Genomic DNA, 115,343 nt, shown 5'->3' with positions numbered 1-115,343 from the left:
TGAAAAGTCAGAGATAATAAAGGCATAGACTAGGGTAAAAAAGGCAAGTATAGTACATGAGGCAGCTATGTAGAAGGGGCAAGTAATGAGGTAGTTGTCATTCCCGCGAAAGCGGCAATTCAGTCTATAAAGTAGAGATTTTTTATGGATTCCCGCTTTCGCAGGAATGACATAAAAGACAAAAGACAAACCGATAACCGACAAGTACATCGTTGTTAGTAGTAAAAAATTACCGATTTCACTCACTGCTTATTGTTGCCTCGGTAGTAGGTAATACGGTAATTTTTACGCTATCAATCTTATTGGCAATTTTCTTTAAAATAATTACCTTTAAATTAAATATTTCAATTACTTCCCCTTGATTTGGAATTCTAGCAATTTTATGTATTATTAATCCTGCTATAGTGTTTGCATCTTCATCCGATAAATTCCAATCAAGTTCTCGGTTAATATCTCTAATAGTCGTAGTTCCTTTTATAATGAATTCGGTATTAGACTTCTTGATAATTTCATTATTAAGTCTATCATGTTCATCAGTAATGGGTCCTACGATTTCTTCTATAACATCTTCAAGAGTAATAATACCTAGTAGAGTACCATACTCATCTACAACACAAGCAAAATGATTATTACGTTCTCTAAATGCATGTAGCTGGTCTACTACAAGTGCATTCTCAGGGATAAACCAAGGTGGGGTTAGAAGTTTATTAATATCAACTTTTTTTGCATCATTATTATTTTCGTATAATGCTTTAAGCAAATCTTTTAGATTGAGAATCCCTATTATATTATCTCTATTATCTTGCCACAAAGGTATACGTGTATGAGCACCCGATAATAAAGTTTTAATTATCACTTCATGAGGTAGGTCGATATTAAGGGCTATAATACTACTTCTGTGAGTCATAATTTCCGATACCGTCATATTACGTATATCTAATATCCCGCCGAGCATATTACGATCAGATTTATAAACTCCGCCTTCTTGATGGTAATGCTCAATCACGCCTCTTACTTCTTCCGTTCCTGATATTTGAGGATTTAAATTAATACGCAATATGAAGCAAAATATTTTTGTAATGTAATCAAGAGCAATATTAATAGGTTTGAAAAGCTTTAAAAATATTACGATAGTTGAAGCCATTTTTAATGCTAATTGTTCAGGTTTAGCAACGGCTATTGCTTTCGGTACTACTTCGGCAAAAACAATAATTATAAAAGCCATAACGCCGGAAGCAACAATGGGTCCATTATCTCCAAGAAAGCTAATAAAGAGAGTAGTAGCAATAGTGGTACAAACAGTATTGATTAAACTATTACCTATTAATAAAGTTCCTATGACCTTTTCTTTTTTCTTAAGAACCTCTAAAATTGTTTTAGCACGCTTATTACCGGCGATTTTAAGCTTATGAATCTTCCCTGGGGAAGAAGCGGTAATAGCAGTTTCGGTAGCGGCAAATAAAGCAGATAAGGCGATCATTATTATAATAACGATCACAAGTATGGTAGTCATTCTTTGTTAAAATATAAATTAACTATAAATAATTATATTAGTAATTATAGATTTTACCTAATGTTTTTTTGTTATCAACGACTCCTTTCAGTATCTTTTGTTTTTCGGCTGTTAATAAGATTGTGAAATTTGTTATTTGTAGATGATGTCTTGCGTGATTCGTGTCCAATCGCTATTGCTTGTTGCTGTATTAATAATGTATTAGCTTGAGCTTTCCTTAAATTTATACCTTGGTCTTTAGATTCTTCAGTAGTTAGAATTTTTTGCCCTTTAGAGAGTTTGATCGCACTATCGCATACGAACACTCCGCAATCATATACATTTTCTTGTTGCTTAGTATTTAGGTCTGTTATTTTTGCATCGGGATAAATTTCGGTAATATATTCTGTTACTTTTGGTCGAGATTCCAATGGCTCACCATAGGGATCATTATACATAAAGTTTATATTACCTTTATCATCTTTACTAGCCATTAAGAGTAACCAATGTTTATGTCCTGTATTTAGTGGTATAATTGCAGGCTTATTATCTAGTATTAAATCCTCTACTGTAACACGAAGAGTATCTTTTAGTATTTCCGGCTCTTCTAAAGAGGCATGATGAAATATAGAGAACATATTCTTATCTATATTTGCTTCCAATATATTTTTTATATCATCTTCAGTGTATAAATAAGTAGGTTGTTTTATATTTCCTGTATTATAAACACCAACTTGATCTTCAGTATTTATAACCAGTGATGATTTTTTTTCAGGTACCTGCGGTTTTGGCTCTATTACTGGTTTGGCTAATTGTTGTTCTGCTTTTAGAGATTCCTTATACATTTCCTGTGGAATTCCTAATTTTTCCCATGGTTTTTGATTATTAGCGGGAGCTTGCTGTTGCGGTGGATTTATAGAAGATGCAACAGTGGTTAGTGGTTCTTCTGTTATTGTCGGCTTTGCTTCCGTAGTTGGAGTTGTTGATTCGTGAGTTTTAGGTTCTTCTTTTTTGCCGAATATTGCTTCTTTAAAACTAGTTATTATATCTTTAAAATAGTTAAAAATTCTTTTAAAAAAACCTTGCGGTTGTGGTTGGTTTGCTTTTAGAGGTTCATATGATATTGTTTGTTCTACTTGTATATCCTTAGGTTTATCATTAATAACTTTCTTTGTATTAATAAAATTAAAGTCAATAGGATTTACCTCAGTTTTACCTAAATCTTTTTGAAATTGCCTAGATATTTGTGATACATATTTTTTTAAGTTTTCAGCAGCATTATTTGCATCTTTTAAGATTTCATTAATTTCGAGTTTCAATCCGTAAATTTGATCTTCAGAGGTAATACCGAATTTAGCAGTGATAAGATTTGTTGCTTCGTCTGCAGAAAGAGGCCAAGTTTCTATAATCACTCTACCGCCTTGATTTTTAGCGTTTTTTATTATTTTATCTAGCTTTTCTTTATCAGGTATTGTACCGGAAAGTAATTGATCAATTTTACGATCAGATACAAGATTGTTAAAAACAGATGTTACTAAACTTATATCCGTAATTGTAGTGGCTTTATCTTTTGGTACTATACCATCGGCTATAGATAAATTTTGATCTGCTTCATTTGTAAAAAAAACATGATCAACTTTTTTCATAATTTGCTTCCAATAAGCTTCTAGTTCAGAATTTTGGGGTAATGAATTATATTGATCAAAAGTAATAGTAGTTTTTATATTTAAATTTTGTAAATTAATTAAATCTTGTACCGTAAAAATGGGTTGTATATTATTGTTATTAAGTTGAATATTAAAAATCGGTGTTTTGCCCTTTTTGTGGGATTCTTGTAAGATCTCCGAAAAAATACGTTCTTTATCGGGTATATGTGATGCTTTATTAACTTCTAGCCGGATAATAGGCAGTTTATTTTGAGTTTCCTGCTTGTTTATTTTCTCTAATATCCGATCTTCACCTCCAAGTAAAAGAGTAAATATAATAGACTCAGCCATTACTAACCTTTATTAAAAGAATATTGGGTTCTGTGAAAATTTCTAATTGATTTGCTATTTTAAGATATTTTTTAGCAAAAATTATAAGGTTTTTGAAGGAATAGTTATTCATATTTCAAAAAAATCTTATAATTTGCAGCAAAAAAGAGCCAAAATTAAATCTTTTTAGAAATCTTCACAGAACCTACATATAATTATTAGAATTTTTGAGCTTTAAATCAAGCTATATTTAATAATCTGTGCTTTAGCTTATATAATTTATCCATTTTATGTGCTAATTCATAGTTATGTGTTACCATAATAATTGCGGTATTTTGTTCTCTTGCTACTTTTAAAAATAAATTAAATACTTCATTTGTAGTTTTGGGATCTAAATTACCTGTCGGTTCATCTGCTAAAATAATTTTCGGCTTATTAATTAAGCTCCGAGCTATAGCGACCCGTTGTTTTTCTCCTCCCGATAATTCTCCAGGCATATTATAGAGTTTTTTCCCAAGCCCTAAATCATCTAATATCTTTGTTGCATCTTCTATTGCTTCTTTTTGATCAAGACCACTAATAAGCCTTGGCATAATAACATTTTCAAGAGCGGTAAAATCTTTAAGTAAGTGATGTTGTTGATAGATAAAACCTAAATAATGAAGACGAATGAGATGATATTTTTGATACTTGCTATTTGGTATGATGACTTGACCTTTTGTAGGTTTATCAAGCAAGCCGGCAATATGTAGTAAAGTTGATTTGCCGCTACCTGAAGAACCTATTATAGCGATTAATTCACCTTCATTAACCGTTAGATTAAGATCATCTAGTACTCTAACAATAGTTTTGCCTTGGCTGTAATGTTTTGAGATATTTTTTAAAATGAGGATTGTATTATTCATATCTTAGGGCATCCACGGGATTTAATTTTGAGGCTCTATAAGAAGGATAAATTGTCGCAAGAAAACACAATATTATAGATAAAGAGGTAATTAAAATAATATCCTCAGCTCTTACTTTTGAAGGTAAACTATAAAGAAAATAAATAGCTGCCTCGAAAATTTTAGTACCGGTTATACGCTCCAAATAATTCTTGATAGTTTGAATATTATAAGAAAAGGTAACACCAAGGATTACACCTAGTGTTGTGCCAAGTAATCCTATAAACATTCCGTTATAGATAAAAATAAGCATTATTTGCTTAGTGCTTGCTCCCATAGTTCTAAGAATTGCAATATCTGAAGTTTTATCTTTAACAAGCATAAATAAGCTTGAAATAATATTAAATGCGGCAACCGTAATAATTAAAGATAGAATAGTAAACATAGCTGTACGCTCAACAGCAAGAGCACTTAAAAATTGTGAATTTAAGGTTTGCCAATTAAATACATATAGGGTTGGACCTAAGAGCAATTGTATTTTATGTGAATATGTGAGAGCTTTATCGGGATCTAGACTATTAATTTCGATTAAATTAATATCGTTGCCGAGAGATAAGAAATTTTGTGCTGCGGTAAGCGGCATTAATATCGTTGTCAAATCATAATCATACATACCGCTATTGAAAATTGCTATAACTTTAAATTCTTTTGATCTTGGCATACTGCCAAAGGTGGTAGAAACTGAATTATTCGGTGAAATTAATCTAATCTTATCCCCAACGGTTACGCCTAAATTGCTTGCTAATTGTTCTCCGAGTGCTATTACGTTTTTGCCGTGAAAATTATCAAAACTACCAAAATTTACATTTTTAAAAATTTCATTTCTTACACTTAGATCCTTTAATTTCATACCTTTAACAAGCACACCGCTATTATTACTTTTACCAAGAGCCAAAGCTTGACCGTAAGCAATGAATGTTACATGTTTTACATAATCTTGTTTTAGGAGTTTGGCTTTAATCTCTTCATAGTTATCAATACTACCACCTTGCCGATTTATCACTATATCCCCATTTAAGCCGATAATATTTTTAGTAAGCTCTATATGAAAACCGTTCATAACGGACATGACTACTATCAATGCTGCAACGCCGATCATGACGCCCACTAAAGAAAAGGCAGAAATAATAGAAACAAACTTTTCGTTTTTCTTAGCTCTAAAATATCTGAAAGCTATCTTGAAGATAAAATTGTTATTGATCATTTGTTTATTTTTTCTTACATCCGTTTCTAGGTTATTCCTGTGTGAATCAGCTTTTTTGTCATTGTGAACAGCCGTAGGCTGCGTGGCAATCTTATGAAATAATAACAAATTCCTAAGATTGTTTCGTCAACACTTACAGTTTTTCCTCGCAATGACGACACAATTGATGACATAAAGACATCTACACGTTACTAGAAATCTCAAAGACTTTATCATACTTAAATAATTTAGGTAATGTTACTAACCCAAATAGTGTAACACTGGATATAGTAATGCCAAGAGGAGTAAAAGTACCGTTATATAAAAATCCTACTAATTGCAGCCCAAATGCCGTTAAAATCAATCTAGCCACAGTGAAAATAGCCGTCATACGAGCTTTACCGTCCGGAATAGCTTCTAAAAGCAATGGCCATAATATGTTAATCGGATATATCACACCAAGAGATAATAATAAAGTAACTATTGTTATGGTTAAAGGATTATTAATATTATATACAACTAATATGCTATTGCCTAGTAGGAATAGTATTATAAATATAACTCCAAAATAGAAGCAATTTTTAATACCGAATTTTTTAAAGCAATAACCGCTTGAAAAGCTCATAATTGAGAATAGAGCTGCCATTGCTCCTTGATAAAGTCCGAAATATTCTAAAGTTACACCTAAATCTTGCATATATAAAATAGGAGCAATCCCAATAAATATCCAATACCCTTGTGCAAGAAATATCATTGTAAGTATATAATATATAGCTTTTGGCGATTTGAAGATAGGTATATATTCTTTTAAAGAAATACGTATTTTTTTATTAACTTCTCTTTTTGGAATAAATAATATACCAAGAATTAGGCTGATCAAACCTATTATAAGCAACAAAACAAAATTGCCACGCCAGCCCCAAAATAAATTGACGTAGCTACCTATAACCGGTGCTATTGCCATAGAAAGGGCAATAGTGCCGTTTAAAATGCCCATGAATCTTTGCTGTTCTTGTACCGAATAAATATCGGCAAGAACAATATATACTAGCACTGCAACCGATGATATTCCGCATCCTTGCAAAAATCTTCCAAATAATATAGCTGCATAATTATTTGCAAATACACACAATAAACTACCAAGATTAAAAATCAGTAAACCGAGTATAATAATCGGTCTGCGTCCGTACCTATCTCCTAAATTACCGACTATAAGCGAAGTAATACAATAAGCAGTTAGATTAACACCAAGTAGTAACTCTGTCATAAAAGTTGAAAGGTTGAATGTATCTTGTATTTCAGGAAAACTTGGAATGAATAAATCTATTTCCGCTCCAGCGAGTATTTCCATGATGATTACGGTAATAATTAATTTCATAATTAATTGTTAGTTTGAGGTTATTTTAGCAAAGTATTATTGAAGCCGAAAGCCTTGCGCGATGTCATCCCTGCAAGGCATTGTTGCATAGATACCAAGTCGTCATTGCGAGCGAACGTTAGTGAGCATTGCAATCTCAGGAATTCTTCCCAAGATTGCTTCATCAATTTACTATTGTAAATTTTCTCGCAATGATGGAAAAACCTATCCACGCAACAACATTTTTGCGGGAATGACATAAATAAGGATGCAGGAATGGCAGCAAAGCCACACAACAAATTAGCTTTCTATATTCTTATAGCTTACAATAATTAGTGTATTGTTTTACTAAAGAAAGAATAAATGAATATTTATGCTCGTCTAGCAATTTTTATTTATCAGGAGTATATACATGACACGATAACAGGAAGACTGAAAGGAAGTGCAAGCAGAAACTTTTAGTAATATATGTTAATAATAATGATTCCTAACATGTGGGACTATTAACAGAATAAATTTTAAAGCTAATTAAATTTATTTTTACTGCAAATTATAAGGCTTTTTTAAAATAGGATTCACACTATTCCTTCAAAACTCTTATTAATTTTCGCTAAAAATTCTTTTTAATTATCAATTAAAATTATTTTGTTAACAGTCCCCTATCAATTTTAAAAATTAATTAAAATATTACTGATTAATTCCTAAAGCTTGTTTTTGAGTATCGGTAGTATTCTCCATTACCCACTTTTGGACATCAGGACTTAACATATTATACTGATCTGCTGTTAAACTAGCAACCCAAGCTTGTTGATCGTCAGTACTCATAGCTTGTATTTGGGTTGTTGTAACTGAAGCTGGGGCAGGCATTTGCATTGATGAAGCAAATACTGAGCTCGCGAAAGTTAGAATTAATAAAATCTTTAATAAACTTTTCATTTTGTAAACCTTTTTTGTTTTGTAATTACGATTATAACAAAGCTACGGCAGCTTTCAAGCTAAATTATATTAAACATTTAAATTTTTTATACTAAGGAACTTTTATTGTAACAAATATATCAATTATATACTTTATTGTCATTCCCGCGAAAGCGGGAATCCAGTAAAAAGCGTTCAGTATCATACCGTGGCTTGACCACGGGATCTTGTGTCACAGATTATGCCCTAAGATACCACGCTCAAGTCGTGGTATGACATTAAGGTTGACTGGATTCCTGCTTTCGCAGGAATGACATACCCCTTTATATTGTTAACTGCTCTCTGCAAATATTTCGATAAATTTCTGAGTTTTTAGATAAATCATTATGTGATCCTTCAGCGACTACTCCTCCTTTATCTATGACTAAAATATAATCAGCTGATTCTATACTACTAATTCGATGGGCAATTGATATAATAATGTTCCCTCTCATTATTTTTTTTATAGACTCTAGTAATTTCTGTTCGCTCATCGTATCTAAAGCACTCATTGCCTCATCAAGAAGCAAAATTTGCGGCATGCGTAGTAATGCTCTAGCAATAGCTATTCTTTGTTTCTGTCCTCCTGATAATCTAACCCCTCTTTCACCGATTTTAGCATTTATACCGTCATGAAGTTTAGCAGCAAATTCTTCTATTCCTGTAATTTTTATTATCTCATTTATTTCGTCGTCGCTTGCTTCATTATTACCGAATATAATATTTGATTTTATAGTGCCGGAAAAAATGCTAGCCTCTTGAGGAACATAGGCAATTAATTTACGAATTTCAGCAGGATTTAAAAGAGTTATATCTTGATTGTTAATAAGGATAGTGCCGTTTTCTTGCCGGTAAAAACGCAGCAGTAACTGTATCACAGTACTTTTTCCTGCACCTGATCTACCTACAATACCAAGAAACTTATTGGCATTTATCTTCAAAGACATATTATTAATAATCCTTAAATTAGGTCTTGAATGATAGGTAAAATCAACATTTTTGAATTCTATCGAGATTGGATCGGAATTATTTAATTCTAAATAATTATTATGTGCTATAGGTGTCTTATCTATAATTGTAATTATTCTCTCAAGGGCTGTAACAGGTAAATGCATTTCGCTTAGTAGCTCAAAAATACCGCCACAGCTAACTCCGGCGATAATCGCATAATAAATAAACGAGATAATTTGTCCCGCAGATAAATGACCTTTCACTATATCTGAAGCTCCGATCCAAACGACTAAAGTAATCGCAAGAAATATAACGGCTATTGAAATCGCAAAGAATAAAGCACGAATTTTTAAACGGGTTTTGCAGTATATTAAATAGTTTTGTAATTTAGTGTCAAAATCGGCAATTTTGTTTATTTGATGGTTAAAAGCATAAATAGCTCTAATATTATTAAAAGTTTCATTAATATCCGATGCTAAAAGTGACTTAGATTCTAGAGCTTTTTTAGATAAAACCTTAACATGCTTGCCGAATTTAATTAAAGGAATTAATAAGATAGGAATGGTAATAATTACTATAGAAGCGAGTTTAAAGCTTTCAAAAAACATTAATGTAATGCTGCCAATTAGCATCACCGAATTGCGAATAAAAAAAGATAAGAAATTAACGATGAGAGTAGATATTTGATCTATATCATTTGTTAGGCGTGAAATTATATCGCCGATTTTTAGTTCTTCAAACTCTTCAATTTCATAATTAATTAAATTACTATAAGCTTCTTTTCTTATTTGATTAACTGCCTTTTCAGCAACATTATTGATAAAATATGAACGAAAAAAACTAGCAATACTTAAGATGATAATTAATAAACAAATATATAATATAGAGTTATCAACCGATGAAATATGGTCTTTGCTCAAGCCTTTATCAACTAAATTTCTAAAAACACTACCGATTAGTAATAATGAAGCTGATACGCTAAGTAAAGAGATCATAACGATGATCAAATCTTTTTTATAGCACCTTAGATATTTAGCTAGTCTATATAAAAGTTTGATATCCATAAGAAAAAAATGTCATTGCGAGCGACTGTAGGCGTTGTTGCATGGATGTCAAATCGTCATTGCAAGGAGCGAAGCGACGTGGCAATCCAGAAAAATAACAAAAAAGTACTAATTTTAGCATTTTTTACTGGATTGCTTCGTCAATTACTTTGTAATTTTCTTCGCAATGATGATTTGGTAACCACACAACAATTCCAAAATATGGGGCGAGTGACGGGATTCGAACCCGCGACCCTCAGAACCACAACCTGATGCTCTAACCAACTGAGCTACACCCGCCATAAATTAACAACATAAATTTAGATTATCAGAAGGAGGTAGTCAAGAATATTTATTGTATTAACATATATTATTTGCCTTATATATTATAACTATATATAGTGACAACATGAATCAGTATATAAAACTTATAAATAAAGAAAGCTAAACAAAATCCTAAAGGATTCAGTTTCTCTGATTCATACTTTAATGACTAAGTGCGGTTGGGTTAAAGATAGGCAAAAAGGTAGCCATCAGATTTGGTACTTGTCCAAAGGAAATAGGTTATCTATTCACACTTTTGGCAATATGGAAAAAGAATATCAAGTTCGACCATTTTTAAACTTTGCAAAAGGAAATGAAGATGAAAACAAATGATACATTTGATGGGTTTACTATAGAACTTTTTAAAGATACGGATGGAGATTGGCTAGCAAGGTTTGAAGAGCTACCGAATGTATCAGCTTTTGGCAATTCGCCTGAAAAAGCACTGCAAGAATTACAACAAGCTTGGACTTTAATGAAAGAAAGTTATATAAGTCATAATCAATCTATCCCCTTAGCTCCGTCTAGGAAAGAGTATAGCGGACAGTTTAATGTTAGAGTAGATAAACGTGTGCATCGAGCTTTAGTACTTGAAGCACTTAGAGCAAAAATTAGTTTAAATGCTTTAGTATCTCAAAAATTAACTTTATCGGTAAAACAATGAAAAAAAAAGCAGTTATTTTATTAAGCGGTGGACCTGATTCTACTACGGTTCTTGAGATAGTGAGCAAAACGGATTATGAAATTTATGCTCTAAGTTTTAATTATCATAGACGCAATAGTCTGGAAGTCCAAAAAATCCAAGGATTAATTAAAGATTATAATGTAAAACAACATAGGGTTATTAATATTGATTTGCAGTCATTTATCGGTTCTGCATTGACTGATGATAATATAGATGTACCAAAATTTCAAAACACAGATCAATTACCAAGTGACATACCGGTTACTTATGTACCGGCACGTAATACAATATTTTTAAGCTACGCACTAGGAGTTGCTGAGGTTATAGGAGCTAGAGATATTTTTATTGGGGTACACACTAATGATTATACTAACTATCCTGATTGTCGTCCTGAATATATAAAATCTTTTGAAGCAATGGCAAATTTAGCAACTAGGGTAGGAGTAAATGGAGAAAAAATTACTATCCATGCTCCTTTAATAAATATGACCAAAGAGCAAATAATTAAAAAAGGGCTTGAGCTTGGAGTAGATTATAGTAAAACAATATCATGTTATGATCCAACAGAAGACGGTTTATCTTGTGGTCAATGTCTATCATGCATTGCACGACTTGATGCTTTTAAAAAGAATAATGTACAAGACCCGATTAAGTATGTATAATTATAGATATATAAAAATTAATAATAAAATAATATGAAGTAAATTTGTATACAAGGTGGAAACCATTGTTCACCTGGTATACTCATTATTTAAAAATCTTCTGTATAATATGAATATGTAATATTTATATTATACAGCAAAATAGTTAGTATATATGATAAATAGAGGACATTTATATGCCTCTTTTCCTGTGCTTGATTTAAACGATATAGTTTTACGAGAGTTAGCCGCGGAGGATGCACAAGATTATTTTAATTATATGAGTAAGCCGGAAATGGCTATTTATATAACTGATAGCAATAGGCCTAAAGACGTAGAAGAGGCTGGAGAGGAAATACGTTATTGGTCTAGTTTATATAAAAATCATAGAAGTTTTTATTGGGGAATTGCCATTAAAGACGATAATAAATTAATAGGTACTGCCGGTTTTAATATAATAAATCTAGAGCATCATAGAGCAGAAATAAGTTATGATCTAGATCCTAATTTTTGGGGTCAAGGTATGATGTTAAAAGCTATAAAGAATATTTTAAAATTTGCTGATTATATTGGTATTATAAGAGTACAAGCAACAGTAATTACTGATAATTTTCGTTCAATTAATCTTCTTGAGAGATGCGGTTTTGCTAGGGAAGGAATTCTTAAAAAATACGAAATAGTTGCAAATGAGCATAAAGATTATTATATATACGCAAGAGTACTATAGTAAGAATTGTTAAAATAAACATAAAAAAGAAAGTTAATGGTAGTAGAAGCTGATAAAAAAGCATTGATTTGTTCGTTTTGTAGTAAAAAACAACATGAAGTAAAAAAACTGATAGCAGGTCCTGCAGTATTTATTTGTGATGAATGTATAGATTTATGTACAGATATTATGAAAGAAGAAAATAAAGTTGCTTTAAAGCAAATTACTTCTTCAATTCCAACGCCGCAAAAAATATGTGGCATTCTAAATGATTATGTAGTTGGGCAAGATCAAGCGAAAAAGATTTTAGCAGTAGCGGTTTATAACCATTATAAGAGGCTTGAATATGTACAATCCGGCAATAATGACGTTGAGCTTAATAAGTCGAATATCTTACTGATCGGTCCTACCGGTTCAGGAAAAACTTTACTTGCTCAAACGCTTGCTAAAATTTTAGACGTACCTTTTACTATGGCGGATGCTACTTCTTTAACGGAAGCCGGGTATGTCGGTGAAGATGTTGAGAATATATTACTGCGTTTATTGATAGCATCTGAGTTTAATATAGCAAAAGCACAAAAAGGTATAATTTATATTGACGAGGTTGATAAAATTGCCCGTAAATCGGAGAATCCTTCTATTACACGGGATGTATCGGGTGAAGGAGTACAGCAGGCATTACTTAAAATTATGGAAGGAACAGTTGCTTCCGTGCCTCCTCAAGGCGGTAGGAAACACCCACAACAAGATTTCGTACAGTTAGATACTTCAAATATCTTATTTATTTGTGGTGGTGCTTTTATGGGGATTGATAGCATTATAACCTCAAGAACTAATCATAGTTCTATAGGCTTTGCAGCTAACGTAAATATAGATAAAGAGAAAAATAATAGTGAAATTCTTAAATCCCTAGAGATTGAGGATTTAACTAAATTCGGTTTAATTCCTGAATTTATCGGTAGATTACCTATCGTTACTACTTTAGATGAGTTAGACAAAGAAGCTTTAATTACAATTTTAACTAAGCCTAAGAACGCCATAGTAAAGCAATATCAGAAACAATTTGAGCTTGATGATGCTGAGCTTGTAATTGATTATTCAGCCTTAGAAACTATTGCCGAAAAAGCTCTAGCTAAAAAGACGGGAGCAAGAGGACTTCGTTCAATACTTGAGCATCTTTTGCTTGATAGTATGTATAAAGTTGCCGAGCTAAAAAAACAGCGTGTTACTATTACAAAAGAGGTAGTTAACGGCTTAGTCGAACCGATAATGACCTCTCTCATTTCTACAAAATCAAACAAAAAACAACCGATTATTACAGATATACCGGCGTAAATATTATTGCTTCTCTATGTCATTCCCGCGTAGGCGGGAATCCAGAAAAATAACTTCAATATTGATGTAAGAAGTTACACATGTGATAAAGTAAACATATACAACACAAGTTTTTTATATGTTTTACTGGATTCCCGCCTACGCGGGAATGACATAGAGAAGCATGCAACAAGACCTACGACTGCTTGCAATGATGGGTGGGTATCCACACAACAACGCCGGCTTGACCACGGGACAATACTAATTTGGTATAAAATTTATCCTAAACTAGTATTATAGCGGTTTAAATACCATTAAGAAAAAAATAATACTCAAACTGATAAATACCGGCCAGCCTAGGTAGAATCATAATTTAAATAATTTATAATATTTTTCCGGTAGGGGAATTTGCGGTTTTAATGCTTCAAGTGCCATATTTCATAGTGGAATTTGAATCCATACCACCAGAAGCCAACAACTACCGGCGATTATGTATCCGATATAAGTGAAGGTAAGTCATAAATCAAAATAATTATAGACAAGCATATTTACTAATATTATGCCGCTAACCGGTTGAATTATCACAGTTGGAGTAGTAAAAAGAAGATCAGCTATTGTAGTGCGAGTTGCATATGCCGTTGCAGTCAAATCACCGGTTTTATTTGCCCACCACATAAAAAAAAGCAGTACCAATTCCAGTACCAAATAAAGTGGTAGAGCTAATAATATGCATAGTTTTTATAAAAAGATAATCCATTATTTATCTCGTTCTATTGCCATGAATACTAAAGTAAGTAATATTACTGGAATATTTTTAAATATCGGACCAAGCGGATCTAGCCACAATATTGGCTTAAGATATGTTAATAGTAGAGTATAAGCTAGTATTAATAAAATTTGTAAACTACATATCCTATTTAGTTTATTTTTGATAATTAGTAGAATTCTAAGAATAATATCTGTAAAGCAGCTTCCATATAATATGTAAGGTGCTATTTGTTTATCAAATCCTAGTGATATTATAATTTGCATACTAGCATCATAAACAAAAATGCTTGAAATAATTCTTGTCATTATCCAAAATAGTCCTAAGACAAAAATAAAGCCTAGCGTGCCATATGGATTGTACGGTTAAAGGTTTGGTTGCAAAACCTTGTTGCAAGTTTCTAGGGATTATAGAAGTAAAATCGATAAAATCTTTTTTATCAGCAATATTAGGTTGAAGTAACATATTATACGCAGTAGAATTAAGGGGTCCTATTTTGAGACAATCTTCTAATTTAGCTGCTATTTTAATGAATATTAAAGGAATGTTTATTAGTCTTCCATGACTCCAAGCCATCTTCTGAATCCAAGCAAGATATCCTTCATGTTCACTATGTCTGGTCCAACTATTTTTAATAATGTGTGGATTTTTCCTTCCCTTTCTATACAGTGAATAATTACTTTCGTTAAATCATCAATATGAATAGGTTGAAATTGTTGTAAACCATCACCTATTAAAGGAATAAAATACTGTAATGTTGCGCAAGAGCCCTAATAAATAGCGAGGTACCACCATAACAACTCCTTGCGTAAACAAGAGACGGTTGTAAAATTATCCAGTCTATATTCCTAATTTTTGTACATATTCTTCAGCTGCTTTTTTAGTTAAAGCATAAGCAGTGTTTTTTTCATTATCTATTCCAAGAGCTGAAATATGAATAATTCTTTGTACGTTAGTAAGGGTGCAAGTCTTAAATAGAGCCTTTGGATCATTGACATGAACATTGCCAATATTATTGCATTACTAGACGTTAACACACCTGATACATTAATAACTATATCTATGTTATTTAATCTATTTATCCAGCTTTGTGGTGTTAGGTCTATATTAAAATCACAGTATATCACTTCTGCAGTAGGGAATTTTTCCTGGTCGATTCAACATCTCTAACACAGCATATTACTTTATTAATTATTCTTTAATAATTCAGCTGTAATATATGATCCAATAAAGCCGTTAGCTCCTGTTACTAGTATTCTCATTATAATATAAACGATTTAGGTACTGATATTTTTTATATCATTACTCAGATCCTGTTGCCAATAGAAGATAAAAAAGGATATGTTATGTCCACAACTATTGTTTTTTTGGTTAAAAACTTTTATAACCCAATCCTCTTCTCTCTTATCATAAACTGGGGTTGCTCGTGTGTGACTTTAATGTTAAAATAATTAAAGATTATAAATGATTATATATAAAAGATTTGAATAAATATTAAAAGATGTTTATATTTTTAATATTTATTTAATTAAAATTATGAGTAATAAACTATAATAATACAATATTATAATGATATATCAAATTTAGGCGTAAGATTATGGAAAACTACTACAGCACTTGCTAGTTTTAATTTAGGTGAGGTATGGAAAATATGGTTCTGTGATAAAAATTTTAAAGATCTACTGACACTAGATCAAAGTTTAATTTATACTCAATCTTTAGAAACAATGTTAAGTAAAGTAGCTGCTACCGGAAAGTATCAAGATAATAATATTGATCATTCTCAATGGAGCCATTGTTTTGAAGAGCTAAATAATCGAGATCATTTTTCTACAGAAGTTAATAGGAGTAGAAAACAAGAATATCATTGATGCTATGCTAGATGATATAGGGGATATAAATTCATTAGATTTTAGTACCCTAATTACTAAAGTCCAAGTGTTTTTAAAAAATAATTTAGATCAATCTGAACACTTGATTAAAGCAGCCAAAGAAATCGATGCTATGGCATATCCTCTGACGAGAGAATATTTTTTATATCGCTATATAGCTAAAGCAATATTACTTACAAATACTTTAAATGTGCCTTCCTCGTATGAAAACGAGTTTAATATAGTAAAAAAAGCTCATTTAAATTTTGCAAATTATCTTAATTCATTAGAGCAAAGTCTTACTAGAATAGAAAAAGCTAGTGATAAGTATAATGAAGATCACAAAATTGCTTTTTGGTTAACCGAAAAATCAGCTTTAGTTAGTAATCATTCAGGTAAAATAGCAATTACTTATGTTTCTCTTATAGTGGGTGTAATTGCTTTACGTTCATATGTAATTGACGAAAAGGATCCTTGGTATGAATTATGTGCTTTACCGACCATTAACCTTGTGATGTTACAAATTTTAGTATCTTTCCCGGTACGGTCTTATCAAATAGACAAACTAAAGAGATGAATAATAATATGTTTCAAGCATTAGAAAATAACAATGACAATGCTGAAGATGTTAAATTTTTATTTGATCATACTCCAAGCTTTGCTAATGATGAAATACAACTGCGATTTGTTTTAGATATGCTGCTAAATTAGGGTTGCAGCCTATTGATTTATTAAATAATGATACTATTAATCGTATAATTGTATATACGGGCTTTACGATGGTATACAGTTGCAGGAGTAGTAGAAGAACAAAGTAAAGTTACAAATTTTATGCAAAATAAATTAATTAAATTTTTGCATGATAAAATTGTACCGGCTTTAATTGAGCATAAGCAATTTACAGCTGAAGAAATTAAACCATATTTTCAGTTACTATATAAACATTCCAAAACAGATAAGAATACGCAAATAAAACTTCAGGCAATATATAATAAACTTACCAATCAAGATATAGATTTTAACAATATTGAATCAGACATTAGTATCTATCATGGATGGAAGAGTACTGCTATATGTTCGGCAATAGCCACACTGATTTTGGATTATATCTGTTTTTATTTTCCAGCATTAGCATTTTATGAAGATCCAATGTTTTATGCATCAACTTCTGTTAAATTCATGCGTCTTGCTTCTTTATATTAGTATCAACATATTATGGCAATAAAGTTATAGAAAATATCACCAACAAAACATTAACTAATGATGTGTTTTTTCAAAAGTTTTACTATAATGATACGGCAAGATTGATCCTAGCGATAGTACCTTTAATAATGTTTGAGTCTATTAAAGATTTAAAATTCTTAAGTCTTGCAACTTTAATAGATGTTTTAACAACTGTTATATCGGATTTCAATGTCGGCAAGGCAATTAGTAGTGCAGGCAAGAATATTGCCAAGAAAACCGCTACTACCCTTACTTGGCTTAATAAGGTTACCTCAGGCACAAACGATGATACAGTTATTGATATTGATCCTACAGAAGAAGTACCATGCTTAGAGGTTTTGTGGACACTGCTAATTGATTTGCTATTTTGCAGCAAAAAATAGCCAAAATTAAATCTTTTTAGAAATGTCCACAAAACCTCTATTAAGGTTGTAAAATTTACGTTATTTAATGTGCTCTTCCCATTTCAAATATAATTGAATCTTCAGAATTAAGTGTTGCATATATTAAAAAAGGCGAGGTGACATAGGACTGCACTTCGCTATGCATAAAAGCTTGGTACATTATCAATCTCTAAAGTAAAGTTTTTGCTATATTCAAGAAGTTTTTGAGCAGCTTTTAAGTGTATCAAATAACCTGTAGTTGTATTAAAGTAACCACTATGACCTATCTTCTTTAAATACGGATTGTTGTAAATATTATAAAATATTTTGTTTTTAGAATGTGACAAGGACAAATAAATTAAATCCCAGTCGGTAGGTAAATGCTTAAGCATTGTTAAAAATTTATTACGGAAATCGTCATTTAGTATAGCATCATCTTCTATTATTAGAGCATAAGGTATATTGTCTTTAACCATTTTAAGCCAAATTTCTCTATGGTTACAATAACAACCGAGTTCACCTGCCGTTAAAGTATGATTTAATATTTTGCTATCGGAATAATAATTTATATTTTCCGAAGGACAAAGTACAGTATAACCGTTATTAAGGGATAAAAGAGCAGGGTTATTTTTTACATCTAATCCGGTAAATCTTTTTCCCCCTGAATCTGTTATAGATAAATTATAACCGTTTCTTCAAGTGGAGCAAGAACCTATTTGATAAGTTTTTAAAAATATAAAAAGCAATGATAAACAAATAATTATAATTGATATTATAAAAATAGTTTTTAATTTGTATTTAATAGAGGTAATTTTTTTCTTAATTTTTCTTTTACTGCGATGTAATTATTTTCTAAAGCCGGTACAATCTTATTATTATATATCTTATAATATTTTTCATCATCTTTACCAACAGAAATAATATAATTATATAAATCTTCTTCTGAATAATCTTTAGCAAATATTACTGAATTAGGGTTTACATCTTTTATATAACTTTTATCTGCATAATATATAATATGTACTGCTCCTGCTAAATAAGCTTGAAAAGGTTTTGCAGTAACATACCCCTCAGATGTTTTATTTTCAAAAGCAATAACAAATTTACATTTAGATAACCATTCACGAGTTTTTTCTTTTGGTATAATTGTAGATTCAGTATTTAAATATTTACTGCCGCTTACTACTTTTTTATACAGCGACAATTTATGAAAAAATCGATTTCTTGCTATGCAGCCGTCGTTCTCAGGCTCTTCTATACCGTTAGAGACTAAGAAACAAGCAAAATACGTTTTGTTCGGATTGTATTTTGAGCGTTTATATGCAAGTACTGATGTCATTAGTACAATACATATAATATAAAGGTATTCTTATATAATTTGGATGATCTATATAATCAAAACCTATAGATATATCATAATTTTCTAGCTTTGGTCTAACCGATTCACCGGTAAAAAATATCTTTATACTATCGTTATTACTAATAGTGCTTTGACCAAAAACACTATCAATAATAAGGTCATAATTGTTATGATCTATAACAATTGTTTGTCCGTTTTCTTCAATGATTTCTTTTATCATCGGTAGCTCGTCTATTGTAAAGCCGGCCAAATATTAATAAAACTCACTCTTATAGCATGTTTGTTTTCTTTTTTAGGAGCTTTAATCTTATATGCTTACACATAGTAACAATATGGCTATACAGATTATGGAAAGTTTTTTTTAACATTTAAATTACCTATTACGAGAAAAATTTATTTATAATTTTTCTGCTATTTGTGGTGGATTTTCTGCTTCCACTTCAATAATCTCAGATTTAGAGGAAACGATTTGATAACGCTCTAAGGTAGCCGGCATTGCTTTATTCCCTGAATCAATACCGAGTTTTTGAATATTCTTTACTCTTGACATAAAATTACGATTAAACGAGGCAGCAAATTTATCGTAATTAGTAACCATATTATGCAGGTTATTACCGATCTTTTGAGAATAATCTGCCATAGTACCGATGGAGCTTAATAGCTTTCTCACTTCTTCAATGATTACCTTATAATTTTCTGAGCGGCGATGATCGGTAATTTGAAATTTTGCAAATGATAGCATATTCATAAGGCCGCTAGGTCCTACCGGAAAGATATTACAGCCCCAAGCTTTTTGTAAAAATTCAGGGTCGGCTGCAATAACTTTCTCAACCGCTTGTTCAGTCGGCAAAAACATTAAAGTCATAACATTGTTAAAGCTCTGATCCTTTTTGTTGAGATTAGTTAAAATATTTGCGGCATATTCTTTATTCGCCAAAGATTTTAAATGGTAATTCATAGTTTTATTAAGACTCATGTTATTATCTTGCTTGTCTACAAGAAACTTTGAAGCTTTAGAATCAATAACCATTAAATTACCGGAAGGAAGAAAAATGAGTGCATCAGGTCTTAGCTTTCCGCTATCTAATGTAGTTAGACCGTATTGCATAATGAAATCTAAATTAGGACGTAAGCCTGAAGATTTTAAGATATTCTCAAGGGTAATCTCAGCAAGTAGCCCCGCCCCGATCGGAGAAAGCAGAGACTGTTTTATCAAATCAACCGTACCTTTTGATTGCTCTATATCTTTATTTAATGCTCCCACCATCGTAATTAACCGTTCAAACTCACTATTAAATTTTCCTGAAGCAGTAGCGATATTTTTCTCGGCTAGCTCTCTTGCCGCCGTGTTTTCCATTTTATGTATCTCTATTAATTGTTTAGACAAATCTTGACCTAAATCAAATAACGCAGCTTTAGCCGATGAAAATGACTCTTCTCTTATTTTTTCTGAATCCTTAATAGTCTGTGCTTGATATTCTATTTTACACTGCAATTGCTCAATTTTCTGTAAATATCCTATCTGTTCTTGATTTAATAATTGGTTGTTATTGCTAATTTCTAGATTCTGTTCTGATAAAAATTGTAGCTGTGTCCTTAAGGTTTGAGTTTTTACATAAAACCAAATTATTAGCGCTAATAAAATAAGTAGCGTAGTTATAATAGTGGGTAATAAATAAGACATAGAATGAAGCAAAGTTTAATGTTAAATAATACTAAAGTACCGCATAATTTGCACTAATTATTTTGGCATTGCCTAGAAAAGGTTGATATAGTCATTGTGAGTTACTGCAGGTGTTGTTGCATGGCTCGTTTTATGTCATGCCTGCGCAGGTCTTGTTGTGTGGACCGCAAAACCCGTTCGGTGTTATGCAGTGGCTTGACCACGATATCCAAAAACACAACTTAAAATACTAAAATTTTAATGTTTTAAACTGGATCCCGCGATCAAGTCGCGGGATGACAATTAGGAAACTGGTCCACGCAACAAAGCATTCTCGCTTTCGTGGGAATGACAGCGGAAGGCTAAACTATAAAACAACTTTTTCTAGGCAATGCTCAATTTCAATACTACAAGTCAGACTATTTCGATATTAGCCTATAATATTTTTATAAACTTATAGAAATATTATAATGGATAGGTTATATAAGAAGCAAGTTGAAGAATATCTAACAAATTACGGTAAGCTTGTATTTATATAAGCGGAGCAAGGCAAGTAGGAAAAACTACAATATCAAAACAAGTAATTAAGCCTAATCCTAATTCAATTTACCTAAATTGGGATTATCTAGAAGATAGAAATAAAATCTTCAACAAACACACCGAACTTTTTAAAAATCTACTTTCTACTATATCCGATAAGAAACCGTGCTTAATATTAGATGAAATTCATAAATATAAAGATTGGAAAAATCTTGTAAAAGGATTTTATGATAAATTCGGAGAAAATATTGAATTTATTATAACAGGTAGTGCCAAATTAAATATATATAAAAAAGGCGGTGATAGCCTAATAGGATGTTATATAAGTTTAACCGTGCATCCGTTATCGGTATCTGAAATAGCTAAAAATTTTGATAATGATATTGATTAAAAAGCCCCAAAAATATCACTATAGATGAATATGAAGCTTTAATAAATTTTGGAGGATTTGCAGAAAGTTATTTAAAAGCAACTGCTAAATTTCATAGAATATGGAGTAATCAAAGATTCGAGCAATTATTTAGAGAAGATGTAAGAAATACTGAAGATATCAACAATATTTGTGCGTTAGAATTACTTGCTAGCATTATAAATGAGCAAGTAGGCTCATTTATAAGCTATACAAACCTTGCTAACAAAGTTAGAGTTTCAGACCAAACAATAAGAAGATGGCTCTCTTTGCTAGAAAAGCATTATTATTGTTTTGCTATCAAACCTTGGTCTAAAAATGTTGTAAAAAGTTTGATAAAAGAGCCCCAAATTTACCTTTGGGATTGATCGCAAATAAAAGATATAGGAACGAGATTTGAAAATCTTGTAGCTTCTCACCTTTTAAAAGCCGTATATTTTTAGAACGAAACAGGGTTTGGTGATTTTGGTTTATACTATCTGCGTGATAAACAAAAACGTGAAGTCGATTTAGTAATAACAAAAGATAACCAACCGTGGATTTTAGTGGAAGCAAAAGTAAGTGACTCAACCATTTCTTCAAGCTTAAAATATTTTCATGAATTACTTAACCCTGAGTTTAGTTTTCAAGTAATTCAAAATAAACAAGCCATTTCGGACTCTCGCTTTGATAAACCGGGTTTATGGATAGTACCGGCTATTACTTTCTTATCTCAACTTGTTTGATATGAATTTTTGCAAAAAAGGTAATCTAGGCAAATGTAAATCATATGACTATTTCGTTGCTTATATCGAAATAGTCATTACCAATTCGACATTTAATGATAAGCTGTATCCTCGCACATACCACTAAATGTAGCTGAATTGACTATATTCACTTTATCTTCTAGCGGTCCGAGTGGTTGAGCCGGTTTGAACAATTCCGACGTTAATATAAATTTAGTTTTTTTCTCGATATTCGATAAAAAAGGTAAATGTAAGCTATGAGGGCTGTATATTATTGCATATTTATCCCATTCTGGATATTGTCTATTCAAATTCTCTTTATATTCAGATGGCCCATATACTTCTATACTACCAAATTTATATTTTTTTAAAGGATATAGCTCATAATCATAAAAAAAATCATTTGGATATTTATTACGCATACTTTGATTAAAATGAACAAATTTATCATTTTCTTTATGAAATACGAAAATATCTAAGCATCTTTCTCCGCAAATTACATAAATTTTATTATGTTTAACACGATATCCTAATTGTTCAAATTGCGGTAATATTTGTTGCAAACGTATTTCGTCTTCATGCATAATGCTGATATCTAAATCATCGTCAAAAGGAATTATGCCTTGATGTCTAACGGCTCCAAGCAGAGTGCCGCTGTTTATCCAATAATTAATATTATTCTTACCAAGTAGCTCATGAGTATCTTTCATTAACTGATAAAGGGCAATAGCTTTTTTCTCGCTAATCCTGTATTTTTTTACTTGTTCATCACTTAAGGTTACATATCGCCAATTATGTTCTAGTAGATAAGCATAACACAATATACCGACGAAAATAGTAAGGATTAAGCGTAAAATATTTTTAAAGAATAATATTGACTTTAATTTTATCATCTTGAATCTTAAATTACATTTCCCCTGCTGATATAATATTTTTTAATCTATATAAAACAACCGGTTATGACTTTTTTATCTCAATTTGTTTAAAAGTTTATTCTATCCTCTAAAGGACTAAAAGGCTGAGCCGGTTTTAACAATTCCGGCGTTAATATAAATTGAGTTTTTTTCTCGATATTTGATAAAAAAGGTAAATGTAAGCTATGGGACTGCTCTATCACTGCATACTTATCCCATTCTGGATATTGCCTATTTAGATTTCCTATAGGATCAGCGGGACCGTAAACCTCTATACTACCGAATTTATATTTTTTTAAAGGATATAATTCATTATCATAAAATGAAATCTTCGGATACTTATTTCGAACCGCTAAATTAGTATATATAAATTTGTTTTGTTCTTTATGAAAAATGAAAATATCTAAACAAGCTTTTTTGCATATATTATAAGTTCTCTTATAGGAAACAGTATAACCGAGTTGCTCAAATTGCGGTAATATTTGTTGCAAACGTATTTCGTCTTCATGCATAATGCCGATATCTAAATCATCGTCAAAAGGAATTATGCCTTGATGTCTAACGGCTCCAAGCAGAGTGCCGCTGTCTATCCAATAATTAATATTATTCTTACCAAGTAGCTCATGAGTGTCTTTCATTAACTGATAAAGGGCAATAGCTTTTTTCTCGCTAATCCTGTATTTTTTTACTTGTTCATCACTTAAGGTTACATATCGCCAGTCATGTTCTAATATATAAGCATAAAAAAATATCCCGGCAAATATAATTAATATTAAACCTATAATATTTTTAAAGGATAATATTGACTTTAATTTTATCATCTTTCATCTCAAATTGTATTTCTTCTGCCGATGTGACGTTTTTTAAATCTTCTGTTAATTCTGCAGATAATACTATGCCGCTAACTTCAAGCAATTTTATTGGAGTTTTTATAGATAGATTCTTCTCAGCTTTGAATTTTCTGACGATATCTAGTATTTCAAGCAGCCCTTCTGCTCCTTTTGCATTGATTTCATAATTTAAGTCACTGTAATTAACCCAGCTACCTTTAACATGAATAGAATTTTCACTATATAATATTTGGTATAATTCTTCGGTAATATGCGGCATGAAAGGTGCAAATAGTTTCAGTAACGTTTGCATAACATGATATAAAGTTAATATGCTACTATATTGTCCTTGTGGATTTTTGTGTTCCTCATCATAGCTTCTTGTTTTGCTTATTTCTAAATAATTATCACACAATACCACCCAAAAGAATTTTTCCGTCAGATGCATAGCATTTGCATATTCGTAGTTTTGTAACTCATTTGTAGCTAGCTTAACTAATTCCACTAGCTTATTAACCATCCATTTATCAAACTCGTTAGTGATTTTTTCTTTAATATCGAGTAAACTCGCTTTTTTATCTTCACCTTTCAGTTTATCAAAATGTATAAAAACAAATTTAGCGGCATTCCATAGCTTGTTAACAAGCCTTTTGCCGTTTTTCATAACGTCTTCAGAATAGGCGGTATCAGCACCTAGCTTTGAATTTGCCGACCAATAACGTATCACGTCGGAACCATATTGTTCTAACAGTTTTTCAGGAACTAAAACATTGCCCTTAGATTTTGACATTTTACTTCGATCTTCAGCTAAACACCAACCGCTTACCATGATGTTTTTCCACGGCAAAGTATTTTGGTGTAAATGAGCTTTTAAAATAGTATAGAACGCCCAAGTTCTGATAATTTCATGTGCTTGAGGTCTTAAATCCATCGGAAATAATTTATCGTGCCTATCTTTATTAACAGCGAAATCGTCAGAAATCCCATGAGTAGAAAGTTGAGGCGAAACGGAACTTGTTGCCCAAGTATCCATTACGTCATAATCAGGTTCTACTTCTTCTTTACTATAACCCATAGGTAAATCTTTTAACGGATCGATAGGTAGCTGCGTAACATCGGCATATAAGATTTTTCCTTCCTCACCTACTCTTTTAGAGTACCAAACAGGGAAAGGCACACCAAAATAACGCTGCCTACTTATACACCAATCCCAACTAATGGCATTAATCCAATTCTCTAAACGAATCTTCATATGTTTAGGATGCCAATTTAACTCATTCGCTCTTTTAAGCAATTCTTCTTTATGTGATATAGTTTTAACGAACCATTGCGGTACAGTTAGTATCTCAAGAGGAGCACCTGACCTCTCGGCACATTTAACGGTATGAGTGATGTCTTCTTGTTTAATAAGCAACTCTTGTTCTTTTAAAATATCTATTATTTTTGTTCGAGCTTCTTTAATTTTCAACCCATCTATAGAAGTTTCATGTTGGAAGTCTATTGTACCTTTTTTAGTGATAATAGTTTTTAAAGGTAGATTATGCGTCTTCCACCAAGTAATATCCGTTTGATCACCAAACGTACAGCACATTACCAGTCCCGTGCCTTTATCTTGTCGTACTAAAGGGTCAGTAAGCAGTGGAACTTGCTCATTAAAAAGTGGGGTTATAGCTGATTTACCTGCTAGATGCTTATAACGTCCATCGTCAGGGTGATAAAATACGGCTACGCAAGCCGGTAATAACTCAGGTCTGGTAGTGGCTATAGTAAGCGGGTCTCCTTGCTCGGTTTTAAACGTAATATAATTCATGAAAGAGGTTTTTTCCTTATCCTCAATATCGGCTTGGGCAAGAGCTGTACCATCTACTGGATCCCATAAAATCGGTTGATTAGTACGATAAATTTCTTCTTTTTGTACTAAATCAAGAAAAGACATTTGTGATATTTTTCGTGATAACGGACTAATAGTTTGGTACTCTAAACTCCAATCAACCGATAAAGCTATTTGGTTAAATAGACTTCTAAACTTTTCTTCTTCACTTTCTACTACCTCTTCGCAAATTTTTATAAATTCAGATCGATCCATATTATAAGCTTTGATCTGTTTCTGCTTTTCAACAAGTCTCTCGGTCGGTAGCCCGTTATCGTCAAAACCCATAGGATAAAAGATATTTTTACCCATCATACGCTGAAAACGTACAATAAAGTCGGTTTGCGTATAGCTATAAACATGACCGATATGTAACTGCCCTGAAACTGTCGGAGGCGGAGTATCGATTACATAGGTTTCTTCTTTTGCAGCGTTTGGATTATAAGCATAAATTTGTTTTTCTTGCCAAATTTGCTGCCACTTTTTTTCATTTTCGGTAAAATTATAATTTTTTGGAAATTCTTTCATAGATTTTGTAGTTGATTCAAGAATATTATTATAAAGGTTATATGTGATTATGACAATAGATGCTTTTCTTTGGGAGGATATGGATATTTAGGATTTGTGCAAGTGGTGCTTGCATGATTAAGTACTTATTTACAATTGAGCGAACGAAAGTTTCTTGAAGACCTGTAATTTTGGCAATAACAGGAATTTTAAAGTCCAGACTGAACATTTCCTTCGCTATAATTACTGCCTTATTATGTTCGCCCTCAGCTTTCCCTATCTCAATACCCTGCACCTTTCCTTCATCTCTATATGTATCAGCGATAGTTTTCTAGTATCCTTATCTTGCGGTAATAGATGTGTATCCAATACTTCTACTAATTCCGGTTGTTTTTGTTTTGATAATTTTGCGTTAGTATACCATAAGAACGATCTTAGGTAAATATAACCTTTTTCTTTATCCAATATTATAATATGCTTAAACTCTGTTAAAAACTTCTCCCATAGTTTTATCATATCCTGCATATTGGATATGCTGCATCATATATTCTAGCATACCTAAATGTTTTTTCTTGACGATTTCATCATCTGTCATAGCTTGCAAATCTACTAATTGATAATCTTCCGCCATTAATTTCTTTGCCATCACACTATCAGTAAATAAACTCCACAGATTTTTTGGAGCATTATAAATTTCTTGACCGTTGTAAATAACTAAATTATAGACTAGCGGTAATTTATCCTTTTGGTGCTAATTTTATATTTTATATTACTATATTTCTTATTTAAAGATTCCTCAATGTAGCTTTCTTGTTCTACCGTTATTTTTGATAAATCTACTATTAAAATCATCGGGTAAATAATATTACAAAAATTCTTGTGCTGCTACCGGGTCATTCATTATTATTTTTACTAATGAATCATGTTTTAATTTTTTAGCCATAAAAATCTAGTAGCTTTATTTCGTGGCGTATTTTATCTTAAATTATCTATAATATCCATATTTATTTAAATTTAAAGTTTAATATGCTAATTCTGGACAAACTTTTGCTTACCTTAAAATTAATGCGTGCAGATAAGCTGGTAGCTTATTTGCTGGTTTTTTTTCCTGCTTTATTTGGGTTACTGCTTGCAAACCCCTCAAGAACGGAGTTAATACATTTATTACCGTTATTTATTTTAGGTAGTATAACAGCTAGAAGTAGCGGGTGTATTATTAACGATATATTTGATAGAAAATTTGATAAGCATGTCGCAAGGACTAAAGAGCGACCTTTAGCTAGCAAGGCTTTATCTGTTTCTTATGCTATTTTGATACTCTTTATTCTTAGCGTTATCTCACTTTGTATTTTGCTACTTTTAAACAAAACAGCTATATATATAGGTTTTTTTGCGGTAATAATGATTAGCCTATACCCGTTAATGAAACGTATTACTTATTTCCCGCAAATCTTTTTGGGATTTACATTTAAGCTAGGGGCCTTAATAGCTTATGCGGCAGTTCAGGATACACTTGATATAGCAGCGATTATTATGTATTTAGCATGCTGTTTTTGGGCTATCGGTTATGATACGATTTACGGATATATGGATATAAGAGATGATAAGAAAATAGGAGTGAAATCGTTAAGTATATATTTAGAGAACAAGCATTCTAAGCTTTGGCTTTATATATGTTATATAGGTTTTATATTGTTATTTATTCTAGCAACAAAAATGGCTAACCATAATATCGACTATTTACCTATTTTAGCTGCTTTAATTTTACTGATATTACAAGTAGCAACTCTTGATATTGAAAATCCTGCCAATTGTATGACAAGATTCAGAGCTAATAATTATATCGGATTAGTTTTGAGTATGGTGTTTTATTAAATTCTTTTCCTAATAACAGTCTTGTTAGGGATTAGATAATGTTCTTGATGTCATTCCTGCGAAAGCAGGAATCCATAAAAATAACATTAATATTGCTGTAAGTATTACATTTCTAGTAAAAAAACATATAAGAATTTAATTTTTATATGTTTTACTGGATTCCTGCTTTCGCAGGAATGACATTGACCTGTGCAACAACTCCTCTAACAGCCCATAAAGTGACCATCGATATTGCGGTTATATAAACCGCAATTGATAAAGAGTTGCTGGTTACATGCCATAGCATTAGGCAGATTGACGGAGTAAGACGTCCGATTAATGAAGCACCTATACTACTGCCGATACCGACTAACATATATTTATCGGCAGTTTTAAATAAATCATTTAGCCAGCAGTTCAAAGGTGCCAAGAACCCGACACCGAGTATTATAATCCAAATACGTACAAAATTAACATACCATATAGATGCATTATTCAAGCAGAGCCATAAAGGAATTATGCTTAAACTCATTAAAATAAGAGTACCGTTTAGTATTTTAAGGTAATGTAGCTTTTTTGTTAGATGCCCTATTATCGGAATCATAATCATATCAAAAATCAGAAACTCAGTATTAAATTTCATCATTATTTCGAGTGATATATCAGTGATAAGCGGAATAAAACTATTCAAAAAGACGAAAGGTACTATATAAGTCATATATGAGAAACCTATGGCAAAACTAATGCGTAAGATACTTAGTTTACAGTTCCAAATTGTAGTTAAGTCTTGTAATAGTGATGATACTACGTCATTGCGAGGAGAGGACCCAGGTGTCATCCCGTGGCTTGACCACAGTATCCAAAAATTACGTAAAGTAATTTTATCTTTTTTATTGGATCCCGTGGTCAAGCCGCGGGATGAAAATGAGGGCTTGACTACAATATCCTCGTGCTTTCTTAAAAAATAACCTATCAGTGCTGTAAGTCCGCCAAATATGAAACATAAACGCCAATATGTATTATACTCTACATTTAAAACTATAGTACTGATAAATGAAGCAAGAATAATACCGACCATAGTAGATGTTTGATAAAGGTAAGAAGCTTTAAACGCTTTTTTTTCTTCTTTATTCTCTAAAATAAATAATTTAGCAATGGCACATTCACCCTCGGAATATACTCCTTGCAACGTTCTAAGCAACACTAATAATAGCGGTGCAAGCCAGCCTATTTGAGCATGTGAAGGTATTAAACCGATTAGGCTAGTTGTTAAAGCAACGCCGATTAAAGAGTAAGATAAAGCAAAAACACCGCCGTATTTTTTAGCAATTACGCCAAAAAAATAAGAGCCTATGAGACGTGTAAATAAAGACGCAGCAAGAACACTATAGGTAAGTATTAAAGCAACGACTTTATCATGATTCGGAAAAAAAATACCAGCAAGTAGCGGAGCAAGAAACCCATAAAGTGCAGTATCGAAATGATCCATCGCATTACCGATTAGGATCGAAAAATCCCTTTTACTTAATGCATTATTCATATATTAATAATTTAAAATTTATAATGTATTATACTCGATGAATTTGGAACATTGGTGACAATGTCTTTGTAAGTCCTCGGATGCTGAACGTTTAATATTCCTCGGCTTACAGACCGATTACTCTTTCCCAAGTTGATCTTCGTATAACAGCGCTTCGTTTTGTAGGAGTATATGAGTATGTAATCTTCCTTGTAAATATTTTTTTAAGAGATATGATTATAAAGTTATAGCTTAAAGTAATTGTAATGAATGAATAATTTGAAACAAGGAAAGTTTATTACATTTGAGGGAGGGGAAGGGATAGGCAAATCTACTCAATCTCAAATGCTCTATGAATATTTACAATCTCAAAATACTCCCGTTATTTTAACTCGTGAAGTCGGTGGTACTATTGTAGCCGAAAAAATGCGTGAAATTCTAGTACATGAAGAATTACTACCCATGTCCGAGCTATTACAAGCTATGGCAGCACGTTATGATCATATGGCACGGAAAATTATACCAGCTCTACAAGAGGGACATATTGTAATATGTGATAGGTTTATTGAATCAACTGTATGTTATCAAGGATTAGAGCTAGAAAACGGCATAGATTTAGTTTATAATCTGCACAAAACTTTAATGCCTTCTCTTATGCCGGATATTACGTTTTTTATTGACGTAGAGCCGGATACTGCTATTAAGAGAGTCAATTCACGAAATATGAACAATAAATTTGACATAAGAGGTATAGATTTTTATAAAAAAATCTATTATTGCTTTAAAGAATTAAGTAATAGATTTCCTGAGAGAATAAAAACAATTAAAGCTTCAGATTTAAGTCCACTTGAAGTACATGAGTTAATAAAAAAGCATTTATGAACAATACTTACTACATTACTACCCCTATATATTACGTTAACGATATTCCCCATATCGGTCATGCTTATACTAGCGTTGCAAGTGACGTAATCGCTCGTTTCATGCGACTTCGAGGTTTCGATGTAATGTTTTTAACAGGTACTGACGAACATGGGCAGAAAGTAGAAAAAGCAGCTATTAATAAAAATATTGACCCACAAAAATTTACCGATCAAACATCCGAGAGTTTTCGTCATCTGATGACTGCTATGCATATTTCCAATGATGATTTTATCAGAACAACGGAACACAGACATAAAAAAGCTGTAGCTGTTTTTTGGCAGAAATTACTAGATAACGGCACTATTTATGAAGGTTTTTATGAAGGGTGGTATGCAGTGCGAGATGAGGCTTTTTTTGATGAGTCGGAACTTACGAGGGACGGTTTAGCACCGACGGGTGCTCCAGTTGAATGGGTTAAAGAGCCTAGCTATTTCTTTAATCTTTCAAAATGGCAGGATAAATTGCTTGAGTTTTATGAAGCAAACCCTGATTTTATCAGACCTATATCAAGGCGTAACGAAGTAATTAGCTTTGTTAAATCGGGTTTAAAAGATTTATCGGTATCGCGTACTACTTTTAACTGGGGAATAAAAGTGCCAAATAATGAAAAACATGTAATTTATGTTTGGCTTGATGCACTGGCTAATTATATTTCAGCACTCGGTTATCTTGACGAACAAAGTAATTATAATAAGTTTTGGCCGGCTGATTTACATGTAGTCGGTAAAGATATCTTGCGTTTTCATGCCGTCTATTGGCCTGCTTTCTTAATGGCTGCAGAAGTTCCGCTGCCGAAAACAATTATGGCTCATGGCTGGTGGACGAATGAGGGGCAGAAAATCTCTAAATCTCTTGGTAATACCATTGATCCGATTAAGTTAATTGATGAATTCGGTGTTGATCAAGTTAGGTATTTTCTGATGCGTGAAGTAACTTTTGGTGCGGACGGCAATTTTGCTCGTAGTAATTTAATTACCCGTATTAATAGCGAGTTGTCAAACAAAATAGGTAATTTATTACAGCGTACTACATCTTTTGTTTATAAGAATAATGACGCCAAAGTGCCTTTGCTTACGCAAGGTGTTATAGATAAAATATATGAGCTACCGATTTTAAAAACCGCAAGTAAATTTGTCGAGCAGAATATTTTATTGATGGACAAAACAGAGATTAATAAAATTCTTGAAAATATTATTAATTTGGCCGAAGAGGCAAATATCTATATTGATAGCGAAGCACCCTGGAATTTGAAAAAAACCGATCCAGATAAAATGTTAGAAGTGTTATACGCTTTACTAGAAGTTTTACGCTATATTGCGATAATGCTTCTGCCTTTTATACCGAGTTCAGCAAATAAAATGCTTGATCAGTTAGGGGTAAATAAAGAAGAACGTCTATTTAAGCATTTAATACGTGATTATACTTTAACAGCGGGTAGCAATATTTTAGAACCTACCATAATATTTCCAAAATTTGAATAGTGTGTCATACCGTGGCGAGACCGCAGTATGACACACCTACTAAGAGTATAATATGTTAATAGATTCACATTGTCATCTTAATTTACGTAGTAACTTGTCATTCCGCGACGTAGATACCGTAGTCAAACCATGGTATGACGCAGTGTTTTTAGATTCTATCATTCAAAGAGCATTAGAAAATAATGTGCAGTATATGCAAACTATCTGCACTAAAATTGAAGATTTACCTATTATTTTAGAGATAGCTGAAAAATATGCAAATGTTTTTGCGAGTGTTGGGGTGCATCCGTGTGAAGTGAATTCTTTTATTAGTCATTGCGAAGCACTGCAAGTGCTGTGGCAATCTCAGGAAGCTTGGACAAGATTGCTACGTCAAGACTACGTCTTTCCGAACTCATATGCTGAGGCAATTATTATGCTAACCCAGCATCCGAAAATTATCGGAATCGGTGAAACGGGGCTTGATTATTATCATCAGCCTTACGATCAAAAATTACAAAAAGATTTGTTTGTAGCACATATACATGCGGCGTCTAGTACACGCCTGCCTGTTATTGTTCATACAAGAGAAGCAGACGAAGATACTATTGACATTTTAACCTCAGAAATGCGTAACAGCACATTTCCAGGTTTAATACATTGCTTTACCTCTTCAAAAAATCTAGCGGCAAAAATGCTAGATATCGGTTTATATATTTCAATGTCAGGGATTATAACTTTCAAGAATGCTACTGATTTACAAGAAATAGTCAAATATATACCGCTTGATAGGTTATTAATAGAAACCGACACTCCTTACTTAGCTCCTACGCCTATGCGAGGTAAACAAAACGAACCGGCATTTGTTAGGTATGTCGCTGAAAAAGTTGCCGAACTCAAAAATATAACATCAAAAGAAGTAGCAAATGTTACTACTCATAACTTCAAAACATTATTTTCTAAATTTGAAAAATATATAAATAATACTTTATAAAAACAGCAAGTTTGATAATTTAAAGTTGAAATTTTTAAAATAATATGTATATTTTGTAGTATTTCGATTATTAGTATATTTGATATGGAATTTAATCGCAAAAATACCATCATTGGTTTTTTAAAAGCACATGAAGATCAGAAATTTACCTCTTATGGTATAGCTGAATGGTTTATAGAAAATCACATTGACTAAGCAAGACTCAAGAAGAAAAAGATAAGGAGATTATAGGAATTGATGCAGGTGAAATTAGCAGTAGTAAGCTTTCTGCTGAACGAAGACAAGAACCTAATATTAGAATAAAACCTAAGCTAAAGTTTTATTATTCGCAAAACCCTGATTACTATGTCAATAATGAACAAGCCACAGAACCTAAAATAAATGCAAATAAAGAAGATAAAATAACCGCAGTGCAAGTATGTGATGCACTGGCATTATATCTTCAAAACAAATTGAAGATTCATAATATGCCTATTAAGCATAATTTTTCTTCAAATAAACAAGGCACTAAAGGTAATAATAAATGGTTACCCCAGATTGGGTAGGTATGGAAGTTCTTAATGAAAAGTGGAGTTTACTAATTAAAGATTGTGCTAAATATTATGCATGAAAACAAGCAAGGTTTTGGTCTTGTGAAGCAAAAAAAATTATCAATCGTAGTAATTTACGAGAATCTTTTTTTTAGGCTTTATCAAATTCCTCATGTGCACATTATGGTTATTTAGTTGCTGCTGATTTAATTGAAAGTAGATAAAATGATACTAGGCATGATATAGGATTTATTTTAGTAGATATAGAAAATCCTGAAGATAGTAAAATATCAATTCCTGCTAGAGAAAGACTGGAAATAGATTGGAATATGGCTAATAGGTTAGCAGAAGAGAATAAAGATTTTGAAAATTATATAAATAATATTGATACAGTCTATAAAAAACAGAAAGTAAATGATAGTATTTGGTTTAATATTAATGACCACGTAAATAAAATTCCTAAGCAAAATAAGAAGAAAAAATAAACATATTTATATATAGACCATTATTATCACGCATTTATAAAAATTTAAGCAGTGAGTCCTAAAATTAATGTACTGAGAATTTTTAGTGTTAAACTAAATTTATATTAATTATTTTTAAATTTGTGGATTAATTATGATTAACTGTGATTTAAGTACTAATTGTACATATTATATGTAGAGGGGCTTAGAGCACAAATGGCTCCAATGCATTTAGGTATAAAAATTCTAAAAGAAGCATATTAACATGAGATAACGGTTTTGCAGGAATTATGCATGCTTATTTAACGCTTTGTGAACGCATGACTAGAAAATATGAAAAACCCGAATTTAATAATCCTTGAAACAATTATTGATGATAAAACCTATAACATTAATGAAAAAGTTATACTAAAAAAGTCTTTTTGTGAACTAAGGCATTTTTAGAAAATAGGTTTTAAAAAAGAATTACCTCAATTATTAATAGTAGCACCCATGGCCATGGCGGGACATCACGCTACTTTACTTAGAACAACAGTACAAGAATTATTACTGTATACCGGTATTTATATTACAGATTGGACGGAAGCCAGTTATGTGCCGCTTGAAGCAGGGCATTTTGATATGGATGATTATATTGATTACGTAATGGAGTGTATCAATTTTATAGGACCGAATGTTCATACTATGGCAGTTTGCCAACCTACTGTTCCATTGCTTGCCGCCATTAGCTTAATGTCGGAGAGTAATAGTCCAAATGTGCCGAGTTCGATGATTTTGATGGGCGGCCCTATAGATGCTAGAAAAAATCCCACGGCAGTTAATGAATTCGCTCAAAGTAAAAGTTTAGAATGGTTCTGCCAAATGGTAATGCAGGTGCCGCCAAACTATCCCGGTTTCCTCCAACTTGCCGTCTTTATGGGTTTAAACTTATGTCGTCATATAGATTCACATTTAGAATTATGGCAAAGTTTATTAAATTCTGACTATAAAAAAGCCGATCATACTATTAAATTTTATTATGAGTATTTAGCAGGTATGAATATGCCGGCAGAGTTTTACTTACAAACTATAGATGAAGTATTCTAACAATTTTCGTTAGCAACAGGTAAATTAGTTTCTGAGAAGCGTCCGATCGATTTAAAACATATTACTAAATGTGTTTTACTCGGTATTGAAGGGGAATTAGATGATATTGCAGTGGTAGGGCAAACAAAAGCTGCTTTAAAACTTTGTTCAAATATACTTGAATCAATGCAAAGATACCATTTACAAAAAGGGGCAGGGCATTACGGGGTATTTAGCGGAAGTAAATTTAAACAGTTTATAGTGCCTATTATCAAAGATTTTATCTATGATTTTGATAAAACTAATTTCAAGCAATCTAAACTTAAGGCAGCATAAAAATAGTCATTATGAGCGGGCATTGCCTGCGTGGATTATTTTTTCCGTCATTGCGAGGAAATTACGTAAGTAATTGACGTAGCAATGCAGTAAAAAATGCTGATTTACAGCATTTTTGTGTTATTTTTTCTGGATTGTCACGCTCCTTTCAGTCGCTCGCAATGACGGGATGGTATCCACGCAACAATACCTTGTTGGAATTATATCGCAGCCATACAACAAGATCATAATTAAAGGAGAAGTGTGGTAATCTAATATTCAACTCTTATTAATCTTTTGAATTTCTTGTTGTTGCTGTTGTCTGTAGTCTTCCGCTTTTTCTTCGATGTAATTAAAAAAGAAATAAGTAAAAGTTAAAAAACCGGTCAAAATAATACCAAATGTTATTAGTATTGCTTTAAGTTGCTTTCGTGAATCTTCTGCTTTTAACCTTTTCTCTTCTTCATCTATGTCTTCATCATTTTTGACTTCAGATATTATTGTTTGTTCGTCTGTAGTATTTTCCATGTTGTAACTCAACTAAAATGAACCGCTTTATTACTAAGTTGTTCCTATAACTTACAGATTTTTGAAGTTTATAAGATTAGCTATATTTGAATGATGAGGTTTAAACTCATAAAAATAGGATATATAAGCAATAACGCTATGTCAATAGTCTTGAATATTAGCGGTGTTCAACCAAGGTTATACATATTATTATAATTTGAGTCTCCTAACATTGAAGTATTTAAAGTATCGGAGTAAGCAGCTGATAATATAGCATCATCAAAAGTGATATTAAGCTGTCCTATATAGTCTTGAATAAAATTGTTAACAGTAGATTCAAAGTGTGTATATTTTTAGGATATGAATAAACAAGCTCTGTACATTCTGTATTTCCTAATTTACTTCCAATCAATGTTAATAACATAGAGTTATATTCATCTTGGGGGTGTTACGATTAATTATTTCGTAAGTTTTAGCAAGAATATAACAAGCTTCGTTATTTCCCTTCATAGTTTCTAATTTTATTTCTTCAGAAGATAAAATATTAGAAAAGCTTTTTCATATATTTCATAATTCGGTGATGAATCAGATTTTCCGTTAAAAAGAGCAGTAAATAGGATTTTAGCTTTCTCTAGATCATTCATTTTTGATTTATTGGCAACCAAAAGACCATTTTCATAGTATCGATAATTATGAAATTGTCAAGACCTTAATTTATTATTAGAACTAATGAAAGAGTTTGTAGTATTGCTTGTTACTACGTTTCCCTCGCAATAATTATAGTTTATATTCCGGTGTTTTACCTGTAATAAGGAATGCCAAGTACCAAGATCGTTCCAAGCAAAATCGGCTTTTATCATGACCATTCCCGAAATATATTCCATTATGGTATTGTCTATAGAAATTGCTGCGATTTCATTATAAGCCTCATTGTCTATGGCCAAACTATTCTCATTTTTTACGGCAGTATTAAATGCTTTTTCTGCAATACAGAATAAATCAGGTTGAAGGTTCATTGCTAAGTTTAAGAAGAAGTTAACATCGTATACACAAATTCCTGAATTCCAAAAATATTCATTACTTTGAAAATGTTTGTTTGCTTGCTCTAATATAGGTTGTTCAATTAAATGATCAACTAGATAAACATTTTCTGCAATTGATAATCCTGTGTTTATATAGCCATACTTGGCACTTATAACATTTATAGGAATATAGTGCAAATGCCGCATTCATTAACATAATGTAAAGCTTTATTTATAGTATTAAGATAATTTATATCATCCGCTATATGATGGTTTGAAGGTAGTAACACTACAATATCAAATCCTAGTGCTGTAGCCGATAATGCCGTAATAATGGCACAAACGGCAGTATTTTTTTGTAAAGGCTCGGTAATTAATGCTATTTCTACATCTATTTCTGTTGCTTGTTCTTTAGTGATTGATTCATATTTTTTGGAAGTAATAATAGTAGGTTGTCCTAAAAATTTATTTCGGTTTAATGTTTGCTGAAGTAAAGTTAGATCACTCAATATTTTTTTAAACTGTTTCGGTTTATCCTTAGATGCCAAAGGCCATAGTCTTTTACCGTTACCTCCTGCCATAATCACCGGTTTTATTAGACTCCTTTTCAGGATTTGCCTGTGCTCAGGTATTTTTATACGCTGTACAGGCTCACCACTTATTTGACTCCCAACTTCTGAAATATCCGCGATATACGTCGATCCAATACTCGCATCCTCACTTACCTTTTTGTATGCTGCGGTGCTGCGTTTCATGTCTCCTTCAAATTCCTCTTTATAAGATAGGTTATGTAAGGAGTCTACTTTCATATATTTTACAACTATTAATTGAATTAAATAATAAAGAGCTTTATAAATAGTTTTAAAAAATATGTCAAGTGAATTAACTATATTGGCAAGTTTTACAATAAAAAGTACTTCTGCCTGAATGCTTTATCTTGATAATAGTGCTAGAGCAGCTTAAACAACTTTGTCCCTCTCTACCGTAAACCTTAAGTTGCTTAGTAAAATAACCAGGTTTGTTATCGCCGTTTACAAAATCTTTAAGAGTAGTACCGCCGGCAGTTATAGCTTTAGTTAACACATCTCTAATCGCTTTAATTAAATTTTCTATTTCATCATCCCTTAAATTGTTACCTGATTTATCCGGATGAATTCTAGCTAAATGCAGACTTTCGGAAGCATAGATATTACCGACTCCGACTATAACTCTATTATCCATAATCAAGTTTTTTATTGGTATTTTTTTAGTTTGTAGCTTATCTTTTAGATATTCTAACGTCAATAAATCAGAAAAAGGCTCTATGCCTAAATCATTCAAAAATTCTTTTTCTAAGAGATCAGTCTTAAAACTATAAATCATACCGAATCGTCTAGTATCGTTGAAAATTAACTTTTCGCCGTTACTTAAATCAAAAATCACATGATCGTGTTTTTGAGTTTTATAATTAGCAGATTGCAGAGTAAATCTGCCGCTCATGCCTAGATGAACTATTAAAGAATAATCATTATTAAAATCTATAATTAAATATTTTGCACGACGCCTAACATCCAGTATATTAGTATTTAAGGTTTCTGTAGCTAAAAGCGGGGATAGCTTATAACGTAAATTATCTCTTTTTAACTCTACATTTTCTATAATAAGCCCGATTAGCTTATCTTTTAGAGAGTTTTTAAGAGTTTCTACTTCAGGAAGTTCCGGCATTTGATACTAATATTTATAATAAAAAACTATGAACCAAACAAATTTTGGCTTTAAAAAAGTAGACTACACTAAAAAACAAGGTTTAGTAAATAACGTTTTTTCTAATGTCGCTGATAAGTATGATTTAATGAATGACTTAATGAGTTTGGGATTACATCGCTTATGGAAAGATGAATTTATTAGGCAAATTCCAAATCTTAACTCTCATATATTAGATGTTGCTAGCGGTAGCGGTGATATTGCTTTAAAACTTGCTAAAAAAGCAAGAGATAGAGTTAATAATATCTCTTTAACTTTAAGTGATATTAATGAAGAAATGTTAAAGCAAGCTAAGAAAAAAGCAATAGATCTGAATTTATTTCAAAATCTTAAATTTACTGTAGCAAGTGCTGAAGAACTACCGTTTCCGGATGATAGTTTTGATTATTATACTATAGCATTCGGTATTAGAAACGTACCTGATATAAATAAGGCTTTAAAGGAAGCATGTAGGGTTTTAAAGCCAATGGGTAAGTTTATATGTCTTGAGTTTTCAAAAGTAAAGGAAGGGTACATAAAAGATTTCTATAAATTCTACTCATTTAATATTATACCGAGTATTGGTCAAATGATAGCAGGTAATAAAGAGGCATATGAATATTTGGTCGAAAGTATAGATTTATTCCCCTCACAAGACGAGTTTAGAATAATGATTAAAGACGCCGGTTTTGAGGAAGTCGGTTATAAAAATCTAAGTGGCGGAATAGTTGCTATCCACAGTGCGTATATTCAATGAACTTCAAAAATTGGCTACGTCGTTCTACAAGATCTGCGGTACTTACGTATTAAGTATACGCTCCGTTCCTCGACTTGTGAACTCCTTGCTCTTTTTGAAGTTGATCTTCGTATACTATTCTTTATTTTACTTCGGAGTATATAATAGATGATAAGTAATTTTTTTAATTTAATACGTATTTTTCGTATCATCAGTAAAAAGCAAATCTTAATTGATTCAAGAAGCCCTAAATATTGCAGGTTTATCGGTTATATATTAGCCTTATTTTTTGCTCCGGTCTCGTTAATAAAAAAATCACGGGAAGATTACGGCAAACGCTTAATAGATTGTTTAAGTGATCTTGGACCTATTTATATAAAATTTGGACAAACTCTTTCGACAAGAGCCGATTTAGTAGGAACAGAGATAGCAGGTTATTTAAGGTTACTGCAAGATAAGCTACCTCCGTTTGATGGTGGGGTGGCGAGAAGGTTGATAACGTCATTGCGAGGAGACATTTATGTCGACGAAGCAATCTCAGCAAGCAAACAAAAGATTGCCACGCAGTCTATGACTGTGAGCCATGACGCCCTCCCTTTCTTACACCTCGACGATACCCCCATCGCTGCCGCATCAATTTCGCAGGTACATAAAGCACAACTTATAACCGGTGAATATGTTGCGGTAAAAATTTTGCGTCCGGGTATTCATAAAAAATATAACAGAGATATTAAGCTGCTATATTTTCTTGCAAAAATTATCTCAAAATTTTCTAAAGCAAAAAGGCTCAAACCGATTAAAGTAGTCGATAAATTTCATGAAACTATGAAATTTGAGCTTGATTTACGTTTAGAGGCGGCAGCAGCTTCTGAGCTTACGGATAATATGCGAAATGATATTAACGTGATAATCCCTAAAATATATTGGGATTTAACATCAGAAAATATACTAACCACCGAGTGGTTAGACGGCACTTCTATATATGATACTTTGCTACTAAAGGAAATGGGGTTAGAACCTGCAAAAATATCTCAGGATTTTGCCGTAATGTTTTTCAATCAAGCCTATAGAGACGGATTTTTTCATGCTGATTTACATGCAGGGAATATTTTAGTGAATAAGCAAGGTAAAATAATTTTACTTGATTTCGGTATTATGGGCAGACTTAAGGAAAAAGATCGTTTAGCCGTTGCCGAAAGTCTATTTGGCTTTTTAAGGCGTGATTATAAATTAGTTGCTAAAGTACATTTAAGAGCCGGCTATATCCCATCAAATACCGATTTAGCTTTATTTGCTCAAAGTTGTAGAGCAGTTACCGAGCCTATAGTAGGGACGCCCATAAAAAATATTTCCATAGGTAAGCTGCTTGCACATTTATTTAAAATCACGGAAGATTTCGGCATGGAAGTACAACCGGAGTTGTTGTTATTGCAAAAGACTTTAATAATGGTGGAAGGGATAGGCAGACAGTTAGACGGTAATGTTAATATGTGGCAGCTCGCCGAACCTTGGATTAAAAAATGGGCCGTGAAAAATCTAAGCCCTGAAGCGAAGTTGTTACGATTGGTAAAGCATGACCTAGATAGTCTAGAGGATATTATTTGACATATAAAAAATTAGCCTTATATATTAAGAAATTTTTTATTATTAAACTAAAAGATTTATTTATTAAATATCCTATTACTACTCCTTTTTTGGTTGATTGTAAAAATGATAAATTAGTATTTCCTTCAGATAAAGAACAAAAATATAAAAGAGACCTAAAAGAAAAAATAGGAGAGGAAGAGTTTGAAAAATTAACGGCTTTAGATAAAAAATTGTTTAATACCCCGAAAACTTAGAAAATATAGCTTTAGTAAGTATAGAAAGACATCTCGATAAACCATTTATAGTAGCGAAATTGTTTAATGATGTACAACGTGAATATTATAAATCCATATAGATCCCGATAATAATATTAAATCGATTTTGCATTTCTCAGAAATATATTTTATCGGTGATGTAGGGTGAATGCCGGCTGAAGTTTTAAAACGCGAGTATAATGTCGGTACTATACAGCAAAAATCTTTACCGAAAATCATGGAATTATGGCCTGACCCTTACTATTTTACAACTGGATTCAGAAAAATAAAGAGTATAACAACCCGGATATAGATCCTCAGGTAATGGAGAATATTGTTTTATTGTGTGGAGAGGTTAGTATGGATTTACCGGTAAATGAAAAATTATAGTAAAAAACCATTGCACGATAACCATGACTTTTAAAATTAACAAAAATTAAAAAGTAAAATTTTATAAACCTTTAAATTATATAAAGGTATTTAAATGTCTAAAAGCCAAGAGCAAGAGCAGGAATCCATTGATAATATAAGGCAACAGTTTGATGAAGAATATAAAAATCTTTCGTGGGTTCAAGTTGGATATTTAGCTCTTGGAGCTGACACAGGTAACAAACAATATGATGAGTTAAATAAACGATATCTAGATCTTAATAAAGATAATTTAGGTATAATACAAAAAGTGTTATCCAAGCAGTCGGGAATGTTCCTAGTGCATTGCAGTTTACCTGGGAGGCTTCTCAAGTTTTACCTAATCTTGCATTGGAGCTTAATAACCTCAGAAAAGCGAGAAGTGCTACCACTAGTGTAGGTTCTATTGACGCTGGTTGCAAGATGATAGCAGATGCAGCATCGCTTATAAAAAAATGTGCTTCTGTTTTACATTCCGCAACTATATCCAATAGTTCAAAAGAAACTCTTTTACAGTCTAAAGTTATCCCATATCTCTTCTCACGCCTATTTTAAATAAGAGGCTTAGCAAAATAACAAAAAACTTTCAAACTTCCGAAACAGAAAAAATAAATGTATTAGACAAAATAAGTCCTAAATTTATCAGAGAATTATCTACACTAGGAGTAGATTTAATATCTAAAGCACTAGAAAGCGATTTAAACCCAAAAGTACAAGAAATATATAAGAATATTAAACAAAAAAACACGTCATCTCAAGGTGCTATATTAAAAATATACATGACATTTAAAGCACAAAAAATCGCTAAACCTGAATTAATTGCAAATACAGTAGCACTACTTGTAAATTCTAGCGAAAAATTAATTGAAAGTACTCCTTCAGCTATAAAAGCTTATAGTCAGCTTAAAGCAAATCAGCGTTGGACTAAAATGAACCTAAATATGGAAGGGTTAGATATTGAAACTAAAAAAGAGTTATTAAAAGGCAAAAAACCTCAAATAGTAGAGTTAGTTGAAAATGCCAAAAAAATTATTGATAATTTATCTCCTGTTTTAGAAAAAAATTACCGTGATATTTAGATAGTAATAAACAGTATATATTAGATGTTTTAAAACATCCTAAAGTAACGGAAAGAATAGAATCACAAGGGAAAGATCCGGAGTGTTTATACATAAGGCATTAGATGCATCTACGTCTTTTTTAAAAGAGGCTCTGCCGTCAATTACTAAACTTGCAAGCCTCGCTCTTCCCGATAGCGATAAAGTTGCTGATATGATACAAAAATTTCAGTTAATTAAGCCATTTCCAAAGGAAAAGAGAAATCAAAAGAAGAAAAGGTAAAAGAGGTAAAGGAATTGATTAGTCCTTTGATACAAATTAAAAACCATAATCCGGAAATAAGAAAAATAATTGCAAAAGATCTTCCTGAACTATTAACAAAACATGTAAGTAGTTTAGGACCGGTTGTAGATGAGTTGTGAAATAAAACACCTAAGGGTCAAAAATTAAAATTAGACGGTGAAAAATTAGTAAAGATAGCCGGTAAGTAAACATGCACCTGAATTAATTCAAATTGCCGATAAATTTAGCAAACATGAATACGGTAAAATTATTATTGCTGGCGTTAAAATTATTATCAGATCCAAAAGTGCTAGGAGTATAGTAGCAGAAACTATAGTTAATTTAGGAAAAAGTAAATTTAGTAAAGATAAATAAGCAGTAGGACCGCATACAAGTAAGGTATTAGAAGAAAGACAAAGAGAGATAGGAAAATCCGGTAGAGGCGCCTAAGTCCTATGCACTTTTAATAGAATATTATGGCTCTAGTTGGCAATTATCAAATTTTTTTGAAATATGCATAACTATTCCTTCAAAAATCTTATTAATTTTCGCTTAAAAAGATCTAATAATTATAATCATTAATCAAAAGTGCACAGGACCTAGAAACATCTTGCTATTATTTGATTAAAATTATATTGTAAATTCAAAGTGTCATTATGAAATTACAAGGATGATAGACAGAAATTATTATTTAACACATATCACAGGTGCCCTTGAGATATTCCCTATTTGTGCCATGCTCGGTCCAAGGCAATGTGGTAAAACTACTTTAGCTCACGCTTATATTAAACAGCTTAAAGAAGATGAAAAGAGCTACTTTTTTGACCTTGAGGATCCAGCTCACTTAGATCAATTTAAGAATCTTAAAACAACTCTTGAGCCTTTAAACGGTTTAATAGTAATTGATGAAATTCAAAGACAACCTGAAATTTTTCCTTATTTAAGAGTTCTTGCTGACTATTCAAACAAAAAATTTTTAATATTAGGTAGTGCTTCTGGAGAATTATTGCGACAATCTTCAGAATCATTAGCCGGCCGTATTGAATATATGGAGCTTACTCCGTTCAATTTAATAGAGATAAATGATTTTAGGGAGTTATGGTTAAGAGGTGGTTTTCCTAAATCATATTTAGCAAAAAATTATGTCCAAAGTCTTAGATGGCGTAATAGCTACATCACTAGTTTTATAGAGTGTGATTTGCCTAGTTTAGGAATATCTCTTAATGCACATGTAATGAGGCAGTTATGGATGATGCTTGCTCATAATCATGGGCAATTATTAAATTATAGCGAGCTTGGAAGGTCGCTCGGTTTAACGGATATGACTATAAAACGTTATACTGAAATATTAGAGCAAACTTTTATGATTCGGCTATTAAAACCTTGGTATGAAAATATCTCAAAACGTCAAGTGAAAGCACCAAAAGTCTATATACGAGATAGCGGAATACTACATGCATTATTAGGGATTCACGAACATGATTGGTATGTTCATCCAAAACGCGGTCTTTCATTTGAAGGGTTTGTAATAGAGGAGTTAATACGTAAATTTAAAACGGATGCAGAGTATTTTTTTTGGCGAACGCAAACAGGAGCAGAATTAGATTTATTGATTATTAAGAATGGTAAGAAATACGGCTTTGAAGTAAAAAATGCTGATGCTCCTAGTATTACTAAATCAATGCATACCGTTCTTGCCGATTTGCAGTTAGAACATTTATATATTGTTACCGCCGGGAATAATACATATAAAAAAACAGAAAAAATAAGTGTAGTTGGAATAGCGAACTTATCTAATTTACAGCTTGGTTAAAGTATATAAGTTACCATATTTCATTACCTTTAGTCTTATCATTACTTAATAAATTCATGATGACAATTAGAATCAGTAATATTATCTAGTAATATATCTAATGCAGATTTTTCGGTGCTAATAACTAAACTGTTATTAATTAATTTTAAACTACACATACGGGTTTTTAGTTTTTACGTAAATGAATCTAATAGGAACGCCCGGCATGTCAAAAGCCTCACGCATATTGTTTACTAAATACCTAGTATAGCTATCGGTAATTTTTTCCGGATTATTGGAGAATAGTTTGAAAGTAGGGGGGCGGGTTTTTGTTTGAGTCATATATTTTACACGTACTCTTCTGCCTCCTTTTTGTAAAGGCAGCAGATGTGCTTCCGTAGTAAAATTAAGCCATTCATTTAATTTGCTAGTAGTTATTTTCTTATTCCAAATTTTATAAATTTTAAGACAAGCATCTAGCACTTGTTCAATATTTTGTTTATTTATTGCTGAAATGAATAGAACGGGGATACCTTTAACTTGAGGCAGATGAGTATTTATCTGATAATAAAATTCTTCCTGAAATGCTTCTTTTTCGGATTCTTTAACTAAATCCCATTTATTCACTACTATAACTATACTTCTTCCTTCATGTACCACATGGCTTGCAATATTTAAATCTTGTTGTTTTAAAGGAGCTAAAGCATCAATCATTAAGATTACGGTATTAGCAAATTTAATACTGTTAATAGTATCCGATGCCGATAATTTTTCTAAAGACTCTGTAATAGTAGATTTCTTGCGGAGTCCTGCCGTATCAATCAATTTAATATGATTATTTTTATATTGCCAATCAATTTCAATTGATTCACGAGTAATGCCGGCTTCAGGACCGGTTAATAATCTTTCATCATTAATAAGAGCGTTTATAAAAGTAGATTTTCCGGCGTTAGGTCTGCCACTGACTACTATTTGCAAACAATCTCCTTTAATTGGATCGGCTATATTTGTCTTGATTGATTCTTCTTCAGGTAACTTGGCAATAATTTCGTCATATAAATCAATTAAGCCTGTGCCATGCTCGGCAGAGATAGCTATCATACTATCAAACCCTAATTTGTAGTACTCTTTATCAAAATCAAAAGCTTTCTCGCATTTATTAACTACCAATATAGCAGGCTTATTATATTTTCTAACAAAACTACTAAGTAGCTTATCATCAGGTAATATTCCGCTTCTACCGTCAACCATAAAGCAAATTAAATCTGCCTCTAAAATTGCTTTAGTAGTCTGCTCAATTAACCTCTCTCCCATACTATTAGGATTCTCGTCAAGTCCTGGGGTATCAATTAACAAAAATTCAAAAGAGCCGATTTTGCCGTCTGTATATTTTCTATCTCTAGTGACGCCTGGCAAATCGTGAACGATAGCTTTTTTACGTATGCTTAATCTATTGAAAAGTGTTGATTTGCCTACATTCGGACGGCCAACTAAAGTAATGATTTGCTTAGTCATTATTTAATATATTATTATGGTTAAGAGAACTAATAATGCCCCGATAAAACCTACTATATTTGCTATTATAATAGGTGTATTTTTTATTAATATGCCGTATATAAGCCAACTACAAAGAGCAATAGCACTTATAGTAAAGGCGGGCATAGAAACAGAAGCTGAAGATTGGCAGGTGAAAATCTTATGAGCCTGTACATAGAACATAAAATTGCCGATTGTACCGACAATCGTCATATATTTTTCGTAAAATGTCATGAATTTTGGAGACATATATTTATTTTTAAAAAGTGGTCTATGTCATGCCTGCGTAGGCGGGAATCCATTAAAATCATATAAAACTTATTTTTATATGGTTATTTTATCAAATTATGTAACTCCTATATCAATATTAAAGCTATTTTTTTGGACTCCCGCCTACACGGGAATGACATACGGCATCCTAAGATAGCAACATTCCACATTGACTATCCCTTAAAACTCGCAATTACCGGTATATGATCTGAAGGTTTTTCTTGAGTCCTTAAATTATAATCCATATAGCAATTTTCTAAATAGTCAATAGTATTATTACAACCAAGAATCATATCAATCCTCATACCTTTATTTTGTTCAAAACATCCGGCTCTATAATCCCACCATGAAAATTCTTGTTTACTCGGATGCATTAATCTGTATAAATCCTCAAATCCGGAATTTAGAATAGTGCGTAATTTTTTTTGTTCAACCTCAGTAAAACAAGTAGTTTCAGCCAGTAGCTTAGGTGAATATACATCTATATCGAACGGTGCAATATTGAAATCACCGCCTATGATAGTTTTTTCGTCAAAAGATTTTTTAGTTGATAGATAATTGATAAAATTATCATAAAATGCTAGTTTTGCTACAAATTTATCGCTACCGACAAATGCACCGTTAGGAGCATAGAGCGAGATTATATTACAAAACCCTATAGGTAATGATAATTTTATTTCTAAGAATCTTGCTTGATCACTGCAGTAATTATTCGGAAAATCCTTAATTATTTCATCGGCAGGAAATTTTGAAATTATAGCAACGCCGTTATATGATTTTTGTCCGTGAACATAAGAATTATAAGGTAGATCGGATAATGCATCAAAAGGAAATTTTGCGGTTTCGCATTTTATTTCTTGCAATAATAAAATATCCGGATTTTCTTTAGATAAAAAATTACGCAATAAATTAAGTCTTGTTTTTATGGAATTAATATTCCAAGTAGCTATCTTCATGTTTGTTTTGCTATATCTTCTAATTTTGTATTACGGAATCACCACTCAAGAAAACCAAAATGATAAACTAAGAGACTAGTAATAAATGCTCTGGCAATTTACTATACTCATTGAATATTTTATTGTATGATAATTTGGATTACCACTGTACATATCTAATAATATGCTAAAAGCTATACCCCATAAATACAGTGATTGCAATACTAACTCCTCTTGGTGTCCTCTTAATTGAATTTTCTTTCATAATAAAATCTCGTAATATTGTATCGCAATTAGCTGTAATGAAAGCAAAAAACGGTCTCCAAAAACTTAGAGGCTCAATTTTGTGAATAATAACCATTGCAACTCCTCTCAGTAGTATAAGTAGCTCCTGCTGTCATGTCGGCATTGCCGCTTTGAATATCTAACTTGATACCAGCTATCTTGATTGTACTCAATATTGATACCTATTTTTGCAGCAATAGCGTTCATTAATTCTATATCCATACCGGAAACGGTAGTATGACCGTTTGAAGCAGCAATTAAGTATTGATAAGGCTCATTTACATACCATGCATTTATCAAAGTTTTTTTATCAGCTGTCCCTTCGCATTCTAAAATTGCTTGTTGTTCGTTCGTGCCTATGCTTAAAGCATACAAATTTTTAGAAATGAGAAGTATAAAAACCAAAGCCTTTAAGCACGAACTACTTTAATTTCACCGTCAGAAAATTTAATATTAAAAATTTTTTCATTCGCAGCAGTCATTTTAGAAGATAAAAAATTACCCGTTTCTCCTTTAACTATAGCAAAACCTCGTTTTAATACGTTGTGATAATCAAGGCTTGCAAGTAACGTACTATTTAATTCTAATTTATACTCAAAGTTTTTCAAAGTATTATTTGCCGATTTTGATAGATAAGCTGTTTGATGTGTTAATTCTAATGTTTTGTAATTGATTATTTTCGCAGGGTTAACTCTTTCTTTAGAAAAAGATTTTATCTTTGTTTCTTGTAGTTCAATAAAGCACGGTAAAGCATCTAGTAAATTAAAACCGGTTTCGTCCAGTAACTGCTGCCTATTATTTATATAGTGAGAGAGATATCTGTGTATTTTATTGTAATTTACTATATTTTGTTCGTGATATTTAATTAACCGGCTAGTATTATTCAATAATATTTTTTCATAAGATTGTAGCGTATTATTTAAAATAGAGCGTACCGGTACAGCAAATTCTGCGGCAGCAGTCGGTGTTGGAGCTCTTTTATCGGCTGCTAAATCTATTAAAGTATAATCCACTTCATGACCTACTGCGGAAATAATAGGAATTTTTGAGTTATAAGCAGCACGTACTAATATCTCATCGTTAAATGACCAAAGATCTTCTATAGAACCGCCACCTCTAGCAACGATTATAACACGTGGTTTATTTACCTCTTCTAAATTGTTAAATCCTTCAATTGCTTCAGCAATTTCATTGCCAGAATTTTCGCCTTGTACGCTAACCGGCCATATTATTATCCGAGTCGGAAAACGTTCGCGAATACGATGAATAATATCTTTAATAACAGCACCAGTTATTGAAGTGATAACGCCTATTTTATCAGGTAAAAAGGGTATAGGAATACGTATTTTATTAAATAAGCCTTCTTTCTCGAGTTTTGCTTTACGCTCATTTAGAATTTGCAGCATAGCTCCAAGTCCTGTGGGTTGCAAATTATCTACCGATAATTGATAACGTGAATTACCTGCATAACTTGAGAGTTTACCGCTAATTACTACTTCCATGCCGTCATTTAAAGGAAATGTGATTTTAGCAAGAATAGGACGCCAGCAAGTACAGGCTAAAATGGCGGTATTTTCTTTTAAGTTAAAATAAGCATGACCTGAGTTTGCTATTTTTAAGCCTGAAATTTCGCCTTTTACCTTAATATAGCCAAAATTATTTTCTAATAGCTCTTTGATTTTATTAGAAATCTCACTAACTGAAAACTCTTTGGTTGCTTGATGCGCAATGAAATTGTCTAGCATTTTATTAGTACTTGGTTTTTTGCGCTGAGGGTAACACATTATTCGTCATTACGAGGAGAAACTATAAGTTTTGACGAAGCAATCTCAGGAGTTTATCCTACTTTATGAGATGGCCACGTCGATGCTATGCATCTCCTCGCAATGATGATTATCATCTCCATAGAATAACCTTGTACTACAAAAGAGCAAGCAAAATTTTTTATTATTTGATATATTGCTAATAGCTTGCTATTATTTTTTACTATTAAAATATATTTATTAATATAAATGCTACTGCGAATAATATGTTTGCTTATTATCATAATATTTTCTTTGGTAAGTTTTGCCGCTCTTTCTAAGAATGGTCAAAATATTAAAATAAGCAATATTATAGCTGACTTCGTAGAGTATAATGAAAATCAGGATTTGATATATGCTAAAGGTAATATAAGAATTATCACGGATGAGTATTTATTAACAGTAGATAATTTACTTTATGATATAGAAAACGATATTTTAAGGGCAGAAGGTAATATCCGAATTAAGGATAAACAAAATCGGATAATAGAGGGAGACAAAGCGGTTTTAAAAGATGAATTTAAGAAAGGTATCATATCGGAATTCATTTTGCTTTCCGGTGATAATAATCTTTTAATTGCTAAACTTGCCGAAAGAATAGATGAAAATAATCTTAAGCTGCACCATGCCGAGTTTACCCCTTGTGATGTTGCTTGTAATAGAAATCCTATTTGGCAAATTGCTGCTAAGGATACTTATATTCATTCCGCAGAGCATAGAGTAGTTTATAAAAACGTGTTTTTTGAAGTATACGGTGTACCGATTTGTTACTTACCGTATTTTTTCCATCCGACTCATACGGCCCCTGCAACTTCTGGATTATTGGTACCTGACGTCAAAAATAAAGGGTTTGGCATCCCCCTATATCTACGTGCAAAACCTAATATCGATTTTACTCTCACTCCAAGAATTTTTAGTAAATATCAAACTTATGAGCTAGAAGCACGTTATCGCCTGAATGATACCGATAATATGAATTTTCAAGTTAGTTACGGTAAATTACCGTATTTTCTAGAAAAAGATGGAAGTGTAGTGAAAAATAAAAAAGTTTCTTCTTATCATTATATAGCAAGCGGTAATTTTATTAGTACCGATAAAGTTTATGATTACGGTTTCAGGGTGGAGCGTACATCGGATAAAGCTTATTTAAAAAATTATTATAATAACTACGCTTCATATTTAACTTCTAAAATATTCTTAAATAAAATTCATGAGGCTGATTATTTTTCGGCGGAAGGATTAAGTTTTCAAGGCTTAGGTAGTAATGATCGTAAATATACCGATCCTCTAGTATTACCAAAAATCAATACAAAAAACGTGATAAATTTGAATGATAATGACAACAGCCATATCGTTGTTGAAAATAATACGTTAATGTACAAAGAAAGAATAGGAAAACAAGTTGCTAGAACCTCTTTGCAACTATCCTTTATGCATAATGTGCTGACTGCTTCAGGACAAATTTTTGATTTTGCTGCTAAAGATAGAGGCGATTTTTATCTTGTTAGGCGGGCTTATGTAGATAAGCCGAGAGAAAGTAAAGCATTTCAAAGGAATATACCGGAATTGCAAACTTTATGGCGTTATCCGTTAGTAGGCAATATAACAAAAACGATAAATTTACTTATTGAGCCAGTAGTTTCTTTTACTATGGGACGTAAACTATCTAAGAAAGATAAAAAATTTGTTATAATTGATCCTGCTAAATATGAATTATCCGAAAAAAATATCTTTTTATCCAACCGTTATAGCGGTATTGATTGCTATGATTTCGGTAATAGATTAATTTACGGCTTAAATACTAGTATTGCTAAAGAAGAAAATTATTTAAAATTATTTTTAGGACACTCCCGTAATACAAGATATAGTATAAATTTGCCAGCTGATGATAAGGAAAATGTAGGGCAGATACTAGGTAATCTTTCTAATAATTTAGAAGTGTTTTATAGCTTTCGGAAAGATAGATATTTCAGACCTATTAGGGATGAAGTGGGAGGAAATTTTAACTGTGATAAGATTAACTTTCTAGGTAGTTTTATTCAGCTTACCAATCTTAACAAATATTATTCCGTAGAAAGTATAAAGGTTTCAAATAATAGAGTACGACAATTTTATGGAGACATAAATTATCAGCTAGCGGAAAATTGGACTATAGGCTTTGGTGCACGCATTGATCTCTCTAGACGGTCTCCAAATTTACTTACGCGAACTATTAGGATGACATATGCTAAAGATTGTGTTAGAATTACTGCAAAGATTTATTCCGATTATATAGCCGATGGAAATAGAGGAATCAAAAAGACTACCTCTTCGCCGACTATTTCTATCGGTTTAAAAGTTTTAAACATGTGAGTATACGAAAAATTGGCTATGTCGTCTTATAAGTTCTGCGGTGCTCACGTACTAAATGTACGCTCCGCTCCTTGACTTATAGACTCCTTGCTCTTTTCCAAATAAAACTTCGTCTACTTACTGGTCACTTATTCAGAGTATCACATGAGAAAATTATTATTAATCATTACCGTTTTTTTTACTTTTAATGTAGCACAAGCATCATTACCGAATATAGTAGCATCCGTAAATGATGAACCTATTACTCTTAATGAGTTCCGTGCTAGAAAAAAAATGATTATGGCACTAAATAATGTTGAAAGTCTAACGCCTGCTCAAGATAAGCAGCTAAGTGACTTAGCACTTAAGAGCTTAATTGACGAATCTTTGCTTTTTCAATATGCAGGAGATAGAGAAATTCCGCAAGAAGAGATAGAGAATGCTATTAAGTCTATTGAAGATCGTAATAAAATGCCTCACGGTTCTCTTCTTCAGTATCTAAAAAGCAGATCGGTTAATCCTGATAGTTTTATTTCCCAAATTAAATCCGAGTTGATTAAAATGAATATTTTATCAAGTCTATCAAGATCGGTACAAGTAAGTAATAAAGAAATAGATGTTGCAATTTTATCTAGCGATCAAAAAGACGTAGAAATTTCAATGCAAGTATTTACATCTAAAGATGGTGGCAATAAAGCGTTTACGCAGATGAATAATTTGAAAAATCGACTAAAAAAATGTGCGGATGTTAAAAAATCGCTTTATGATAATTTTGCTACTATGCAAATTATTACCGATAAGCTTAGCAAGATAGAAGGTGTAAAACAAACTATTGTAAAGGACTTAACTCCTGATAAAGCAAGTAATGTTTTTGAAGTAAATAACAAATTTGAAATAACATTAGTGTGCAGCAAAAAAATATTAAATGTTAATGAAGATGAAAATAATTATGTAGTAAATTTCCTAACCAATAAAAAGATTTCGCAAAAAGCACAAAAAATGTTTGAAAATATGCGTAAGAAAGCAGCTATAAAAATAATGCTGCCGTCTTAGTGTGTGTTATTCTATGTCATTCCCGCGTAGGCGGGAATCCAGACAAATAACCTTGATTATTAATACAGAATTATATTTGATAAAAACAAACATATAAAAACAAGTTTTTATATGTTTTACTGGATTCCCGCTTTCACGGGAATGACATACCCTATGCTCCCTTCAATTGCAAAACACGCAGCTTTACATCAAGTTAATCCTCTTAAAAAGCACGGACAAAATTTTATTTTTGACAGTAGTCTATGTGATAAAATCGTACGTGCAAGTAACCTGGCAGAAAATAGCCGAGTATTAGAAATAGGGCCCGGCACAGGAGGGTTAACTAGGTCAATATTGCAGAAAAATCCTGAATCCTTAACTGTTATAGAAACAGATGCGCGATGCCTCCCGCTCCTTAATGAGATTAAAGAATATTATCCTAATCTAAATATTATTAAACAAGATGCTCTTAAAATAAATTTAACCGATTTAAGCTATGATATAGTCAATTCAGTTGGATTTGCATACAAGAAGCGAGAAGTGAAGCCTATAACTAATAGGAGGGCGAACGATATAGGCGAGTCTAAATCAATTGACTATAAAGTAACTATAATCTCTAATTTACCGTACCATATAGGTACTGAGTTAGTGATTAGATGGCTGAAAGAAGCACGGCTAATTACTAGTATGACGCTAATGTTACAAAAGGAAGTAGTAGAACGTATTTGTGCTATACCCTCAACTAAAGCATATGGCAGGTTATCGGTAATATGTCAGTTAATAGCTAAAGTGGAAAAGTGCTTTGACGTAGCGCCAACTGCTTTCTATCCACCTCCTAAAGTATATTCTGCGATAGTTAAACTAATACCTTTAGAAAATCCGCCGTCTATTGCTCTGATAAATAAAGTTGAGCAAATAACAAAGCTTGCTTTTGCAGGACGACGGAAAATGATCAAATCATCACTGAAAAATCTTGTACCTAATATATATGAAGTATTAACTCAGTTGAAAATCAATGATAATTATCGCGCTGAAAATCTTGCCCCTCAAGATTATTTGAGAATTGCTGAAATATTATAGCTTGCATCATTCAGCTTTATCTAACTTTTTTGCTTCTGCTTCTTGCTGTAGTTTATATTCTGCTGCTTTTTCGTCTATATAGTTAAAAAAGAAATAACAGAAAGTTAAAAAACTAGTCAAAACTATGCATTTTGAACTTTTAATTTCTTTTCTTCCTCTTCATCAATATAAGACTCAGAGGTTAAAATTTCTTCTTTATATTTTAACTCTTTAAAATTAGCTTATATATTAATTATAGAGTTTAATTATCATGTGAGAGAAGTAATTTATAGGGGGGAATAAGTTAATAATTATATATTTAATAAATCTATCTTACTCAAAAATACGGCTTTTTCTATTTACTAGGTAAATACAATTTAGTTCTTGAGTCTTATAATAAAGCAATTGAACTTGATCCTACAAATTCTAAAGCACAATATAACATTTATTAAAGCGTATGTGTTATTAAGTAAAAAACGCTGCAAAGCTTTTACTTATTGCCTTTTCAATCTATTCTGTTTGCTAGATTTCTTTAGTCTAAAATAAGCGAAGCAGTGATGCTATTCGCCTATTGTAATTTACTTGATTGCGACAATTGTCTTATACAAATGTTCATCTAAAGTAAACATATTAAATAGCATTGGCTTGGTGGTTAGTGTTTTGTGGCAATCTCTAAATCAGTTTCACTCATAATATCTAGTTGCGATGTGAAGTAATACATTAGGGTCACAGCTACGTATTAATTTCGGTTATCGCTACAGGTTTCCTTGATATCAACAGCCTCAAGTGCCTATAAGATATTTAAAAGTTCCAGCGTGAGCGAAAAAAGACGTTTAGTAAATTTTAATATTGGGGAACTTAATATTGAAACCTGAAAAGCTTGATTTTATGCTACGTTCGCTGTTTGATACATTGGTGAATTTGCCTAAAAATGGCGAATGGTACCCGCGGCCGGACTTGAACCGGCAAGAGCTTACGCTCCACGGATTTTAAGTCCGTTATGTCTACCATTCCATCACGCGGGCAGCTGTGGATATTAAGGTTGCATTTGCTAAGTGGACAGATTAATAAAAAAAATACGAAAAAGCAAGTACTTTTATCGTTAATATATTAGTCTGATATGAAAAAGTTATTAAACACATTTCAACTCATTAATTTATTAGATAATTAACTTAAATAGTGACAAAATAGTAATAATATGATAGATTAGCTTCAGGAAGTAATACTTTCTCTTGCATGTTATTGACATGTTTATTGACAAATGCCGCAAGGTAAGGTAGTTTTGCATAATGAATTTTTATCGGCTCTTATATTTAAGTAAGGCTTAAAGTAAAATTTAAGTTTTAGTTATTATAAGCGTGTGTTAAGTTCAAATAAGTAATTTCTATCTAATAAAGGTTTTTATGGCTACAAATATAGTAGGTAAAGTTAAGTGGTATAATTCTACAAAGAATTTTGGATTTATTGAACAGGACAATGGCGGCAAAGATGTGTTTGTACACAAATCAGCCGTAGACGCAGCAGGTTTACATAGCCTTGAAGAAGGACAAGATGTAATTTTTGATCTTGAAGAAAAGCAAGGAAAAGCCTATGCTGTTAACCTCAGAATTAAATAAATTTATAATACCAAAAGCAGCTATCCAAAATTGTTTATAATTTAGGGTAGCCTAGTCATCTTTATCAAAATAGTAAATATTTTGTTTTTGTCTTATAATAACCTATATAATTTTAAGTATAATAAATTATTTTTACTAAAGGGCATGAAAATGCCCTAAATCTAATAATATTATTCTGGCTTGAATAAGATTCTAAAATAGTTTCATTATTCATTATCGTTTTATATATTTAGTGGGTGTTTTGTAATCTAGCTTAAGCATATTTTTTGATTCAGGATAATTATATAAGTCGTTATTTTAATTTACTATAACTTATTTTTTATACAATAGACCTCTTGCATAACTTATCTTATAAAGGGAATAAGAACTTCTACTCTACGCAGCGTACATAGTTAAGTATGTAAGGATGAGAGAGCAGTGTCGATGTCTCATATATCTTTAAGAAATGAGTTAAGAGGTCTAATCAATAATGTGCATATTTTGATTTAAAACTATATTGGATTATATAATGAAAAATTTTAATTTATCTGAAGAATTAATTATTGCTCTCGAGACAATGAATATAACTGAGCCGACTGAAATACAAAAGCAATCGATTCCGGTTGCAATGGCGGGATCGGACATACTCGCTTCTAGCCAAACAGGTTCAGGCAAAACTCTTGCTTATTTATTGCCGTTAATTGATTCATTTATTAAAAATAAAACTACTGCTTTAATTCTTGTTCCGACTAGAGAATTAGCAACGCAAATACACAGTACTTTAAATAAAGTAACTACATCGTATAAAATTAATAGTGCAGTTTTGATAGGCGGTGAACCGATGCCTAAACAATTTATACAATTAAAAAAGAATCCAAAAGTGATTATCGGTACGCCGGGGCGTATTATCGATCACTTAAATAGGGGAAGTCTAAAAATTGATCGTATAGGCATAACCGTACTTGACGAAATGGATAGAATGCTTGATATGGGGATGAAAGAACAATTAGAAGAAATCAATAAATTTTTACCGGAAAAAAGACAAGTTTTAATGTTTTCCGCTACTATGCCAAAACATATTATTGCTGTTTCTCAAAAATATCTAAACAATCCGGTACGTATTACGGTAGGTGCTACTAATAAAGCAGCTGCAGAAATAAAACAGGAATCGATGCATGTTTCTGATAAAGAAAAATTTAGTGCATTAACTAAACAACTTGGTAATAGGGAAGGATCGGTCATTATTTTTGTGAAGACTAAACGCTCTGCCGATCAATTAGCTAAAATGTTGAAATATGAAAATCATACAGCAGAAGCTATACACGGTGATTTAAGTCAGCGTCAACGTGAAAGAGTAATTTTATCATTTCGTAAGTCAAACCATAGAATAATGGTAGCAACTGATGTAGCGGCTCGTGGGCTTGATATTCCTCATACACAGCATGTTATTAATTATGATTTACCTATGTGTCCTGAAGATTATTTACATAGGATAGGTAGAACGGGTAGAGCAGGGGCTACCGGACATGCGTTGTCTTTTATTTCTCCTGATGATGTTATTAGATGGCGTGCAATCGATCGTTTAGTAAATAAAGGAGAATCTACGCCACGTAGTGAGTTTAGAAGTGATAAAAATAATCGTAAAAGATCATTCGGTAAAAGAGCCGGCGGTGACGGTAAAAAGTTTAATGCTTTTGATAGTAGCCGTAAAAGAACCTTTGATGGTAACAGCTACGGTAATAAAAGAAAGAAAGTATCGTAGTTTAGATTTACGTCATTTATATCATTGCGAGGAAATTACGTAAGTAATTGACGAGGCAATCTCAAGAGTTTATTATTATTTCATGAGATTGTCACGTAGCCTTATGGCTGCTCGCAATGACGATTAGATATCCATGCGGGCGATGATGCCTTTGCAGGAATGACAACCGTATATTTTAAAGGAGGATAAATTCATAAGTTTAAATTTTTCACGATTTCAATATATATCTAATATTTTCTTTATATTAATAATTTCTTTTCCTGGAGGTTTAATTTATTTACTTATCGGTTCAACTCTTTCTTTTTGGCTTCGAGAATCCGGTTTTGATAAAATCACTATCGGGCTTTTTAGTTTAGTGAATTTTATTCATATATTTAAATTTTTATGGGGTCCTTTGCTTGAAAAAGTAAGTTTTGCTCCTTTAAGTAAGCGGGGATATAAATATTGTTTAATTATTGCTTTGGTTAGTTGTATTTTTTGTGTATATGTTCTAACAAATTTTAACCCTAACACTCATTTTATACCATTTGCTTTATGCTTAGTAGCTGTGGCATTTTTTTCGTCCATTTATGATATGTTACTTCAATCATCACAGATGTTACTGATTACAAATAAAAATTGGGGCATAAGTGAGGCAGCTTGTACTACAGGCTTTAGAATAGGTATACTTATAGCAGGTTCAGGAGCGTTATATTTATCTACTATCATATCCTGGCAAGATGTTTATCGTGCTATGGCAATTTTATGTATACCGTCATTACTATTAATTATAATCTATCCGCTTAAATTTAAAGATAAGATAATTATTAATGATTTTGATAGATTTTGGCATGCTTTTTATGATTTTGTCAAGAAACCTAAATGGCTAATAATTGTTAGTTTTATGCTTCTATATCGTCTTCAAGATAATTTTTTGTCAGTTATGCCGAATATGTTTTATCTCGATATTGGGTATACGAAGAAAGATTTAGCTCTTGGATATAAAGCTTTCGGTATGTGTGCTACAATCCTTGGAGGTTTTATAGGTGGGTTTTTGTGCCGAAAATATGAATATTCTTATTTGCTTAAAAGAGTATTAATATATCATGCTTTATCTAGCCTATCTTTTTTATTTCTCTATTTTTATAATCGAGATATTACAAGTTTGTATATAGCGGTCTTCTTTCAAGAATTTACCAAGGGCTTAACTATGTCGCCGTTTTTTTCTTACCAATTAAGATGCTGTAGTGCTAAATATTGTATAACCCAAATTGCTTTAATTACTTCTATTGCTTATATTAGTACCATATTGTTTGGTAGTATTTCAGGCTATGCAGCTACTTATTTAGGCTGGACTTATTTCTTTATTGTAGCAGGATTTTGTTTTATACCGGCTTATATATTAATTAGATATTTGCCGCCTTATGTTATTTCTAGCTAAAGCGGGAATCTAACAAAATATTTATAATTGTCATTGCGAGGAGGCGTTGTTGTGTGGATCAATTTCACCTCTGTCATCCCGTGGCTTGACACCGAGTGCTTTACCGGTCCCTGCAACAATACCTTGCGAGGAGCGTAGCGACGTGGCAATCTCTCTTAAATTGTATGAGATTGTTTCGTCGGCATAAATGCCTTCTCGCAATGACGTGGATAGGTAGTATTGGATTCCTGCTGCTGCAGGAATGACATACTTTTGAGTGCCATGTAAAAATGCCTAAATACAAATATATTGTAAAAGTAGTACTATCAATTTATAATAATCAACAAATTTATTAGTGTGCTTTAATTATGTTTATTCAAACTGAAGATACCCCAAATCCGGATGCAATAACATTTTTCCCAGGGCAGGAAATAAGTAGTGATCAGCCGGTATTTTTTAGTGAGCTTGCTGAAGTAAAAGGAAGAAGCAAACTTGCAGAATCATTATTTTATATTAATAATGTAAAATCGGTGTTTTTCGGTAGTGATTTTATAACAGTAACTAAACAAGCTGAAGGTAATTGGCAAGTTATAAAGCCTGAAATTTTAATGGTTATTATGGATCATTTTGTTTCAGGCTTTCCTGTATTTGAAGAAAACACCAAAGCAGATAATGTAAATCATAACCTTGATGGGCTTTCGGAAATAGAGAAGCAAATCGTAGAGATTATTGAAACTAGGGTGCGTCCATCTGTTGCACAAGACGGCGGCGACATAATATATAAAGGCTTTGAAAACGGTGTAGTTAAATTAGCACTTCGTGGTGCATGCCTTGGATGTCCTAGTTCCACCATCACCTTAAAAAACGGCATTGAGTCCATGCTTAAACATTTTGTACCGGAAGTGCAAGAAGTTGAAGCTGTAGAGGAAGGTTTTGAGTAATTTAGTATGCTAACTTTGTTAGTCTTCGTCATTGCAAGAAGAAACTGCAAGTTTCGACGAAGCAATCTAGTAAAAATTTCTGATTTACAGAATTTTTGATTATTTTTTCTGGTTCTTCCTTTGCAGAATTGATTGTATCATTTTGATGCCAAATAACGTAATGTAGTTCAACATCTTTTGGAGCATATACTACGATAGGTAGTTTGCTATTAGATCTTCAAAATGTTTCATCGCCTAAAAATACACTAACCGTTTGTATGGTTGCTTTTACGTTTGGGCATGCCATCATTGTACTAGCAGGGTGATCGCTAACTTGATCGATTATATAATAATTATATCCCCATCCTTCTAAAGTTTTTGTTTCCAGCTTACCACCAAACCAAACACGATTACAATCTTGCATTGCATTTTTTGTTGCTTGCAATTCTACTTTTAGCTTTTCTTCATTGGACTCTGTAGGTAAATGAATTACATAACACTTTTGATTTTCAAGTGGTGTAGGATAGGGTGCAATATCTTTTAACCGCTTATCGGTATCGGCTAATAAATCAGTATTTAAAACACATGATAAAATAGTATAATTTTATTTGGCATATGATTATTTTTTTAATTAGAATCCATTATCTCGCCTAGAGGAGTTATATAAGAAGCATTTATTGTACCATTGGCTATTACTAAAGCCTTCACTATAGTCAACATCACCATTTTCGTTTATTTTTGTACTTAAAAATAATATAGAATTTTCAAATTTATTTTCTTTTAATATAGGCTGATTATTTAAACTAAAAACTTTCATGGCAAGCCTTTCATTATTAGGTAATCTAAAATATATTTCGGATCCGTTATTGGATTCAAAAAAATTACATTTATTATAAGTACCTAATAATAATAAATTATTTAATATATCTATGGTAACTTGTTCTTCAAGGTTTATAATCTTAGGAAATAATATGTAATTATTGTGATTATTTTGTATATTTGAAATAAGAATACTTTGAGAGTTATATTGTTGTTTTTCCAAATATATTTTTGCAAAATTATTTTGTTTTAATTCTGTAAAGGTTAGTTCAGCCTTATATTTTTGTTTGTCACTAGAAAAGTTAGGTAGCGTTTCTATTAAATGAAAATCAAGGGAGGTTGCGCTAAATCTTGTATTCAGCATATTATTTTGATTTAATTCGGTAAAATCTAATGCGGCATAGTATGTTGCTCCGTCAATGTCTAAACTATATACAGGCTTATCTTCCAATATCTCTTCAAATAAATCTTCCCATAGCTCGTGTAACTCTTGTAAAAAATTTTGAACATGTTCTTTAATTTTACAAACATCAATTTGATTTGCAAAGCTTTTTGCTATAAAAAACTTTAAATCTTTTTGATCCGATAAAGATAAATCATGAATGTGACATTTAAATGTGTTATCTACATAATTTATTAGTGATGCAGTATCTGCAGGAAAATTTTTAGTTATTTCTAATAATTCTTTTTTTATGCTGTTCTGAAATTATATTCATTTTCTAATCTAATCCCGTTTCTTTCTTAAAAAAGCCGGTATGTCATGAATATCAGACTCTTTATTATCTTGATCTAGAGTACTAACAACAACGTTTTTGCGTTCTAAAGTTTGATTATTTGAAGCACGCAGAGAACCCCATATTTTTCCTAAAAATGATGGTTTGGGTGAGTCATCTTCAGATTTGTTGAAAGTATTGGCATGTAACCCTAGCTCTTTTTCATTTCCGATAAAATTTTGATTTATTGGAGAGTCGGTAATTTCAATATTTTCGGTACTGTAGCTGTTAAAATCAGGCATTTCTTCTATTTGTGTAGGTTGTGCTATAGCTTTATTATAAGTTTCCTCAGGAACTATATTGGTAGTTTCAGCTATTGCGGGTTTATATGTCGGTACTTTATCGGCATCAATACCGGTAGCAACAACTGATACTCTGATCATTCCTTTTAATTCCGGATTAAATGTTGAACCGAAAATAATATTAGCATCAAGGTTGTCTACTTCTTCTCTAATTCTATTAGCAGCGTTGTCAACTTCAAATAAGGTCATGTCGGAACCGCCGGTAATATTGATTAATACACCTCTTGCACCGCACATTGAGCTATGATCTAGCAGTGGATTTGAAATTGCAGATTCTGCCGCTTTAATAGCTCTATCTTCGCCACTAGCTTCACCTGTACCCATCATTGCTTTACCCATTTCACTCATTACTGCTTTAATATCGGCAAAATCAAGATTAATAAGTCCCGGCATAATCATTAAATCCGTTACTCCTCTAACGCCTGCATGTAATACGTCATCTGCCATTTTGAAAGCATCGGCAAACGTCGTTTGTTCATTAGCAATACGGAATAGATTTTGGTTCGGTATTACAATTAAAGTATCAACGAATTGCTGTAATTCAATAAGTCCTTTATCGGCAGTTTTCATACGATGACCGCCTTCAAAATGGAAAGGTTTAGTTACTACCCCAACCGTAAGGATGCCTAGTTCTTTAGCAATGCGTGCAATAACCGGTGCAGAACCGGTACCTGTACCACCGCCCATACCTGCCGTAATAAATACCATATTGCTATTTTCTAGGTAATTACGAATTTCGCTTTCTGATTCTTGAGCAGCAAGTGCTCCAACCTCAGGAGAAGCTCCTGCCCCAAGACCTCTAGTCGTAGAAACACCGAGTTGTATTTTGTTAGTGCATAAAGAATGTTCAAGCGATTGTGCATCAGTATTAGCTACTACAAAATTAGCACCTTGCAGATTAGCACTAATCATATTATTTACTGCATTACTACCTGCACCCCCAACGCCAAAAACTGTAATGGTCGGTTTTAATACTATATTTTCAGGAGCTTTGATATTTAAAACCATGATACTCTTTTATTTTATATAATTAATGTTTAAGTATAATAAAAGATTTAGAAATTTCCATAAACTTTTTATGAAAAATATGGATTATTGTATTTTATAGTGAATTAGCTTGAATTAGGGATGATTTATAAGAAATATTTTATTTTTTTAAGGGCATAGCGAATACCGTTAATACTAATCCATTTACGGTATGAGATATGTTCTTAAAAAAATAAAATATTTCTTATAAATCATCCCTAATTCAAGCTAATTCACTATAAAATAGTGGAATGCCGTTATTTATGACATGCTTTGATTAATGCTTTATCGTTAGTGGCCATAGGAAGTACTTCATGCATGGCAGTTAATAAATAAGTTGTATCATATGTAGTAAGATTGTTGGCTCTTGCAGTTTAATTTCATGTATGGAAAAATTTAAATTTGATATATTAAGGGGGCGAGAGTTTAAAAAATCTATAATTTTAATAACCTCTACTGATTTTATTCTAGCACGTTTTTCTGCTATTAATATTACATTAGTTACTTCAAGTCTCCAAAGAGGCGGTACTATCACTCTAAACTTATAACAATAATCTAATGTAAAATCTGAATATTTATCACGTTCATCATAAAAGAACCATGAGACAGTTATGGAGCAATCGGCTATAAACGGTTTAGAATTCACCATTTTCTACCTTCATCTCTAAGCTCTTTAATTAGTATAAGGAGCTCTAATGTTTTGCCTTTGCGGAATTCTCTTATTTGCTCTACTATATTATCCATTTTAGGTTTTTGAGTTATAATTTTTGCAACCGGTATATTATGCTTACAAATGGTACTTTGCTCTCCGTCTTGTACACGCTGTATTAGATCAGAAAAATGAGTTTTTGCTTCGAGTAGGTTAATTTGATTAGATAAATTTTGTTTCACATAGGTAATATAATAATAGACTAATTTAATATTATCCTATTTATAAGATTTTATACAGTAATATTAATAGTTTAGATTAATATCTTTGTATAAAACCTAAGATTGACTAACCATTTTTTCAGGTACTACTATTTTATCAAATTTTGCTTCCGATAGAAGATTGAGTTTTTTAGCTGCTTCTTTTAAAGTGATTCCGTGCTTATGTGCTTCTTTAGCAATTTTTGCAGCATTATCATAGCCTATATGTGGATTAAGAGCTGTAACAAGCATTAGAGATTTATCACGTAAATCATTAATGCGTGCTATATTGGGTTCTAATCCTTTAACACAGTGAGTAACAAAGCTATTTACGCTATCGGATAACAGCTCTATAGATTGTAGGATATTGTATATTATTACGGGTTTAAATACGTTAAGTTCAAGATGTCCGTTTGAGCCGGCAATAGTAACCGTAACATGATTCCCCATCACCTGACTGCACACCATTGTTAAAGCTTCGACTTGTGTAGGGTTTACTTTACCGGGCATAATAGAAGAACCAGGTTCATTTTCAGGTAAATGTAGCTCACCAAGACCGCATCTTGGACCGGAGCCGAGCAGTCTTATATCATTTGCTATTTTCATTAAGCTAACTGCTATAGTATTAAGAGTTCCTGAAAATTCTACTAGTGCGTCGTGAGCAGCTAGACTTTCAAATTTATTAGGAGCCGTCTTAAAGGGTTGTTTAGTAAACTCTGCCACTTTCTCGGCAAATTTTATATCAAAGCCTATTTTTGAGTTAATACCTGTACCGACTGCTGTGCCTCCTTGGGCAAGTAGATAAACTTTTTGTAGTGCATTTTCTATGCGTTCTAAAGCATACTCTATTTGTGTAATATATCCGGAGAATTCCTGTTTAAGAGTTAAAGGAGTTGCATCCTGCAAGTGGGTACGTCCTATTTTTATGATTTTGTCCCAATCTTTTGACTTATCCTGCAAAGAGGTCAGTATATTATTCAAAGCTGGTATCAGTTGCTGTTTAGTTGCAAGTACGGTTGCTATATGCATAGCGGTTGGAAAAGAGTCGTTGGATGATTGTCCTTTATTAACATGATCGTTAGGATGTACCGGAGATTTGCCGCCTTTCTTGCCTGTTAATTCTTCGTTGGCAATAGAGGCAATAACCTCGTTCATATTCATGTTTGTTTGCGTTCCTGAACCTGTTTGCCAAACTACTAAAGGAAAATTATCCTCAAATTCGCCTTCTAAGATTCTATCCGTTGCTTTATCTATACTTATAGCGATTTTAGCTTCTAAATCACCAAACTCATGATTAACCTGTGCTGCACATTTTTTTAAAATAGCAAGAGCACGAATTAAAATTTCAGGCATTTTTTGCTTGCCTATTTTAAAATTTTCTAAAGATCTTTGAGTTTGAGCCCCCCAATAAAATTTTTCTTCTATTTGAATTTCTCCAAAAGAATCACTTTCGGTTCTGTAATTTTTCATAAATTGTTAAATGTTATATAATTATCTATTTTTTTCATAAAATGATCACTTACTGCATTCAAGTCTAATTGCTGGGCTAATTTAGCAAAGCTATAATATAATTTGTCTGTTAAAGAAGCTTTTTTTAGATTCTTAGCAATAAATATTAATGTGCTTTCTATCATAAGATTACGATTAAAACTATAAAATTTTTGCCAATGTTCGTTATATTTAGGTTCGGAATATGTTATATAATCGGAATATATAGGTTTAGTAATTACTGCTTTACCTTGATATATATCAAATATAATATCATTAATTAATCTTTCATTCTTGAGGTTATTGATCACTTTATCAAAAAAATTGTTTAATATAGCTGTTGTTATCTCTTTTTCTGTAAGTGCATTTATAAATATGTCTAATTGTTTTTCAAAACTCTCGATAATTTGTTCATTTGGTTTCCTTTTCATTACTTTTCTCTCAAATTAATTGATATAATAAAAGTTTATGACTTTAATGTTAGTAGACTAAATATTTATATCGAAGTAAATAAAAAACAATATTTGATTTATTAAAAATATTATTTATGTAATGAATGAAAAATTATAGAAGCGGCATTTGATACATTAAGACTTTCTACTCTCTGAGAAATAGGGATTTTGGCTAAATAATCACATGTTTCTACAACTAATCTGCGTATTCCTTTATCTTCTGAGCCAAATACCAATACTATTTTGTCGGAAATTAATTTATTGGTAAAGTAGTCATTTGCAGAACCTGTTAGGCCTATAATCCAAAAGCCGTGTTTTTTAAGATAATTCATACATGAGCGTAAGTTAGTAACTTTAATTATAGGTATTAATTCTAAAGTACCGCAAGCCGCTTTAGCAATGCTGCCGCTTTCATTTGGAGAATTATCTTGAGGTAATATTATAGCATTTATATCAAAAGCAGCGGCACTACGAATAATTGCGCCAATATTTTGTGTGTCTGTTATTTGATCAAGAATCGCAATTTTACATTTTGGATTTGTTATATCTATGTCCTCTAAATTGTAAGAAAAAATTGGTCTAATTTTTGCAGCTATTCCTTGATGTGTTTGGTTTTCCAGTAATTTAGATAAAATATCGTTATTAACAATTTCATAAGCTCTAGTACCTATTAATTTTTTATTTGTCTCAAAAATTTCCCTAGTGCATAAAATATTGTCAATTTGACGTTTTGGATTATTTAGAGCAGAAAATACAGGATGTTTCCCATACATATAATAACAATGTTTAGAATCAAGTTTTTTATTTTGCATCTTATTGAAAACCGTCAGTAATTTGTTCTTGACAGAAACTACTATTTATTATAGAAAGTTACAACTAAATAAATGTGCAAGCTGCTATTTGTTTATTTGATGATTCGGCAAGAAGTTTTATAAGTCCTAATACTAATTATATATTGTATTTTACAGTGAATTAGTCTATTTAATACAGTAAAGTTCTTTAGGAGGGGTGGCCGAGTGGTCAATGGCAGCAGACTGTAAATCTGCCCGCGTAAGCGTTCGAAGGTTCAAATCCTTCTCCCTCCACCACTTAAATGGTTCAGGGAAGCATATCATTTTATTTAAAAATAAAACATAATTGTGTATATTTATAAATCTGAATAAAATTGATATAGCACTGTTAACAAAATAACTTTGAAATTATTTTATTAATAGTGCCACAATGCGGGTGTAGCTCAATGGTAGAGTTCCAGCCTTCCAAGCTGGCTGTGTGGGTTCGATTCCCATCACCCGCTCCAGAGATAGTGGTAACAAATAAATTTAGCAAAAAAATGCACTTATAAAAAAATAACTTGTATTAAACCTAAAAAATTGTAGAGAGTAATAATATGGCAAAAGCAAAATTTGAACGAACTAAACCGCACGTTAATATAGGTACGATCGGTCACGTAGATCACGGTAAAACTTCCTTAACGGCAGCAATAACTATAGTACTTGCTAAGACAGGTGGAGCACAAGCTACAGCGTATGATCAAATTGATGCTGCTCCTGAAGAAAAAGAAAGAGGTATAACTATTTCTACTGCACACGTAGAATATGAGACTCAAAATAGACACTATGCACACGTAGATTGTCCGGGACACGCTGACTATGTAAAGAACATGATAACCGGTGCCGCTCAGATGGACGGTGCAATATTAGTAGTTTCTGCTGCTGATGGTCCTATGCCGCAAACTAGAGAACATATATTACTAGCAAAACAGGTAGGTGTGCCTGCTATGGTAGTGTTCTTAAATAAAATAGATATGGTGGATGATCCTGATCTATTAGAACTAGTAGAGATGGAAGTAAGAGAATTATTATCAAAATATGGTTTCCCGGGTGATGAAATACCTATTATTAAAGGTTCTGCACTTCAAGCTTTAGAAGGAAAGCCTGAAGGTGAAAAAGCTATTAATGAGCTAATGGATGCAGTAGATAGCTATATACCGCAGCCTGTAAGAGCTACGGATAAACCTTTCTTAATGCCAATAGAAGATGTATTCTCTATTTCAGGAAGAGGCACTGTTGTAACTGGTAGAGTAGAGTCAGGAATAATTAAGGTAGGTGAGGAAATTGAAATAGTTGGTCTAAAAGATACGCAAAAAACTACCTGTACCGGTGTAGAAATGTTCAGGAAATTACTTGATGAAGGACAAGCCGGAGATAATGTTGGTATATTACTACGCGGTACAAAAAGAGAAGAAGTTGAAAGAGGACAAGTTCTCGCAAAACCTGGTAGCATAAAACCGCATGATAAGTTTGAAGCTGAAGTATATGTGCTTAGTAAAGAAGAAGGTGGACGTCATACCCCATTTACTAATGACTATCGTCCGCAGTTCTATTTTAGAACAACAGATGTTACCGGTACAATAAAATTGTCTGCTGATAAGCAGATGGTTATGCCTGGAGATAATGCTACTTTTACAGTGGAATTAATTAAACCGATTGCGATGCAGGAAGGGTTGAAATTCTCTATACGTGAAGGTGGTAGAACAGTGGGTGCCGGCGTAGTAACTAAAATAAATAATTAATTGATTTTATAAATACCTATTATTTTTTAATAATAGGTATTTATATTTTAAGATGTAATAGACATTTTTCCGAACCGGCTTATAGAGAAGAATTTGAAGGAGGTACGGAATGCAGAACCGCAGCGTATATAACGGACGTGAGGATTCAAGTGCCGGATCGACGTACAAATTACCTCTAGAAGTACAGTTTGGAAAGATGTCTAAAAAAATATCTTGCTGTTTAAATATTAGGTTTACTGAATGAAAAATAAAATCAAAATTCGTTTAAAATCATTTGATCACCGTAGTCTTGATCAAGCTACAAAAGAGATAGTTAGTGCTGTTAAAAGAACGTTTGCTAACATTAATGGCCCTATTCCTTTACCTAAAAAAATTGGAAGATTTACCGTAAATAGGTCTCCTCATGTACATAAAAAGTCAAGAGAGCAATTTGAAATTAGAAAGCATAAAAGATTATTAGTTATAGGTGATCCGAATCCGGCGGTTGTCGATGCTTTAAGTAAAGTTGATTTAGCAGCAGGTGTTGATGTAGTGATTGAATTAGAGAGTGGGGAATAAATGAGAACCGGTATAATTGCTCAAAAAATTGGGATGACTAGTGTTTTTAATGATAAAGGCGAAAGAATTTCTTTAACATTAGTAAAAGTTGATGATTGTCAAGTAGTAGGACATAAAACTCTAGAAAAACATGGATATAATGCTTTGGTTATAGGTGTAAAAGATAAAAAAATATCTAGAGTAACCAAACCTATGAGACAAGTTTTTGCTAATGCTAAAATATCTCCTAAAACTAAATTAAAAGAATTTAGAATTTCTGAAGAGAATTTTATTGATATAGCAGCAAGTCTAGAAGTAGACCATTTTACGGCAGGACAATTTGTGGATATAACGGCAACTACTATAGGTAAAGGATTTGCCGGTAGTATGAAAAGACATAATTTTAGAGGTCTTGAAGCTTCTCACGGTGTTTCGATATCCCATCGTTCGCATGGTTCTACAGGACAAAGACAAGATCCAGGAAAGGTTTTCAAAGGCAAAAAAATGGCCGGTCATATGGGATGTAACAAAGTTACTATTCAAAATTTGAAAATATTTGCCGTTGATAAAGAGCGTAAGCTTATTATGATTCAGGGTAGTATACCCGGTCACAAAAATTCGTATCTTTCAGTAAAAGATGCAATAAAAAAGATTTCAATAACTGTATAATAGATATTTAGACATGTTTGTTGAGGTTAAAGATTATCACGTTAACAAAACGCCATGCAATATTATTTATATAAAAGTTTTATATAAGACTGTATAAGGTTAAAATAAAGATGAAAACTAAAATATTAAGTCTTGCTAATGAAGAAGTTGGTGAGATTAGCTTAAATGAAGATATATTTGCTGTTGAATTTATCAGAGATGATATAATAAAGCAGGTTATTGATTGGCAGAGAGCTAAGGCAATGTCCGGTAACCACAAAACTAAAACAGTATCAGAAGTATTAGGAACCACAAAAAAACCGTTTAAGCAAAAAGGTACAGGTAATGCAAGACAAGGCTCTCTTAGATCGGTACAGATGCGTGGTGGTGGTGTAGCTCATGGACCTAGAGTACGTAGTCATGCAACGAAATTACCTAAAAAAGTACGAAAACTTGGTTTAATTCATGCTTTATCCGAGAAATGCGCTGAAGGAAAATTATTAGTAATAGATTCTTTAAAGCTAGATAAGCCTAAAACTTCTGCTCTTGTAAATATATTAAACAAATTTCAAGGGAAAAGTTTCTTTGTAATAGACGGAAATGAAGTAGATATTAATTTTTCTTTAGCTGCAAAAAATATTTATAATACTGTGATTGTTCCACAAATAGGAGCCAATGTTTATGATATAATACGACATGAATATGTCCTATTATCACAAGAAGCAGTGAGTGTTTTAGAAGAGAGGTTAAGATGAGTTCTTATAAATACTACGATTTAATTAGAAAACCTATTATTACAGAAAAAACTACAACCCTTTCGGAACAAAATAAATACGCTTTTTATGTAGATAAATTTGCTAAAAAACTTACCCTTAAAAAGGCTATAGAAGAAATATTTAAAGTAAAAGTAAAAAAAGTGAATATTTTAAACGTTAAAGGTAAGAAGAAAAGATTTAAAGGAATTATAGGGACTCAAATCAATAGAAAGAAAGCTATTGTTACATTAGAAAAAGACCATAATATCGATTTTGCCGGAGGAATTAAATAAATGGCTTTAAAAAACTTTAATCCAATTACTCCTTCTCTTAGAGAGTTAGTTCAAGTTGATAAAACTAGTTTATGGAAAGGCAGACCTTTAAAATCTTTGACCAAAGGTATATCTAAAACCGGTGGACGAAATAATCAAGGTAGAATTACTTCTTGGCACAGAGGTGGAGGACACAAAAAATTATATCGTATTATTGATTTTAAAAGAAATAAAATTGATATTTCTGCTATTGTTGAAAGAATAGAGTATGACCCTAATAGAACTGCTTTTATTGCTTTAATAAAATATGAAGATGGGGAATATTCTTATATTCTAGCACCACAAAAATTATCTGTAGGTGATAGAGTAATATCAAGTCAAGATGCTGATATAAAAATAGGCAATTGTTTACCTTTAAAATGCATTCCTATCGGTACTACTTTACATAATGTTGAAATGAAAGTCGGTAAGGGCGGTCAAATTGCAAGGTCTGCAGGTACTTCAGTAGATCTAGTGGGTAAAGATTCAGGATATGCTCAGATTAAATTAAGATCAGGTGAATTTAGGTTAGTACCTTTAGATTGTAAAGCTACTATAGGTAGTATATCTAACCCGGATCAAAAAAATATTAATTTAGGCAAAGCCGGTAGAAATAGATGGCTAGGTTGGAGACCGCATGTTAGAGGTGTAGCAATGAATCCTGTAGATCACCCTCATGGTGGTGGTGAAGGTAAAACTTCAGGAGGTCGCCATCCTGTTACTCCTTGGGGATTCCCAACAAAGGGTAAGAAGACACGTAAAAATAAACGTACTTCAAAATTTATCGTAAAGAAAAGAAAATAGATTTTAAATTAATTAGGTATTAGTATGGCACGTTCAATATGGAAAGGGCCTTTTGTAGACGGTTATTTAATAAAGAAAGTTCAAAAATTAATGGAATCAGGTAAATCTGAAATGATTAAAACTTGGTCTAGAAGATCAACGATTTTACCTATTTTTGTAGGGTTTACCTTTTCTGTGCATAATGGAAATAAATTTATTCCGGTTTCTGTAAATGAAGAAATGGTTGGAAGAAAATTAGGTGAGTTTGCTCCTACTAGAACATTTCACGGTCATGGAGCAGATAAAAAAATCAAAAGAAAATAAAGATTTATATGGTACAGGAAAATAAAAATTTTGCTACGGCACAAGCTAAATCTATTAGAGTAAGTTCAAGGAAGCTCAATTTAGTTGCAGCCTTTATTAGAAATATGAAAGTATCTGAAGCATTGGTACAATTAACTTTTTCTCCTAAAAGAATTGCAAAAGTTGTAAAAGATTGTTTACAATCTGCTGTTGCAAATGCTGAAAATAATTTAGGTCTAGATATAGATAGATTGGTTGTTACTAAAGCGACTGTAGGTAAGGCTTTAGTAATGAAAAGAGTTATGCCAAGAGCAAAAGGAAGAGCAACTAGAATAAATAAGTTTTTTAGTAATCTTTATATAACTGTTACAGAAAAAGAGGATAATTAAAATGGGGCAGAAAGTTTGTGCACATGGTTTTAGAGTTGGACCGACTTTAATTAAAGGTTGGGATTCCATATTATATGCAGAAAAACATTATAAAACTCTTTTTATACAAGATTTAAAAATTAGGGATTTAATAAATAAGGGTTTTAATCAAGCCCAAATTAGTAGAGTTTTAATTGAACGCCCTTCTAATAAAAGTATTATAATTAATATTAATGCCAAAAAACCAAATATCATTATCGGTAGAAACGGTAGTGAAATTGATAAGCTAAAAAAAGCTATCGAAAAAATGACTTCTTTAAAAGAAGTTTATATAAATATTCACGAAGTTCGAAAATTTAATATAGATGCTGCTATAGTAGCTCAAACTATAGCACTACAGCTTGAAAAAAGAGTTTCTTTTAGAAAAGCCATGAAAACAGCAATTCAGGCGTCATTTAAACAAGGTGGACAAGGTATCAGGGTTAGTTGTTCAGGACGACTTGGAGGTGCTGAAATTGCTAGAACCGAATGGTATATAGAAGGAAGAATGCCGTTACATACTTTAAGAGCTGATATTGATTATTCAACAGCTGAGGCTATAACTACTTATGGAGTTATAGGGGTTAAAGTGTGGATTTATAAAGGTGAATATACAGAAAATAAAAGATATAATTAATTTTAAGTATTAAAATGTTAGCTCCGAAAAAACAAAAATTTAGAAAAGCTCATAAGGGTAGGGTTGCTTCAACAGCAAAAGCAGGTACGACGCTTGCTTTTGGATCATTTGGTCTAAAATCTATAGATGGTTGGCGTGTTACTGCAAGACAAATAGAAGCAGGAAGAAAAGCTGCTACTAGATGTATGAAAAGGCAAGGAAGATTATGGATTCGCATTTTTCCGGATGTTCCCGTTTCTAAAAAGCCTGCCGAAGTAAGAATGGGTAAAGGTAAAGGTTCTCCTGAATTTTTTGCAGTTAGAGTTTCGCCTGGAAGAATTATGTTTGAAATTGAAGGGGTAGAAGAAAATGTTGCACTTAGAGCTTTGGAGCTTGCAAGTGCAAAATTACCTGTTAGAACAAGGATAGTGAGACGTTATGAATGATTTAAAATTATTAAGAAGTAAGTTATCTACTGAAACAATAGAAGAGCTTTATAAAAACCTTAATCTTTTAAAAAAAGAATTGTTTAATTTAAGATTTCAACAAGCTTTAGGTGATTTAAAAAATACTAGTAGGTTTTCGTTAGTCAAAAAGTCTATAGCACGTATTAAAACTGAATTAACAAAAAGAGCTAATAGTGAGGAATATTAAAATGCCGAAAAGAGTGTTACAAGGCGTGGTTATAAGTTCAAAAGCTGATAAGACGGTTACAGTAAAAGTAGAAAGAAAGTTTAAGCATCCTATTTATAAAAAATTTGTGAAAGTATCTAAAAAATATGCTGCTCATGATTCAGAAAATAAATATCAAGAAGGAGATAAAGTTAGTATAATTGAAAGTCGGCCTATCTCAAAAACCAAAACATGGGTAGTGGTAAATGGGGAATAAAGTTTTTTAATCTTTGACTTTATAAGGTAGATTGTTTATTTTATTTCTCGTGTATAAAAAATTGGAAGTAGTTTATGATTCAAATGCAGAGCATCTTGGAAGTTGCAGATAATTCCGGTGCTAAAAAAGTTATGTGTATTAAAGTTTTAGGTGGCTCTCACCATATGGTGGCAAAGCTGGGTGATGTTATAGTTGTATCTGTTAAAGACGCTATACCCGGCGGTAAGGTTAAAAAGGGTGATGTTTATAAAGGCGTGATTGTTCGTACAAAGACTGGAGTAGTAAGACCTGACGGTAGTACAATAAAATTTGATCAAAACGCATTAGTGCTTTTGAATAAACAAGATGAACCTATCGGTACTAGAGTTTTTGGTCCTGTTACAAGAGAACTTAGAGCGAAAAAATATGTTAGAATAATGTCGCTTGCAGAGGAAGTGTTATAAATGATTAAATTAAAAGTAAAAAAAGGTGATGAAGTTGTTGTTATTACCGGAAAGCACAAAGGAAAAAAAGGTAAAATATTAAAAGTTTTCCCGGAGGACAGTAAAGTAATTGTTTCTGGAGTAAATGTAGTAAAAAAGCATACTAAATCTAATCAAATGAGTGAAGGCGGGATAATAACTAAAGAATTACCTATACATATCTCAAATATTGCACACATCGATCCAAAAACCGGTAACCCTACCAAGGTAGCTTTTAAATTCTTAGAAGATGGTTCTAAGGTTAGAGTAGCAAAGAAATCAGGGGAAATTATTGGTAAGGAAGGTAAATAATGTTAAGATTTAAAGAATTATATCAGCAAAAAATTATTGAAAACTTACAAAAAAAATTTTCTTATAAAAATAAACACGAAATACCGCAAATTAAGAAAATTGTGATAAATATGGGAGTAGGGGAAGCAACAGCCGATTCCAAAGTAATTAATAATGCAGTAAATGATCTTACTTTGATTTCCGGTCAGAAGCCGGTTGTAACGTTAGCAAGAAAATCTATTGCAACTTTTAAGTTACGCGAAAATATGAAAATAGGTTGCAAGGTTACATTACGTAAAGATAGAATGTATGATTTTTTAGAGAGGTTAGTAATTGTTGCATTACCCCGTGTTAAGGAATTTCGCGGTTTTTCTTATAAAAGTTTTGATGGTAAAGGGAATTTTACTTTTGGGTTAAAAGAGCAGATAGTTTTTCCTGAAATTAATTACGATAAAATCGATACAATAAGAGGTATGGATATTACAATCGTTACATCTGCTAAAACAGATCAAGAAAGTAAATTTTTGTTATCAGGGTTTAATTTACCTTTTTATAATTAATTTTTAGGATATATATAATGGCAAAAGTAAGTTCTATAAAAAAGAACGAAAGTAGGAAAAAAAAATCACAAAGTTTACATAATAAACGTTTAGCACTAAAAAGTAAAATTTATGATAAAAATATTTCATTAGAAGAGCGTTTTTCTTTGGTAATGTCACTTGCACAATTACCTAGAAATTCATCATCTACTAGAATAAGAAATAGATGTGAGCTTACAGGTAGACCAAGAGGTGTTACAAGAAAGTTTGGTATATCGAGGAATAAGCTTAGAGAATTAATAGGCAGAGGCTTAGTTCCCGGTGTAGTTAAGTCAAGTTGGTAAAAGTCGATAGGTAAATCATATGTCAATGACGGATAATGTAGCAGATATGTTAACTAGAATTAGAAATGCTTATAAAAGCAAATTGATAAATGTTTCTTTTCCTAGTTCTAAAATTAAAACTTCAATTTTAGATGTTTTGCAAAAAGAAGGTTATATAAAAGATTATATAACTACTCAAAAAAATAATATTAGTTATACTGAGGTAGCTTTAAAATACTCTGTTAATGGCGATGCTTCTATATGCGAAATTCATAGAGTATCAAAGCCTGGAAAAAGAGTATATTCTGCTATTAAAGATTTGAAAGGATATTATAATAATATGGGTATATATATTCTTTCTACTCCTTACGGTGTTATGTCTGATAGAGAAGCTCATATTAAAAATGTCGGCGGCGAAGTAATTTGTAAAGTATTTTAAGGTAAAAAATGTCACGTGTTGGAAAATTGCCAATTACTATACCTGAAGGTGTAAAAATTGGTTTAAATGATTTAGAAGTAAAAATATCCGGACCTAAAGGCGAATTATCAAAAACTTTTAAAGGTAATATAGCAATTTCATTGGCAGAAAATAAGCTTTTAGTAAAACCTTTAGCCGCAAATAAAAATGCACGTGCTATGTGGGGTACTGCAAGAAGCATAATATCAAATATGGTTACCGGCGTTAAAGAAGGTTTTAAGCTTAAACTCGAAATTAACGGAGTCGGTTACAGGGCGATGGTAAAAGGTAAATATTTAAATTTAATGCTTGCTAAAAGCCATAATACAAAAATTGAAATACCTTCAGATATTAAAATAGAGATGCCTAAGCAAAATATTATTATTCTTGAGGGAACAGATAAAGAAAAATTAGGACAATTTGCTTCAATTATTATAAAACAGAGACCACCTGAGCCTTATAAAGGAAAAGGAATTAAATTTGAAAATCAATGTATACCGCGTAAAGAAGGTAAGAAAAATTAAATTTAAGAGTTAAATATGCGTAGTGCTAAGCTAAAATTTGAAAAAAGAAGAAGTAGAATAAGACATAAAATATCTAAAACATCTAATAGAGTTAGATTATCAATATTTAAGTCAGGTAGACATATATATGCACAAATTATTGATGATTCTAAGTCTATAACAATTGCTGCTGCTTCAACTTTAGATGAGAAAATAAAAAAATTAAAAAAATCTCATTGTAATATTGAAAATGCTATCAAAGTAGGCGAAGAAATAGCAAAAAAAGCTGATTCTGCAGGGATAAAAGACGTAGTGTTTGATAGAGGCGGATATAAGTATCACGGTGTTGTAAAAGCGCTAGCTGATGCAGCTAGAGAGAAAATAAAATTTTAGGTTATAAGGTTGTAGTAATGTCTAAAGTTAAAAAAAATGACGAGACTTTAAGTGAAGTTTTAGTTGATGTAAATAGAGTTACAAAAGTAGTAAAAGGCGGTAGAAGCTTTGCTTTTTCTGCTTATGTAGTGGTCGGTGATAAAGCCGGCAGAGTCGGAGCGGGACACGGAAAAGCTAAAGAAGTAAATGAAGCTCGAGGAAAGGCAAAACAAGCCGCTAAAAAGAGAATGATGAAAGTACCGTTATATCAAAATAGGACTATTCACCATGACGTTGTCGGTAAAAGTGGAGCTGCTAAAGTGATTTTAAGAAGAGCTAAAGCAGGTACAGGCATTATAGCCGGAGGATCTATGAGAGCAATTTTTGACTCTTTAGGCGTTCATGATATTGTTGCTAAATCAATAGGTTCAACGAATGTTTACGCAATGATTTCTGCAACATTTGATGCATTAAATAAACTTGCATCACCAAAATCTATTGCTATGAGAAGAGATAAAAAAGTAAATGAAATATCTGTAAAATCTGCTGAAATTCAAGTTAATGAATAATGTTGTATAAGTAAGGTGAAGTTATGAATAATAAGATCAATAATATAAAAATTACTCAAGTTCACAGTGCTATAGGTCGTAAGTATGATCAAAGGTTGATATTAGTTGGGCTTGGTTTAAACAAAATTAATAAGAGCGTTATTCTTGCAAATACTAATTCAATCAAAGGGATGGTTAACAAAGTAAAGCATTTGTTAAAAATAGAAAATATGTAATTAGAGTTTTTAAATGAAATTAAATGAATTATATAATAATATAGGTGCTAAAAAAAATAAGAAAAGAATAGCACGCGGTATTGGTAGTGGTAAAGGAAAAACCGGCGGTAGAGGAATTAAAGGTCAAAAATCTAGATCCGGCGTTGCAATAAAAGGTTTTGAAGGTGGTCAAACACCTATTATCAAAAGACTACCTAAAAGAGGGTTTAATTGTATTTCAACTAAAAAATACAATATAATAAATATTTATAATATTGAAGAAGCATTAGCCGATGGGCGTTTAAGTGCTGATGATAATATTACGAAAGAAAAATTGGTAGAAGCCAGAGTAGTTAATAATAAAAATAATAAGAAATTAGTGAAATTATTATCTATTTGTAGTGATGATTTCGCTGCTCCTCTATCATTAAAATTAGATGCTTATTCTTCTAAAGCTAAGGATTTAATCGAGAAAGCAGGTGGAAAATTATTATAGTATATGGGGCAGAATTTTTCTAAAAAATCCGGTAATGATTTAGTTAGTCGCATTGTTTTTACTATTCTCATTCTTATAGTATGTAGATTTGGGTCTTTTATACCTATACCTGGTATAGATTCAATTGCTTTAAGTAGTGTGGCTGCACAGAATCAATCCGGAATACTCGGAATGTTTAATATGCTATCCGGAGGATCGCTAGGTAGAATGTCCATTTTTGCTTTAGCAATTATGCCTTATATTACTGCCTCAATTATTATCCAATTAATGTCAGTTGCATATAAACCTTTGGAAAATTTAAAAAAAGAAGGGGAAGTCGGCAAAAGAAAAGTAAATCAGCTATCGAGATATTTAACGGTTCTGCTTGCTTCTTTTCAGGCTTATGGAGTTGCTATAAGTTTAGAGTCGATTGTAACAAATACTGGTCCTGTAGTAATCTTAGCGGGTTTTTTCTTTAGAATTACAACCGTAATTACTTTAGTTGTAGGCACGATGCTATTAATGTGGTTAGGAGAACAAATTACACAACGCGGAATAGGTAATGGTACGTCTTTAATTATATTTATAGGTATAATTTCAGGAGTACCTAGTGCTATTATTAGTATGTTTGAATTATCAAGAAAAGGAGCATTATCGCCTTTAATAGCGATAGCTGTTTGTATTGGAGTAGTTGTATTAATAGCTATAATTATATTTTTTGAAAGAGCCCAAAGAAAATTATTGGTGCAGTATCCTAAAAGACAAGTAGGAAATAAAATTTATGGAGGCGAAGCAACCCATATGCCTCTCAAGTTAAATACTTCTGGTGTAATACCTCCAATATTTGCTAGTTCAATTTTACTATTTCCTGCTACGCTTGCTAATTTTTCTAATAGTAATTCAGAAACTATGGGCATGCTTACTTATTACTTAGGGCATGGAAAACCTGTATATATTTTATTATATGTAGCATTAATTATGTTTTTTAGTTTTTTTTATACTGCAATAGTATTTAATTCTGAAGAAACTGCTAATAATTTAAGAAAATACGGTGCTTATATTCCAGGTAAAAGACCAGGAAAAAATACGTCTGATTATTTTGATTATATACTTACAAGGCTTACAGTTATAGGTGGGATATATTTAAGTGTAATATGTGTAATTCCGGAGCTATTAATGAATAAATATGTAATCTCTCTTTCTTTAGGAGGTACGAGTTTTTTAATTGTAGTGAACGTGGTACTTGATACTATGACTCAGATTCAAACTTACTTATTTAGTAGTAAGTATGAAGGTTTAATGAAGAAAGTAAAATTAAAAAATTAAAAATGAGCTTAAATAGTGATGGTAATTTTTTTAGGTCCTCCAGGAGCGGGAAAGGGCACACAAGGAAAAAAGATAGCTAAAAAAATTGATTTACCACATATAGCAATCGGTGATATATTTAGAACAATTATTAAAACATCAACTAGCGAAGCAGAGTTAATTAATAATTATGTTAAGCAAGGGGAGCTTATCCCTAATGAAATAGTTAATCAAGTAATCAAAAATTTTTTATTATCCTCTGAATATAAAAACGGCTACATATTAGATGGATATCCGCGTAATTTAGAGCAAGCGAAATTTTTTGAATCATTTATTAAAGAAAAAATTAAAATAATATATTTTGATGTTTCAGATGAATTATTAATTAAAAGAATTTTAGGAAGATATAGTTGTAAAAATTGCGGTAAAATATATAATAGGTACTTCGTGCAGCCTAAAACTGATAATGTATGTGATGTTTGCGGTTCAAGTACATTTGATTATAGAAAAGACGATAATGAAGAAGTAATAAAAAAAAGAATTGAAGTATATAAAACAGAAACATATCCATTAATAGATTATTATAAGAATAGTGGTAATTTTTATATAGTTAATGGAAGTAAAAATGAACAAGAAATAGAAATTGATATACAGAAAATACTAAAAATAAATTGACTTTATCAAAGATTTTTATATTATTTTTTAGTTACCAGTAAAATTTTGGAGATTATTTGTGGCAAGAATTGCAAGTGTTAATATTCCTGATAATAAACGTTTAGTTGTGAGTTTAACTTACATTTACGGTCTTGGGCCTGCTATGGCAGCAGAGATCTGTAATAAAGCAAAAATATCGAAAGATAAAAAAGTGAAAGAACTGACAGATCAAGAGTTAATAGGCTTACGTAATATTATTGAAAGTGAGTATAAAGTTGAGGGTGATTTAAGACGAGAAGTTACGCTTAATATTAAGAAAAAGAAAGATATAAGATGTTATCAAGGACTTAGACATATACGTAAGTTGCCGGTGAGAGGACAGAACACGCATTCTAATGCTCGAACTAGAAAAGGTAAAGCTATTGCGATAGCCGGAAAGAAAAAAGCTGTAAAATAATAGTTTAAGTATAGAGTATAAATAATGAATCAGACGGTTAAAGTTAAGAAAAAGAAAAAAACTATCACTCTTGGTGTTGTGCATATCCGAGCATCATTTAATAATACTATAGTAACATTTACTGATATTCAAGGTAATACTATTGCTTCTGCATCGGCAGGAGGTAATGGGTTTAAAGGGGCAAGAAAAGCAACACCTTATGCAGCTCAAGTAACAATTGATAGAGCATCGGAAAAAGCAAAAGAATATGGTCTAAAAACTATTTCTATTAGGATTGGAGGACCGGGGGCTCAGCGTGAATCAGCAATGAGAGCTTTATTCGGACAAAATTTTGTGGTTACATCAATTTTAGATGTATCGTCAATTGCTCATAATGGAGTAAGACCGCCAAAAAGAAGAAGAGTATAAGAGAATCATAGGTATTAAATGTTATCGTTAAGTAAAAATTGGAATACTTTAATAAAGCCGAATAAAGTTGCTTATGAAAATTTTCCAGAAACCAATAATAAAGCTAAAATTGTAGTTGAACCTTTAGAGAGAGGTTTTGGTTTAACACTCGGTAATGCTATGAGAAGAGTATTACTGTCTTCTTTACAAGGAGCAGCTATCACGTCTATAAAGATCCCTGCTATAGAACATGAATTTTCTTCTATACCCGGTGTAAAAGAAGATGTATCTGAAGTGATTTTAAACATTAAAGGTATTGAAGTAAAAATGCATGTTGCAGAAAAACGTATCATGAAATTAAAAGCAACAGGACCTTGTGTTGTAACGGCCGGTATGATTGAAACAGGTCATGATGTAGAAATATTGAATCCGGATCATGTAATTTGTGATCTAGCTAAGGACAAGCAGCTTGAAATGGAATTAACTTGCAAGGTTGGTAAAGGATATGTACTTAGCACAAATAGTTATGAGGATAATTTACCTATTGGTGAAATAGCTATAGATGCTTTATTTAATCCGGTAAAGAGTGTTACTTATAAGGTAGAAAATACTAGGGTAGGTCAGGTTACCGATTATGATAAATTAATTATGTTTGTAGAAACTAACGGTGATGTATTACCTGAAATGGCTGTAGGTTTAGCTGCACGTATTTTACAGGAGCAATTACAATTATTTATTTCTTTTGAAGAACAGGAAGAAGATAAGCAAGTTAAAACTGATACTTTACCATTTTCACCTTATTTACTTAAGAGAGTTGATGAATTGGAATTATCGGTTAGATCGGCAAACTGTTTGAAAAATGATAATATAATATATATAGGGGATCTAGTAAAAAGAACGGAATCCGATATGCTAAGAACTCCAAATTTCGGTAGAAAATCTTTAAATGAGATTAAAGAAATATTGGCAAAATTTAATTTAAGATTCGGTATGGATGTACCGGATTGGCCACCGGAAAATATTCAGGAATTATCTAAACGTTATGAAGATTCTTATAATTAAGGACTAAAAAATGCGACATAAAATTAAAGGCAGAAAGTTAAATATAACAAGTAGTCATCGGCAAGCAATGCTCGCTAATATGGCTGTAGCACTTGTAACCCATGAACAAATTAAAACTACTTTACCAAAAGCTAAGGAATTAAGACCTTATATTGAAACTCTAATTACTAAAGCTAAAAAAGCTGATTTAATGGTAAGAAGAAGCGTTTTATCAAAAATAAAAGATAAAACAGCAGTAGAAAAGCTTATAAATATTTTAGGTACCAGATATAAAGATAGACCTGGCGGTTATACTAGAATAATAAAAGCCGGATTCCGTTATGGTGATTTAGCACCGATAGCATATATTGAATTTGTAGATAGAGATATTAATGCTAAAGGAAATATACAGCAAGATGCTAATGAAGAAATTAAAAATTAAAATATAAGGGACTCGGTGATGGCTAATCATTCTTCAGCAAAAAAAGCTGCTAGACAAACAGTAAAAAGAACTCTAATCAATAAAAAACGATCTAGTGCAATAAAAACTTTTATAAAGAAAGTTGTACATGAAATCAGTATTGGTAATAAAGAAAATGCTAACATAGCTTTATCTGTTGCTCAGTCTAAGATAATGCAAGGTGTGAAAAAAAATATAATTAAATTAAATACCGCTTCAAGAAAAATCAGCAGATTATCAAGGCAAATAAAAAGTTTGAAAGTAAATAACACTTTATAGTAATTTAAAAGCAAAAACTAATAAAATTTTGCTAAATTATTTATATACTTCTTATGAAAATTATAAATGATGTTATTTTACTAATTAATAAAAAATATGGGCGATTAGCTCAGCTGGTAGAGTATCTCGTTTACACCGAGAGTGTCGGCGGTTCGAGTCCGTCATCGCCCACCAATCAAAAGTTTTTAGTATTTCAACGATCAAACAATGAATGAAGCTTAAACTCAAGTTTTTCAGTTTTAAATGTTACAATAGTTAAACCTATCAAGAAAAACAGTATCTTTGTGAAAGGGCATTTCTAACTAAGTATATATTAGTTAATAATTTAATGCCATTGCTAGAAAATTACAAAGTAAGTGAAGAAATAATCCAGTATAAAAATGCTAAAATTTAGTATTTTTATACTGGATTATTTCTTCACTAAGCTGATTAAATCGCTGTTGTTTTTCTTGATCGGTAAATCTAAAGTAATTCTTATCTTGTAGTAATGCGTTTAATGCTACAGTTTGAATAGTGTGTTTATATCCTATCTCTGCTAATGCTTGTATATTTTTATAATTACCTATATCTGCTTTTTGTGTTTCTTGATTAATATTATGGTTTAGCTCCTTAATTCACTTTATCCTATCTTGGATCTGATTGACCGACTCTTTAGAACCTTTTAATGATTGTAATCCTATATTTATTGATGAAATTATTTGTGCTACATTATTACCGACTATAGCTGCTGATATCCCCGCCACGTTTACTATATTATTTATTACATTTGTTATAACCGATGCTATAAATAATGATTTAGTACCTTTATTACTTTTGTCTTTCGTTTGTTGCTGCTCATTATGTATATATAAATCATCTTTTAAAATATTTTTTTACTTTGGATCAATCCTAAATTATTAAAACGTTCTGTTAAATAAACAAGCCCAAAAGAACTAATTACATAACATAGCGGCTCTTGAATAAGCATATATAAAGCTAGCATAGGTAAATCGTTTTAAAACCGGAAAACTTTTATAAAATATTGGAATTGCCGGGGATTCACTTGGAGAAAAAGTCACTACAATTAGTGGAATTAAGAGAATTTGCTAACCTTGCGTTATATTATCTAATATTAATGGACTAGATAGAAGAAAAGTTAAAAATATTACTAATTGCATTTATAGCATAAACACGTAAGTGCTAGTGCTACAAAAAATTCTACTATAGAAATTTGTATTAAAAAATAATAAATTGCAGTCTTCTTATTAACTTTTTCCTGCCATACAGGATTATTTTTTATCTTTGCTACATCAATTATATTACTATCTTTTATCGTTTTCTTGTATTCTACGCTTAGCATCAACAAAATCCGGTGTTTCTCGCAAAGTAGTCCTAGCAGCACTACCTATTAATGCAATTCCTGTACCTACCCAAAATGCGATACGCTAATTAAATTCATAGGATGTAACTAAGGTTTCTACGCCAAGGGCCACAGTTAATCCTAAGCACACACCCCTACAAATGCTACGTCAGGAAAGCGTTTAGGAACTCCAACAGATTCCGTTAAATATAATTCTGCTCCTACTCTTGCTCCCATGGATGACATACCTTGCACTATACGGCATATTGTTACTATGCAGGCGGCACTAGCACCTACTTGGGCATAAGTGGAAGATTAACCATAACGATGCAAGAAAATGACATTAAAATAGTGGTAATAATGACTGTGGATTTCCGACCTATATTATCAGCCAAATAATAAAGCTCCTAAGGGTCTAAAAATAAAAGTAGAACAAAAAGAAAAAACTGTAAGAAGTCGATTAACGTGAGTATCATATTGCGGAAAGAAAAGCTCATCAATTAGTACTGCCATATGAACATATAGCATAAGATCAAAATATTCTCAAAAAGTACCTATAGATAGTAAGCCTATGCCGCCTATAGCCCGTTTTTGTTCTCTGTTTAAACTTTTTTTGTTTTTTTTCGTATCCCAACACAATTTTTTCTAAAAAGTTAATTTATAGCAATGTTATATTGAGAAGATTTCAAGTCTATAAATTCAAGGAAAAAGTTACAATGTTTTATGATTATACTTATTTAAAACTTCTTTGACTAATGAAGTTGTTATTTTTCTTTTGGAAATTAAAGCAAAATAGTTAATATTGTCTAATATTTCTATAATTTTCGAATATTCCCTAGGCAAATTTACTAAAAGAAAATCTATTATTTGTCGGGATATTGTTACCGAAGAAATAGCAAAATGCTTAAATATTAGAATTTTGATTAATTCATCGTCAGGTGAGTTTAATAGAATACTAAGTACTGATTTAATACGTGAAGATAAATCGGGTAAAGTAAAATTTCTGCTTTTATCAGATGCGGTAAGTAAAAGATATTTTTGTTTTTCGTTAATAATATTAAATATATGAAGTAATGTCGGCTCTTGCCAGTTTTCAATATCTTCAATGATGAAAGCATTATATTTTTCTGAAATTTCTTCATTAAAAAAAATATCTTTGATAATATAGGCATTGCTTAAATTTTGCCATATTTTGGTTAAATAAGTTTTGCCTGACGAAGAAGGTCCTTTAATTAATAAAGTAAATTTATAAGGGTTAACGCCAAAGCCGCACTGCCAATTTTTTATAATATTATAAGCTTGATCGTTAGAACTAGAAACAATAAATTCATCAGGATGATATTTACTAGAAGTAGTAAAACGAAATATATATTGCTGCACTGTTATAAGAATTTTTTAGTCGTCTATTCGATAGAATTTGCTAGATTTATAAAATTTAATTAGATTCAAAAGTAAAATTTTTGTAATCCCTGCAATCGGTATAGCAAAAAATATTCCAATAATTCCAAATAAACTGCCGCAGGCAAAAATTGAGAATATAATCCAAAGAGGATGCAACCCTATTTTATCACCGATAATTTTAGGGGTGAAAATATAAGACTCGCAAATATTTCCAACTAGATAAATTATCATTATATATAGTAATTTAGTAGTTACACCAAAAGTTAAATAGCCGATAATTAGAGTTAAAAGAAACGATATAAAAGTACCAAGGAAAGGAATAATAACTAAAAATCCTGTTAAAATGCCAAGTAAAAGAGCGAGATCAATACCTATTACGGTAAATGCAATACTATAATAAGTAGATAATAATAAGCAAATATTTAGCTGTCCTCTTATGTAAGCAGATAACAGATTATTAATTGCCGATAATATTTCAAGGATTTTCGGTCGGGTTTTTATAGGTAATAATGATTTCATGTTTGCAATAATTTTAGCCCAATCACGTAGGAAATAGAATAATATTATAGGTATAAGTAAAAATAAAACAAATATGTTAATAGTTATAATAGTATAACGCCAAAAATTATTAGCAATACTGCCAAGTATAGTAAATATACTATTTATAAAATTACTTAAAGAATTCTTGATTTTATCGGCAATATCAGGTTCTATCGAATAAATTTTTACCATTATAGGCGGTAATATTTCTGTCTGTAAATAATTGTTATATTTTGGAATATTATTTATAAAAGTAAAAATTTGTCCATAAATTATCGGCACTAAAATAGTTAAGCTTAAGAAAAATATGCTCAAAAATATCAGATAAATTATGCTTGATGCAAATTTATTTGATATTTTAAATTTTGATGCGATAAAACCTATAGCAGGTTGTAATAAGTAAGATATTATAAATGCGATAAAAAATGGTTTTACTGCGTCTGAAATTAGCATAAAACCGCTGATAAAAAGCCCTAAAAAAACTAGCCAAAATATAACGGTTCTATTCATTATTATTTTCCTCATTTTCTATACGAAGATCAACTTCAAAAAGAGCTAGGAGTTCACAAGGCGAAGATCACAGCATATACTTAATACGTGAGAATTGAAGCTCTTGTAAAACGACGACGCCAATTTTTGAAGTTGATCGAGTATTAAGGTTTTTTAACTACTTGTACGGTAGCAGGACGAAGTAGTCTATCTCTAATTTTATATCCTGATTGCATTAAAGTAATAATACTATTCGGTGCATGATCAGGATGTTCTATCTGCGCAATTGCATTATGTAAATTATAGTCGAACATTGATCCTATTTCCGGCTTTATTTCTTCAATATGATGTTTATGAAAGACTTTGTCTAGCTCGTCTTTAGTCATCTGAACGCCTGCAATAATATTTGTGACTTCTACATCAGAATTTGCCGGTTTATGTGCTAATGCTCTTGAAAGATTATCACTAACATTTAGTAGTTCTTTAGCAAATGTAGCAATTGCATAATCTTTTGCTTCGTCACGTGCTTTTTCTAAACGCTTTCTTGTATTGTCTATTTCAGCAGTAGTTCTTATTAGCTTATCTTTTAGCTCTTCAATCTCGGCTTTTAACGCTGTTACCTCCGGATTTGCTGTTTCAACTATCTCTTCAGCAATATCATTTATTGTTTGTTCATTATTTTCTATATTATCGTCTATCATATTATTTACTTTATATTTATGTTCTTTTTTGAGATATATATAGATATAATAAAAATTTTTTCAATGGTATACTCGTTTAATTTGAAAAATTGGCGTCGTTGTTTCGTATTTTTTTATCCTCACGTACTAGTATGTATGCTGCGGTCAAAAAATATGAAACGCCTTACTCTTTTCCAAATTAAACTTTACTATTTATTTTTACTTATGGAGTACAAATTGTATTATGAGACAGTCAGGAAGAAAAAGCAACCAATTACGTCCTATTTCATTAGAATTATCCCCGCTTATTAATGCGGAAGGTTCATGTCTTATTAAAATCGGTAATACACATGTCATGTGTAGTGCTACTTGTGAAACTACCGTACCGCCATTCTTGAGGGGACAAAATCAAGGCTGGATTACTGCCGAGTACGGTATGCTTCCCGGTTCTACATCACAGCGTATTAAAAGAGAAGCGGCACTTGGGAAACAAGGCGGAAGAACTCAAGAGATACAGCGTTTAATAGGTAGGGCGATGCGATGTGTAATTGACGTGAGGAAACTCGGCGAGAGGCAAATTATCATAGATTGTGATGTTATTAATGCTGACGGTGGTACTAGAACTGCAGCAATAACAGGGAGCTACGTAGCATTGCACCTAGCTATTAGGTCCTTGATGAAAAAGAGAGTTTTAAAGGTGAACCCGTTAATTAGTCAAATTGCAGCTATTTCTTGCGGTATATATAAAGGTGAGGCGATACTAGATTTGGATTATTTAGAAGATAGTGATGCGGACGTGGATAGTAATTTTGTGTTTGCAGGTAACGGTAATTTAATCGAAGTACAAGGCACGGCAGAGAAAAATCCTTTTTCCGAAGAGCAGTTTTTAGCAATGTTAAAACTTGCTAAAGGCGGAGCTGCGGAATTATTTAAACTACAAAATCAGGTACTGCTTGGGTCTTAGAAAGTTGCTAAGTGGATCAGTGTTCCCGTCATTGCAAAAAATGCTAATTTATAGCATTTTTTTATTATTGCTCTGGATTGCCGCATCGCTTTGCTCCTCGCAATGACGGTGCATGTATCCACGCAACCAATCTTCCACGAGAAGAACGTATTTATTAAGCGTATGGATTATCATCAAAAGCAATATGTTCACCTGATAATATAATTATCTTATCTCGATTGGTATTATTTATAAATACCTTATGATTAAGATCTGTTACTTTAACACTACTATGTGGTCCTAAGATTAATTCCGCAACATTGCCTAGGCTTTCAAACGTAACACGCTGATTAGCTCCAATTGTTATTTTATTGGGGGATATATTAATATTTGCTGTTCTACTTTCTTCGGTAAAAGTAATAGTTCTATATTTTGGATCGTTCATATTTTCCTCTTTGAATGAATTTTAAGTTATAAAATCATTACTACAATATGCCATACACTACTTCAATTAAAAATTTTTTAACCTAGCTCTTTACTCAATTGATAATTGCTATTATAGTGTATTTTTTAAATTTAAGCGGCTATGGTATTAAGATTATATTATTTTCGTCTATTATGCCTTATTAGTAGAATTATCCTCTGATCAATATGAGCAATTTGTAAGTAGTACTGTAGAATACGGTATTATCGATAATCAAAATATTGGAGTACATTTTTTGTACAAAGAAGATAAATTTTTGAATGAAAAAAACATAAGCACGGATGCTTCTATTTACTATAAATTGAAGCTATTTGAAGATAAAGATTTTGTTATTGTGGCTCAGCCTAAAATTTTAATGAGTAAGAGTAAAAATCTTAAAGAAGATTTTTTAGGCGAGATATCTTTACTAATGGGAATGTCTAAAAATATCCACCCTGTTATTATTTTTAATCAAAATATATTTAGCTTTGGACATTCAATTAATATTGGTTCTAAGAAGATGTATTATATTTCTACTTGTGAAGGGATTAAATTTAAAAACGGCATAGTGCTTACAAGTTTTACAAAATACCATACTCGGCAAAATTACGGCTATGTATATGATAGTTCAGTTTATGAGCAGTTATGAATTGCAAAGATAATTAATTTTGGTAAAGAGAATAGAAACTTGTTAACTGCTCAAATCGGTCATTTTTGGGATCGCAGTCTTTCAAATTAAGAAATATAAAATATCAGGTATAAATTTTTCAGCATGGTTAGATGTATAAATGAAGATATAATATTACAGATAATCAGAGATAAAAACTTATTAGCTAGTAGTTTAAAAGCTATGATCGAAGAAGCAATTATCGATAATGAGATAATGATTGATATATTATATGAAAATAGAATATTGCTGCTAATAAGCAATATTTCTTATATTAAAATTTATAATTATTCTTATATACAAGCCTATGTAGTGAATGGTTATTGTATATATGACGATGTTCATGGTAATACAATAACTGCTATAAATGATCTAAAAATATTGTTTAGTAATAATAATATTTTTAGATCTATAATGCTGATCAAGAAATATTATTTTTATAAATTATTAGAAAAAAATTTCGCCTATTTAACTAGTATCAAAGCAAAATATGCTCTTGAATTTAAAGTCGGACTGATTATTGCTAAGAATATTAAGTATACCAATAAAATAATAATATTTTTAACTGGATCCCGCGATCAAGTCGCGGGATGACAGAGGTGGAATCGCTTCACAAAACAAGTAGTACTAAAAATCATTCGGTGGAATCACAAATTTTTCAAAATGAGGAGAAAGCTTTACCGGTTTATACAGTTTTAGTACCGTTATATAAAGAATTCAGTAAGTTAAGGTCAATAATTAAAAATATTTCATTAATTAATTATCTAAAAGATAAGCTAGGAGTTAAAATTATTATCGAAGATGACGATTATCTAATGATTAAAGAAATAGTGTTATATAATTTACCGTCTTATTTTCATGTTATATCTGTTCCGAAAAGTCTACCAAGAACTAAAAGCCGAAAGCCCTTAATTATGCTCTAGAATATTCACATGGCGAGTATCTAGTAGTATATGATGCTGAAGATAAACCTGAACAGCTACTTAAAGCTTTAGCAATGTTTAAAAACTTACCTCTAGAATATGCTTGTCTTCAATTTAAGTAAGCTTAATTTTTATAATAAAAATGAGAATATTTTAACCTATTCTCAAAAATGTTTAATATAGAATATAGTTTATGGTTTGAATATATCTTGAAAGGATTAAGTTTGCTAAAACTTCCTACACCTCGGGGGTACTAGTAATCATTTTAAAACGGATTATTAAATAAGCTTGGCGGATGGGATTCTTATAATGTAACAGAAGATGCCGAGCTTGGTATAAGAATTTACTCACAGAACTATAAAGTAGCTATTCGTGATTCCTATACTCTAGAAGAAGCTCCGAATAGTTTAGGTAATTGGCTAAATCAAAGATCACATTGGATTCAAGGCTTTTTGCAAACATTTTTGGTATTTAAAGCACAAAAAGATAAATGCCAAAAGTTTACTTTATTGCAAGTAATAACAATTTATATTTTCATCGGCTTATCTACTTATAATTTTTGGAGTTTACCCTTTATAATATTTTCTATTGTTATAAATAAAAATTCTATAATTAATTATTTATGGCTTATTAATAGTATTTTTTCGCTTTTATATCTATATGGTACAGCTCTGTATATAATTAAAAAATGCTTTAAAAAGCGGAAAAGTAAAATTTCAGGATATAGTAGCTTTGAGCTGATGGGCTAGTTATTTTATATTACATACTGTAGCTTCATATAAAGCAGTATTTGAAATAATTTTCTGTCCTTTGAATTTGAAATGGAGTAAAACTAAACACGGCACTAGTTTAGAGGATTTTGAGAAAGAATAGACCTCTAATAAAAAAATTTTTATTCTTGCCCCTTGAACTAACAAAAATAAAATATATATAGTATGTACATTTAAAGATTTAATAATTGGAGGTTAAAATGTCTTTTAAACCATTACATGATAGAATTGCAATAAAGCCTATCGAACAAGAAGAAAAAACTAAAGGTGGAATTATTATTCCGGATACTGTAAAAGAAAAGCCGATGCAAGGTGAAATAGTAGCCGTAGGTAATGGTATTCGTAATGAAAAAGGCGAAATTCATCCTTTAGAGCTAAAAGTAGGCGATAAAGTTTTATACGGTAAATGGGCAGGCACCGAAATTGAAATTAAAGGCACAAAACTGATCGTTATGAAAGAAAGCGACGTATTTGGTATTATTAATTAATTATTTGTTTTTAAGGAGAAATTAAATATGGCAACAAAACTTATTAAACACGGCTCAAAAGCTCGTGAGCAAATGTTAGAAGGCATTGATATACTTGCAGATGCAGTAAAAGTTACTTTAGGTCCAAAAGGCAGAAATGTACTTATAGAGCAATCATTCGGTTCACCGAAAATTACAAAAGATGGTGTGACGGTTGCAAAATCGATCGAGTTAAAAGATAAAATTAGAAATGCGGGAGCTCAGCTATTAAAATCAGCTGCTACAAAAGCTGCAGAAGTAGCCGGTGATGGTACTACTACAGCTACGGTACTTGCTAGAGCTTTGGCTCGTGAGGGTAATAAGCTAGTAGCTGCCGGTTATAATCCTATGGATTTAAAGCGTGGTATGGATTTAGCGGTAAACGCAGTAGTAGAAGAAATTAAAAAATCCAGTAAAAAAATCAATAGCCAAGAGGAAATCGCACAAGTCGGTACTATCTCTTCAAACGGTGATAAGGAAATCGGTGAGAAAATTGCTAAGGCAATGGAGGAAGTCGGTAAAGAAGGCGTGATAACCGTTGAAGAAGCAAAGAATTTTAGCTTCGATGTTGAAGTAGTTAAAGGTATGATGTTTGATAGAGGTTATCTATCACCGTATTTTGTAACGAATTCTGAGAAAATGGTTGCTGAGCTTGAAAATCCTTTCATCTTACTATTTGAGAAAAAATTATCAAATTTACAACCGATGTTACCTATACTTGAGGCTGTAGTACAATCACAACGCCCTCTATTAATTATTGCTGAGGATGTTGAGGGCGAAGCTCTTGCAACGCTTGTAGTCAATAGATTACGTGGTGGTTTAAAAGTTGCGGCAGTAAAAGCTCCCGGTTTTGGCGATAGAAGAAAAGCAATGATGGAAGATATTGCTATCCTAACTAAAGGTGAGCTTATTACTGAAGATTTAGGTATGAAGCTTGAAAATGTGAGTATTAAGAGTCTAGGGACAGCAAAAAGAGTAACAATTTCTAAAGAAAATACCGTAATTGTTGACGGTAACGGTGATAAGAAAAATATTGAAGATAGAGTATTACAAATTAAATCTCAAATAGCTGAAACTACTTCTGATTATGATAAAGAAAAACTGCAAGAGCGTTTAGCTAAACTTTCCGGCGGTGTTGCCGTATTAAAGGTTGGCGGTGCTACGGAAGTTGAAGTGAAAGAGCGTAAAGATCGTGTTGAAGATGCACTTGCTGCTACAAGAGCGGCAGTTGAGGAAGGTGTTGTTGCCGGTGGCGGTGTAACATTACTTCACGCATCACAACCTTTAACAAAGCTTAAAGTAGAGAATAAGGATCAACAAGCAGGTATTGAAATAGTAATAGAAGCTTTAAAGGATCCGTTAAAACAGATTGTTGAAAATGCCGGTGAAAACGGTGGCGTAGTAGTTGGTAAATTACTAGAACATAAGGATAAAAATTATGGCTTTAATGCTCAAGATATGCAATATGTCGATATGATTAAAGCAGGAATTATTGATCCAGCTAAAGTAGTGCGTACTGCACTTCAAGATGCTGCTTCCGTTGCTTCGTTAATTATTACCACGGAAACTTTAATTGTTGACGAACCTTCTTCTGATAAGGCAGAGCCAATGCCAATGCGTGGCGGTATGGGAGGTATGGGCGGTATGGATTTCTAAGTCTATATCTCTATAAGATAGGTTATGTAATAGATCTAATAAACCCGTTTTGTTGTATTGCTCGTTCCCCTCATTGTAAGGAGGCATTGTTGCATGGACCGCAAAACCTGCTCAATGTCATATCGTGGCTTAACCATGGTATCCAGAAAACAATACTAATAATATTAGCATTTTAAACTGGATCCTGCTACAAGCTCGCAGGATGACAATTGAGAAACTAGTCCACGCAGGCAATGCCTGCTCCGCAATGACGATTTTAACAACGTACTGTACAACACATTATTAAAAGTCGCAGTAGGACACAACTGATTTATGCAACAAATGGGTTTTAAAGCGATTCTTTGCTTAATTTGAAAATAAACTCTTTAAGAAAACTCTTCCTCAAAAAATAAAATATAGAATTTCTTGTAATTATTTCAATAAATGACTGCAAATATTTTTTAATTAATTATAATTGCTCAACCTGTGGTATTTATCCTATGAGACTGTTAACAAAATAATTTTAAAGCTCATTAAATTCTTTTTAACTGCAAATTATAAGATTTTTTTGAAATAGGGATATTTATTACTGTAAAAATCTCTTTAATTATCAATTAAAGTTATTTTGTTAACAGCCTTATATAGGATGATCAAAAGGTTTTAAGCGGTTTTACGCTTTAATTATTAAGAATAGATTTCTTGTTGCAGTTATAGGCAAGGTTAATCTATAATGTATATATTCGTTTAATTTAAAAAATTAGTAATAACAGTTTCTAGCTTTTGGTTGGTTAAACTATGCTAACTAAAATTAGTAAGGTTTTAGAAAAATTACTATTCTTATTTTAAAAAAATCTTATAATTTATACAGTTAAGAAAGACTAAAATAAGATAATTTAAATTTTATATATAAAACTTAAAAAATTAGGTTCTAAAAGCTTTAAGTAGATAGTAACGCAACAATTTAAGCATTGTTGCGTTACTATCTACTTAAAGCTTTTAGGCCTTCCTTTAAGCCGTCTTTTATAAATGAAATTTTAGCTTGTTTGCCGTCTGCGGTAATTAGTTCTATATAATTATCGTTTGATAAAATCATGTCTAGATCGTCTTTTGTAATAATAGCTAAAGCCTGACAGCCGTTTACTGTACAATTTACATATTTTCCGGCTGCTATTCGTTTGTCACCGCTATTAATAACTGTACCTGCCGGAATTTGAACATTTGACGGGACTATTTCTATTATTTTTAATTCCTGTTTTTCGTGTTCCCCATTGAAATAACCTATGTGATAAATGGCTAATATTTCCTTTTCTTTATCTTTCTCTAGATTATTAATTTGTTGTGATAAGAAGCAAAGTTGTTTTTTCTCATTATTAAGAGTACAATTTAAAGTCCAAGCTCCGTACTTTTTTGGTGCTGTTGATGCGTTGACGTTTTCTATGCTATACAAAACAAAAGTGCCGGTTATTATAAAGAATCCACTAAAAATAAAAGCAATTTTTTTTATACAATCTTTCATATAATTTTTAACCTTTTTAAAATATTTTCTTTTCCTAAAATTTCTGCAATCTCAAATATGCTAGGTGATGCAGTCATACCTGTTATTAAAGCTCTTACCGGTTTCATAATGTCATTCAGCTTTAAGTCGTTTGCTGCTGCTATTTCTTTAAATTTATTCTGTACGGATTCCTTATCAAACTGCTCAAGTTCGCTTAAGTTTTCTATAATTTGTTTGATTAAATTCTTATCGCAATTTTCTATAATTTCTTTGGAATCTTGGCTGTAGATGATAGGTGAATCTACTAGATAAATTTGAGCAAGGCGTGTTAGTTCTAGTAATGTTTCACTTCTAACTAACAAGCTTGGCATTGCTTGTTTGATATAGCCTATTTCCTGCTCACTAATCTTAAACTTCTTCGGCAACTCTACTGCTAGGGGTAATTTGTACGTCAATCCGGTACTCGCATCCTCACGTATGTCTATATACGCTGCGGTGCTGCGTTCCGTGTTTCCTCCAAATTCCTCCCTATAAGGGAGATGCCGAAGAAGTGTATTATAATTTTGTTCCAATATCTCTACAGTCTTTGAAGTTAAGCTATCATTGTCAAGCATTCTTAAGTAATGAGCGTTAAGGCTATTCATCTTAGCAAAATCAAGCTTAGAAGGTGATTTACCGAGTGAATCAAGATTAAACCAGTCTATAGCCTGAGTCATTGAGATAATTTCATCATCGCCGTGACTCCATCCAAGACGCAGTAAATAATTGCACAAACTTTCCGGTAAATACCCCATATCCTTATAAGCTTCAATGCCTAATGCTCCATGCCTTTTGGATAATTTTGCTCCGTCTGCTCCATGAATTAACGGTATATGAGTCATGCTCGGTACTGCATATCCGAAAGCCTGATAAATAGCGAGTTGTCTTGCTGTATTGGTTAAATGATCGTCACCTCTAATAATATGAGTTATACCCATATCATGATCGTCTACTACAACGGCTAGCATGTAAGTAGCAGTGCCGTCTGCTCTTAATAGTACCATATCGTCTATATGAGAGTTTTCAATTACTACCTCACCTTGTAAAGTGTCATGAATTGTTATGCTACCCTCTCTTGGAGTTTTTAGACGTATTACTGGCTTAATATCAGTAGGATAGATAGATGGATCTTTGTCACGCCACTCGCTATTAAAAATAAAATGCTGTTTATTTTCTAAAGCTTGTTGTCGCTGTCTTTCTATTTCTTCTTGGCGAGTAAAACAATAATATGCTTTACCGTTTTGCAGTAATTTTAGTGCAGCTTCTTTGTAAAGATTATTACGTTTAGACTGGAATATAACCTCACCGTTCCAATCAAGCCCTAGCCATTTTAGACCTGAGAATATAGCTTCTACCGCTTCTTTAGTTGACCTTTCTTTATCAGTGTCTTCAATGCGAAGCAAGAACTTACCGTTATGATGCCTTGCGAACAAATAATTAAAAAGGGCGGTTCTTGCCGAACCTATATGTAAAAACCCCGTCGGTGACGGAGCAAATCTAGTAATTACGTTATTATTCATTTATTATCTTTTTTAAATATATACTAAGAACTGTGTCATACCGTGGCTTGCCACGGTATCCAGCAAACAACTAAACATACTAATAATATTAGTATGTTTAACTTGATCCCGCGATCAAGTTGGCTGTGTTGCATGGATCAGTTTTTGCGTCATTGCGAGGAAAGTGCATAGCAATTGACTAAGCAATCCAGTAAAAGATGCTAAAAATTAGCATTTTTTTATTATTTTTCTGAATTGACACGCTCCTTACAGTCGCTCGCAATGACGATTCGGTATTCATGCAACAAGGCTGATCAAGTTAGCTAGGATAACACATACTCTTTCTCCCCAAACACATAAAATAATTTACGTCTATATCATCGCTTAATTTCCACTCATTTTTAGCCGGATCATATACCAAGCCTTTCAGCTCTTTAATTTCAATTTTGGTATCTGTAAGCATTTCGTAAATTTCCAACGGTTTTAGGAATTTGCTATAATCATGAGTGTTTTTTGGTACCCAACCTAAAATATATTCGGCAACTATTATTCCAAGTATATAAGCTTTTTTAGTACGGTTAATCGTAGAAATGATTGCCATACCGTTTGGCTTAATATGCTTCACCAAATTTAGTATAAATTGCTGTACGTTTTCTACGTGTTCAATAACCTCAAGACAAATTACCACATCATATAGCTTGTCACTGTCTAATTCTTCTATAGTAGATTGTAAATAATTTATCTTTACGCCGTTTTCCTTAGCATAAGCAGTTGCCGTTTCAATATTACTTTGCAGTGCATCAATGGCTGTAACGTTAAAACCTTGAGCCGCTAAAGGCGTTGCAATTAACCCTCCACCGCAACCGACGTCTAATATTTCTAATTTAGAAATATCGTTAGACATCTTTTCAAACTCTGCTTCTAGAGGTAATTTGTGCGTCAATCTGCTGCTCGCATCCTCACGTACCAAAGCGTACGCTGCGGTGCTGTGCTGCATGTTTCCTACCAATTCCTCTCTATAAGTGAGTTTGGAAAGGTGTCTATTGTAATGTGTAGTTATTTTCTCTATTATATATTCAAGGCGAATAGGGTTTATTCGGTGTAAGATACCGAATTCTCCGTCCTTATTCCACCAATTATGAGAAATTTTCTCAAATTTTTCTAATTCTTTTTTATCGATTGAAGACATAGTCTATGATTCTTTCCAATGTCATCCCGTGGCTTGACCACGGGCTCTATAAGTACAGCCTAAGAACTTTACGTGGTCAAGCCACGGGATAACAAGAGGCCATACAACAAACATATATAATATACTCAGATGACTTTAATAATACTAGCCTTAATTTTAATTAGCTGCATATTTGCCCCGCTTGGCTGCATTGCCCTATGGAAGAGATATATTTATTTCGGTGACGGGCTTGCTCATAGTAGTTTTTTAGTGGCTAGTATAAGTATTATAGCACATGTTCCATTAATATATTCAGGCATAATAGTTGCAATTCTTTTTTCGTTTTTTGTGTTTATTTTTAAAAATAATTCTGAAAAAAACGCAGTTATTAATTTGATTTCTAGCTTTATGTTAGCTGTTGCTTTAGTTATTAATTATTTTACTTCTTTGCAGAATAATATAGTGAATTTGTTGTTTGGGGATATTTTATCCGTATCTTTTAATGATTTGATGATACTTGCAATAGTACTAATAACTATTATAGGCTTTATAGTATATTTTTATAATCAAATTCTTCTTATTATTATCAATAGAGATATTGCCGTCATAAAAGGCTTAAAGGTTAATATTATTGAGCTAATATTTTTACTTCTTCTCTCATTATCGGTATTTTCTGCTATAAAGATTGTCGGAGTACTTATGGTAACTGCTATTTTACTTATTCCTGCAATGATTGCACGGTTTGTAGCATATAGCCCCTCCCAGATGATTATAATATCAATTCTTATATCTTTATTTATTAATTTTTGTGCTGCATTTAGCTCTTTCTACTTTGATTTACCTTTAACTCCATTGTTTATTATATTAGGTACGTTTATTTATGGTTTGTTGTATTTAAAGCGGTTATTATGAACCAAAATGCATTTACTGAATATGTCAAAGAATTGTTAGAACCATATGGTTCAGTAGTCGTTCGTGTAATGTTTGGTGGATATGGTATATATAAGGGTGGTGTTATGATAGGAATTATTAAGAGCAATGAATTATATTTTAAGTCAGACCTAAGCACTTATGAATATTTTCAATCTTTCGGTTCTGAGTCATTTGTATATCAAAGTAAAGGTAAACTTGTAACTCTAAAGAAATCTCAGGCACAATTCCTGAGATTTCCACGCTCCTTGCAGTTGCAATGACGTTAAAATCTATCCACGTTTTTCATAATCTCAAGATAATCAATTTTGCCGTTTGTAAGTAGAGGTATTTCTGAATCGGTAATAATTACTTTCGGTAAATGTAGTAAAGGAATTTGAGCTTTAGATACAGCATCTGCAAAGTTCTCTCTATTTATATTGGAACCGGTAGTAAGTAAAATAATCTTGTCTTCGTGCGTTTTATCGGGAATAGAAATAGCAGCGTGCAAGGAATCAGGATCAAGTTCGCTTGCAAGTTCTTCAATTTTTGTAAGAGATATCATTTCCCCTGCTATTTTAGCAAAGTGTTTTAAACGTCCTAGAGTTGTTATATATCCTTCAGAATCGATTTTGACTATATCGCCTGTGTCGTACCATTCTTTATAAGTACGGTGACCTTCTAAGTCCAAGTAACCAAGCATGATGTTAGGACCCTTAATGAATAAACGTCCCCCTTCATTTATTCCCTCTACTTTCTCAAGCTTATAATCAATTTTCGGTAATAATCTTCCTACCGTGCCTGCTTTATTATGCATAGGGGTATTGCAAGCTATAATAGGTGAGGCTTCTGTAATCCCATATCCTTCAAAAATACGTATGCCATACTTATTAAGCCAAAATTGTCGTGTAGATTCTTTTAATTTCTCGCTACCGGCAAATATATAGCGTAATGAGTAAAAATCATATGGGTGAGCGTAATTAGCATAACCGTTTAAAAAAGTATCGGTAGAAATTAATATAGTTGCTCCAATATCGTATATAACTTCAGGAATGCTACGATAATTTAGTGGAGAAGGATATAGAAACAGCTTAATACCGTTTAAAGTTGTAATAATTGCACCACTAAAACCAAAACAATGAAATAGCGGTAGCGCATTAAATACTATATCTTCAGGGCTAAAAGGTACTTTAGCAGTTATTTGATATCTATTAGTTTGTAAATTTCTGTGAGATAATAATACGGCTTTAGGTTCACCTTCAGTACCCGAAGTAAAAATTATCACTGCCGGTTTTTCGTCATCACGATTACGACAAAAATAATTGTAATAAGTTTGGGCACAATAACTTCCTATTTTTGCTTTTAGTTTTAGGGCTGTACCAATCTGATTTTTAAAATCTTCTAAATATATTATTTTAATACCGAAATCTAATAAGTTAGTTATTAATTCATGTAAATTTGCTTTCTCAATAAATTGTTTTGAAGTGTAAACTACTTTAATTTGTGCAAGTTTACAGGAGTTAATAATAGTACTTATGCCGCTGCTCCAGTTAATTATAGCAGGAACATAACCGCTAGATTGCATAGCGTAAAAAGTAATTAACGTATTCGTGGTATTAGGCAACATTAAGCCTAAATTTCTGCCAAAGATATTATTCTTTTTGATTAAATCACCTAGGATAAAAGATTTTAATATTAAATCTCGATAAGTAACCGCATTATTTTCAAAATCATCAACTATTTTTTTCTTAAATCCATGAATTTTAGCAGCTTCTATAAGAGATGAGAATACAGTATTTTGATAGTCTGAACTTTCAAACATCATGTCAGCCATGATATCATAAAGAGTCCTAGATATATAACTGCGTCGTTCTTGATTGCTTGTAGCATCCATATTAGCGAATTTTACCGGCGGTAAAACGGTTATAGTAATTTTAGGAAATATTTTTCTTTTTAATATGTTTTTTAATTTTGATAAATGAGTAAATTGAGTACCGTCTATTCTAACCGGTAAGACGGTAGCACCGGCTTTATCGGCGATCATTCCTGGTCCTTCGTATATTTTCATTAAAGAACCGGTAACGCTTATTCTACCTTCAGGGAAAATTGCTACTTTCTGATCCTTTTGTACTTCTTTTACTAAAGTCTTTATTGCCATTGGGTTACTTGGATCAACCGGCAAAGTTCTTGCCATACGTAAAAACGGTTTAATCCACCATATTTTTTGTATATCGGGACTAATTGCAAAAGTCATTTCTTCTCGTAAGTAAGTAGCAATTAGCGGCGGATCTAGATATGAAATATGGTTAGCGACCACTACTACTTTTTTACCTGCTTTTTGAAAATTTTCAAATCCTTTAACTTCAACCTTATACATAAGATCAAAACAGATTTGGAATATTCTTCGCAATAGCTTAAATGGAATAATTTTAACTTCAGGTATTAAACGGTAAATATGTATAGTAACAATTATATTAGCTATGCTAATAAATAATATAATCCAGGGTATAGTGAAATTTAGGTAAAATAATAAAGATAGAATTATTGTGGATCCCACCATGAAAATGGAATTGATAAGATTGTTAACGGCAATAATTCGACTACGATGAGCAGGGTTTGCGTAATGCTGTAATATCGCAAAAAGCGGAACGATATATAATCCGCCTATTGCCGCTAAGAACAATAAATCTATAACTATGCGCCAATTATGTCTTTTCGATAAAAATACTAAAATACTTTTTAGCTGAGTAGGTTCGTAGTTAACTGAGCTAATTCTACTTGCAAAGAATAAATCAATACCGAAAATACTAATGCCTAGGGCTGAAATAAATAGATATTTAACGGTAATCTCATCTTCAAATATTTTGCTACATAAAAACGAACCGACCCCAACACCAAGCGAGAAAACCGCTAAAAATAAATTAGCAACATTCTCATCAGCTTTAAAAGTTATCTTAGCAAGTAAAGGTATTTGAGAAATTATAGCAGCTCCGATAAACCAAAACCATGAAATACCAAGTATAGCTAAATATATCTGTTTTTTTGCTTTGGCATATTTAATCATATTTATGCTTTCATCTATAATATTAAAATTTATTTTAATATCACGATTTACGTTTTTAGATTTTGGGGAAAAAAGGCTTGTAATAAAGCCAAGAAAAGCGATGGTAATTAAGGAATAAATTATAAAATTATTGCTGATTGTATAATAGCTGCCGATTATAGTACCGATAAAAATACCGATAAAAGTTCCGGCTTCAACAAAGCCGTTAGCTCCAAGTAGTTCGTCTTTATTTAGGTGATCAGGTAATACGCTATATTTGATTGGACCGAAAAAAGTAGAATGTATACCCATTAAGCCAATAGAACAAAACAGGATTAACAGATTATTATGATGAAATCCGTAAATTGCAAAGGCAATTATACCGATTTCACAAATCTTAATAATTTTAATAAGATTTGCACGCTCGTATTTATCGGCAATTTGTCCTGCTATGCTTGCGAATATTATAAAAGGTAATACAAAAGTAGCATTAGCAATTAAAACAAGTAGATTATTATATTTACTTAAAGCTCCTGAAATACCATAAGTTATAAGGATTACCAGAGCATTTTTTAATATATTATCATTAAGACAACCGCATAACTGCACTATAAAATTCGGTAAAAATCGTCTATCTTTGAAAAGATATAATTTGTTTGTGTCCATGATATAAAATATTTTAAATGCTAATTTTATTGGGTGACTCTTATGTCATTCCCGTGAAAACAGGAATCCAGTAATTAAAAAATATAAAAGTTTTTAAAACTAAAAATTCGATTTATCTCGCTTTACCCTGGATTCCCGCCTATGCGGGAATGACATAAGCGAGCTATGCAACAAAACCTAAACTCCCCAAATATTAGCAATTTATATTAATATGTCAAATGTGGTGCTTATTTACTTTCTGTTTCTAAGCATCTTGATTTTATTAATTCATCTACAAGAGAAATGTTTTCGTCGGTAGAATCAGTGTAATTTTTGACTATTGTTTGTAATGCAGATAAAGCTTGGCTTGTAGTATCTTTCGTTTTAACTTTCTTTCTTCTTTGTAAATTCTTTTTTAAGGCAGTTGATAACTTATCAAATTTAGCTGGTGATTTGGCTTTTTTCGGTGCTTCTTTGATATAGTTGGTAGATGACATAAATAATTATCTTTTCACATTAGCATTATTATATTATATTATGGATATTTTGGAAAATAAAACTATAAATAATCTATGAATCAAAGTAATATAATCTCTCCTGAGTTATTGGATGAGAGAAGAAATATTGCAAGGCAAGGGGGCGGTGAAGCTAGGATCAACGCACAACATCAAAAAGGTAAGTTAACTGCACGAGAACGCATAGAAGTATTATTAGATCCGAATAGCTTTACCGAAACAGGTATGTTTGTATCCCATAGATGCGATAATTTTGGGATGCAGGATAAAAAGTTTTTAGGTGACGGCGTTGTAACGGGACACGGTACGATAAACGGTAGGTTGGTATTTATTTATAGCCAAGATTTTACCGTACTCGGCGGCTCTCTCGGTGAATATCATGCTAAGAAAATCTGTGATATTATCGATCAAGCTATAGAAACCGGTGCTCCCGTAATCGGTATTAACGACTCAGGGGGAGCAAGAATTCAAGAAGGGGTTGATGCTCTGGCCGGATACGGTGAATTATTTCAGCGTAATGTTTTAGCGTCGGGTGTCATCCCTCAAATTACCCTAATTATGGGCCCTTGTGCCGGTGGTGCGGTATATTCTCCTGCCTTAACCGATTTTATATTTATGGTTAAGAATAGTTCTTATATGTTCGTAACTGGTCCCGATGTAGTAAAAACCGTTACGGGTGAAGAAGTAAGCCAAGAAAAGCTCGGCGGTGCTAGGATGCATACCACTAAAAGCGGCGTTGCCGATCTTGCATTTAACAATGATATAGAAGCATTGCTTGAAATTCGTAAATTCTTTAATTTCCTTCCGTCATCCAATCGTAGTCCTCTTCCTGTTCGTTCGACTGTTGATCCTGCCGATAGAGTGGATATGTCTCTTAGTACGTTAATACCTAACACTCCTAATAAGCCTTATGATATGAAAGAGCTTGTTGAGCGTATCGTTGATGAGGGAGAATTTTTTGAACTACAACCTGATTTTGCTAAGAATATCATTATTGGCTTTGGTTATATGGAAGGTTATCCGGTAGGATTTGTGGCTAATCAGCCTTTGCATTTAGCAGGATGTTTAGATATAAACGCCTCAAGAAAAGCAGCAAGATTTGTTAGATTTTGTGATGCTTTCAATATTCCTATAGTAAGTCTTGTTGATGTGCCTGGATTTCTGCCTGGTACATCCCAAGAGCATGATGGTATTATTAAACACGGGGCTAAGCTGTTATACGCTTATGCGGAAGCTACAGTGCCGAAGATTACTGTAATTACCCGTAAGGCTTATGGAGGTGCTTATATAGTTATGAACTCCAAGCATCTTAGAGGTGATATAAACTATGCTTGGTTTAATTCGGAAATCGCTGTTATGGGGGCAGAGGGAGCAGCAGAGATAATATTTAAGGAAGAATGTAAAAACCCTGAAGCTAAAAAACAAAAAATCGATGAATATAGGCAAGTAGTAACTTCGCCTTTTGTTGCGGCATCTAGGGGATATTTGGATGATATTATAAGACCGCAAAATACCAGATGGCGAATATGTAAGGCGTTAAATTTTCTGCGTACTAAAAAAGTAGAACTGCCTTGGAAGAAGCATGATAATTTGCCGCTTTAGCTGTCATCCCGTGGCGTGACCATGGGATCTCAGAATACAGCCTGTGACACAAGACCCCGTGGTCAAGCCACGGGGTGACATTAGGATATAAAAAACTATGAATAAACCATTATTTGATAAAATTTTAATTGCTAATCGTAGCGAGATCGCCGTTAGGATAATACGTACCTTAAAAAAGATGGGGATAAAGTCGGTTGCAGTATATTCTGAAGCAGATACAAACTCAATGTATGTGCAGCATGCAGATGAGGCTTATTATATAGGTGATTCCCCTGCAACGGAAAGTTATTTATCTATTAAAAATATTATTTCGGCGATTCGTGAAAGTGGCGCAAGTGCAGTACATCCAGGTTACGGTTTTTTATCAGAAAATCCAAATTTTGCCAATATTCTTAAAAGAGAAGGTGTTGTTTTAATAGGACCGAGTGCCGGAACTATTAAAAAAATGGGCGATAAAATCGAAGCAAAAAAGATAGCGATAGAAGCCGGAGTTAGCACCGTGCCAGGTTATATGGGAACTATAAACGATGTTAAACAAGCTATAGATATTGCTAAAGAGATTGGTTTTCCGGTAATAGTAAAAGCGGCTGCCGGCGGCGGTGGACGTGGTATGAGAGTAGTGAATAATCCCGCTGAAATGGCCAATGCTTTTGAGTCGGCAAAGCTTGAAGCAGCCAATAGTTTTAGTGACGATAGATTATTTATTGAGAAGTTAATTCAAACTCCCCGTCATATCGAAATTCAGCTAATTGCCGATCAATACGGCAATAGTGTATGTCTCGGAGAGCGGGAATGTTCAATACAGCGTCACCATCAAAAAGTAATCGAAGAAGCACCAAGTTCTTTTATTACTGAAGATATAAGGCAAGAAATGTATCGGCAGGTAATATCCTTATCTCAAAAAGTGGGATATTATTCGGCCGGTACCGTTGAGTTTATAGTAGATAGCAATAAAAATTTCTATTTTTTAGAGATGAATACTAGGTTGCAAGTCGAGCATCCTGTTACTGAGCTAATTACCGGTATAGATATCGTTGAAGAGATGATACAAATCGCAGCCGGCGAGAAATTATCATTTACACAAGATGACGTAAAATTAAAAGGTTGGGCATTTGAATCACGAATTTGTGCCGAAAACCCAAGCCGAGGTTTCTTACCTTCTAGCGGTAGAATTATAGCTTATTCCGAACCTGCAAAGAGTCCTAATATCCGTATAGATACAGGGATTGGGCTTGGCGGCGAAGTAAGTATGTTTTATGACTCAATGATTGCAAAATTATGTACTTACGGTGAAACAAGAGAGCAGGCAATTGAGCTAATGCATTCTGCTTTGAGTTCTTATATAATTAACGGTATTGCTCATAATATCAGTTTCTTAGAAGCGGTAATGCTACATCCACGCTTTGTTAGCGGCGATATTTCTACTGCCTTTATTCAAGAAGAATATCCTGACGGTTTTTCCGGAGCTAGTCTAACTTCAGAAGTAACTACCGTATTTTTAGCAACGGCTATTTTTATTTATATATCGGAGCAAAGACGTGCTTCTTTAATTTCCGGCAATATTAACAATCAGGCTAACAAAATAGGTACAAGGTGGGTAGTAACTATCGATGATAAGCTATTTCCTGTATTAATTACACCTGTTGAAAACGGCTATAATATACGTCACGAAAGCGATAGAATATATATTCGTAGTAACTGGAATTTAGGTAATGAACTTTTTACGGCTATAATTAACGGTAAAAAGACAAATGTGAGAATTGAGAATATCAGAACCGGTTATTTATTATCGCATGCCGGTATTAGCGTAAAAGCCTTTGTACGCTCTCCTCGTATCTCAGAACTTGAAGCGTTGATGGTCTCAAAAGTAGTGGTGGAAGAAAGCTCCGAACTACAAGCTCCTCTAAGCGGTCAGATTGCTGCAATAAAGGTGAAAGAAGGGCAGGAAGTGACGGCAGGACAAGAAATTATGATTTTAACTGCTATGAAAATGGAAAACCTGATTCTTGCCGAAAGAGATGGAAAAATAGCTAAAATTTTTGTTAATGAAAAGGATAATGTTATAAGAGGGCAGGTATTATTAGAATTTGCTTGATATATTAGATTCTGTAAAGGATAATTCCATTATTTATATTTTCAGATATTTTTTAGCGCAAATTAATAAGATGTTTGCAGTAATAGTTGTTCCTATTTCAAAACAATCTTATAATTTGCAGCAAAGAAGAGCAAAAATAGATTAATTTAATTTTCCTTCACAGAACCTAATATATTGTCTTTTGCTTATAATTCGCTACTATAGTAAACTCAGCTCCATTTTATGACAAGCGTAAGGGTAGAGCCTATATATAATAGGCAAGACAACGAACAACGAAGTACAAAATGGAGATCAGTTTACTATATTCATTTATTTAGAATTAATTAAGTCAAAATTTTGCTCAATAACTGAAATATTTGAGCTAGCTTTTTCAAATAGATAATGATTTTTGTTTACCTTATTATATGCCTCTATAGCTTCTGTAAATTCTTCTTGATTAAGATAACACTCTCCTAAATAATATTGTGCTTTTTGATAATAATTAGAGCTTTTGTGTATTTTACTATACATGTCTATAGCTTCTTTATAATTTCTCATTCCTAAAATAATTATTTCCTTCCGTAAGATTTGGATGAGCCATGGTTCCTCCGTATTTTAATTAGATTTTTTTATAAAAAAGTATATATTACCATGAAATATGATTCTCATGTTTCATGGTAATATATATGTATCTAATAAATGTGTAAGAGGTTTTGTCGTCATTGTGAGGCAAATTGTAAGTTTTGATTAAGCAGTATAGTTAAAAATACTAATATTATTAGTATTTTTAACTATACCCCATGGACAAGCCACAGGGTAACAATTAGGAAACTGGTTCACGCAACAACGTCTATGCAGGAATGACATAAGAGCAGGCAATGAAGCAATCTTATCGTAGGAATGACATTATTAAAGCTCAGAATCAAATATTTTTATATCACCGCCTAAAGACGTTTCTTAATCAAGTCCCTCAAGGGCAAAAGTGCGAAATATACCTGATTTAGAAGGGGTATGTTCTAACCTAGAGCCTGTGTTAGGTTTTTCAGTTTCAACCTTAAAATCAGAAACATAGCCCTCGTCTTCTACTACAGTATTTGTATTTATTGGAATTTTCTTCCCGCTAGAATAATCTTCTAACAGTGCTTTAATTTCTGCGAAATTTTGTAAATCTTTAGATAGTTGTTTTTTGAATTTAGAAAATTTTTGCTTTATTTGTTCTAATGATAAATTCTTATATCCGTATGATATACGTGTTTTTCATATCGTCTCTAATATGTATTGGTGGTTAGGATTATTAGCTTTTTCACACAATGTAGAAATCTCAGTGATTTGAGTGAGTTGACACGATACATCGCTATGTAAGTTATCTTTTTCCCATCCTTTAACATTATAGTTACCGTGTTTAAGTAAATATTTTACTATTGTGACCTGCCCATACTCTGATGCAAGCATTAAAGGTGATATATCTGTATTGCCGTTAATCGTTTGCATCTAATAATGTTTTTACCGCATTTAAATTACCGTATATTATTGCTACTTCTAGAGCTACATCTAAATTAGCATTTTTAGATAAAAGATACTTTGCAATTGCTTTTCTATTTTTTAAATTTGCGGTACTTAATGGTGTGTTAAACGATATTCAGTATTAACATCAAAACCGTATATTTCAACAAATTTTTTAATTACTTCAAGCTTATTTTCGTTTATTGCTTTAAAAAAGATTTGCTTATGAAGATCGTTTACATTTTGACCACCTTGTGCTGCTTCTTCTAAGGTTGTATTTAAATAAGTTGCTCCTTTTATTAAAAGATCACATGTAATGTCTATTTTGTAAGGTTCTTCTAAACCGGCAGTAACATTTAGTGTATTAGAACCATAATGACTAAAATTTACATTCACTCCTTTTTCTTCTACAAAATACTTTACTAAAATTAAACTTTTATTGTGTATTGCTTGTATTAGACTGGGATTAGGTTTAAACGTAAGATTATTAAGTAAATATTCAGCTTGTGCATTATTGTTTTTAAGTGCAAATTCTAATGCTTTGTATTTATTTTACACCTTGCGATATAAGGTCTTCCATGAGATTTATTTTATTTAAATTCGGATCATCTAAGCTAGCTATAATATTTAATGCTGTTCCGTCTTTAGGATGAAACGCATCAAAATATTGTTTTAAATACCCTAGAGTTATTACATTTTCTGTTTTAGTAGTTTCCGGCTTAGTAGTTTTTGTAATTTGAGAACCCCCTGGAGCTGTGGAGGAGTTGTGCATGATAATTTACCTTAAATTAATTTATAGCGTGCGTACTATAGATTAATCTAAGTAAATTATCAACATCTTAATTGATAGTAAAATAATTTACGATTTCTTAACTTTAAGTTGTATTTGATGGTTCTCTAATGCTACTTTACTTACATAATCAGGCGTGAAATTTTTAGCAAACTCGCCTAAAGTTTGTTCTTTAATAAAGTCTCCATAATTATCAATTATCTTAGATAAATTAAACTCGCTTATTATCTCAATTAAAATCCTGTCAGTGATAGAGAAATCGGCATCTTTTCGAGCCTGTTGTATAAAGCGTACAATGTCTCTTGCGTATCCTTCTTCTATTAACTCAGGTGTTAGCTCTAAATCAAGTATTAACAAGCTACTATTATTCTCAAAACTTGCTGCTCCTTTGATATGTGAATACGGCTCTAAAACTAGCTTATATTCGTCACTATTTAAGGTTTCACCGCATATAGCTAAACCGCCTGTGATAGCTTCCCACTCACCTTTTTTAGAAGCGGCTATAATCTCTTTCATTTTATGCGGCAAACGTTTACCAAGCATTGGGAAATTAATCGATAGTTTTTTGCTTGCGTAATTCTCTAGATCGTCACGATAAATTACTGCCTTAACATTAATTTCATCTTTAATTAAATCTTCAAAATCTTTGAGGTTGTTATTATGTTTACTGATAATAGCTATGCTAGCAAGTGGTTGCCTTACCCTGATATTTTCAGTGCTTCGGATAAATAGGCTATTACTGCAAATATCAAGCACGTTATCCATAGTAGCAACCAGCTCGTGATTTATTTCAAAGTCTGAGAGAGTAGGGTAGTTGCAGAGATGTACGCTAATCGCGTCATTGCGAGGCACTGAAAGTGCCGTGGCAATCTTATGAGATACTCCTGAAATTGCTTTGTCAAGACTTGTGTCTTTCCTCGCAATGATGTTTGATTTTCCTGAGAGTGCTGTGTCGTTACGCTCCTCACAATGACGTAATCCCTTATATATCGCTTCCGAAATCATAGGCACTAGTGCCGACATCGCAATAGCCATGGTGTCTAAACATGAATATAGAGTATTATAAGCATTTTGCTTATCTGTATCTTTTGCGCTTTTCCAAAATCTAGCTCGGCTTCGTCTTATATACCAGTTATTCAAAACTTCAAAAAATGCTGAAACTGCATGATAAGCTGTTTGCGTATCGAAATTATCTAAGCTCTCTTCAATTTTTTGTACGGCTATTTTAAGCTTAGATAATATATAAACATCAAGTACGTTTTTAGAGCTAAAATTAAGCTTGCCTTTAAGCGAATCGGCATTAGCATACATCGTAAAGAAATGGTAAGCATTCCATATAGGTTTGATAAATAGACGAAGCGTATCAAATACCATTTTGCCGTCTTTATCAATTAATAGCTCCTGACCTTTAACAACGTTTGAAGATAACATCGTAACTCTTAAAGCGTCAGAGCCGTATTTATCAAATAGCTCCAGCGGATCGGCGTAGTTATTAAGACGCTTTGAAAGTTTTTGACCTGTAGAGTCTAAAATTACGCCGTGGCATATACAATTTAAAAACGGTGGGCGATCAAATAAAGCGGTAGATAGCACCATTAAAGTATAAAACCATCCGCGTGTTTGAGCTGAATACTCAACTATAAAATCAGCCGGAAAATGATCCTCAAACCACTCTTTATTTTCAAAAGGGTAATGGGCTTGCCCATATGGCATTGAACCGCTTTCAAACCAGCAATCAAACACGTCTTCTATTCTACGCATTGTTGATTTACCGGTTGGATCGTCGGGATTTGGTCTTGTCAGTTCATCGATAAACGGACGATGTAAATCAGTAACTTTAACACCAAAATCTTTCTCTAATTCCTCTATAGAGCCGTAAACGTCTATGCGTGGATATTTTGGATCATCGGACTTCCATACAGGCAGCGGCGTTCCCCAGAATCTATTACGGCTTATCGACCAATCACGGGCATTTTCAAGCCACTTACCAAATAAATTATCTTTAACATGGAAAGGTATCCAGTTAATTTGCTGATTTAACTCTACCATTCTATCTTTAAATTGCGTAACCTTTACGTACCATGATGGAACAGCCTTATATATAAGAGGCGTATCTGTTCGCCAGCAATGAGGATAATTATGAATATACTGCTCGGTTTTTAGCCAATTTCCTTGCTCTTTCAGTTTGATTATTATTTTGTCATTTGCATCAAATACTTGTAAGCCCTCTAAATCAGGAATTTCTTTAGTGAATTTACCGCTATTATCAACAGGACAAACAAGCTCAATACCTTTCGATTCACAAAGTATTTGGTCATCTTCACCAAAACCTGGAGCCATATGTACGACTCCCGTGCCGTCACCCTCAACCACGAAATCGCCTGCAAATATCTTGAAGCTGTTTGGATGATTCTCGAAATAGTCGAATAAAGATTTATAGTTCAATCCTTGAAGTGCTGAGCCTTTAATTATCTCAAAATTTTCTTCACCGCTAAGTCCTAATTCTTTAGCATATTTAGAGACGGAATAGGCAGCTATTATATAACAAACATCATTTTTAGGGACTAATGCATAATCTATATCACTACCGACTGCTAAGGCTAAATTTGATGGCAATGTCCAAGGTGTTGTCGTCCAAGCGAGTATACGGTATTCTTTAAAAGATCCTGTGGTCGTAGTCACGGGATGAGATAGTACAAAACTCACCGTTACAGCTTTATCGGCTCGCTCACGATAAGAATTATCAAGTCTTGTTTCAAAATTAGAAAGTGGTGTTTCGCATGCCCAAGAATAAGGCATTACCCGCATAGATTCATACAATAACCCCTTATTATATAACTCCTTAAATGCCCAAAGTACGGATTCCATAAAATTCTTATCCATCGTTTTATAAGAATTTTTAAAATCCACCCATCTTGCTTGACGAGTTACATATTCTTCCCAATCATTAGCATATTTCATTACCGAAGCTCTGCAATGTGCATTAAACTTCTCTATACCAAAATTAGCTATTGCAAGACGTCCTGAAATGCCAAGTTCTTTCTCTGATTGCATTTCAGCAGGAAGACCGTGACAGTCCCAACCAAAGCGACGCTCGACTTTCTTACCTTTTATGGTTTGGTATCTAGCATATACGTCTTTAATAAAGCCGGTAAGCAAATGACCGTAATGCGGCAAACCGTTTGCAAAAGGCGGGCCGTCATAAAAAATAAATTCTGACTCTCCGTTCCTATCATCAATGGATTTTTGGAATATATTATTGTCTTGCCAAAATTTTAGTATCTCTCGCTCTAAGCCTGCAAAATCAGCATTCGAGCTAACTTCAGGATAATATTTAGTATTTGTCATTATTTTAGAAATTATTTTTAAAAATATCTTCATTATATGCAAGAGAGGTCATAATACAAGAATTTTTAAGGTATTTAAGAAAGTAATAAGGTGTATTACAGATTAAAAGATGATATAGAAATTTTGTCTAACTCAATTCATTTCACTATTAGTTACTAGCTATCGTTTCAGCTTCATAAGCCGGATAATATTTGTGCTTCGTATCCTAAATACTGCCACTCTTCATTTAAATATTTAAATATTACTTCAACTCTAGTATATTTTGTTAAATCGCTAAGGCCCTGTGCTTTAGCATCACTTTCTACTTTATTACTTAAATTTAGTAGGAGCTTTTGTTTTTGCTCTAAATTAATAGTTTTCATAAGAGCTAGCAAATCACAGATTTTAAATATTAAATTCTTTACATGTTTCTTTTCTGTTTTATAAGAATAATATTTGTCATCATTTATCTTCTCTTGAAGATCTAAATTATTCAGAGAAAAGTATCTTTAGTGTTTTTGAATTTTCACCGAAATAACTTATAGGGATAACTTGATTATTAACTAATGTTCTATCATGTTCTTTATTAGAACATGCTTTTTTAAATTGAGTTTTCATATTATGTGAATTAGCGAATCAAAACAATATTGCAACTTAATTGTAAGCTAGCCCAAGCTTTGTCTGCTGTATATATCGGATAATTTTTTCCTGTCCTTTTGCTTCCGCAAGTAAAGGCATCAAGGAAGAAGAATTAAGAATTATTGTTATGAGAAGACATTATTGGGTTACAAGTTAAAATTTAGAAGTTTCTTTATTCGCTTTTTGATATTTCTGTTTTAAAAATTCATCAACAAATGATTCTGATTTAGAACCATGTTGTTTAAACAATGCTTGAGCTTCTTTTACAGTCTTATGACAAGTGATTAAATGTAATTCATTATTAACTTTATTTATAAGTTTCAATAGCATTTTTATATTTGATATGGAGTTAATATTACCAATTAAGCATATCTACGTAAACATTCTAACTATGGGGATCCTTGAAGGGGCGAGTAATTTTTTCATCTGTGAGAAAGTTTTTACTATATTTTCTACGGCAGTCTCAATCAATTTATCGGTTTCAATATAATTTTCCGATTCGTCTTGGATATAAAAAAGAATAGATGAAACATAAACCGAGAGCAATAAGCTTCTTTTGGTATAATAGTTAAAATCAAGAGATTTATCACCGGCATAACGCCAAATAGCATCACAACTACGGAATGCAACTTCAGTTCCTTGTATTGGGTTTAATGCAAAATAAGCGGCATTCTTACTATGAATAATAGGAAGTACGGTTTTGACCCTAGTCTTTACGGCCAAAGATATTTTTTCTCTTATTTTTGATGGTTCTGCTATTATCTTTAAGCTTTCTAGCATAATATTATCTAAATACTCTTCCAAGAATCCTACTATTTCGGATAAACCTTCTGGAAAAACTATTAAGCTATAGCCTTTTGCGAAACCGCATTTTTCTTCTGCTTCTTCGAGTAGTTTATTATTCCATTCATTAAACGGTAATAATTCTAATAAAGATTGCACGAAGCTTATTTTTTTGATATGGTGTTCTTCTTGAATGCTCATATTTTTAACCTTGACATATAACTGAATTATAGGGTATAGTTCAATAAACCACAATATCTTTTAAGGAGAGTAATTTTAGTGATACTAGTAAATGTTCACGCCGGTAATTGTGATAATACGCTTAAGAATTTTAAGAAAAAGCTACAAAGAGAGCTTTATTTTCGTAAGATGAAAGAACAGCGTTATTATGAAACACCTTCAGCGAAGCGTGTTCGTAAAGTACAAGAAGCAGCAAGAAGACAGAGAAAATTTGCTCGTAAAAAAATGTTTGATGAATAAAATTTCAAACAATTTTCATACTAAATATAAAGCTAGAAATATTAATATTTCTAGCTTTTTTTATTGTCATCTAGTTGCTTGACCATGTGTTGTACGAACGTTCAAGATGTCATTCCTGCGCAAGCAGGAATCCAAAAAATAGCCATACAAAATTTTATGTATTTGATGAAATAAATATAATAAAAAAACAAGTTTTTATATGTTTGACTGGATTCCCGCTTCCGCGGGAAAATGACATAAAAACAATCAATGCAACAACACCCCGCTTTTGCAGCAATGACAATAAGACACTTAAAACTTGAAATATTTTCAATTAGCTTTTTTTTATGTTATAAAGAACTGTTATAGTCATATAAACAGTATCTATGCTTAGTTATCTTAAACAAAATTTACATTCTTATTTTTCTAGTAGAGTACTAATTTTTACTTTAGCAACAGCAGCTATTATTTTTGCTTGTGCTACTTTTTATGTGATATCTTTAGAATCAAAGAATTTTAGTACGATTATTGGATTTTTATTAGTTGATTTAGCAATTTTTTTAATTTTAGGTGTTGTACTAACTCAAAAATTTTTTACTAAAAATAATAATAACGATAGTTCTAAATTACAAAATCGTATTGTAATTGCCTTTAGTTTAGTTGCAGCTATTCCAACTATAATTGTTTCGGTATTTTCTGTTTATTTTTTTAATCTTAGTGTTCAAGCTTGGTTTGATAAGAAGATTTCTACGGTTCTTGATCAATCCGTGATAGTTGCAGAATCGTATATTGCCGAGCATAAATTACAGCTAAAAGAAACGGCTTTAGCCGTTGCTGAAGATTTAAGCGATATGTATTACGATTTAATTCACAATCCCGCTTTATTTACTAAAACACTTAATACTGAAGCAGAGATGCGTTCGCTTGATGAGGCTATAGTTTTAAACAAATCTACTAATACTATAGTAGCTAATAGTTATTTAAGTTTTTCATTATCATTTGCAACTATCCCTGCACATTTAATAAAAAAAGCGGATTTAGGTGAACTGGTGGAAGTAAAATCCGATCCAACCAAAATAAGAATGCTGATTAAATTAAAAGAGTATAATGATGTGTATTTATTAGTTGGTAGATTAGTAGATAATAAAATTATCGACCATGTAGATGCAACTAATGGAGCAGCTGCCGAGTATAATAGCCTTAAAAATGAAATAGATAATATACAGATTAAGTTCTCTATAATGTTTATCTTTATTGCCTTATTACTTCTTTTTGTAGCTATAAGTTTCGGGGTTATATTTACTGCTAAAATAGTAAAACCTATTAAAAAATTAGTTACTGCAACCGATAACGTTAAAGATGGCGATTTAACGGTACAAGTGCCTGAAAATGAAGTAGATAAAGACGAAATAGGCACGCTTTATGTGGCATTTAATAGAATGATTAAGCAGCTTTCTCGCCAGCAGCGTGATTTAGTTATAGCACAGAGGGCTATGGCTTGGTCGGATGTTGCAAAAAAAGTAGCCCATGAAATCAAGAATCCGTTAACTCCTATTTTACTTGCTTCTGAAAGATTGCTGAAGAAATTTAGCCCTGAAATTAAGGAAAGGGTAGAATTTGAAAATTATTTAAAAATGATTATTCGCCATACTAACGATATTAAAAATATAGTATCCGAATTTGTTCTTTTTGCACGTCTTCCTGCTCCTAAATTTACGAAGAGTGAATTAGTTTATTTAGTTAAACATATTGTTGAAGCACGTAAATTACTTAATGATCATATTTTGTATAAATTTGAGTCTAACGTAGAACAATTTGATTTTATGTGTGATGCTACCCAAATAAATCAAGTTATGATCAATTTATTGAAAAACGCAGAAGAGTCAATAGAAGGACGAGAATCAGGGAAAATAGAAGTTACTATAGATGTTAAAGATGATTTTATTAGCGTTATTGTAACGGATAACGGTAAAGGATTCCCGCCTGAGCTAATAGGCAAAGCTACCGAAAGCTATGTTACGACCAGCAGTAAAGGTATGGGAGTAGGGCTTGCTATAGTTAAAAGAATAGTCGAAGAACATTGCGGCA

Annotated in this window: 133 protein-coding genes, 5 tRNA genes and 5 pseudogenes (2 of these 143 running past the window's edge); 82 read left to right on the top strand and 61 right to left on the bottom strand. The window is 32.1% G+C overall.

Annotation, left to right across the window (positions count from 1 at the left end):
* The 9 genes from RC_RS05385 to RC_RS05345 all read right to left on the bottom strand — a co-directional run.
* Positions 1-246, bottom strand: the 5' end (the start) of a protein-coding gene (locus tag RC_RS05385) for a heme lyase CcmF/NrfE family subunit (protein ID WP_010977658.1). Its footprint begins 1,743 nt before the window's first position; 246 of the gene's 1,989 nt are visible here — the first part of the coding sequence; it begins with the start codon at positions 244-246; its stop codon lies off the left edge, out of view.
* Positions 239-1,513 carry an HlyC/CorC family transporter gene (locus RC_RS05380; RefSeq protein ID WP_010977657.1) on the bottom strand — a complete coding sequence of 425 codons (1,275 nt, stop codon included), beginning with the start codon at positions 1,511-1,513 and terminating at the stop codon, positions 239-241. Before RC_RS05380 ends, RC_RS05385 begins: the two co-directional genes overlap by 8 nt.
* Positions 1,514-1,587: 74 nt before the next feature.
* Complete coding sequence (locus RC_RS05375) at positions 1,588-3,489, bottom strand: Ulp1 family isopeptidase (protein WP_010977656.1); 1,902 nt, start codon at positions 3,487-3,489, stop codon at positions 1,588-1,590.
* A gap of 218 nt (positions 3,490-3,707) precedes the next feature.
* Positions 3,708-4,373: an ABC transporter ATP-binding protein gene (locus RC_RS05370; protein WP_010977655.1), complete on the bottom strand. Its 666-nt coding sequence runs from the start codon at positions 4,371-4,373 to the stop codon at positions 3,708-3,710.
* The gene (locus RC_RS05365; RefSeq protein ID WP_041471775.1) at positions 4,366-5,616 is read right to left on the bottom strand and encodes a lipoprotein-releasing ABC transporter permease subunit; all 1,251 of its coding nucleotides are present in this window, start codon (positions 5,614-5,616) and stop codon (positions 4,366-4,368) included. The genes RC_RS05370 and RC_RS05365 overlap by 8 nt, the downstream gene beginning before the upstream one ends.
* A gap of 181 nt (positions 5,617-5,797) precedes the next feature.
* Complete coding sequence (locus RC_RS05360) at positions 5,798-6,973, bottom strand: multidrug effflux MFS transporter (protein ID WP_010977653.1); 1,176 nt, start codon at positions 6,971-6,973, stop codon at positions 5,798-5,800.
* Between the two features lie 666 nt (positions 6,974-7,639).
* On the bottom strand, positions 7,640-7,888 hold the full coding sequence (locus RC_RS05355; RefSeq protein ID WP_010977652.1) for a DUF2673 domain-containing protein: 249 nt from the start codon (positions 7,886-7,888) through the stop codon (positions 7,640-7,642).
* A 302-nt stretch (positions 7,889-8,190) separates the two neighbouring features.
* Positions 8,191-9,921 (bottom strand): ABC transporter ATP-binding protein, encoded by a 1,731-nt coding sequence (locus tag RC_RS05350; protein ID WP_010977651.1) that lies wholly within the window; start codon positions 9,919-9,921, stop codon positions 8,191-8,193.
* A gap of 202 nt (positions 9,922-10,123) precedes the next feature.
* Positions 10,124-10,200, bottom strand: a tRNA-His gene (locus RC_RS05345).
* A gap of 189 nt (positions 10,201-10,389) precedes the next feature.
* Between RC_RS05345 and RC_RS11090 the strand changes: the two genes are divergently transcribed.
* From RC_RS11090 to clpX, 5 genes are all read left to right on the top strand, one after another.
* Complete coding sequence (locus RC_RS11090; RefSeq protein WP_010977650.1) at positions 10,390-10,557, top strand: type II toxin-antitoxin system HicA family toxin; 168 nt, start codon at positions 10,390-10,392, stop codon at positions 10,555-10,557.
* Positions 10,544-10,888 (top strand): type II toxin-antitoxin system HicB family antitoxin, encoded by a 345-nt coding sequence (locus RC_RS05340; RefSeq protein WP_012151206.1) that lies wholly within the window; start codon positions 10,544-10,546, stop codon positions 10,886-10,888. The genes RC_RS11090 and RC_RS05340 overlap by 14 nt, the downstream gene beginning before the upstream one ends.
* A complete protein-coding gene (gene queC, locus RC_RS05335; protein ID WP_010977648.1) occupies positions 10,885-11,571 on the top strand; it encodes a 7-cyano-7-deazaguanine synthase QueC in 687 nt (228 codons plus the stop codon). Before RC_RS05340 ends, queC begins: the two co-directional genes overlap by 4 nt.
* Positions 11,572-11,725: 154 nt before the next feature.
* Positions 11,726-12,277 (top strand): GNAT family N-acetyltransferase, encoded by a 552-nt coding sequence (locus RC_RS05330; protein WP_010977647.1) that lies wholly within the window; start codon positions 11,726-11,728, stop codon positions 12,275-12,277.
* A gap of 36 nt (positions 12,278-12,313) precedes the next feature.
* Positions 12,314-13,591 (top strand): ATP-dependent Clp protease ATP-binding subunit ClpX, encoded by a 1,278-nt coding sequence (gene clpX, locus RC_RS05325; protein ID WP_010977646.1) that lies wholly within the window; start codon positions 12,314-12,316, stop codon positions 13,589-13,591.
* 495 nt (positions 13,592-14,086) lie between these two features.
* Here the strand turns inward: clpX and RC_RS10470 are convergent, their stop codons facing one another.
* The 5 genes from RC_RS10470 to RC_RS10460 form a co-directional block, all read right to left on the bottom strand.
* Complete coding sequence (locus RC_RS10470; RefSeq protein WP_071597814.1) at positions 14,087-14,245, bottom strand: DUF2269 family protein; 159 nt, start codon at positions 14,243-14,245, stop codon at positions 14,087-14,089.
* Positions 14,229-14,303, bottom strand: coding sequence for a hypothetical protein (locus RC_RS10845; protein WP_267878461.1), 75 nt, complete (start codon positions 14,301-14,303; stop codon positions 14,229-14,231). Before RC_RS10845 ends, RC_RS10470 begins: the two co-directional genes overlap by 17 nt.
* Before the next feature lie 23 nt (positions 14,304-14,326).
* Complete coding sequence (locus tag RC_RS09505) at positions 14,327-14,644, bottom strand: DoxX-like family protein (RefSeq protein WP_010977644.1); 318 nt, start codon at positions 14,642-14,644, stop codon at positions 14,327-14,329.
* Positions 14,610-14,912, bottom strand: coding sequence for a hypothetical protein (locus RC_RS10465; RefSeq protein ID WP_010977643.1), 303 nt, complete (start codon positions 14,910-14,912; stop codon positions 14,610-14,612). Before RC_RS10465 ends, RC_RS09505 begins: the two co-directional genes overlap by 35 nt.
* A gap of 611 nt (positions 14,913-15,523) precedes the next feature.
* Positions 15,524-15,598, bottom strand: a complete 75-nt coding sequence (locus RC_RS10460; protein WP_152023042.1) for an NAD-dependent epimerase/dehydratase family protein — start codon at positions 15,596-15,598, stop codon at positions 15,524-15,526.
* Between the two features lie 465 nt (positions 15,599-16,063).
* Here RC_RS10460 and RC_RS09675 point away from each other — a divergent pair, with 465 nt between their 5' ends.
* The 5 genes from RC_RS09675 (at position 16,064) to RC_RS05300 (ending at position 17,814) form a co-directional block, all read left to right on the top strand.
* On the top strand, positions 16,064-16,207 hold the full coding sequence (locus RC_RS09675; protein ID WP_016830924.1) for a hypothetical protein: 144 nt from the start codon (positions 16,064-16,066) through the stop codon (positions 16,205-16,207).
* A 4-nt stretch (positions 16,208-16,211) separates the two neighbouring features.
* Positions 16,212-16,784: a hypothetical protein gene (locus tag RC_RS05310; RefSeq protein WP_010977641.1), complete on the top strand. Its 573-nt coding sequence runs from the start codon at positions 16,212-16,214 to the stop codon at positions 16,782-16,784.
* Positions 16,781-16,918, top strand: coding sequence for a hypothetical protein (locus RC_RS10455; protein WP_016830923.1), 138 nt, complete (start codon positions 16,781-16,783; stop codon positions 16,916-16,918). The genes RC_RS05310 and RC_RS10455 overlap by 4 nt, the downstream gene beginning before the upstream one ends.
* A gap of 120 nt (positions 16,919-17,038) precedes the next feature.
* Positions 17,039-17,410, top strand: a complete 372-nt coding sequence (locus tag RC_RS05305; protein ID WP_233417442.1) for a hypothetical protein — start codon at positions 17,039-17,041, stop codon at positions 17,408-17,410.
* Positions 17,411-17,472: 62 nt separating this feature from the next.
* Positions 17,473-17,814: a hypothetical protein gene (locus RC_RS05300; RefSeq protein WP_010977639.1), complete on the top strand. Its 342-nt coding sequence runs from the start codon at positions 17,473-17,475 to the stop codon at positions 17,812-17,814.
* Positions 17,815-17,972: 158 nt separating this feature from the next.
* Here the strand turns inward: RC_RS05300 and RC_RS10450 are convergent, their stop codons facing one another.
* The 4 genes from RC_RS10450 to RC_RS05280 all read right to left on the bottom strand — a co-directional run bounded on the left by RC_RS10450 (position 17,973) and on the right by RC_RS05280 (position 20,858).
* Positions 17,973-18,359, bottom strand: coding sequence for a glycosyltransferase family 25 protein (locus tag RC_RS10450; RefSeq protein WP_233417472.1), 387 nt, complete (start codon positions 18,357-18,359; stop codon positions 17,973-17,975).
* Between the two features lie 242 nt (positions 18,360-18,601).
* On the bottom strand, positions 18,602-19,153 hold the full coding sequence (locus RC_RS09460; protein ID WP_010977637.1) for a glycosyltransferase family 10 domain-containing protein: 552 nt from the start codon (positions 19,151-19,153) through the stop codon (positions 18,602-18,604).
* Complete coding sequence (locus RC_RS09455; RefSeq protein ID WP_010977636.1) at positions 19,131-19,424, bottom strand: hypothetical protein; 294 nt, start codon at positions 19,422-19,424, stop codon at positions 19,131-19,133. Before RC_RS09455 ends, RC_RS09460 begins: the two co-directional genes overlap by 23 nt.
* Positions 19,425-19,571: 147 nt before the next feature.
* Complete coding sequence (locus RC_RS05280) at positions 19,572-20,858, bottom strand: DNA recombination protein RmuC (RefSeq protein WP_016830921.1); 1,287 nt, start codon at positions 20,856-20,858, stop codon at positions 19,572-19,574.
* Positions 20,859-21,366: 508 nt separating this feature from the next.
* Between RC_RS05280 and RC_RS10445 the strand changes: the two genes are divergently transcribed.
* From RC_RS10445 to RC_RS10440, 3 genes are all read left to right on the top strand, one after another.
* Positions 21,367-21,768, top strand: a complete 402-nt coding sequence (locus tag RC_RS10445; RefSeq protein WP_324602843.1) for an ATP-binding protein — start codon at positions 21,367-21,369, stop codon at positions 21,766-21,768.
* A 14-nt stretch (positions 21,769-21,782) separates the two neighbouring features.
* Complete coding sequence (locus tag RC_RS11270) at positions 21,783-22,154, top strand: DUF4143 domain-containing protein (protein WP_407635652.1); 372 nt, start codon at positions 21,783-21,785, stop codon at positions 22,152-22,154.
* 177 nt (positions 22,155-22,331) lie between these two features.
* Complete coding sequence (locus RC_RS10440) at positions 22,332-22,511, top strand: hypothetical protein (RefSeq protein ID WP_010977634.1); 180 nt, start codon at positions 22,332-22,334, stop codon at positions 22,509-22,511.
* A gap of 92 nt (positions 22,512-22,603) precedes the next feature.
* Here the strand turns inward: RC_RS10440 and RC_RS05270 are convergent, their stop codons facing one another.
* The 4 genes and pseudogenes from RC_RS05270 to RC_RS06885 form a co-directional block, all read right to left on the bottom strand.
* Positions 22,604-23,404, bottom strand: coding sequence for a LicD family protein (locus RC_RS05270; RefSeq protein ID WP_010977633.1), 801 nt, complete (start codon positions 23,402-23,404; stop codon positions 22,604-22,606).
* 89 nt (positions 23,405-23,493) lie between these two features.
* The gene (locus RC_RS05265) at positions 23,494-24,246 is read right to left on the bottom strand and encodes a LicD family protein (RefSeq protein WP_010977632.1); all 753 of its coding nucleotides are present in this window, start codon (positions 24,244-24,246) and stop codon (positions 23,494-23,496) included.
* Positions 24,215-26,653 (bottom strand): valine--tRNA ligase, encoded by a 2,439-nt coding sequence (locus tag RC_RS05260; protein ID WP_010977631.1) that lies wholly within the window; start codon positions 26,651-26,653, stop codon positions 24,215-24,217. Before RC_RS05260 ends, RC_RS05265 begins: the two co-directional genes overlap by 32 nt.
* Positions 26,654-26,690: 37 nt before the next feature.
* Positions 26,691-27,575 (bottom strand): annotated as a pseudogene (locus tag RC_RS06885) (Rpn family recombination-promoting nuclease/putative transposase).
* Between the two features lie 83 nt (positions 27,576-27,658).
* On the opposite strand from RC_RS06885, the gene ubiA reads away from it, so the two are divergent.
* Positions 27,659-28,507 (top strand): 4-hydroxybenzoate octaprenyltransferase, encoded by an 849-nt coding sequence (ubiA, locus tag RC_RS05250; protein WP_010977627.1) that lies wholly within the window; start codon positions 27,659-27,661, stop codon positions 28,505-28,507.
* Between the two features lie 151 nt (positions 28,508-28,658).
* On the opposite strand, the gene RC_RS05245 is transcribed toward ubiA, so the two are convergent.
* The gene (locus RC_RS05245; protein WP_010977626.1) at positions 28,659-30,026 is read right to left on the bottom strand and encodes an MFS transporter; all 1,368 of its coding nucleotides are present in this window, start codon (positions 30,024-30,026) and stop codon (positions 28,659-28,661) included.
* A gap of 249 nt (positions 30,027-30,275) precedes the next feature.
* On the opposite strand from RC_RS05245, the gene tmk reads away from it, so the two are divergent.
* The 5 genes and pseudogenes from tmk to phaZ all read left to right on the top strand — a co-directional run bounded on the left by tmk (position 30,276) and on the right by phaZ (position 35,778).
* A complete protein-coding gene (tmk, locus tag RC_RS05240) occupies positions 30,276-30,887 on the top strand; it encodes a dTMP kinase (protein ID WP_010977625.1) in 612 nt (203 codons plus the stop codon).
* Positions 30,884-32,410, top strand: a complete 1,527-nt coding sequence (gene metG / locus RC_RS05235; RefSeq protein WP_010977624.1) for a methionine--tRNA ligase — start codon at positions 30,884-30,886, stop codon at positions 32,408-32,410. Before tmk ends, metG begins: the two co-directional genes overlap by 4 nt.
* A gap of 52 nt (positions 32,411-32,462) precedes the next feature.
* Positions 32,463-33,383: a TatD family hydrolase gene (locus RC_RS05230; protein ID WP_010977623.1), complete on the top strand. Its 921-nt coding sequence runs from the start codon at positions 32,463-32,465 to the stop codon at positions 33,381-33,383.
* Between the two features lie 859 nt (positions 33,384-34,242).
* Entirely contained in the window at positions 34,243-34,398 is a 156-nt protein-coding gene (locus RC_RS09670) for a hypothetical protein (protein ID WP_010977622.1), read from the top strand.
* 133 nt (positions 34,399-34,531) lie between these two features.
* Positions 34,532-35,778: pseudogene (gene phaZ, locus RC_RS05225) on the top strand (polyhydroxyalkanoate depolymerase).
* 258 nt (positions 35,779-36,036) lie between these two features.
* Here the strand turns inward: phaZ and RC_RS05220 are convergent.
* From RC_RS05220 to mutM, 4 genes are all read right to left on the bottom strand, one after another.
* Positions 36,037-36,285, bottom strand: coding sequence for an RP671a family tick cell line-upregulated protein (locus tag RC_RS05220; RefSeq protein ID WP_016830915.1), 249 nt, complete (start codon positions 36,283-36,285; stop codon positions 36,037-36,039).
* 680 nt (positions 36,286-36,965) lie between these two features.
* Positions 36,966-37,493 (bottom strand): sugar phosphate nucleotidyltransferase, encoded by a 528-nt coding sequence (locus RC_RS10840; RefSeq protein ID WP_010977618.1) that lies wholly within the window; start codon positions 37,491-37,493, stop codon positions 36,966-36,968.
* Positions 37,466-38,095 carry a sugar phosphate nucleotidyltransferase gene (locus RC_RS10835; protein WP_010977617.1) on the bottom strand — a complete coding sequence of 210 codons (630 nt, stop codon included), beginning with the start codon at positions 38,093-38,095 and terminating at the stop codon, positions 37,466-37,468. Before RC_RS10835 ends, RC_RS10840 begins: the two co-directional genes overlap by 28 nt.
* Before the next feature lie 73 nt (positions 38,096-38,168).
* Positions 38,169-38,990 carry a bifunctional DNA-formamidopyrimidine glycosylase/DNA-(apurinic or apyrimidinic site) lyase gene (mutM, locus tag RC_RS05200; RefSeq protein WP_010977616.1) on the bottom strand — a complete coding sequence of 274 codons (822 nt, stop codon included), beginning with the start codon at positions 38,988-38,990 and terminating at the stop codon, positions 38,169-38,171.
* 28 nt (positions 38,991-39,018) lie between these two features.
* On the opposite strand from mutM, the gene ubiE reads away from it, so the two are divergent.
* The 8 genes and pseudogenes from ubiE to RC_RS05165 all read left to right on the top strand — a co-directional run bounded on the left by ubiE (position 39,019) and on the right by RC_RS05165 (position 45,147).
* Positions 39,019-39,765: a bifunctional demethylmenaquinone methyltransferase/2-methoxy-6-polyprenyl-1,4-benzoquinol methylase UbiE gene (gene ubiE, locus RC_RS05195; protein WP_010977615.1), complete on the top strand. Its 747-nt coding sequence runs from the start codon at positions 39,019-39,021 to the stop codon at positions 39,763-39,765.
* Between the two features lie 147 nt (positions 39,766-39,912).
* Positions 39,913-41,349 carry a 2-polyprenylphenol 6-hydroxylase gene (gene ubiB / locus RC_RS05190; RefSeq protein ID WP_010977614.1) on the top strand — a complete coding sequence of 479 codons (1,437 nt, stop codon included), beginning with the start codon at positions 39,913-39,915 and terminating at the stop codon, positions 41,347-41,349.
* Positions 41,346-41,585 (top strand): hypothetical protein, encoded by a 240-nt coding sequence (locus tag RC_RS05185; RefSeq protein ID WP_010977613.1) that lies wholly within the window; start codon positions 41,346-41,348, stop codon positions 41,583-41,585. The genes ubiB and RC_RS05185 overlap by 4 nt, the downstream gene beginning before the upstream one ends.
* Before the next feature lie 169 nt (positions 41,586-41,754).
* Positions 41,755-41,975 (top strand): annotated as a pseudogene (locus tag RC_RS07920) (hypothetical protein).
* A gap of 94 nt (positions 41,976-42,069) precedes the next feature.
* Positions 42,070-42,393, top strand: coding sequence for a hypothetical protein (locus tag RC_RS05180; protein WP_010977612.1), 324 nt, complete (start codon positions 42,070-42,072; stop codon positions 42,391-42,393).
* Positions 42,394-42,772: 379 nt separating this feature from the next.
* On the top strand, positions 42,773-43,072 hold the full coding sequence (locus RC_RS05175) for a hypothetical protein (RefSeq protein ID WP_010977610.1): 300 nt from the start codon (positions 42,773-42,775) through the stop codon (positions 43,070-43,072).
* A gap of 82 nt (positions 43,073-43,154) precedes the next feature.
* Positions 43,155-43,334 (top strand): hypothetical protein, encoded by a 180-nt coding sequence (locus RC_RS05170; protein WP_016830910.1) that lies wholly within the window; start codon positions 43,155-43,157, stop codon positions 43,332-43,334.
* 670 nt (positions 43,335-44,004) lie between these two features.
* Complete coding sequence (locus RC_RS05165) at positions 44,005-45,147, top strand: ATP-binding protein (RefSeq protein ID WP_010977609.1); 1,143 nt, start codon at positions 44,005-44,007, stop codon at positions 45,145-45,147.
* 150 nt (positions 45,148-45,297) lie between these two features.
* Here the strand turns inward: RC_RS05165 and der are convergent, their stop codons facing one another.
* The 6 genes from der to RC_RS11085 form a co-directional block, all read right to left on the bottom strand.
* Entirely contained in the window at positions 45,298-46,641 is a 1,344-nt protein-coding gene (gene der, locus RC_RS05160; protein WP_010977608.1) for a ribosome biogenesis GTPase Der, read from the bottom strand.
* Between the two features lie 3 nt (positions 46,642-46,644).
* Positions 46,645-46,911, bottom strand: coding sequence for a SemiSWEET family sugar transporter (locus RC_RS07910; RefSeq protein ID WP_010977607.1), 267 nt, complete (start codon positions 46,909-46,911; stop codon positions 46,645-46,647).
* A 194-nt stretch (positions 46,912-47,105) separates the two neighbouring features.
* A complete protein-coding gene (gene xth / locus RC_RS05150; protein WP_010977606.1) occupies positions 47,106-47,888 on the bottom strand; it encodes an exodeoxyribonuclease III in 783 nt (260 codons plus the stop codon).
* A gap of 351 nt (positions 47,889-48,239) precedes the next feature.
* Positions 48,240-48,557: a hypothetical protein gene (locus tag RC_RS05145; protein WP_010977605.1), complete on the bottom strand. Its 318-nt coding sequence runs from the start codon at positions 48,555-48,557 to the stop codon at positions 48,240-48,242.
* 5 nt (positions 48,558-48,562) lie between these two features.
* Positions 48,563-49,897 (bottom strand): exodeoxyribonuclease VII large subunit, encoded by a 1,335-nt coding sequence (gene xseA, locus RC_RS05140; protein ID WP_041471739.1) that lies wholly within the window; start codon positions 49,895-49,897, stop codon positions 48,563-48,565.
* 92 nt (positions 49,898-49,989) lie between these two features.
* On the bottom strand, positions 49,990-50,199 hold the full coding sequence (locus RC_RS11085; RefSeq protein WP_010977603.1) for a hypothetical protein: 210 nt from the start codon (positions 50,197-50,199) through the stop codon (positions 49,990-49,992).
* On the opposite strand from RC_RS11085, the gene RC_RS05130 reads away from it, so the two are divergent.
* The 4 genes from RC_RS05130 to RC_RS11265 all read left to right on the top strand — a co-directional run bounded on the left by RC_RS05130 (position 50,165) and on the right by RC_RS11265 (position 54,828).
* Positions 50,165-52,306 carry an LPS-assembly protein LptD gene (locus RC_RS05130; RefSeq protein WP_010977602.1) on the top strand — a complete coding sequence of 714 codons (2,142 nt, stop codon included), beginning with the start codon at positions 50,165-50,167 and terminating at the stop codon, positions 52,304-52,306. The genes RC_RS11085 and RC_RS05130 overlap by 35 nt on opposite strands.
* A gap of 144 nt (positions 52,307-52,450) precedes the next feature.
* The gene (locus tag RC_RS05125; RefSeq protein WP_004997756.1) at positions 52,451-53,338 is read left to right on the top strand and encodes a SurA N-terminal domain-containing protein; all 888 of its coding nucleotides are present in this window, start codon (positions 52,451-52,453) and stop codon (positions 53,336-53,338) included.
* Positions 53,339-53,491: 153 nt separating this feature from the next.
* Positions 53,492-54,397, top strand: coding sequence for a 16S rRNA (adenine(1518)-N(6)/adenine(1519)-N(6))-dimethyltransferase RsmA (rsmA, locus tag RC_RS05120; RefSeq protein WP_041471738.1), 906 nt, complete (start codon positions 53,492-53,494; stop codon positions 54,395-54,397).
* 305 nt (positions 54,398-54,702) lie between these two features.
* Positions 54,703-54,828 (top strand): tetratricopeptide repeat protein, encoded by a 126-nt coding sequence (locus RC_RS11265; RefSeq protein WP_081420744.1) that lies wholly within the window; start codon positions 54,703-54,705, stop codon positions 54,826-54,828.
* Between the two features lie 487 nt (positions 54,829-55,315).
* On the opposite strand, the gene RC_RS05115 is transcribed toward RC_RS11265, so the two are convergent.
* A tRNA-Leu gene (locus RC_RS05115) sits at positions 55,316-55,401 on the bottom strand.
* 378 nt (positions 55,402-55,779) lie between these two features.
* Here RC_RS05115 and RC_RS05110 point away from each other — a divergent pair.
* The 4 genes from RC_RS05110 (at position 55,780) to RC_RS05095 (ending at position 60,073) form a co-directional block, all read left to right on the top strand.
* Entirely contained in the window at positions 55,780-55,992 is a 213-nt protein-coding gene (locus RC_RS05110) for a cold-shock protein (protein ID WP_004997759.1), read from the top strand.
* 508 nt (positions 55,993-56,500) lie between these two features.
* The gene (locus RC_RS05105; RefSeq protein ID WP_041471737.1) at positions 56,501-57,733 is read left to right on the top strand and encodes a DEAD/DEAH box helicase; all 1,233 of its coding nucleotides are present in this window, start codon (positions 56,501-56,503) and stop codon (positions 57,731-57,733) included.
* A 193-nt stretch (positions 57,734-57,926) separates the two neighbouring features.
* Positions 57,927-59,153, top strand: a complete 1,227-nt coding sequence (locus tag RC_RS05100) for an MFS transporter (RefSeq protein WP_081420726.1) — start codon at positions 57,927-57,929, stop codon at positions 59,151-59,153.
* Between the two features lie 347 nt (positions 59,154-59,500).
* Entirely contained in the window at positions 59,501-60,073 is a 573-nt protein-coding gene (locus RC_RS05095) for a NifU family protein (protein ID WP_010977598.1), read from the top strand.
* Positions 60,074-60,101: 28 nt separating this feature from the next.
* Here RC_RS05095 and RC_RS09200 read toward each other — a convergent pair.
* The 8 genes and pseudogenes from RC_RS09200 to rlmB form a co-directional block, all read right to left on the bottom strand.
* A pseudogene (locus RC_RS09200) lies at positions 60,102-60,542 on the bottom strand (ecotin family protein).
* A gap of 141 nt (positions 60,543-60,683) precedes the next feature.
* Positions 60,684-61,322 (bottom strand): hypothetical protein, encoded by a 639-nt coding sequence (locus RC_RS10430; RefSeq protein ID WP_010977597.1) that lies wholly within the window; start codon positions 61,320-61,322, stop codon positions 60,684-60,686.
* A 273-nt stretch (positions 61,323-61,595) separates the two neighbouring features.
* On the bottom strand, positions 61,596-62,954 hold the full coding sequence (gene ftsZ / locus RC_RS05080) for a cell division protein FtsZ (protein WP_010977596.1): 1,359 nt from the start codon (positions 62,952-62,954) through the stop codon (positions 61,596-61,598).
* 343 nt (positions 62,955-63,297) lie between these two features.
* Positions 63,298-63,621: a type II toxin-antitoxin system VapC family toxin gene (locus RC_RS05075; protein ID WP_010977595.1), complete on the bottom strand. Its 324-nt coding sequence runs from the start codon at positions 63,619-63,621 to the stop codon at positions 63,298-63,300.
* The gene (locus tag RC_RS05070; protein WP_010977594.1) at positions 63,615-63,863 is read right to left on the bottom strand and encodes a type II toxin-antitoxin system Phd/YefM family antitoxin; all 249 of its coding nucleotides are present in this window, start codon (positions 63,861-63,863) and stop codon (positions 63,615-63,617) included. Before RC_RS05070 ends, RC_RS05075 begins: the two co-directional genes overlap by 7 nt.
* A 96-nt stretch (positions 63,864-63,959) precedes the next feature.
* On the bottom strand, positions 63,960-65,351 hold the full coding sequence (fumC, locus tag RC_RS05065; protein ID WP_010977593.1) for a class II fumarate hydratase: 1,392 nt from the start codon (positions 65,349-65,351) through the stop codon (positions 63,960-63,962).
* Positions 65,348-65,800, bottom strand: coding sequence for a hypothetical protein (locus tag RC_RS05060; protein WP_010977592.1), 453 nt, complete (start codon positions 65,798-65,800; stop codon positions 65,348-65,350). The genes fumC and RC_RS05060 overlap by 4 nt, the downstream gene beginning before the upstream one ends.
* A 110-nt stretch (positions 65,801-65,910) precedes the next feature.
* On the bottom strand, positions 65,911-66,633 hold the full coding sequence (rlmB, locus tag RC_RS05055) for a 23S rRNA (guanosine(2251)-2'-O)-methyltransferase RlmB (protein ID WP_010977590.1): 723 nt from the start codon (positions 66,631-66,633) through the stop codon (positions 65,911-65,913).
* A 190-nt stretch (positions 66,634-66,823) separates the two neighbouring features.
* Here rlmB and RC_RS05050 point away from each other — a divergent pair.
* The 34 genes and pseudogenes from RC_RS05050 (at position 66,824) to RC_RS09500 (ending at position 83,309) form a co-directional block, all read left to right on the top strand.
* Positions 66,824-66,909 (top strand) — tRNA-Tyr (locus RC_RS05050).
* Between the two features lie 135 nt (positions 66,910-67,044).
* Positions 67,045-67,118 (top strand) — tRNA-Gly (locus RC_RS05045).
* 90 nt (positions 67,119-67,208) lie between these two features.
* Entirely contained in the window at positions 67,209-68,393 is a 1,185-nt protein-coding gene (gene tuf / locus RC_RS05040) for an elongation factor Tu (RefSeq protein WP_010977589.1), read from the top strand.
* Positions 68,394-68,437: 44 nt separating this feature from the next.
* Positions 68,438-68,616: pseudogene (locus RC_RS11080) on the top strand (palindromic element RPE1 domain-containing protein); the annotation flags it as partial.
* A 17-nt stretch (positions 68,617-68,633) separates the two neighbouring features.
* A complete protein-coding gene (gene rpsJ / locus RC_RS05035) occupies positions 68,634-68,951 on the top strand; it encodes a 30S ribosomal protein S10 (RefSeq protein ID WP_010977588.1) in 318 nt (105 codons plus the stop codon).
* Positions 68,952-69,599, top strand: a complete 648-nt coding sequence (gene rplC, locus RC_RS05030; RefSeq protein WP_010977587.1) for a 50S ribosomal protein L3 — start codon at positions 68,952-68,954, stop codon at positions 69,597-69,599. It begins immediately after the preceding gene.
* A gap of 110 nt (positions 69,600-69,709) precedes the next feature.
* Complete coding sequence (gene rplD, locus RC_RS05025) at positions 69,710-70,333, top strand: 50S ribosomal protein L4 (RefSeq protein ID WP_004997785.1); 624 nt, start codon at positions 69,710-69,712, stop codon at positions 70,331-70,333.
* On the top strand, positions 70,330-70,626 hold the full coding sequence (gene rplW / locus RC_RS05020) for a 50S ribosomal protein L23 (RefSeq protein ID WP_010977586.1): 297 nt from the start codon (positions 70,330-70,332) through the stop codon (positions 70,624-70,626). Before rplD ends, rplW begins: the two co-directional genes overlap by 4 nt.
* The gene (gene rplB / locus RC_RS05015; RefSeq protein ID WP_004997791.1) at positions 70,627-71,448 is read left to right on the top strand and encodes a 50S ribosomal protein L2; all 822 of its coding nucleotides are present in this window, start codon (positions 70,627-70,629) and stop codon (positions 71,446-71,448) included.
* A 24-nt stretch (positions 71,449-71,472) separates the two neighbouring features.
* Positions 71,473-71,751: a 30S ribosomal protein S19 gene (gene rpsS, locus RC_RS05010; protein WP_004997794.1), complete on the top strand. Its 279-nt coding sequence runs from the start codon at positions 71,473-71,475 to the stop codon at positions 71,749-71,751.
* Positions 71,752-71,759: 8 nt separating this feature from the next.
* The gene (rplV, locus tag RC_RS05005; RefSeq protein WP_010977585.1) at positions 71,760-72,119 is read left to right on the top strand and encodes a 50S ribosomal protein L22; all 360 of its coding nucleotides are present in this window, start codon (positions 71,760-71,762) and stop codon (positions 72,117-72,119) included.
* A 1-nt stretch (position 72,120) separates the two neighbouring features.
* Positions 72,121-72,774 carry a 30S ribosomal protein S3 gene (gene rpsC / locus RC_RS05000; protein WP_010977584.1) on the top strand — a complete coding sequence of 218 codons (654 nt, stop codon included), beginning with the start codon at positions 72,121-72,123 and terminating at the stop codon, positions 72,772-72,774.
* Positions 72,775-72,788: 14 nt separating this feature from the next.
* Positions 72,789-73,199, top strand: a complete 411-nt coding sequence (gene rplP, locus RC_RS04995) for a 50S ribosomal protein L16 (protein WP_004997806.1) — start codon at positions 72,789-72,791, stop codon at positions 73,197-73,199.
* Positions 73,192-73,407 carry a 50S ribosomal protein L29 gene (gene rpmC / locus RC_RS04990; RefSeq protein WP_004997809.1) on the top strand — a complete coding sequence of 72 codons (216 nt, stop codon included), beginning with the start codon at positions 73,192-73,194 and terminating at the stop codon, positions 73,405-73,407. Before rplP ends, rpmC begins: the two co-directional genes overlap by 8 nt.
* A gap of 1 nt (position 73,408) precedes the next feature.
* Positions 73,409-73,642 carry a 30S ribosomal protein S17 gene (rpsQ, locus tag RC_RS04985; protein WP_004997812.1) on the top strand — a complete coding sequence of 78 codons (234 nt, stop codon included), beginning with the start codon at positions 73,409-73,411 and terminating at the stop codon, positions 73,640-73,642.
* Positions 73,643-73,716: 74 nt separating this feature from the next.
* Positions 73,717-74,085: a 50S ribosomal protein L14 gene (gene rplN, locus RC_RS04980; protein ID WP_004997813.1), complete on the top strand. Its 369-nt coding sequence runs from the start codon at positions 73,717-73,719 to the stop codon at positions 74,083-74,085.
* Positions 74,086-74,415: a 50S ribosomal protein L24 gene (gene rplX / locus RC_RS04975; protein WP_004997814.1), complete on the top strand. Its 330-nt coding sequence runs from the start codon at positions 74,086-74,088 to the stop codon at positions 74,413-74,415.
* Positions 74,415-74,954: a 50S ribosomal protein L5 gene (gene rplE, locus RC_RS04970; protein WP_010977582.1), complete on the top strand. Its 540-nt coding sequence runs from the start codon at positions 74,415-74,417 to the stop codon at positions 74,952-74,954. The genes rplX and rplE overlap by 1 nt, the downstream gene beginning before the upstream one ends.
* 17 nt (positions 74,955-74,971) lie before the next feature.
* Positions 74,972-75,277, top strand: a complete 306-nt coding sequence (rpsN, locus tag RC_RS04965; RefSeq protein ID WP_008580947.1) for a 30S ribosomal protein S14 — start codon at positions 74,972-74,974, stop codon at positions 75,275-75,277.
* A 19-nt stretch (positions 75,278-75,296) separates the two neighbouring features.
* The gene (gene rpsH / locus RC_RS04960) at positions 75,297-75,695 is read left to right on the top strand and encodes a 30S ribosomal protein S8 (protein ID WP_010977581.1); all 399 of its coding nucleotides are present in this window, start codon (positions 75,297-75,299) and stop codon (positions 75,693-75,695) included.
* An 8-nt stretch (positions 75,696-75,703) separates the two neighbouring features.
* Positions 75,704-76,237, top strand: coding sequence for a 50S ribosomal protein L6 (gene rplF / locus RC_RS04955; protein ID WP_010977580.1), 534 nt, complete (start codon positions 75,704-75,706; stop codon positions 76,235-76,237).
* 15 nt (positions 76,238-76,252) lie between these two features.
* Positions 76,253-76,609 (top strand): 50S ribosomal protein L18, encoded by a 357-nt coding sequence (gene rplR, locus RC_RS04950; protein ID WP_004997824.1) that lies wholly within the window; start codon positions 76,253-76,255, stop codon positions 76,607-76,609.
* Between the two features lie 17 nt (positions 76,610-76,626).
* Entirely contained in the window at positions 76,627-77,157 is a 531-nt protein-coding gene (rpsE, locus tag RC_RS04945) for a 30S ribosomal protein S5 (protein WP_010977579.1), read from the top strand.
* Between the two features lie 23 nt (positions 77,158-77,180).
* Entirely contained in the window at positions 77,181-77,372 is a 192-nt protein-coding gene (gene rpmD, locus RC_RS04940; RefSeq protein ID WP_004997827.1) for a 50S ribosomal protein L30, read from the top strand.
* Between the two features lie 13 nt (positions 77,373-77,385).
* A complete protein-coding gene (gene rplO / locus RC_RS04935) occupies positions 77,386-77,847 on the top strand; it encodes a 50S ribosomal protein L15 (protein ID WP_004997829.1) in 462 nt (153 codons plus the stop codon).
* A gap of 3 nt (positions 77,848-77,850) precedes the next feature.
* A complete protein-coding gene (secY, locus tag RC_RS04930; RefSeq protein ID WP_010977578.1) occupies positions 77,851-79,152 on the top strand; it encodes a preprotein translocase subunit SecY in 1,302 nt (433 codons plus the stop codon).
* A gap of 15 nt (positions 79,153-79,167) precedes the next feature.
* Positions 79,168-79,806, top strand: coding sequence for an adenylate kinase (locus RC_RS04925; protein WP_010977577.1), 639 nt, complete (start codon positions 79,168-79,170; stop codon positions 79,804-79,806).
* A gap of 58 nt (positions 79,807-79,864) precedes the next feature.
* A complete protein-coding gene (rpsM, locus tag RC_RS04920; RefSeq protein WP_010977576.1) occupies positions 79,865-80,242 on the top strand; it encodes a 30S ribosomal protein S13 in 378 nt (125 codons plus the stop codon).
* A 24-nt stretch (positions 80,243-80,266) separates the two neighbouring features.
* Positions 80,267-80,650, top strand: coding sequence for a 30S ribosomal protein S11 (rpsK, locus tag RC_RS04915; protein WP_004997839.1), 384 nt, complete (start codon positions 80,267-80,269; stop codon positions 80,648-80,650).
* Positions 80,651-80,668: 18 nt separating this feature from the next.
* Entirely contained in the window at positions 80,669-81,691 is a 1,023-nt protein-coding gene (locus RC_RS04910) for a DNA-directed RNA polymerase subunit alpha (protein WP_010977575.1), read from the top strand.
* A 10-nt stretch (positions 81,692-81,701) separates the two neighbouring features.
* Positions 81,702-82,112: a 50S ribosomal protein L17 gene (gene rplQ / locus RC_RS04905; RefSeq protein WP_010977574.1), complete on the top strand. Its 411-nt coding sequence runs from the start codon at positions 81,702-81,704 to the stop codon at positions 82,110-82,112.
* Positions 82,113-82,130: 18 nt separating this feature from the next.
* Positions 82,131-82,409 carry a 30S ribosomal protein S20 gene (gene rpsT / locus RC_RS04900; RefSeq protein WP_016830895.1) on the top strand — a complete coding sequence of 93 codons (279 nt, stop codon included), beginning with the start codon at positions 82,131-82,133 and terminating at the stop codon, positions 82,407-82,409.
* Between the two features lie 98 nt (positions 82,410-82,507).
* A tRNA-Val gene (locus RC_RS04895) sits at positions 82,508-82,583 on the top strand.
* Positions 82,584-83,048: 465 nt separating this feature from the next.
* Positions 83,049-83,309, top strand: a complete 261-nt coding sequence (locus RC_RS09500; protein ID WP_162465266.1) for a hypothetical protein — start codon at positions 83,049-83,051, stop codon at positions 83,307-83,309.
* Positions 83,310-84,459: 1,150 nt separating this feature from the next.
* On the opposite strand, the gene RC_RS04875 is transcribed toward RC_RS09500, so the two are convergent.
* From RC_RS04875 to grpE, 3 genes are all read right to left on the bottom strand, one after another.
* Positions 84,460-85,128 carry an HdaA/DnaA family protein gene (locus RC_RS04875; RefSeq protein ID WP_010977572.1) on the bottom strand — a complete coding sequence of 223 codons (669 nt, stop codon included), beginning with the start codon at positions 85,126-85,128 and terminating at the stop codon, positions 84,460-84,462.
* Positions 85,129-85,143: 15 nt separating this feature from the next.
* Positions 85,144-86,199 carry an AI-2E family transporter gene (locus RC_RS04870; protein WP_016830888.1) on the bottom strand — a complete coding sequence of 352 codons (1,056 nt, stop codon included), beginning with the start codon at positions 86,197-86,199 and terminating at the stop codon, positions 85,144-85,146.
* Positions 86,200-86,342: 143 nt separating this feature from the next.
* Positions 86,343-86,879 (bottom strand): nucleotide exchange factor GrpE, encoded by a 537-nt coding sequence (grpE, locus tag RC_RS04865; RefSeq protein WP_010977570.1) that lies wholly within the window; start codon positions 86,877-86,879, stop codon positions 86,343-86,345.
* Positions 86,880-87,102: 223 nt separating this feature from the next.
* Here grpE and rph point away from each other — a divergent pair, with 223 nt between their 5' ends.
* On the top strand, positions 87,103-87,822 hold the full coding sequence (rph, locus tag RC_RS04860; RefSeq protein WP_010977568.1) for a ribonuclease PH: 720 nt from the start codon (positions 87,103-87,105) through the stop codon (positions 87,820-87,822).
* A 154-nt stretch (positions 87,823-87,976) separates the two neighbouring features.
* On the opposite strand, the gene RC_RS04855 is transcribed toward rph, so the two are convergent.
* A complete protein-coding gene (locus RC_RS04855; RefSeq protein WP_004997861.1) occupies positions 87,977-88,246 on the bottom strand; it encodes a hypothetical protein in 270 nt (89 codons plus the stop codon).
* A 274-nt stretch (positions 88,247-88,520) separates the two neighbouring features.
* On the opposite strand from RC_RS04855, the gene RC_RS04850 reads away from it, so the two are divergent.
* From RC_RS04850 to groL, 6 genes are all read left to right on the top strand, one after another.
* Positions 88,521-88,913: a hypothetical protein gene (locus RC_RS04850; protein WP_010977567.1), complete on the top strand. Its 393-nt coding sequence runs from the start codon at positions 88,521-88,523 to the stop codon at positions 88,911-88,913.
* Between the two features lie 123 nt (positions 88,914-89,036).
* A complete protein-coding gene (locus RC_RS09190; protein WP_010977566.1) occupies positions 89,037-89,525 on the top strand; it encodes a hypothetical protein in 489 nt (162 codons plus the stop codon).
* Positions 89,522-89,854, top strand: coding sequence for a hypothetical protein (locus RC_RS10425; RefSeq protein ID WP_010977565.1), 333 nt, complete (start codon positions 89,522-89,524; stop codon positions 89,852-89,854). Before RC_RS09190 ends, RC_RS10425 begins: the two co-directional genes overlap by 4 nt.
* Before the next feature lie 335 nt (positions 89,855-90,189).
* On the top strand, positions 90,190-90,603 hold the full coding sequence (locus RC_RS10420) for a glycosyltransferase (protein ID WP_233417470.1): 414 nt from the start codon (positions 90,190-90,192) through the stop codon (positions 90,601-90,603).
* Between the two features lie 221 nt (positions 90,604-90,824).
* Entirely contained in the window at positions 90,825-91,112 is a 288-nt protein-coding gene (locus tag RC_RS04830; RefSeq protein WP_004997871.1) for a co-chaperone GroES, read from the top strand.
* Between the two features lie 27 nt (positions 91,113-91,139).
* Positions 91,140-92,786: a chaperonin GroEL gene (gene groL / locus RC_RS04825; protein WP_010977563.1), complete on the top strand. Its 1,647-nt coding sequence runs from the start codon at positions 91,140-91,142 to the stop codon at positions 92,784-92,786.
* Between the two features lie 958 nt (positions 92,787-93,744).
* Here groL and RC_RS04820 read toward each other — a convergent pair.
* The 3 genes from RC_RS04820 to ubiG form a co-directional block, all read right to left on the bottom strand.
* A complete protein-coding gene (locus tag RC_RS04820) occupies positions 93,745-94,281 on the bottom strand; it encodes an invasion associated locus B family protein (RefSeq protein WP_010977562.1) in 537 nt (178 codons plus the stop codon).
* Entirely contained in the window at positions 94,278-95,819 is a 1,542-nt protein-coding gene (gene gltX / locus RC_RS04815) for a glutamate--tRNA ligase (protein WP_010977561.1), read from the bottom strand. The genes RC_RS04820 and gltX overlap by 4 nt, the downstream gene beginning before the upstream one ends.
* Positions 95,820-96,117: 298 nt before the next feature.
* Positions 96,118-96,987 carry a bifunctional 2-polyprenyl-6-hydroxyphenol methylase/3-demethylubiquinol 3-O-methyltransferase UbiG gene (ubiG, locus tag RC_RS04810; protein ID WP_010977560.1) on the bottom strand — a complete coding sequence of 290 codons (870 nt, stop codon included), beginning with the start codon at positions 96,985-96,987 and terminating at the stop codon, positions 96,118-96,120.
* Positions 96,988-97,116: 129 nt separating this feature from the next.
* Here ubiG and RC_RS04805 point away from each other — a divergent pair, with 129 nt between their 5' ends.
* Both RC_RS04805 and RC_RS04800 read left to right on the top strand, forming a co-directional pair.
* Positions 97,117-97,878, top strand: a complete 762-nt coding sequence (locus RC_RS04805) for a metal ABC transporter permease (RefSeq protein WP_004997884.1) — start codon at positions 97,117-97,119, stop codon at positions 97,876-97,878.
* Positions 97,875-98,159, top strand: a complete 285-nt coding sequence (locus tag RC_RS04800; RefSeq protein ID WP_010977559.1) for a TfoX/Sxy family protein — start codon at positions 97,875-97,877, stop codon at positions 98,157-98,159. The genes RC_RS04805 and RC_RS04800 overlap by 4 nt, the downstream gene beginning before the upstream one ends.
* Before the next feature lie 2 nt (positions 98,160-98,161).
* Here the strand turns inward: RC_RS04800 and RC_RS04795 are convergent, their stop codons facing one another.
* Both RC_RS04795 and RC_RS04790 read right to left on the bottom strand, forming a co-directional pair.
* Positions 98,162-101,584 carry an acyl-[ACP]--phospholipid O-acyltransferase gene (locus tag RC_RS04795; protein ID WP_010977558.1) on the bottom strand — a complete coding sequence of 1,141 codons (3,423 nt, stop codon included), beginning with the start codon at positions 101,582-101,584 and terminating at the stop codon, positions 98,162-98,164.
* Between the two features lie 227 nt (positions 101,585-101,811).
* Complete coding sequence (locus RC_RS04790) at positions 101,812-102,060, bottom strand: hypothetical protein (RefSeq protein ID WP_010977557.1); 249 nt, start codon at positions 102,058-102,060, stop codon at positions 101,812-101,814.
* Positions 102,061-102,135: 75 nt separating this feature from the next.
* Here RC_RS04790 and RC_RS04785 point away from each other — a divergent pair, with 75 nt between their 5' ends.
* Both RC_RS04785 and RC_RS04780 read left to right on the top strand, forming a co-directional pair.
* Positions 102,136-103,680 carry an acyl-CoA carboxylase subunit beta gene (locus RC_RS04785; RefSeq protein ID WP_010977556.1) on the top strand — a complete coding sequence of 515 codons (1,545 nt, stop codon included), beginning with the start codon at positions 102,136-102,138 and terminating at the stop codon, positions 103,678-103,680.
* 97 nt (positions 103,681-103,777) lie between these two features.
* Positions 103,778-105,775 carry an acetyl-CoA carboxylase biotin carboxylase subunit gene (locus tag RC_RS04780; RefSeq protein ID WP_010977555.1) on the top strand — a complete coding sequence of 666 codons (1,998 nt, stop codon included), beginning with the start codon at positions 103,778-103,780 and terminating at the stop codon, positions 105,773-105,775.
* Between the two features lie 309 nt (positions 105,776-106,084).
* Here the strand turns inward: RC_RS04780 and RC_RS04775 are convergent, their stop codons facing one another.
* The 10 genes from RC_RS04775 to RC_RS04740 all read right to left on the bottom strand — a co-directional run bounded on the left by RC_RS04775 (position 106,085) and on the right by RC_RS04740 (position 112,997).
* Positions 106,085-106,312 (bottom strand): tetratricopeptide repeat protein, encoded by a 228-nt coding sequence (locus RC_RS04775; RefSeq protein ID WP_010977553.1) that lies wholly within the window; start codon positions 106,310-106,312, stop codon positions 106,085-106,087.
* A gap of 699 nt (positions 106,313-107,011) precedes the next feature.
* Positions 107,012-107,245, bottom strand: a complete 234-nt coding sequence (locus RC_RS04770) for an ankyrin repeat domain-containing protein (protein ID WP_010977552.1) — start codon at positions 107,243-107,245, stop codon at positions 107,012-107,014.
* Positions 107,232-107,393 carry a hypothetical protein gene (locus RC_RS11075; RefSeq protein WP_324602842.1) on the bottom strand — a complete coding sequence of 54 codons (162 nt, stop codon included), beginning with the start codon at positions 107,391-107,393 and terminating at the stop codon, positions 107,232-107,234. Before RC_RS11075 ends, RC_RS04770 begins: the two co-directional genes overlap by 14 nt.
* Entirely contained in the window at positions 107,372-107,653 is a 282-nt protein-coding gene (locus RC_RS09950; RefSeq protein WP_010977551.1) for a hypothetical protein, read from the bottom strand. Before RC_RS09950 ends, RC_RS11075 begins: the two co-directional genes overlap by 22 nt.
* Before the next feature lie 151 nt (positions 107,654-107,804).
* Entirely contained in the window at positions 107,805-108,029 is a 225-nt protein-coding gene (locus RC_RS04760) for a hypothetical protein (protein WP_010977550.1), read from the bottom strand.
* Positions 108,030-108,116: 87 nt separating this feature from the next.
* Entirely contained in the window at positions 108,117-111,395 is a 3,279-nt protein-coding gene (ileS, locus tag RC_RS04755) for an isoleucine--tRNA ligase (RefSeq protein WP_010977549.1), read from the bottom strand.
* 173 nt (positions 111,396-111,568) lie between these two features.
* Entirely contained in the window at positions 111,569-111,757 is a 189-nt protein-coding gene (locus RC_RS09180; protein ID WP_016830877.1) for a hypothetical protein, read from the bottom strand.
* 106 nt (positions 111,758-111,863) lie between these two features.
* A complete protein-coding gene (locus tag RC_RS10830) occupies positions 111,864-111,992 on the bottom strand; it encodes a hypothetical protein (RefSeq protein WP_016830876.1) in 129 nt (42 codons plus the stop codon).
* 174 nt (positions 111,993-112,166) lie between these two features.
* Positions 112,167-112,343: a hypothetical protein gene (locus tag RC_RS09660; protein ID WP_010977547.1), complete on the bottom strand. Its 177-nt coding sequence runs from the start codon at positions 112,341-112,343 to the stop codon at positions 112,167-112,169.
* A 42-nt stretch (positions 112,344-112,385) separates the two neighbouring features.
* Positions 112,386-112,997, bottom strand: coding sequence for a COQ9 family protein (locus RC_RS04740; protein WP_016830875.1), 612 nt, complete (start codon positions 112,995-112,997; stop codon positions 112,386-112,388).
* A 78-nt stretch (positions 112,998-113,075) separates the two neighbouring features.
* Here RC_RS04740 and rpsU point away from each other — a divergent pair, with 78 nt between their 5' ends.
* Both rpsU and RC_RS04730 read left to right on the top strand, forming a co-directional pair.
* Entirely contained in the window at positions 113,076-113,276 is a 201-nt protein-coding gene (gene rpsU / locus RC_RS04735) for a 30S ribosomal protein S21 (RefSeq protein ID WP_004997902.1), read from the top strand.
* 365 nt (positions 113,277-113,641) lie between these two features.
* Positions 113,642-115,343, top strand: partial view of a sensor histidine kinase NtrY-like gene (locus RC_RS04730; protein ID WP_010977545.1) — the 5' portion only. The gene runs 98 nt beyond the window's last position; 1,702 of the gene's 1,800 nt are visible here — the first part of the coding sequence; the start codon lies at positions 113,642-113,644; its stop codon lies beyond the right edge, outside the window.

The sequence above is a fragment of the Rickettsia conorii str. Malish 7 genome (assembly GCF_000007025.1).
In the GTDB taxonomy this organism is placed as follows: Bacteria; Pseudomonadota; Alphaproteobacteria; order Rickettsiales; family Rickettsiaceae; genus Rickettsia; species Rickettsia rickettsii.
This window is presented reverse-complemented; position numbering and strand designations above follow the sequence as displayed.

Coding starts and splice junctions, on each gene's coding strand:
- RC_RS05380 (WP_010977657.1), bottom strand. CDS start 1,513: ATGACTACCATACTTGTGATCGTTATTATAATAATGATCGCCTTATCT.
- RC_RS05375 (WP_010977656.1), bottom strand. CDS start 3,489: ATGGCTGAGTCTATTATATTTACTCTTTTACTTGGAGGTGAAGATCGG.
- RC_RS05370 (WP_010977655.1), bottom strand. CDS start 4,373: ATGAATAATACAATCCTCATTTTAAAAAATATCTCAAAACATTACAGC.
- RC_RS05365 (WP_041471775.1), bottom strand. CDS start 5,616: ATGATCAATAACAATTTTATCTTCAAGATAGCTTTCAGATATTTTAGA.
- RC_RS05360 (WP_010977653.1), bottom strand. CDS start 6,973: ATGAAATTAATTATTACCGTAATCATCATGGAAATACTCGCTGGAGCG.
- RC_RS05355 (WP_010977652.1), bottom strand. CDS start 7,888: ATGAAAAGTTTATTAAAGATTTTATTAATTCTAACTTTCGCGAGCTCA.
- RC_RS05350 (WP_010977651.1), bottom strand. CDS start 9,921: ATGGATATCAAACTTTTATATAGACTAGCTAAATATCTAAGGTGCTAT.
- RC_RS11090 (WP_010977650.1), top strand. CDS start 10,390: ATGACTAAGTGCGGTTGGGTTAAAGATAGGCAAAAAGGTAGCCATCAG.
- RC_RS05340 (WP_012151206.1), top strand. CDS start 10,544: ATGAAAACAAATGATACATTTGATGGGTTTACTATAGAACTTTTTAAA.
- queC (WP_010977648.1), top strand. CDS start 10,885: ATGAAAAAAAAAGCAGTTATTTTATTAAGCGGTGGACCTGATTCTACT.
- RC_RS05330 (WP_010977647.1), top strand. CDS start 11,726: ATGATAAATAGAGGACATTTATATGCCTCTTTTCCTGTGCTTGATTTA.
- clpX (WP_010977646.1), top strand. CDS start 12,314: ATGGTAGTAGAAGCTGATAAAAAAGCATTGATTTGTTCGTTTTGTAGT.
- RC_RS10470 (WP_071597814.1), bottom strand. CDS start 14,245: ATGTGGTGGGCAAATAAAACCGGTGATTTGACTGCAACGGCATATGCA.
- RC_RS09505 (WP_010977644.1), bottom strand. CDS start 14,644: ATGACAAGAATTATTTCAAGCATTTTTGTTTATGATGCTAGTATGCAA.
- RC_RS10465 (WP_010977643.1), bottom strand. CDS start 14,912: ATGGCTTGGAGTCATGGAAGACTAATAAACATTCCTTTAATATTCATT.
- RC_RS09675 (WP_016830924.1), top strand. CDS start 16,064: ATGTTAAGTAAAGTAGCTGCTACCGGAAAGTATCAAGATAATAATATT.
- RC_RS05310 (WP_010977641.1), top strand. CDS start 16,212: ATGCTAGATGATATAGGGGATATAAATTCATTAGATTTTAGTACCCTA.
- RC_RS10455 (WP_016830923.1), top strand. CDS start 16,781: ATGAATAATAATATGTTTCAAGCATTAGAAAATAACAATGACAATGCT.
- RC_RS05305 (WP_233417442.1), top strand. CDS start 17,039: ATGCAAAATAAATTAATTAAATTTTTGCATGATAAAATTGTACCGGCT.
- RC_RS09460 (WP_010977637.1), bottom strand. CDS start 19,153: ATGACATCAGTACTTGCATATAAACGCTCAAAATACAATCCGAACAAA.
- RC_RS05280 (WP_016830921.1), bottom strand. CDS start 20,858: ATGTCTTATTTATTACCCACTATTATAACTACGCTACTTATTTTATTA.
- RC_RS05270 (WP_010977633.1), bottom strand. CDS start 23,404: ATGATAAAATTAAAGTCAATATTATTCTTTAAAAATATTTTACGCTTA.
- RC_RS05265 (WP_010977632.1), bottom strand. CDS start 24,246: ATGATAAAATTAAAGTCAATATTATCCTTTAAAAATATTATAGGTTTA.
- RC_RS05260 (WP_010977631.1), bottom strand. CDS start 26,653: ATGAAAGAATTTCCAAAAAATTATAATTTTACCGAAAATGAAAAAAAG.
- ubiA (WP_010977627.1), top strand. CDS start 27,659: ATGCTAATTCTGGACAAACTTTTGCTTACCTTAAAATTAATGCGTGCA.
- RC_RS05245 (WP_010977626.1), bottom strand. CDS start 30,026: ATGAATAATGCATTAAGTAAAAGGGATTTTTCGATCCTAATCGGTAAT.
- tmk (WP_010977625.1), top strand. CDS start 30,276: ATGAATAATTTGAAACAAGGAAAGTTTATTACATTTGAGGGAGGGGAA.
- metG (WP_010977624.1), top strand. CDS start 30,884: ATGAACAATACTTACTACATTACTACCCCTATATATTACGTTAACGAT.
- RC_RS05230 (WP_010977623.1), top strand. CDS start 32,463: ATGTTAATAGATTCACATTGTCATCTTAATTTACGTAGTAACTTGTCA.
- RC_RS09670 (WP_010977622.1), top strand. CDS start 34,243: ATGGCTAATAGGTTAGCAGAAGAGAATAAAGATTTTGAAAATTATATA.
- RC_RS05220 (WP_016830915.1), bottom strand. CDS start 36,285: ATGGAAAATACTACAGACGAACAAACAATAATATCTGAAGTCAAAAAT.
- RC_RS10840 (WP_010977618.1), bottom strand. CDS start 37,493: ATGCGGCATTTGCACTATATTCCTATAAATGTTATAAGTGCCAAGTAT.
- RC_RS10835 (WP_010977617.1), bottom strand. CDS start 38,095: ATGAAAGTAGACTCCTTACATAACCTATCTTATAAAGAGGAATTTGAA.
- mutM (WP_010977616.1), bottom strand. CDS start 38,990: ATGCCGGAACTTCCTGAAGTAGAAACTCTTAAAAACTCTCTAAAAGAT.
- ubiE (WP_010977615.1), top strand. CDS start 39,019: ATGAACCAAACAAATTTTGGCTTTAAAAAAGTAGACTACACTAAAAAA.
- ubiB (WP_010977614.1), top strand. CDS start 39,913: ATGATAAGTAATTTTTTTAATTTAATACGTATTTTTCGTATCATCAGT.
- RC_RS05180 (WP_010977612.1), top strand. CDS start 42,070: ATGTCTAAAAGCCAAGAGCAAGAGCAGGAATCCATTGATAATATAAGG.
- RC_RS05175 (WP_010977610.1), top strand. CDS start 42,773: ATGACATTTAAAGCACAAAAAATCGCTAAACCTGAATTAATTGCAAAT.
- RC_RS05165 (WP_010977609.1), top strand. CDS start 44,005: ATGATAGACAGAAATTATTATTTAACACATATCACAGGTGCCCTTGAG.
- der (WP_010977608.1), bottom strand. CDS start 46,641: ATGACTAAGCAAATCATTACTTTAGTTGGCCGTCCGAATGTAGGCAAA.
- RC_RS07910 (WP_010977607.1), bottom strand. CDS start 46,911: ATGTCTCCAAAATTCATGACATTTTACGAAAAATATATGACGATTGTC.
- xth (WP_010977606.1), bottom strand. CDS start 47,888: ATGAAGATAGCTACTTGGAATATTAATTCCATAAAAACAAGACTTAAT.
- xseA (WP_041471739.1), bottom strand. CDS start 49,897: ATGCTAGACAATTTCATTGCGCATCAAGCAACCAAAGAGTTTTCAGTT.
- RC_RS05130 (WP_010977602.1), top strand. CDS start 50,165: ATGCTACTGCGAATAATATGTTTGCTTATTATCATAATATTTTCTTTG.
- RC_RS11085 (WP_010977603.1), bottom strand. CDS start 50,199: ATGATAATAAGCAAACATATTATTCGCAGTAGCATTTATATTAATAAA.
- RC_RS05125 (WP_004997756.1), top strand. CDS start 52,451: ATGAGAAAATTATTATTAATCATTACCGTTTTTTTTACTTTTAATGTA.
- rsmA (WP_041471738.1), top strand. CDS start 53,492: ATGCTCCCTTCAATTGCAAAACACGCAGCTTTACATCAAGTTAATCCT.
- RC_RS05110 (WP_004997759.1), top strand. CDS start 55,780: ATGGCTACAAATATAGTAGGTAAAGTTAAGTGGTATAATTCTACAAAG.
- RC_RS05105 (WP_041471737.1), top strand. CDS start 56,501: ATGAAAAATTTTAATTTATCTGAAGAATTAATTATTGCTCTCGAGACA.
- RC_RS05095 (WP_010977598.1), top strand. CDS start 59,501: ATGTTTATTCAAACTGAAGATACCCCAAATCCGGATGCAATAACATTT.
- ftsZ (WP_010977596.1), bottom strand. CDS start 62,954: ATGGTTTTAAATATCAAAGCTCCTGAAAATATAGTATTAAAACCGACC.
- RC_RS05075 (WP_010977595.1), bottom strand. CDS start 63,621: ATGGTGAATTCTAAACCGTTTATAGCCGATTGCTCCATAACTGTCTCA.
- fumC (WP_010977593.1), bottom strand. CDS start 65,351: ATGAAAAATTACAGAACCGAAAGTGATTCTTTTGGAGAAATTCAAATA.
- RC_RS05060 (WP_010977592.1), bottom strand. CDS start 65,800: ATGAAAAGGAAACCAAATGAACAAATTATCGAGAGTTTTGAAAAACAA.
- rlmB (WP_010977590.1), bottom strand. CDS start 66,633: ATGCAAAATAAAAAACTTGATTCTAAACATTGTTATTATATGTATGGG.
- tuf (WP_010977589.1), top strand. CDS start 67,209: ATGGCAAAAGCAAAATTTGAACGAACTAAACCGCACGTTAATATAGGT.
- rpsJ (WP_010977588.1), top strand. CDS start 68,634: ATGAAAAATAAAATCAAAATTCGTTTAAAATCATTTGATCACCGTAGT.
- rplC (WP_010977587.1), top strand. CDS start 68,952: ATGAGAACCGGTATAATTGCTCAAAAAATTGGGATGACTAGTGTTTTT.
- rplD (WP_004997785.1), top strand. CDS start 69,710: ATGAAAACTAAAATATTAAGTCTTGCTAATGAAGAAGTTGGTGAGATT.
- rplW (WP_010977586.1), top strand. CDS start 70,330: ATGAGTTCTTATAAATACTACGATTTAATTAGAAAACCTATTATTACA.
- rplB (WP_004997791.1), top strand. CDS start 70,627: ATGGCTTTAAAAAACTTTAATCCAATTACTCCTTCTCTTAGAGAGTTA.
- rpsS (WP_004997794.1), top strand. CDS start 71,473: ATGGCACGTTCAATATGGAAAGGGCCTTTTGTAGACGGTTATTTAATA.
- rplV (WP_010977585.1), top strand. CDS start 71,760: ATGGTACAGGAAAATAAAAATTTTGCTACGGCACAAGCTAAATCTATT.
- rpsC (WP_010977584.1), top strand. CDS start 72,121: ATGGGGCAGAAAGTTTGTGCACATGGTTTTAGAGTTGGACCGACTTTA.
- rplP (WP_004997806.1), top strand. CDS start 72,789: ATGTTAGCTCCGAAAAAACAAAAATTTAGAAAAGCTCATAAGGGTAGG.
- rpmC (WP_004997809.1), top strand. CDS start 73,192: ATGAATGATTTAAAATTATTAAGAAGTAAGTTATCTACTGAAACAATA.
- rpsQ (WP_004997812.1), top strand. CDS start 73,409: ATGCCGAAAAGAGTGTTACAAGGCGTGGTTATAAGTTCAAAAGCTGAT.
- rplN (WP_004997813.1), top strand. CDS start 73,717: ATGATTCAAATGCAGAGCATCTTGGAAGTTGCAGATAATTCCGGTGCT.
- rplX (WP_004997814.1), top strand. CDS start 74,086: ATGATTAAATTAAAAGTAAAAAAAGGTGATGAAGTTGTTGTTATTACC.
- rplE (WP_010977582.1), top strand. CDS start 74,415: ATGTTAAGATTTAAAGAATTATATCAGCAAAAAATTATTGAAAACTTA.
- rpsN (WP_008580947.1), top strand. CDS start 74,972: ATGGCAAAAGTAAGTTCTATAAAAAAGAACGAAAGTAGGAAAAAAAAA.
- rpsH (WP_010977581.1), top strand. CDS start 75,297: ATGTCAATGACGGATAATGTAGCAGATATGTTAACTAGAATTAGAAAT.
- rplF (WP_010977580.1), top strand. CDS start 75,704: ATGTCACGTGTTGGAAAATTGCCAATTACTATACCTGAAGGTGTAAAA.
- rplR (WP_004997824.1), top strand. CDS start 76,253: ATGCGTAGTGCTAAGCTAAAATTTGAAAAAAGAAGAAGTAGAATAAGA.
- rpsE (WP_010977579.1), top strand. CDS start 76,627: ATGTCTAAAGTTAAAAAAAATGACGAGACTTTAAGTGAAGTTTTAGTT.
- rpmD (WP_004997827.1), top strand. CDS start 77,181: ATGAATAATAAGATCAATAATATAAAAATTACTCAAGTTCACAGTGCT.
- rplO (WP_004997829.1), top strand. CDS start 77,386: ATGAAATTAAATGAATTATATAATAATATAGGTGCTAAAAAAAATAAG.
- secY (WP_010977578.1), top strand. CDS start 77,851: ATGGGGCAGAATTTTTCTAAAAAATCCGGTAATGATTTAGTTAGTCGC.
- rpsK (WP_004997839.1), top strand. CDS start 80,267: ATGAATCAGACGGTTAAAGTTAAGAAAAAGAAAAAAACTATCACTCTT.
- RC_RS04910 (WP_010977575.1), top strand. CDS start 80,669: ATGTTATCGTTAAGTAAAAATTGGAATACTTTAATAAAGCCGAATAAA.
- rplQ (WP_010977574.1), top strand. CDS start 81,702: ATGCGACATAAAATTAAAGGCAGAAAGTTAAATATAACAAGTAGTCAT.
- rpsT (WP_016830895.1), top strand. CDS start 82,131: ATGGCTAATCATTCTTCAGCAAAAAAAGCTGCTAGACAAACAGTAAAA.
- RC_RS04870 (WP_016830888.1), bottom strand. CDS start 86,199: ATGAATAGAACCGTTATATTTTGGCTAGTTTTTTTAGGGCTTTTTATC.
- grpE (WP_010977570.1), bottom strand. CDS start 86,879: ATGATAGACGATAATATAGAAAATAATGAACAAACAATAAATGATATT.
- rph (WP_010977568.1), top strand. CDS start 87,103: ATGAGACAGTCAGGAAGAAAAAGCAACCAATTACGTCCTATTTCATTA.
- RC_RS04855 (WP_004997861.1), bottom strand. CDS start 88,246: ATGAACGATCCAAAATATAGAACTATTACTTTTACCGAAGAAAGTAGA.
- RC_RS09190 (WP_010977566.1), top strand. CDS start 89,037: ATGGTTAGATGTATAAATGAAGATATAATATTACAGATAATCAGAGAT.
- RC_RS10425 (WP_010977565.1), top strand. CDS start 89,522: ATGACAGAGGTGGAATCGCTTCACAAAACAAGTAGTACTAAAAATCAT.
- RC_RS04830 (WP_004997871.1), top strand. CDS start 90,825: ATGTCTTTTAAACCATTACATGATAGAATTGCAATAAAGCCTATCGAA.
- groL (WP_010977563.1), top strand. CDS start 91,140: ATGGCAACAAAACTTATTAAACACGGCTCAAAAGCTCGTGAGCAAATG.
- RC_RS04820 (WP_010977562.1), bottom strand. CDS start 94,281: ATGAAAGATTGTATAAAAAAAATTGCTTTTATTTTTAGTGGATTCTTT.
- gltX (WP_010977561.1), bottom strand. CDS start 95,819: ATGAATAATAACGTAATTACTAGATTTGCTCCGTCACCGACGGGGTTT.
- ubiG (WP_010977560.1), bottom strand. CDS start 96,987: ATGTCTTCAATCGATAAAAAAGAATTAGAAAAATTTGAGAAAATTTCT.
- RC_RS04805 (WP_004997884.1), top strand. CDS start 97,117: ATGACTTTAATAATACTAGCCTTAATTTTAATTAGCTGCATATTTGCC.
- RC_RS04800 (WP_010977559.1), top strand. CDS start 97,875: ATGAACCAAAATGCATTTACTGAATATGTCAAAGAATTGTTAGAACCA.
- RC_RS04795 (WP_010977558.1), bottom strand. CDS start 101,584: ATGGACACAAACAAATTATATCTTTTCAAAGATAGACGATTTTTACCG.
- RC_RS04790 (WP_010977557.1), bottom strand. CDS start 102,060: ATGTCATCTACCAACTATATCAAAGAAGCACCGAAAAAAGCCAAATCA.
- RC_RS04785 (WP_010977556.1), top strand. CDS start 102,136: ATGAATCAAAGTAATATAATCTCTCCTGAGTTATTGGATGAGAGAAGA.
- RC_RS04780 (WP_010977555.1), top strand. CDS start 103,778: ATGAATAAACCATTATTTGATAAAATTTTAATTGCTAATCGTAGCGAG.
- RC_RS04775 (WP_010977553.1), bottom strand. CDS start 106,312: ATGAGAAATTATAAAGAAGCTATAGACATGTATAGTAAAATACACAAA.
- RC_RS04770 (WP_010977552.1), bottom strand. CDS start 107,245: ATGCAAACGATTAACGGCAATACAGATATATCACCTTTAATGCTTGCA.
- RC_RS04760 (WP_010977550.1), bottom strand. CDS start 108,029: ATGCACAACTCCTCCACAGCTCCAGGGGGTTCTCAAATTACAAAAACT.
- ileS (WP_010977549.1), bottom strand. CDS start 111,395: ATGACAAATACTAAATATTATCCTGAAGTTAGCTCGAATGCTGATTTT.
- RC_RS09180 (WP_016830877.1), bottom strand. CDS start 111,757: ATGAAAACTATTAATTTAGAGCAAAAACAAAAGCTCCTACTAAATTTA.
- RC_RS10830 (WP_016830876.1), bottom strand. CDS start 111,992: ATGAAAACTCAATTTAAAAAAGCATGTTCTAATAAAGAACATGATAGA.
- RC_RS09660 (WP_010977547.1), bottom strand. CDS start 112,343: ATGCTATTGAAACTTATAAATAAAGTTAATAATGAATTACATTTAATC.
- RC_RS04740 (WP_016830875.1), bottom strand. CDS start 112,997: ATGAGCATTCAAGAAGAACACCATATCAAAAAAATAAGCTTCGTGCAA.